This is a genomic window from Flavobacterium sp. GCM10023249 (assembly GCF_042653365.1).
Taxonomy (GTDB): Bacteria; Bacteroidota; Bacteroidia; order Flavobacteriales; family Flavobacteriaceae; genus Flavobacterium.
In genome coordinates, this window is the sequence record NZ_JBHSHZ010000012.1 from 230687 (window position 1) to 346029 (window position 115343).

99 protein-coding genes and 5 tRNA genes (1 of these 104 cut by a window edge) are annotated in these 115343 nt (G+C 35.9%); 54 read left to right on the top strand and 50 right to left on the bottom strand.

Features of this window, described 5'->3' with window-relative positions:
* Positions 1-24 precede the first annotated feature (24 nt).
* Positions 25-888, top strand: coding sequence for a sigma-70 family RNA polymerase sigma factor (locus ACFO7M_RS11810; RefSeq protein WP_014164868.1), 864 nt, complete (start codon positions 25-27; stop codon positions 886-888).
* Positions 889-1167: 279 nt separating this feature from the next.
* On the opposite strand, the gene ACFO7M_RS11815 is transcribed toward ACFO7M_RS11810, so the two are convergent.
* Positions 1168-2403 carry a hypothetical protein gene (locus ACFO7M_RS11815; RefSeq protein ID WP_379735829.1) on the bottom strand — a complete coding sequence of 412 codons (1236 nt, stop codon included), beginning with the start codon at positions 2401-2403 and terminating at the stop codon, positions 1168-1170.
* A gap of 45 nt (positions 2404-2448) precedes the next feature.
* Positions 2449-3669, bottom strand: a complete 1221-nt coding sequence (locus ACFO7M_RS11820; RefSeq protein ID WP_379735831.1) for a hypothetical protein — start codon at positions 3667-3669, stop codon at positions 2449-2451.
* Positions 3670-3977: 308 nt separating this feature from the next.
* Between ACFO7M_RS11820 and rpe the strand changes: the two genes are divergently transcribed.
* Complete coding sequence (gene rpe, locus ACFO7M_RS11825) at positions 3978-4640, top strand: ribulose-phosphate 3-epimerase (RefSeq protein ID WP_379716378.1); 663 nt, start codon at positions 3978-3980, stop codon at positions 4638-4640.
* A 38-nt stretch (positions 4641-4678) separates the two neighbouring features.
* Here the strand turns inward: rpe and ACFO7M_RS11830 are convergent, their stop codons facing one another.
* From ACFO7M_RS11830 to ACFO7M_RS11915, 18 genes are all read right to left on the bottom strand, one after another.
* The gene (locus tag ACFO7M_RS11830; protein ID WP_379716381.1) at positions 4679-5998 is read right to left on the bottom strand and encodes a TolC family protein; all 1320 of its coding nucleotides are present in this window, start codon (positions 5996-5998) and stop codon (positions 4679-4681) included.
* A complete protein-coding gene (locus tag ACFO7M_RS11835; protein ID WP_379716384.1) occupies positions 5985-9074 on the bottom strand; it encodes an efflux RND transporter permease subunit in 3090 nt (1029 codons plus the stop codon). The genes ACFO7M_RS11830 and ACFO7M_RS11835 overlap by 14 nt, the downstream gene beginning before the upstream one ends.
* A 7-nt stretch (positions 9075-9081) precedes the next feature.
* Positions 9082-10149 (bottom strand): efflux RND transporter periplasmic adaptor subunit, encoded by a 1068-nt coding sequence (locus ACFO7M_RS11840; RefSeq protein ID WP_379735833.1) that lies wholly within the window; start codon positions 10147-10149, stop codon positions 9082-9084.
* 722 nt (positions 10150-10871) lie between these two features.
* Positions 10872-10944: transfer RNA gene (locus ACFO7M_RS11845), tRNA-Arg, on the bottom strand.
* 57 nt (positions 10945-11001) lie between these two features.
* The gene (locus ACFO7M_RS11850; protein WP_379716393.1) at positions 11002-11451 is read right to left on the bottom strand and encodes a GatB/YqeY domain-containing protein; all 450 of its coding nucleotides are present in this window, start codon (positions 11449-11451) and stop codon (positions 11002-11004) included.
* Positions 11452-11620: 169 nt separating this feature from the next.
* Positions 11621-13606 (bottom strand): cell division protein FtsZ, encoded by a 1986-nt coding sequence (gene ftsZ, locus ACFO7M_RS11855; RefSeq protein WP_379716396.1) that lies wholly within the window; start codon positions 13604-13606, stop codon positions 11621-11623.
* Positions 13607-13650: 44 nt separating this feature from the next.
* Positions 13651-15027, bottom strand: a complete 1377-nt coding sequence (gene ftsA / locus ACFO7M_RS11860; RefSeq protein ID WP_379716399.1) for a cell division protein FtsA — start codon at positions 15025-15027, stop codon at positions 13651-13653.
* 3 nt (positions 15028-15030) lie between these two features.
* Positions 15031-15756: a cell division protein FtsQ/DivIB gene (locus tag ACFO7M_RS11865; protein ID WP_379735834.1), complete on the bottom strand. Its 726-nt coding sequence runs from the start codon at positions 15754-15756 to the stop codon at positions 15031-15033.
* A complete protein-coding gene (murC, locus tag ACFO7M_RS11870) occupies positions 15749-17092 on the bottom strand; it encodes a UDP-N-acetylmuramate--L-alanine ligase (RefSeq protein WP_379735836.1) in 1344 nt (447 codons plus the stop codon). The genes ACFO7M_RS11865 and murC overlap by 8 nt, the downstream gene beginning before the upstream one ends.
* Positions 17093-17096: 4 nt before the next feature.
* Positions 17097-18191 carry an undecaprenyldiphospho-muramoylpentapeptide beta-N-acetylglucosaminyltransferase gene (gene murG / locus ACFO7M_RS11875; RefSeq protein WP_379736049.1) on the bottom strand — a complete coding sequence of 365 codons (1095 nt, stop codon included), beginning with the start codon at positions 18189-18191 and terminating at the stop codon, positions 17097-17099.
* A 2-nt stretch (positions 18192-18193) separates the two neighbouring features.
* Positions 18194-19489, bottom strand: a complete 1296-nt coding sequence (locus ACFO7M_RS11880; RefSeq protein ID WP_379716408.1) for an FtsW/RodA/SpoVE family cell cycle protein — start codon at positions 19487-19489, stop codon at positions 18194-18196.
* A 43-nt stretch (positions 19490-19532) separates the two neighbouring features.
* Complete coding sequence (murD, locus tag ACFO7M_RS11885; RefSeq protein WP_379716411.1) at positions 19533-20864, bottom strand: UDP-N-acetylmuramoyl-L-alanine--D-glutamate ligase; 1332 nt, start codon at positions 20862-20864, stop codon at positions 19533-19535.
* Position 20865: 1 nt separating this feature from the next.
* Positions 20866-22095, bottom strand: a complete 1230-nt coding sequence (gene mraY, locus ACFO7M_RS11890; protein WP_379716414.1) for a phospho-N-acetylmuramoyl-pentapeptide-transferase — start codon at positions 22093-22095, stop codon at positions 20866-20868.
* Positions 22096-22104: 9 nt separating this feature from the next.
* The gene (locus ACFO7M_RS11895; RefSeq protein ID WP_379735838.1) at positions 22105-23568 is read right to left on the bottom strand and encodes a UDP-N-acetylmuramoyl-L-alanyl-D-glutamate--2,6-diaminopimelate ligase; all 1464 of its coding nucleotides are present in this window, start codon (positions 23566-23568) and stop codon (positions 22105-22107) included.
* On the bottom strand, positions 23568-25568 hold the full coding sequence (locus ACFO7M_RS11900) for a penicillin-binding protein (protein WP_379735840.1): 2001 nt from the start codon (positions 25566-25568) through the stop codon (positions 23568-23570). Before ACFO7M_RS11900 ends, ACFO7M_RS11895 begins: the two co-directional genes overlap by 1 nt.
* Positions 25559-25900 (bottom strand): FtsL-like putative cell division protein, encoded by a 342-nt coding sequence (locus tag ACFO7M_RS11905; protein WP_379735842.1) that lies wholly within the window; start codon positions 25898-25900, stop codon positions 25559-25561. Before ACFO7M_RS11905 ends, ACFO7M_RS11900 begins: the two co-directional genes overlap by 10 nt.
* Positions 25900-26796: a 16S rRNA (cytosine(1402)-N(4))-methyltransferase RsmH gene (rsmH, locus tag ACFO7M_RS11910; protein ID WP_379735844.1), complete on the bottom strand. Its 897-nt coding sequence runs from the start codon at positions 26794-26796 to the stop codon at positions 25900-25902. Before rsmH ends, ACFO7M_RS11905 begins: the two co-directional genes overlap by 1 nt.
* Positions 26783-27256, bottom strand: coding sequence for a division/cell wall cluster transcriptional repressor MraZ (locus ACFO7M_RS11915; protein WP_379716430.1), 474 nt, complete (start codon positions 27254-27256; stop codon positions 26783-26785). The genes rsmH and ACFO7M_RS11915 overlap by 14 nt, the downstream gene beginning before the upstream one ends.
* A gap of 346 nt (positions 27257-27602) precedes the next feature.
* Here ACFO7M_RS11915 and ACFO7M_RS11920 point away from each other — a divergent pair, with 346 nt between their 5' ends.
* Positions 27603-28373 (top strand): alpha/beta fold hydrolase, encoded by a 771-nt coding sequence (locus ACFO7M_RS11920; RefSeq protein WP_379716433.1) that lies wholly within the window; start codon positions 27603-27605, stop codon positions 28371-28373.
* Between the two features lie 37 nt (positions 28374-28410).
* Positions 28411-29031, top strand: a complete 621-nt coding sequence (yihA, locus tag ACFO7M_RS11925) for a ribosome biogenesis GTP-binding protein YihA/YsxC (protein ID WP_379716436.1) — start codon at positions 28411-28413, stop codon at positions 29029-29031.
* A gap of 36 nt (positions 29032-29067) precedes the next feature.
* On the opposite strand, the gene gldC is transcribed toward yihA, so the two are convergent.
* Positions 29068-29406 (bottom strand): gliding motility protein GldC, encoded by a 339-nt coding sequence (gldC, locus tag ACFO7M_RS11930; RefSeq protein ID WP_379716439.1) that lies wholly within the window; start codon positions 29404-29406, stop codon positions 29068-29070.
* The gene (gldB, locus tag ACFO7M_RS11935) at positions 29406-30368 is read right to left on the bottom strand and encodes a gliding motility lipoprotein GldB (RefSeq protein WP_379716442.1); all 963 of its coding nucleotides are present in this window, start codon (positions 30366-30368) and stop codon (positions 29406-29408) included. The genes gldC and gldB overlap by 1 nt, the downstream gene beginning before the upstream one ends.
* A gap of 87 nt (positions 30369-30455) precedes the next feature.
* Between gldB and nadE the strand changes: the two genes are divergently transcribed.
* Both nadE and ACFO7M_RS11945 read left to right on the top strand, forming a co-directional pair.
* Positions 30456-31262 (top strand): NAD(+) synthase, encoded by an 807-nt coding sequence (gene nadE, locus ACFO7M_RS11940; RefSeq protein WP_379716445.1) that lies wholly within the window; start codon positions 30456-30458, stop codon positions 31260-31262.
* An 83-nt stretch (positions 31263-31345) separates the two neighbouring features.
* Complete coding sequence (locus ACFO7M_RS11945; RefSeq protein WP_379716448.1) at positions 31346-31975, top strand: LuxR C-terminal-related transcriptional regulator; 630 nt, start codon at positions 31346-31348, stop codon at positions 31973-31975.
* Between the two features lie 183 nt (positions 31976-32158).
* Here the strand turns inward: ACFO7M_RS11945 and dnaG are convergent, their stop codons facing one another.
* From dnaG to ACFO7M_RS11975, 6 genes are all read right to left on the bottom strand, one after another.
* On the bottom strand, positions 32159-34141 hold the full coding sequence (gene dnaG, locus ACFO7M_RS11950; RefSeq protein ID WP_379735846.1) for a DNA primase: 1983 nt from the start codon (positions 34139-34141) through the stop codon (positions 32159-32161).
* 109 nt (positions 34142-34250) lie between these two features.
* Complete coding sequence (locus ACFO7M_RS11955; protein WP_379716455.1) at positions 34251-35489, bottom strand: hypothetical protein; 1239 nt, start codon at positions 35487-35489, stop codon at positions 34251-34253.
* 190 nt (positions 35490-35679) lie between these two features.
* A complete protein-coding gene (locus tag ACFO7M_RS11960) occupies positions 35680-36729 on the bottom strand; it encodes a hypothetical protein (protein WP_379735848.1) in 1050 nt (349 codons plus the stop codon).
* 21 nt (positions 36730-36750) lie between these two features.
* The gene (locus ACFO7M_RS11965; protein WP_379735850.1) at positions 36751-37473 is read right to left on the bottom strand and encodes a hypothetical protein; all 723 of its coding nucleotides are present in this window, start codon (positions 37471-37473) and stop codon (positions 36751-36753) included.
* Entirely contained in the window at positions 37460-38020 is a 561-nt protein-coding gene (locus ACFO7M_RS11970) for an RNA polymerase sigma factor (RefSeq protein ID WP_379735852.1), read from the bottom strand. Before ACFO7M_RS11970 ends, ACFO7M_RS11965 begins: the two co-directional genes overlap by 14 nt.
* A gap of 119 nt (positions 38021-38139) precedes the next feature.
* Positions 38140-39120, bottom strand: coding sequence for a polyprenyl synthetase family protein (locus ACFO7M_RS11975; protein ID WP_379718989.1), 981 nt, complete (start codon positions 39118-39120; stop codon positions 38140-38142).
* Positions 39121-39240: 120 nt separating this feature from the next.
* On the opposite strand from ACFO7M_RS11975, the gene ACFO7M_RS11980 reads away from it, so the two are divergent.
* Complete coding sequence (locus ACFO7M_RS11980) at positions 39241-40131, top strand: hypothetical protein (protein ID WP_379716467.1); 891 nt, start codon at positions 39241-39243, stop codon at positions 40129-40131.
* Between the two features lie 50 nt (positions 40132-40181).
* Here ACFO7M_RS11980 and rlmN read toward each other — a convergent pair whose 3' ends face one another.
* Positions 40182-41225 (bottom strand): 23S rRNA (adenine(2503)-C(2))-methyltransferase RlmN, encoded by a 1044-nt coding sequence (gene rlmN, locus ACFO7M_RS11985; RefSeq protein WP_379716470.1) that lies wholly within the window; start codon positions 41223-41225, stop codon positions 40182-40184.
* An 84-nt stretch (positions 41226-41309) separates the two neighbouring features.
* On the opposite strand from rlmN, the gene ACFO7M_RS11990 reads away from it, so the two are divergent.
* The gene (locus ACFO7M_RS11990; protein WP_379735854.1) at positions 41310-42257 is read left to right on the top strand and encodes an NAD(P)H-dependent flavin oxidoreductase; all 948 of its coding nucleotides are present in this window, start codon (positions 41310-41312) and stop codon (positions 42255-42257) included.
* Positions 42258-42344: 87 nt separating this feature from the next.
* Entirely contained in the window at positions 42345-42986 is a 642-nt protein-coding gene (locus ACFO7M_RS11995; RefSeq protein WP_379716476.1) for an O-methyltransferase, read from the top strand.
* On the opposite strand, the gene ACFO7M_RS12000 is transcribed toward ACFO7M_RS11995, so the two are convergent.
* The 6 genes from ACFO7M_RS12000 to ACFO7M_RS12025 form a co-directional block, all read right to left on the bottom strand.
* The gene (locus tag ACFO7M_RS12000; protein ID WP_379736051.1) at positions 42981-43547 is read right to left on the bottom strand and encodes a phosphatase PAP2 family protein; all 567 of its coding nucleotides are present in this window, start codon (positions 43545-43547) and stop codon (positions 42981-42983) included. The two genes, ACFO7M_RS11995 and ACFO7M_RS12000, sit on opposite strands and share 6 nt — an antisense overlap.
* Positions 43547-43906, bottom strand: coding sequence for a twin-arginine translocase TatA/TatE family subunit (locus ACFO7M_RS12005; RefSeq protein WP_379735856.1), 360 nt, complete (start codon positions 43904-43906; stop codon positions 43547-43549). The genes ACFO7M_RS12000 and ACFO7M_RS12005 overlap by 1 nt, the downstream gene beginning before the upstream one ends.
* A 133-nt stretch (positions 43907-44039) precedes the next feature.
* Positions 44040-46286, bottom strand: a complete 2247-nt coding sequence (locus tag ACFO7M_RS12010; protein ID WP_379716483.1) for a M1 family metallopeptidase — start codon at positions 46284-46286, stop codon at positions 44040-44042.
* Between the two features lie 60 nt (positions 46287-46346).
* On the bottom strand, positions 46347-46853 hold the full coding sequence (locus ACFO7M_RS12015) for a DUF6702 family protein (protein WP_379735858.1): 507 nt from the start codon (positions 46851-46853) through the stop codon (positions 46347-46349).
* A 6-nt stretch (positions 46854-46859) separates the two neighbouring features.
* Positions 46860-47594, bottom strand: a complete 735-nt coding sequence (locus ACFO7M_RS12020; protein ID WP_379735860.1) for a hypothetical protein — start codon at positions 47592-47594, stop codon at positions 46860-46862.
* On the bottom strand, positions 47587-48330 hold the full coding sequence (locus ACFO7M_RS12025) for a hypothetical protein (protein WP_379735862.1): 744 nt from the start codon (positions 48328-48330) through the stop codon (positions 47587-47589). Before ACFO7M_RS12025 ends, ACFO7M_RS12020 begins: the two co-directional genes overlap by 8 nt.
* Positions 48331-48446: 116 nt before the next feature.
* On the opposite strand from ACFO7M_RS12025, the gene pepE reads away from it, so the two are divergent.
* The gene (gene pepE / locus ACFO7M_RS12030; RefSeq protein WP_379735864.1) at positions 48447-49154 is read left to right on the top strand and encodes a dipeptidase PepE; all 708 of its coding nucleotides are present in this window, start codon (positions 48447-48449) and stop codon (positions 49152-49154) included.
* 98 nt (positions 49155-49252) lie between these two features.
* On the opposite strand, the gene ACFO7M_RS12035 is transcribed toward pepE, so the two are convergent.
* Together ACFO7M_RS12035 and ACFO7M_RS12040 are read right to left on the bottom strand one after the other, a co-directional pair.
* Positions 49253-49325: transfer RNA gene (locus tag ACFO7M_RS12035), tRNA-Gly, on the bottom strand.
* 31 nt (positions 49326-49356) lie between these two features.
* Positions 49357-49432 (bottom strand) — tRNA-Gly (locus ACFO7M_RS12040).
* Between the two features lie 146 nt (positions 49433-49578).
* Here ACFO7M_RS12040 and ACFO7M_RS12045 point away from each other — a divergent pair.
* Entirely contained in the window at positions 49579-50016 is a 438-nt protein-coding gene (locus ACFO7M_RS12045) for a GNAT family N-acetyltransferase (protein ID WP_379735866.1), read from the top strand.
* Positions 50017-50020: 4 nt separating this feature from the next.
* Complete coding sequence (locus tag ACFO7M_RS12050; protein ID WP_379735868.1) at positions 50021-51619, top strand: L,D-transpeptidase family protein; 1599 nt, start codon at positions 50021-50023, stop codon at positions 51617-51619.
* Here the strand turns inward: ACFO7M_RS12050 and ACFO7M_RS12055 are convergent.
* Positions 51563-52270, bottom strand: a complete 708-nt coding sequence (locus ACFO7M_RS12055; RefSeq protein ID WP_379735870.1) for a murein L,D-transpeptidase catalytic domain family protein — start codon at positions 52268-52270, stop codon at positions 51563-51565. The two genes, ACFO7M_RS12050 and ACFO7M_RS12055, sit on opposite strands and share 57 nt — an antisense overlap.
* A gap of 205 nt (positions 52271-52475) precedes the next feature.
* Here ACFO7M_RS12055 and ACFO7M_RS12060 point away from each other — a divergent pair, with 205 nt between their 5' ends.
* From ACFO7M_RS12060 to ACFO7M_RS12135, 16 genes are all read left to right on the top strand, one after another.
* Positions 52476-54932: a DUF5916 domain-containing protein gene (locus ACFO7M_RS12060; RefSeq protein ID WP_379735872.1), complete on the top strand. Its 2457-nt coding sequence runs from the start codon at positions 52476-52478 to the stop codon at positions 54930-54932.
* A gap of 37 nt (positions 54933-54969) precedes the next feature.
* Positions 54970-56487: a 2,3-bisphosphoglycerate-independent phosphoglycerate mutase gene (gene gpmI, locus ACFO7M_RS12065; RefSeq protein ID WP_379735874.1), complete on the top strand. Its 1518-nt coding sequence runs from the start codon at positions 54970-54972 to the stop codon at positions 56485-56487.
* Between the two features lie 7 nt (positions 56488-56494).
* A complete protein-coding gene (locus ACFO7M_RS12070; protein WP_379716514.1) occupies positions 56495-57070 on the top strand; it encodes a thioredoxin family protein in 576 nt (191 codons plus the stop codon).
* Positions 57071-57237: 167 nt separating this feature from the next.
* Positions 57238-57909 (top strand): TetR/AcrR family transcriptional regulator, encoded by a 672-nt coding sequence (locus ACFO7M_RS12075; RefSeq protein WP_379716517.1) that lies wholly within the window; start codon positions 57238-57240, stop codon positions 57907-57909.
* On the top strand, positions 57906-59555 hold the full coding sequence (locus ACFO7M_RS12080; RefSeq protein ID WP_379735876.1) for a peptidase domain-containing ABC transporter: 1650 nt from the start codon (positions 57906-57908) through the stop codon (positions 59553-59555). Before ACFO7M_RS12075 ends, ACFO7M_RS12080 begins: the two co-directional genes overlap by 4 nt.
* Before the next feature lie 10 nt (positions 59556-59565).
* Positions 59566-60918 carry an HlyD family secretion protein gene (locus ACFO7M_RS12085; protein WP_379716523.1) on the top strand — a complete coding sequence of 451 codons (1353 nt, stop codon included), beginning with the start codon at positions 59566-59568 and terminating at the stop codon, positions 60916-60918.
* On the top strand, positions 60902-62287 hold the full coding sequence (locus ACFO7M_RS12090; RefSeq protein ID WP_379735878.1) for a TolC family protein: 1386 nt from the start codon (positions 60902-60904) through the stop codon (positions 62285-62287). Before ACFO7M_RS12085 ends, ACFO7M_RS12090 begins: the two co-directional genes overlap by 17 nt.
* 213 nt (positions 62288-62500) lie before the next feature.
* Positions 62501-63325, top strand: coding sequence for a type I methionyl aminopeptidase (gene map / locus ACFO7M_RS12095; RefSeq protein WP_379716529.1), 825 nt, complete (start codon positions 62501-62503; stop codon positions 63323-63325).
* Positions 63325-64095 carry a class I SAM-dependent methyltransferase gene (locus ACFO7M_RS12100; protein ID WP_379735880.1) on the top strand — a complete coding sequence of 257 codons (771 nt, stop codon included), beginning with the start codon at positions 63325-63327 and terminating at the stop codon, positions 64093-64095. Before map ends, ACFO7M_RS12100 begins: the two co-directional genes overlap by 1 nt.
* A 57-nt stretch (positions 64096-64152) precedes the next feature.
* Positions 64153-65406: a DUF5103 domain-containing protein gene (locus ACFO7M_RS12105; RefSeq protein WP_379735881.1), complete on the top strand. Its 1254-nt coding sequence runs from the start codon at positions 64153-64155 to the stop codon at positions 65404-65406.
* 72 nt (positions 65407-65478) lie between these two features.
* Complete coding sequence (gene apaG / locus ACFO7M_RS12110) at positions 65479-65865, top strand: Co2+/Mg2+ efflux protein ApaG (protein ID WP_379716538.1); 387 nt, start codon at positions 65479-65481, stop codon at positions 65863-65865.
* Positions 65866-65956: 91 nt separating this feature from the next.
* The gene (gene pruA / locus ACFO7M_RS12115) at positions 65957-67585 is read left to right on the top strand and encodes an L-glutamate gamma-semialdehyde dehydrogenase (protein WP_379735883.1); all 1629 of its coding nucleotides are present in this window, start codon (positions 65957-65959) and stop codon (positions 67583-67585) included.
* 70 nt (positions 67586-67655) lie between these two features.
* Positions 67656-68210, top strand: a complete 555-nt coding sequence (locus ACFO7M_RS12120) for a hypothetical protein (RefSeq protein WP_379735885.1) — start codon at positions 67656-67658, stop codon at positions 68208-68210.
* The gene (locus ACFO7M_RS12125) at positions 68191-69303 is read left to right on the top strand and encodes a hypothetical protein (RefSeq protein WP_379735886.1); all 1113 of its coding nucleotides are present in this window, start codon (positions 68191-68193) and stop codon (positions 69301-69303) included. The genes ACFO7M_RS12120 and ACFO7M_RS12125 overlap by 20 nt, the downstream gene beginning before the upstream one ends.
* A gap of 274 nt (positions 69304-69577) precedes the next feature.
* Positions 69578-72613, top strand: coding sequence for a T9SS type A sorting domain-containing protein (locus tag ACFO7M_RS12130; protein WP_379735888.1), 3036 nt, complete (start codon positions 69578-69580; stop codon positions 72611-72613).
* A gap of 81 nt (positions 72614-72694) precedes the next feature.
* The gene (locus ACFO7M_RS12135) at positions 72695-73705 is read left to right on the top strand and encodes a T9SS type A sorting domain-containing protein (RefSeq protein ID WP_379716553.1); all 1011 of its coding nucleotides are present in this window, start codon (positions 72695-72697) and stop codon (positions 73703-73705) included.
* Between the two features lie 22 nt (positions 73706-73727).
* On the opposite strand, the gene rsmG is transcribed toward ACFO7M_RS12135, so the two are convergent.
* A complete protein-coding gene (rsmG, locus tag ACFO7M_RS12140; RefSeq protein WP_379716556.1) occupies positions 73728-74357 on the bottom strand; it encodes a 16S rRNA (guanine(527)-N(7))-methyltransferase RsmG in 630 nt (209 codons plus the stop codon).
* Positions 74358-74462: 105 nt separating this feature from the next.
* On the opposite strand from rsmG, the gene ACFO7M_RS12145 reads away from it, so the two are divergent.
* The 11 genes from ACFO7M_RS12145 to ACFO7M_RS12195 all read left to right on the top strand — a co-directional run bounded on the left by ACFO7M_RS12145 (position 74463) and on the right by ACFO7M_RS12195 (position 88114).
* Positions 74463-75557: a fatty acid desaturase family protein gene (locus tag ACFO7M_RS12145; RefSeq protein WP_379735890.1), complete on the top strand. Its 1095-nt coding sequence runs from the start codon at positions 74463-74465 to the stop codon at positions 75555-75557.
* Positions 75558-75591: 34 nt separating this feature from the next.
* The gene (locus ACFO7M_RS12150) at positions 75592-76776 is read left to right on the top strand and encodes a pyridoxal phosphate-dependent aminotransferase (protein ID WP_379735892.1); all 1185 of its coding nucleotides are present in this window, start codon (positions 75592-75594) and stop codon (positions 76774-76776) included.
* Positions 76777-76973: 197 nt separating this feature from the next.
* Positions 76974-78140: a formate-dependent phosphoribosylglycinamide formyltransferase gene (purT, locus tag ACFO7M_RS12155; protein WP_379735894.1), complete on the top strand. Its 1167-nt coding sequence runs from the start codon at positions 76974-76976 to the stop codon at positions 78138-78140.
* Positions 78141-78290: 150 nt separating this feature from the next.
* Positions 78291-80162: a peptidase U32 family protein gene (locus tag ACFO7M_RS12160; protein ID WP_379735896.1), complete on the top strand. Its 1872-nt coding sequence runs from the start codon at positions 78291-78293 to the stop codon at positions 80160-80162.
* Positions 80163-80375: 213 nt separating this feature from the next.
* The gene (locus ACFO7M_RS12165) at positions 80376-80696 is read left to right on the top strand and encodes a DUF6370 family protein (protein WP_379735898.1); all 321 of its coding nucleotides are present in this window, start codon (positions 80376-80378) and stop codon (positions 80694-80696) included.
* A 9-nt stretch (positions 80697-80705) separates the two neighbouring features.
* Positions 80706-81236, top strand: a complete 531-nt coding sequence (locus ACFO7M_RS12170; protein WP_379735900.1) for a hypothetical protein — start codon at positions 80706-80708, stop codon at positions 81234-81236.
* A 46-nt stretch (positions 81237-81282) separates the two neighbouring features.
* Positions 81283-81858, top strand: coding sequence for a Crp/Fnr family transcriptional regulator (locus tag ACFO7M_RS12175; protein ID WP_379735902.1), 576 nt, complete (start codon positions 81283-81285; stop codon positions 81856-81858).
* Positions 81859-82151: 293 nt separating this feature from the next.
* Positions 82152-82871 (top strand): pirin family protein, encoded by a 720-nt coding sequence (locus tag ACFO7M_RS12180; protein ID WP_379736053.1) that lies wholly within the window; start codon positions 82152-82154, stop codon positions 82869-82871.
* 93 nt (positions 82872-82964) lie between these two features.
* A complete protein-coding gene (locus ACFO7M_RS12185) occupies positions 82965-83498 on the top strand; it encodes a YceI family protein (protein ID WP_379735904.1) in 534 nt (177 codons plus the stop codon).
* A gap of 618 nt (positions 83499-84116) precedes the next feature.
* Positions 84117-86915, top strand: coding sequence for a TonB-dependent receptor (locus ACFO7M_RS12190; protein ID WP_379735906.1), 2799 nt, complete (start codon positions 84117-84119; stop codon positions 86913-86915).
* A 245-nt stretch (positions 86916-87160) separates the two neighbouring features.
* Entirely contained in the window at positions 87161-88114 is a 954-nt protein-coding gene (locus tag ACFO7M_RS12195; RefSeq protein ID WP_379735908.1) for a tetratricopeptide repeat protein, read from the top strand.
* 100 nt (positions 88115-88214) lie between these two features.
* Here ACFO7M_RS12195 and ACFO7M_RS12200 read toward each other — a convergent pair whose 3' ends face one another.
* Entirely contained in the window at positions 88215-88508 is a 294-nt protein-coding gene (locus tag ACFO7M_RS12200; RefSeq protein ID WP_379716592.1) for a hypothetical protein, read from the bottom strand.
* A 311-nt stretch (positions 88509-88819) separates the two neighbouring features.
* On the opposite strand from ACFO7M_RS12200, the gene ACFO7M_RS12205 reads away from it, so the two are divergent.
* Both ACFO7M_RS12205 and ACFO7M_RS12210 read left to right on the top strand, forming a co-directional pair.
* Positions 88820-89212, top strand: coding sequence for a DUF1801 domain-containing protein (locus tag ACFO7M_RS12205; protein WP_379716595.1), 393 nt, complete (start codon positions 88820-88822; stop codon positions 89210-89212).
* 45 nt (positions 89213-89257) lie between these two features.
* Complete coding sequence (locus tag ACFO7M_RS12210) at positions 89258-89608, top strand: DUF2200 domain-containing protein (protein ID WP_379735909.1); 351 nt, start codon at positions 89258-89260, stop codon at positions 89606-89608.
* 62 nt (positions 89609-89670) lie between these two features.
* Here ACFO7M_RS12210 and ACFO7M_RS12215 read toward each other — a convergent pair whose 3' ends face one another.
* Together ACFO7M_RS12215 and ACFO7M_RS12220 are read right to left on the bottom strand one after the other, a co-directional pair.
* Positions 89671-91434: a flavin monoamine oxidase family protein gene (locus ACFO7M_RS12215; RefSeq protein WP_379735911.1), complete on the bottom strand. Its 1764-nt coding sequence runs from the start codon at positions 91432-91434 to the stop codon at positions 89671-89673.
* Entirely contained in the window at positions 91424-92644 is a 1221-nt protein-coding gene (locus ACFO7M_RS12220; RefSeq protein ID WP_379735912.1) for an FAD-dependent oxidoreductase, read from the bottom strand. Before ACFO7M_RS12220 ends, ACFO7M_RS12215 begins: the two co-directional genes overlap by 11 nt.
* Before the next feature lie 181 nt (positions 92645-92825).
* Between ACFO7M_RS12220 and fabD the strand changes: the two genes are divergently transcribed.
* The 3 genes from fabD to ACFO7M_RS12235 all read left to right on the top strand — a co-directional run bounded on the left by fabD (position 92826) and on the right by ACFO7M_RS12235 (position 94388).
* On the top strand, positions 92826-93695 hold the full coding sequence (fabD, locus tag ACFO7M_RS12225) for an ACP S-malonyltransferase (protein ID WP_379716607.1): 870 nt from the start codon (positions 92826-92828) through the stop codon (positions 93693-93695).
* 86 nt (positions 93696-93781) lie between these two features.
* On the top strand, positions 93782-94033 hold the full coding sequence (locus tag ACFO7M_RS12230; RefSeq protein ID WP_379716610.1) for a hypothetical protein: 252 nt from the start codon (positions 93782-93784) through the stop codon (positions 94031-94033).
* A gap of 139 nt (positions 94034-94172) precedes the next feature.
* Positions 94173-94388: a hypothetical protein gene (locus ACFO7M_RS12235; protein ID WP_379716613.1), complete on the top strand. Its 216-nt coding sequence runs from the start codon at positions 94173-94175 to the stop codon at positions 94386-94388.
* Positions 94389-94451: 63 nt separating this feature from the next.
* On the opposite strand, the gene galE is transcribed toward ACFO7M_RS12235, so the two are convergent.
* Positions 94452-95465, bottom strand: a complete 1014-nt coding sequence (galE, locus tag ACFO7M_RS12240; protein ID WP_379735914.1) for a UDP-glucose 4-epimerase GalE — start codon at positions 95463-95465, stop codon at positions 94452-94454.
* An 86-nt stretch (positions 95466-95551) separates the two neighbouring features.
* Entirely contained in the window at positions 95552-96679 is a 1128-nt protein-coding gene (locus ACFO7M_RS12245) for a DegT/DnrJ/EryC1/StrS family aminotransferase (RefSeq protein ID WP_379716619.1), read from the bottom strand.
* Positions 96680-96774: 95 nt separating this feature from the next.
* Here ACFO7M_RS12245 and ACFO7M_RS12250 point away from each other — a divergent pair, with 95 nt between their 5' ends.
* The 3 genes from ACFO7M_RS12250 (at position 96775) to ACFO7M_RS12260 (ending at position 100640) form a co-directional block, all read left to right on the top strand.
* Positions 96775-98022, top strand: coding sequence for a 3-deoxy-D-manno-octulosonic acid transferase (locus ACFO7M_RS12250; RefSeq protein ID WP_379716622.1), 1248 nt, complete (start codon positions 96775-96777; stop codon positions 98020-98022).
* A gap of 66 nt (positions 98023-98088) precedes the next feature.
* A complete protein-coding gene (locus ACFO7M_RS12255; protein ID WP_379735916.1) occupies positions 98089-100236 on the top strand; it encodes a S46 family peptidase in 2148 nt (715 codons plus the stop codon).
* Positions 100237-100430: 194 nt separating this feature from the next.
* Positions 100431-100640, top strand: coding sequence for a hypothetical protein (locus ACFO7M_RS12260; RefSeq protein ID WP_379716627.1), 210 nt, complete (start codon positions 100431-100433; stop codon positions 100638-100640).
* A gap of 72 nt (positions 100641-100712) precedes the next feature.
* Here the strand turns inward: ACFO7M_RS12260 and ACFO7M_RS12265 are convergent, their stop codons facing one another.
* From ACFO7M_RS12265 to mutS, 4 genes are all read right to left on the bottom strand, one after another.
* Positions 100713-101084, bottom strand: coding sequence for a DUF1508 domain-containing protein (locus tag ACFO7M_RS12265; protein WP_379716630.1), 372 nt, complete (start codon positions 101082-101084; stop codon positions 100713-100715).
* 219 nt (positions 101085-101303) lie between these two features.
* Positions 101304-101388: transfer RNA gene (locus tag ACFO7M_RS12270), tRNA-Leu, on the bottom strand.
* 22 nt (positions 101389-101410) lie between these two features.
* Positions 101411-101483: transfer RNA gene (locus tag ACFO7M_RS12275), tRNA-Gly, on the bottom strand.
* A gap of 141 nt (positions 101484-101624) precedes the next feature.
* Positions 101625-104231 carry a DNA mismatch repair protein MutS gene (gene mutS / locus ACFO7M_RS12280; protein WP_379716633.1) on the bottom strand — a complete coding sequence of 869 codons (2607 nt, stop codon included), beginning with the start codon at positions 104229-104231 and terminating at the stop codon, positions 101625-101627.
* Positions 104232-104377: 146 nt separating this feature from the next.
* On the opposite strand from mutS, the gene ACFO7M_RS12285 reads away from it, so the two are divergent.
* The 3 genes from ACFO7M_RS12285 to ACFO7M_RS12295 all read left to right on the top strand — a co-directional run bounded on the left by ACFO7M_RS12285 (position 104378) and on the right by ACFO7M_RS12295 (position 106364).
* Positions 104378-104848 (top strand): DUF1573 domain-containing protein, encoded by a 471-nt coding sequence (locus ACFO7M_RS12285; RefSeq protein WP_379716636.1) that lies wholly within the window; start codon positions 104378-104380, stop codon positions 104846-104848.
* Between the two features lie 74 nt (positions 104849-104922).
* Positions 104923-105810 carry a hypothetical protein gene (locus ACFO7M_RS12290; protein WP_379735917.1) on the top strand — a complete coding sequence of 296 codons (888 nt, stop codon included), beginning with the start codon at positions 104923-104925 and terminating at the stop codon, positions 105808-105810.
* A 20-nt stretch (positions 105811-105830) separates the two neighbouring features.
* The gene (locus ACFO7M_RS12295) at positions 105831-106364 is read left to right on the top strand and encodes an RNA methyltransferase (RefSeq protein ID WP_379735919.1); all 534 of its coding nucleotides are present in this window, start codon (positions 105831-105833) and stop codon (positions 106362-106364) included.
* Between the two features lie 20 nt (positions 106365-106384).
* Here the strand turns inward: ACFO7M_RS12295 and folK are convergent, their stop codons facing one another.
* Positions 106385-107521, bottom strand: a complete 1137-nt coding sequence (gene folK, locus ACFO7M_RS12300; protein ID WP_379735921.1) for a 2-amino-4-hydroxy-6-hydroxymethyldihydropteridine diphosphokinase — start codon at positions 107519-107521, stop codon at positions 106385-106387.
* 122 nt (positions 107522-107643) lie between these two features.
* Between folK and sppA the strand changes: the two genes are divergently transcribed.
* Positions 107644-109410, top strand: a complete 1767-nt coding sequence (gene sppA, locus ACFO7M_RS12305; RefSeq protein ID WP_379735922.1) for a signal peptide peptidase SppA — start codon at positions 107644-107646, stop codon at positions 109408-109410.
* 133 nt (positions 109411-109543) lie between these two features.
* Positions 109544-112180, top strand: coding sequence for an AsmA-like C-terminal region-containing protein (locus tag ACFO7M_RS12310; protein WP_379735924.1), 2637 nt, complete (start codon positions 109544-109546; stop codon positions 112178-112180).
* A gap of 33 nt (positions 112181-112213) precedes the next feature.
* Here ACFO7M_RS12310 and ACFO7M_RS12315 read toward each other — a convergent pair whose 3' ends face one another.
* Positions 112214-113008, bottom strand: coding sequence for a DUF2797 domain-containing protein (locus ACFO7M_RS12315; RefSeq protein ID WP_379735925.1), 795 nt, complete (start codon positions 113006-113008; stop codon positions 112214-112216).
* Between the two features lie 100 nt (positions 113009-113108).
* Here ACFO7M_RS12315 and ACFO7M_RS12320 point away from each other — a divergent pair, with 100 nt between their 5' ends.
* Positions 113109-114623 (top strand): GH3 auxin-responsive promoter family protein, encoded by a 1515-nt coding sequence (locus ACFO7M_RS12320; protein WP_379735926.1) that lies wholly within the window; start codon positions 113109-113111, stop codon positions 114621-114623.
* Between the two features lie 193 nt (positions 114624-114816).
* Positions 114817-115343, top strand: the start of a protein-coding gene (locus ACFO7M_RS12325) for an OmpA family protein (RefSeq protein WP_379735928.1). The gene runs 1042 nt beyond the window's last position; 527 of the gene's 1569 nt are visible here — the first part of the coding sequence; the start codon lies at positions 114817-114819; its stop codon lies beyond the right edge, outside the window.

Genomic DNA, 115343 nt, shown 5'->3' on the forward strand with positions numbered 1-115343 from the left:
TATAAAAAGTAAGGAGAATTTTAGATGAGACAGCTCAAAATCACTAAGCAGGTAACTAACCGTGAAACTGCTTCCTTAGACAAATACCTACAAGAAATTGGTAAAGTTGACCTTATTACTGCTGATGAAGAGGTAGAGTTAGCACAACGCATCAAGGCTGGTGATCAGCGTGCGCTTGAAAAACTGACTAAAGCCAACTTGCGTTTCGTGGTATCGGTAGCTAAGCAATATCAAAACCAAGGATTGACACTTCCCGATTTGATTAATGAAGGTAATCTTGGACTAATTAAGGCGGCTCAACGTTTTGATGAAACCCGCGGATTTAAATTCATCTCTTATGCAGTTTGGTGGATTCGTCAATCTATCCTTCAAGCATTAGCAGAACAATCACGTATCGTACGTTTACCTTTGAATAAAATTGGTTCAATCAATAAAATCAATAAAATGTATGCTTTGTTAGAGCAATCTAACGAGCGTGCACCATCTGCCGAAGAAATTGCTGCAGAATTGGATATGACTGTGAACGATGTGAAGGAATCAATGAAAAATTCTGGACGTCACTTATCCATGGATGCTCCATTAGTTGAAGGTGAAGATTCTAACTTATATGACGTATTACGTTCAGGTGAATCTCCAAACCCAGACAGAGAGTTGATTCACGAATCGTTGCGTACCGAAATTGAGCGTTCATTGGAAACATTGACGCCTCGTGAAGCTGACGTAGTTCGTTTGTACTTTGGTTTAGGTGACCAACACCCAATGACTTTAGAAGAAATCGGTGAAACTTTTGATTTGACTCGCGAACGTGTTCGTCAGATTAAAGAAAAAGCAATCCGCAGATTAAAACATACATCAAGAAGTAAAATCTTGAAAACTTATTTAGGTTAATCCTATTACGACAACAACAGTCTATGACTGTTCGTTTTTTGATTGATGATTGAAACTCCGGCTGATTACCGGAGTTTTGCTTTTTCAAGCAATCCTCCAGTCAGTTCGGCTCTGCCTCGGGTTTCCGGAGTTTTGCTTTTTCAAGCAATCCTCCAGTCAGTTCGGCTCTGCCTCGGGTTTAGCTTTGCTCATTTCGTCTTTCAGACTTGGGTCCGGAGTTTTTTTTGCTTTTACTACAAATAAAAAAACCTTGATGAATCAAGGTTTCTAAGTACTCATTTAACGTATTTGCAACCAGTTTGTCCCATCGGATTGTAATTGAATCACTGTAGAATTGGCAATAGAAGTGACCGCAGTATTGGCTATATTCCTATAAGAAGAAGTAGTCACAGCACCTCCGGAGTTATTGCGTATACAGTAAATTCTTCCAAGACAAGTTGAAGCTGCCGGTAAACTTAAAGTTCCAGAAACTCCATTTCTAAGAACAACACTGTAATGAGTATCATTTAACGTTGGATTTGCAGTAGAGAACATTGTAATACTATTTGATTGAGAACCGACCACTTGCAATGTAGAATTCGCAACTGTACCAGAAGTATTAACCCCAACTCTTACTGTATTATCTAAGCCTGTACCTTGCATTCGCATCATTTCGATATAAACTCCTGAAGTATAATTATACTTTTTGAATACAATAGGCTCATTTCCATCATCGCCCACCTGGAATTCTAAAGCACCGTTTCCTGACGTTCCTGCAGCACCTAAACTAAAAAAATCAGTACCTGCAGCACTTCCTTTTAATCGAAAATTGCCATTAGCATCAACAAAAAACATGGGTTTATAAAATGATGCTCCTGGAGCTTCAAATTGTAATGCACTTCTTAGGTAGGTTACTTTTTGATTCGGACTGTCATAATCTGCTGTAGTATCCAATAAACCGAGTGTATTTCGTAAGCCAAACTCCAAAACATTTTGATTATTTGAACGCAATTGCATTTTTACATTATCAATCGTTCCTAAAAAATTGGTTGTAGGATTTGTTCCTGAATTCCCTACCAATAACCAGTTTTGAGCCGATACATCATCTGAAGGCTCCCATTGAGAACCATTATAACGTAAAACCTGATTAATTGTTGGCGGTATAGACGAAACCGGTAGATTTTGAAGTTTGGATACAACACTCGCATCAATACCTCCAATTACATCACCTCCTAGAGGGGTCGTAGAGTCAAGAATCAAATTCCAGCCTCCACTTTTCCACTGATAAATCCCTTCAGGTGTCAATCCGCCCAAACCTGTATTATAGATTAACAAACCAGCTATTGGAGAAGCAATTGTAGTTACATCTGCTCTTGAGGTAAGCGCAATTCTTGGCAACAAAAACCCTTTTGAGTCCGATTCCAAATGCAAAATCGACGAAGGATGTGGAGACGTTGTCCCAATACCAACCTGAGCAAAAAATGCATTGGAAAATAGGACGAAACCAACAAAAAAGAGAGTAATTTTTAATTTCATAAGCAGTAAAATTGAAGTTAAGTAGTTATTTATTTGGGGTAAATTTTACATTGAAAGCCAATTGGTTCCATCCGACTGTAACCAAACAACAGTATTATTATTCAACACTGAAACCAAAGTTCCAGATTCGTTGGTATAATTACTTATTGTCTTTGTGCTACCAGAGGTATTTCTGATAATATATACTCTACCAGTTGCTGAAGAAGCCAACGGAAGTGTTATTCCGACTGTCGTAGCACCGCCAGTAAGAACAACTGTATAATGCGCATCTGTTAGAGTCAAATTTGTTGAAGTACTGACTATACTTTTTGATATTGATCCATTCACTTGTAAAACAGAATTAGCAACTACCGCATTGGTATTAATACCAACTCTAACTGCTGCATTGGAACCTGTTCCCTGCATTCTAAGCATTTCAACGCTTGATGCATTATTATACTTTTCAAAAACGATGGGCTCATTCCCTTCATCTCCAACAAGAAATTCCACAGAACCATCATTTGAGGTTGAGCCAGCCGCACCTATTTCGAAATAATCATCACCAGCCATACTTCCTTTAAACCTGAAATTACCATCATTATTCACGAAAAAAATTGGCTTGTACGCAACCGAACCTATTGCTTCAAACTGGATTGCACTTCGTAAATGTGTTACTAACTGACTATCATCAGTATAATCAGTATATCCTTGAGTGAGACCCAAAGTCTGTCTTCTACCAAATTCAAAAAAGGGTTGATTATAAGACGACAAAGTCATTTTACTATCATCTGTAGTTCCTAAAAAACAACTCGACTGAGTAGTATTATTTCCCCTCATCAACCAGTTTTGACTGGATACATCATTTGAGTTTACCCATGCAGTCCCATTATAACGTAGCAATTGTGATATGGTTGGGTAAGAGAATAAGATTGGTTTTCTTTGAATTCCAACTACCTTATTCACAGCAACATTACCACTAACATCTCCATTGAATTCATTGACCGAATCATAAACAAAAGGTTTCCAACTAAGTTCATTCCATACAAAAATTCCTTCTTGGGTTAAACCGCCAGTTCCTTTATTATACACCAACAATCCTTTGGCTGGATTTGGAACGGTTACTACATCAGTAAGCGAAGTAAGTGCTACTCTTGGCAATAAAAAACCACGGTTGGAAGAACTTACATCCAAAATAGAAGAAGTGTTGGGTGTTGTTGTTCCGACTCCGATTTGGGCAAACATCGGAAGAGTCAGAACGACCAACACCCCTACATAAATTTTTTTCATAAGTAGGTTATTTTTTACAAAACAAAGTTAGGCAAAAAAACAATTTATAAAAAAATTTAACACAATCAACAGATAATCTGACAATTACACAACTACATTGAATTATCCTTTCAAACGTCCCAAAAATCAATTTAGGTAGAATTCTCAATTCAATTTATTTCATTCTGTACCGTAATACAGCATGGAAAACTTATCAATAGCCCAAAAGAAAAAGAGCAAAAGCAGAACCACAATTGTGCAAGTAAATTTTAAAACTCGTAAACTTCGAGTTATCTTTGCCCCACAACACAACAATACTTTTCTAAAAAATGAAGAACACACTTATTGCTCCGTCTGTACTTGCAGCGGATTTTGCCAATTTACAACGCGACATCGAAATGATTAATGCCAGTGAAGCCGATTGGTTCCACATTGATATTATGGATGGTGTTTTTGTACCCAATATTTCTTTCGGGATGCCGGTTTTGGATGCTATCAGCAAACATGCCAAAAAAACCATTGATGTGCATTTGATGATTGTTGATCCTGATCGTTACATTTCCACTTTTAAAAAATTAGGAGCAGATGTATTAACGGTACATTACGAAGCATCCACTCATTTACACAGAACATTACAAGCTATAAAAGCAGAAGGTATGAAAGCAGGAGTAGCTTTAAATCCTCACACTAATGTTTCTTTACTGGAAGATGTAATTAAGGATATTGATTTGGTTTGCATCATGAGTGTGAACCCCGGATTTGGTGGACAATCATTTATTGAAAACACATATAAAAAAGTAAAGCAACTCAAAGAAATCATCACTAGAAACAACGCATCCACTTTAATTGAAATTGATGGCGGTGTAACCAGTAAAAACGCACAACAATTAGTAGATGCTGGCGCTGATGTTTTGGTAGCCGGAAGTTTTGTTTTCAACGCAGAAAACCCTACACAAACCATCGCTGATTTAAAGAAAATCACTTCGATATAAAACAATAAAAAAGCGCTTAATTTCAGCGCTTTTTTCATTTAAAACTTTATATTTCCTGCTATTTGTTGCAGCACAATCTCGGATATCTTCGCTTGAAATTTCGCACTACTGTTTCTTGCAATTGCATTGATGTAGTTTTCTTGTGCATTTCTGAATTCTATCGTTGGAACAGTTCCAATTTTGAATTTATCCAAAGTAATCTCCATATTTTTCTTCGCAATCGCTTCATTACTTTCTTCCAGTTTTGCCAACTCCACATTGGTCAAATACGTTTGATACGCCGAAGACAGTTGCGCATTTATCGTTTGTTTTTGTTGTTCTGCCAATAAGCTCGAATTTTCCACTTGAAGCTTGGCAATTTTTTCATTTCTGTTTTGAGAAAAACCATTAAAAATGGGCATCGTGGCTGTAAGTCCGTAATTTAATCCTCGACTCGAAGTTGCTGTTGTAAACCCTAAACTACTTTCGGTTTCTACAAATGTATATCCCGTATTCAATCGTACAGTCGGGTATCGATTGGCTTTGGTTTGTTTTAATTCCAACTCTGCCACACGTTTATTGATCAAAGCCAGCTGCAGTTGTAAGTTTTGCTTTTCGGTTAATGCTTTTAATTCTGTCAATTGCAGTTTATCATCTACCACAACCTCTTCAACCACTTGAAAATTTGTAGCTAAATCTCTTGCCAGAATTTCATTCAATCGAATTTTAGTAATTTCATACAATTCTTTCTGCTTCAGTAAAGTAGAAGAATCCGTATTCAAATCGACCTGAGCATTCAACACTTCCAACTTAGCTGCTTTACCGATTAAAAAACGGTTTTCAGCAGTTTTCAAACGTTGTTTCGAAATTACAATCGTAGTATCCAAAGCTTTAATCAGTTGCTGTTGTTGTACCAAATCATAGTACGTTGTCATCACATCACTCACTTTGGTCAGTATCGTTAATTTCAATTGAACATCGCCTTGCTTTTCCAACTCTTTTAACTGATCGTAACGGGCAAACATTTTGAGACCATCAAAAACAGTCCATCCTAAATTTACACCATACTCCAATCGATTGTTTTTCGCATTATCCAATTCTCTCACATCTCCATTGGATTGTGTTTGTTTGGAATTTTGAATGCTATTATTTTTAGTCAAGCTTGCGTTGAGTTCAGGAAGCATTCCCGCATTCCCAATAGCATTATTTTCTTTATCAACATTGAGCTCGTTGGTAGCAATTTTAATATCATAATTGTTTTTTAGAGCAATTTGAACCGCTTGATCGACAGTCAAAATCTCCTGCGCCATTACTTTCGGCACAAAAACCAATACTGCTATTTGAAATAAAAATTTACGCATCACATTAAGCCTTTTCATATTGTTCAATAGTATCAAATTCAGGTCGGTGTTTTCTTTCTCTTGACCACATCAAATAAATAGCTGGAATTACAAACAATGTCAGTGCCAAAGAAAACAACGTTCCTCCAACAATAACTACACCCATACCTATTCTACTGGTAGAAGCCGCCCCTAGTGACAATGCAATAGGTAAAGCTCCTAAGGCAATCGCTAAACTGGTCATTAAAATTGGACGCAAACGCGATTCTGAAGCTTCCATAATGGCTTCGTATTTTGATTTACCTTGTTCTCTTAACTGATTCGCAAATTCAACAATTAAAATACCATTCTTGGTCACTAAACCAATCAACATAACGGTTCCGATCTGACTAAAGATATTCCAGGTTTGACCGAACAACCACAATGAAAATAATGCTCCAGCAACTGCCATTGGTACAGTTAGAATAATTATAAATGGATCGATAAAACTTTCAAATTGGGCAGCAAGTATCAAGAAAATTAACAATAAAGCCAAACCGAAAGCAAAGGATGTGTTCGAGCTACTTTCTACGAAGTCACGCGATTCACCACTTAAATCGGTAGTAAAAGTGTCATCCAATACTTTTTCTTTAATTCGTTCCATGGCTTCAATACCGTCACCGATACTTTTACCTGGAGCCAAACCTGCGGAAACCGTTGCCGACATGTATCGGTTGTTATGGTACAATTGAGGCGGACTACTTTGTTCATCAACATGAACCAAATTATCCAACTGTATCAATTGTCCTTTATCATTTTTCACAAAAATAGAAGTCAAATCCATAGGTGCATTTCGGTCTTTTTTATCAAACTGACCCATAACCTGATACTGTTTCCCATTCATCATGAAGTATCCGAAACGCTGACCACTTAAAGAAAGCTGTAAGGTTTGGGCCACATCAATCACCGACACCCCTAAACTCTGTGCTTTTTCCCTATCTATTGTTACATATACTTCCGGTTTATTGAATTTTAAATTCACATCCGAATTCGAGAAAGTTGGATCATTCGAAACTTCATCCATAAATTGTGGAATCTTTTCTTCTAACTTTTTGAAATTAGGCGCTTGAATTACAAATTGTACAGGCAAACCTCCTCTTCTATTCACCGCGATAGTTGGCGATTCCGAGACCGAAACTTTCGCTTCAGCATATTGTTTTGTCCATTTGGTAAGCTTTTCAGCGATATCTTTTTGGGTTTTTTCCCTTTCATCTGGTTGTACCAATGCAATTCTAGCCATACCACTATTCACAGAAGAAGATCCAAAACCTGGTGAGGTAACAATCAAACTCACTTTTTTCTCCGGAATCGAATCATTGATCAATTCTGTCAAATCGTTCATGAAACGATCCATATAATCATACGAAGCACCTTCTGGAGCCGTTACACGTGCGCTCAGGAAGCTTCGGTCGTCGTATGGCGCGGTTTCTTTTTGCAATACATTAAAGAACAGATAAATTAATCCGAAACAAAGAATCAAAATAGGAAAACTCAACCATTTCTTTTTCATAAAGCCAGTCAATGCTTCGGCATAACCGGAATTCATTTTCTCAAAAATAGGCTCAGTTAAAGTATAGAATTTTGATTTTTTCTGTTCGCCACCTTTCATTAAGTAAGCATTCAACATTGGCGTAAGCGTTAACGATACAAATGCTGAAATCAATACGGCCGCACCAATTACCACACCAAATTCGCGGAACAATCTACCCACGAATCCTTCTAAGAAAATCACCGGTAAGAAAACAGCTGCCAAGGTGATTGAAATTGAAATTACAGCGAAGAAAATCTCATTAGAACCTTTGATAGCGGCTTCTATAGGCGACATGCCTTCCTCTACTTTTTTGAATATATTTTCGGTAACTACAATTCCGTCATCTACTACTAATCCTGTCGCCAAAACGATTGCTAACAATGTCAATACGTTTACGGAGAATCCACATAAATACATAATGAAGAATGTAGCAATCAACGAAACAGGAATGTCAATTAACGGTCGGAATGCAATAGCCCAATCTCTAAAGAACAAATAGATGATCAATACTACAAGGATAACCGAAAGCAATAATGTTTCAGCCACCTCCAATACCGCTTTTTTAACGAATACTGTATTATCGATGGCAATATTCAGTTTGAAATCTTTTGGTAAATCTTTTTGCAACTGATCGTATTGCTCATAAAACTTCTCTGCAATATCCAAATAATTGGTTCCCGGTTGCGGAATAATAGCCATACCAATCATCGGTTGTCCCGAATCGGACAATTTTGTTTCTAAATTTTCAGCTTCTAAAGCCGCTTTACCAATATCACTAAAACGGACAATTTTATCTCCTTCCGCTTTAATGATGATATTATTGAAACCTTCTTCGGTTGAAATATTTCCAATAGTTTTAACCGTCAATTCGGTATTGGCACCTGTCAATTTTCCCGAAGGCAATTCTACATTTTGTTTGTTCAATGCCGAACGTACATCGGCTACTGTACATCCGTACGAAGCCAATTTATTCGGATCAATCCATAAACGCATGGCATATTTACGCATTCCCCAAATTTGCACACTACTCACTCCCGGAATAGTCTGCAAACGCTGAGAAAGTACGTTATCCGCATAATCGGTTAACTCCAATACATTTTTATTATCACTCTGAACGGTCATCGTAATAATAGGTTCCGAATCGGCATCTGCTTTGGACACTACAGGTGGTGCATCAATATCTTGAGGCAAACTGCGAACTGCCTGTGATACTTTATCACGAACATCGTTCGCGGCTTCTTCCAAATTCTTATCCAAATTGAATTCTATCGCAATATTACTTCTTCCCTGACTACTCGATGAAGATATATTTCGAATTCCATCAATCGAATTGACTGCTTTTTCTAAAGGTTCGGTAATCTGGGATTCAATGATATCGGCATTGGCTCCAGAATAGTTCGTCTGTACAGAAATTTGTGCTGGGTCGATAGAAGGAAACTCTCTTACACCCAAAAACGTATACCCAATAATCCCGAAAAGAATCAACATCAAGTTGAGTACAATCGTTAAAACGGGTCTTTTGATACTTAAAGTGGATAAACTCATAGCTATCTTACTTTATATTAACTTTAACTGGAGTGTCGTCTTTCAGTGTCATCACACCTGTAGTCAAAACCGTATCACCGGCTTTTAAACCTGTTAAGACTAAAACGTCTTTATCGGTTCTGGCTCCTGTTTCAACCATAATTTCTTTGGCTTTACCATTTACAGATACAAACACTTTTTTTCCGTTTTGTACTGGTATCAAAGCTTCTGTTGGCACCAATAAGGCATCATTGATATTATCCAATGGCAACGAAACATTGGCAAAAGTACCAGGAATTAGCTTCCCATTTGGGTTTTGTGCTATTGCACGCATTTTCAATGTTCTGGTGGTTTCTTCAATCTCTGGTTCGATAGCATAAATTTTAGCCGTGTATGTATCTTTTGAACCTGATGTAGTAAACGAAAGCGAAGTATTTACCTTCATCTGTGTCGCATATTTTTCAGGAATAGAAAAAGTGATTTTAACCTGACTGGTATTTACTAAATTAGCGACAACAGTTGTTGGAGTAACATAGGTTCCTTTGGATATATAACGCAATCCTATCTTTCCTGAAAAAGGTGCTTTGACCGAAGTCTTCGCAATTTGCGCTTGAATTAATTGAGTTTGTGCTTGGGCCGAACGGAAATCAGCACTAGCAATATCATACTCTTCTTGGCTGATTGCTTCTTTTTGTAATAACAACTTTGCTCTTCTTTCGTTTTCTGAGGCCAATGTCTGCTTAGTTCTGGCTTGCGAAAGTTGTGCCCGAAGTTCCAAATCATTAATTTTAAATAATTGTTGCCCTTTAGAAACATAACTTCCTTCTTGAAAATTGATACTTTCCACTACACCGGAAACTTCACTTCGCACTTCAATCTGTTCATTGGCTTCAATTGAACCGGAAAGTGATAAATTATCGGAGAAAATTTGAGGCTTTAGCACAATTCCGGAAACTTTTGAAGGTTTTTTATCGCCTTCTTTACCTTTCCCTTTACCATTTTCCTCATTCTTAGCGTTATTAGTTGATACTCTGTAAAATATCATTCCGCCTAAAACTACTGCTAACAGTAAATATACAATATGTTTAAATTTCATAATACGTGTGTAATTTTATGTCAATGTTGGGATTTATTAACAAAACTACTTGTTATTATTTACTTCTCTAAATGATTAAATTTTATTTAACATTAATTTAGAACAATCTATCCTTAACAGAAATTACCCATTAGTAAAAGAGAAATATACCCATTGGAAAGAGAGTTATTGCTTCTGCGAAGAGTGTTTTTCTCACTACAGAAGGAGTTATTGCTACTGTGGAAAGGTTTTTCGCTACTGCGAAGAGGTTTCGCCTTACTGCAGAAAGAGATATCCTCACTGCAAGAAGATATGTTGCTACTGCAGAAAGAGTTCTCTTTACTGCGATGAGAGTTCTTCTAAATGCGAGAAGAAATATCGCTACTGCAGAAAGAGTTCTCGTTACTGCAATGAGAGCTCTTCTAAATGCAAAAAGAATTGCGCAATCTTATTTTAGAATCGGGCATCAGCTCTTCCTATCCCACAAAGCTCCGCTTCGCCATAGGGATTCAGCTCCACTGATCCCACAAAGCTCCGCTTCACCATAGGGATTCAGCTCCACTGATCCCACAAAGCTCCGCTTCACCATAGGGATTCAGCTCCACTGATCCCACAAAGCTCCGCTTCACCATAGGGATTCAGCTCCACTGATCCCACAAAGCTCCGCTTTGAGAATACAAAGAAGGGTAAAAAAACATTTCAAGCGAGCTTGATGTTTTTTTACCCTTCTTTGTATTCATTCGTGACCCCATCGGGATTCGAACCCAAATCGTCAGAACCGGAATCTGATATTCTATCCAATTGAACTATGGGGCCATACTTGATTATTAATCTTTTGGAGTATCTAAAAATCCAACAGTTTAATAATCCGATTTATGCTAAAAGTTTTTTAACAATATTCGAAATGGTCTTACCATCCGTTTGACCTGCCAATGCTTTTGAAGCAGCACCCATAACTTGTCCCATTGCTGCCATTCCAGAAAAACCACCATCAGCAATAATCTTTGCAACTGCAGCCTCAACTTCCGCTTCTGACATTTGCGCAGGTAAAAATTTCTCAATTACCGCAACTTGTGCAATTTCAGGCTCAGCCAAATCGGGACGATTTTGTTCCGTATAAATAGCTGCGCTGTCTTTGCGCTGTTTTACCAAACGTTGCAATAATTTAATTTCATCATCAGTCGACAATTCTTCCTTTGCTCCACTTTCTGTTTGTGCTAACAAAATAGCAGATTTAATTGCTCTTAACGCCTCTAAAGCTACAGTATCTTTAGCTCTCATTGCGTTTTTCATTTCGTCCATGATTTGTGCTGATAAACTCATACTATTTCAATTTTAAAGTGACGTAATTGGATTTGAAAAAACCAAAAAATCACCGTTATACTTATTATTTTTACTAAAATTCCTATGTTTAGGAATGCGACGCGAAGTTAAAAAAATAACCCGAAAAATCGATAGAAATTTCGGGTTACCACTATTTGATGTATATCTGTTAATCTACATTGTCATGTAAAAAAGAATTATTAGAACGCAATTGTACATCATCGTTACTGTCTAATCCTAATGACAATCTAGAACGATTATTATCGGCAGGATTGTTATTGGTAACATCTATTCCCATACGCTTGTAAGCCGGTACTTTTTCAAATTCATCAACACGAGCAGCGTTATTATGGAATTTATAATTGAATTCCTTCATCTTACGACGACGTTCTTCTGCTCTTAATTTCAATGATTCTTCAATCGACATTTCAGTTGGTGCGAATGCATCATTCATGAATGATGGTTGTGCTACTGGATTTTGAGGTTCTACCTGCTTCACCGTAATATTCAATTCCGCTGGAGTCACTTCAACAACTGGCTCTTCTTTTTTAGCTTGAACGAACTGACTTTCCACTTCCATATACTCTTCCAAAGAATGACGAATTACACCATTTTGAGTTACTTCCGTCACAGGAACAAACTCAACAGCATCGTTCACTTTAATATCTTTGATTTCATTCGTTAGATCAAAAATCAATCGATCGGTATTTACTTTTGGCTCTTCCACTTTCGCGATTGGAAGGTCAAATGTGAACGCAATTTGTTCTGGTTCTGCAACCACGAACTGAGGTTCAACCACTTCAATTTCTTTTACTTCCGGAGATGTAAAATAGAACTCACTCTCGTTCACCTGATTCGGCGAAACGATTTCGAATGTTACATCTAGATTTTTAATGAATTCAGTAGTTGGCACCAAATCCATTGTAAAATAAGGCTCCACCAAATCTGGAGTAGTTATTTCTTCTTCTAATGAAAATACAATTTTCTCTTCAACAACCGGTGCAGGCGTTTCGTTTACAACCGGCGCTACAGGAACTGCTTGTGTAATTGGAGATGAAAAATCAAATCCTTTTGCCTCAAAAGTCTGCGTCAAATTGTGCACTAACCTTTGTTCATCTTCCAACGAATGAATGATTTTTTTAGGCTCTGTATTTACGATTTCAGCTTGTTGTTCTACACAAAATCCAGTTGCAATAATCGTCACTGCAATTTTATCACCTAAAGTTTCATCTTCACCGACACCCATGATGATGTTTGCATTGAATCCAGCTTCGGTTTGAATGTGATCATTGATTTCGCCAATTTCGTCAATAGTAATTTCGTTGGTTCCAGAAACGATAAGCAACAATACGTTTTTAGCACCAGTGATTTTATTATCATTCAAAAGCGGAGAATCCAACGCAGAAACAATGGCTTCTTTGGCACGGTTTTCACCATCAGCCATAGCAGAACCCATAATCGCAGTACCTGAATTAGCCAAAACAGTTTTAGCATCTTTCAAGTCGATATTCTGAGTATAGTGATGCGTAATTACTTCCGCAATTCCACGAGAAGCTGTAGCTAAAACTTCATCCGCTTTGGAGAATCCTGCTTTGAAGCCAAGATTTCCATACACTTCTCTTAATTTATTATTATTGATTACAATCAAGGAATCAACTTGTCTTCTTAATTTTTCAACACCAAGTAAAGCTTGTTCAGAACGAATTTTTCCTTCAAACTGGAAAGGAATAGTAACGATTCCTACAGTAAGAATATCTCTTTCTTTAGCCAATTGAGCGATTACAGGTGCAGCTCCAGTTCCGGTTCCGCCACCCATACCAGCAGTAATGAAAACCATTTTAGTATTCACATCAAGCATTTTCTCGATATCCTCAATACTTTCCAATGCAGATTGTTGTCCAACATCAGGATTAGCTCCAGCACCTAAACCTTCAGTTAAATTAACCCCCAACTGAATTTTATTAGGTACAGGACTGTTTTGCAATGCCTGTGAATCAGTATTACAAACAATAAAGTCTACTCCCTTGATACCTTGCTTGAACATGTGATTGATAGCATTACTACCTCCACCACCTACTCCAATTACTTTTATCACATTCGATTGATTTTTAGGCAAATCGAAAGCGATGCTTCCAAATTCTGAGTTGCTTTCCATACTATTTGGTTTTTTTTACTTTGTGTTACTTGCGACAATACCGATTACTCTGCGTTGTCTAAAAAATCTTTTATTTTGTCTATGTATTTGTCGAAAAACGACTTTCTGATTGTTTTTTCAGTTGTTTTGGTATCCGCCATTTTTGCCTCTTCCAAAACTTTTTCAGCCTCTTGTTGCAACAACTGCTTTTCTTCAATTGTCGGCTGTTGAACTAATACCGGCTCAGGTACATAATTTTCTTGTGGCACCGCACTCACCGTATTGTTACGAACACTGTTCATAACCAATCCGACTGCTGTTGCATACAAAGGACTTGAAATTTCTTCCCCAGAATTTCCTGCCAAATGCTCATTTGGATAACCAATACGAGTATCCATACCTGTAATATATTCTACCAATTGCTTGATGTGTTTCAACTGTGACCCACCACCTGTTAATACAATTCCAGCAATTAGTTTTTTTCTTGGATCTTCGTGACCATACGCTTTGATTTCCGTGTAAACCTGCTCTATTATTTCCACAACACGCGCATGGATAATTTTAGACAGATTTTTCAATGAAATCTCTTTAGGATCACGACCACGCAAACCAGGAATAGATACAATTTCATTGTCTTTATTTTCTCCTGGCCAAGCGGAACCAAATTTTGTTTTTAACAATTCGGCTTGTTTTTCGATAATCGAACAACCTTCCTTGATGTCTTCCGTGATTACATTCCCCCCAAAAGGAACTACCGCCGTGTGGCGAATAATTCCGTCTTTAAAAATGGCCAAATCCGTTGTTCCACCACCTATATCTATCAAAGCCACACCGGCTTCTTTTTCTTCCTGACTTAATACTGCGTCTGCCGAAGCCAATGGTTCCAATGTCAAACCTGACAAATCCAGACCTGCGCTTTTAATACATCTCCCCACATTGCGTATTGAAGAAGCCTGACCCACTACGACATGAAAACTAGCTTCTAATCTTCCACCATACATTCCGATTGGTTCTTTGATTTCAGATTGCCCATCGATTTTGAACTCCTGTGGTAATACATGAATAATTTCTTCACCAGGCAACATAGCCAGTTTTTGCACTTGATTAATCAAAAGATCAATATCCTTCTCACTGATTACTTCTTCCGCATTAGGTCTTGAAATATAATCGCTATGCTGTATACTACGAATGTGCTGGCCAGCAATGCCCACCACCACATCTTTGATTTTAAAACCAGAATCCTCCTCTGCCAAAGCAATTGCTTCTTGAATTGATTGAATAGTTTGTGTAATATTATTTACCACACCACGAGCAACACCCAAACTTTTAGACTTACCAACGCCTAAAATTTCAAGTTTACCGTACTCATTTTTTTTACCAATCATAGCTACGATTTTAGTCGTACCTATATCAAGTCCTACTGCTATTCTCTCTCTTTCCATACCTTATTCTTTTGTACAAACCACCTGTTTTGTAAACTTCAAATTGATACTCTTATACGAATCAATTAAAGTGTCCTGTACAGCTTTTTGAAAAAACGCTTTATAGTTATTAAATTTTCTCTCCATGTTAATGGTTCGTCCAAAAACAATATCATAACCATAATTTCTATTCTTCATGATCACACTTCCATCCTCCAAAACCTGCATACCGATGATATTTTTTTTCAAAAAATCATCGTTATAAATCATCTGTAACAGAGACACGAAATTCTTGTCTTTGGCAGTGTTAATTTTACCATAAACAAGCGGCACTCTGGCACTAAAATTTTTTGAAAGCGGCATCTTACCTCCCTCATAATCAATATAAAAAGAGGCATTGTTACTAAAAACACGTGCGATTGGGGACTTCTGCTTAACGACCGTTTTTAGCTTACCATCAACACTCACATATACCTCAGAATCTTCTATTAGGCTGTGTTTATTAAGGGTTTGCTCAATACTCTTCAAATCTATATCTTCTTTTTTAATCGTAGATATACCTCCAAATTTTTCTATCAACAAGTTATTAACCATTTCGTGGGTTACAAACGGACTCTCAGCATTTAAAAATTCAATCTGAGGTTTGGAAATTTTTCGTTGTTCATTCCTTTTTGAAGTAAATGAATACAAAAAAATAACCAATCCAAAAATGGCAATCAACTGAATATTTAACACCCAATTTTTACGCATCTAATGCTTTTTTAATTTCTGGAACCATTTCTCCCACATCACCTGCTCCTATTGTAACAATAACAGGCGCATCAGATGTTTGCAACAATCCAATCAATTCATTTTTTTGAACTAATTTTTTATTTGGATTTTCTATCTTATCTAACAACCATTGCGAAGTTACACCTTCCATCGGTAACTCACGCGCTGGGTAAATTTCCATCAACAAAACTTCGTCAAACTGTGACAAACTTGTAGCAAAATCATCTGCAAAATCACGAGTTCTGCTGAACAAATGCGGCTGAAACACAGCCAATACTTTTTTACCGGGATACAACTCACGAACTGCTTGATGTACCGCGTTAATCTCAGTGGGATGGTGCGCATAATCATCGATATACACAAAATCCGGTTTTCTGATTTGGAATGAAAAACGACGTTTTACTCCTTTAAATGTTGCTAACGCTTTAGCAATAGCGTCGGTTGGGGTTCCGAACGTACTAGCCATTGCCAAAGCCAGCAACGCATTGGTTAAGTTATGCTTTCCTGGTAATCCAAATTTTATATCTTTAATCTCTTCTGTTGGTGTTGTTACATCAAACACATACCAACCGTCGACTATTCTAACATTATGCGCTACAAACTTTGACCCGTCATTTACACCAACAGTAATCCCCTCCAAAGGCAAGCCATTGATTACAAACAGGTTAGTTTTATCCGTTACTTTATCTGCAAATTCCTGAAAGGAAGCTTTGATAGAAGCATCATCGCCATAAATATCCAAATGATCTGCATCCATCGAAGTGATGCAGGCTAAATTGGGGTGCAAATGTAAAAAAGATCTATCAAATTCATCCGCTTCCACAACAGTAATTGTTTTACCGGTACCTATTAAATTGGAATTATAGTTTTCGACTATCCCACCCAAAAAAGCTGTTACATCAGCGCCACTTTCATATAAAACATGACCTAAAATGCTGGAAGTCGTTGTTTTACCATGCGTACCCGCCACCGCAAAACAGTAGGTATCTTTAGTAATAATTCCCAAAACTTCAGCACGTTTTTTTACCACGTAGTCATTATCCAAAAAGTAATTCCACTCCGTATGGTTTTTTGGTACAGCCGGTGTAATAATTACCAAAGTATTTTCTTTTGTGAAATCAGCAGGAATTTGTTGAATATCATCTTCAAAATGAATCGTTATTCCACTAGCAACCAATTCCTCCGTAAGCATGGTTAGCGTTTTATCATATCCTGTCACTTTTTTTCCAATGAATTTAAAGTAACGGGCCAAGGCACTCATTCCGATACCTCCGATTCCGATAAAATAAACGTTATGTATTTGATTTAAATTCATTTTCTTATTTCACTAATTTTACTATTTCATCAACTATTTGCTTCGTTGCATCAGGCAAAGCCAATTTTTTAATATTCTCACTTAAACTTTGCTGTTTCCCTTTATCTTTCAACAATGCTTCAAAAACAGTTTCGAATTGCGTATCCAATTCATTCTCTTTCATCAGAATTGCTCCCTGTTTATTTACAATGGCCTGAGCATTTTTAGTTTGATGATCTTCTGCCACATTAGGTGACGGAATAAAAACAACCGGCTTACCTACAATCGCTAATTCAGAAACTGACGATGCGCCAGACCTTGATATCACAATATCCGCAGCAGCATAAACCAGATCCATTCGATCTATAAAAGCAAGTACCTGAACGCCTTCTTTTTGAGAAAATTGTTGGTATTCCTCCAAATACAATTTCCCGCATTGCCAGATAATTTGTACATTTTGAGACAACAACCAATCCAATTCTTTAGCAATCAACTGATTAATTCTTCTCGCTCCTAAACTCCCACCTAAAATCAATAGTGTTTTTTTTTCCGCATCTAACTTAAAATAAGTCAACGCTTCCTCTCTTTTATCTTCAACAGCAATCAAATCCTGACGGACTGGATTACCAGTAAGTCTCATATTTTTTATTGGAAAAAATCGTTCCAAATTTTCATACGCAACACAAATTTTGTTTGCCTTTTTACTTAATAATTTATTGGTTATTCCCGGATAAGAATTCTGTTCCTGAATTACCGTAGGTATTCCTAACATCGAAGCCACTTTTAATACTGCTCCACTGGCGAAACCTCCAGTCCCAATTACCACATCTGGTTTAAAATTTTTAATAATACCGAAAGACTTAGCCAAGCTAGATATCAACTTCAAAGGAAACATTGCATTTTGAAGTGTCAATTTTCGTTGAATACCGGCTATCCACAATCCTTTGATTGAATATCCCGCTTGAGGCACTTTTTGCATTTCCATTTTATCACTGGCGCCCACAAAAAGAATATCCGCTTTTGGGAAACGAGCTTTTAACTCGTTAGCAATAGCGATTGCAGGATAGATATGCCCACCTGTTCCTCCACCACTGATTATAAATTTTGGATTTTCTTTCATCATTATTTATTTAAAACCGCATTCATTGGATTAGCAACATCTTCAATTGAATAACCTTCTTCAAAAATTTCTTCTTGCTTTTCTTCATCTGCCAATTCTCTATCAATAATACGTTGTAAAGCTTCCTCTCTCTTTTGTTTATCTAACGTTTCTTGCGCAATTTCTTCTTCTTTTTTGGTTACATTCAAAATGATTCCCAAAGCAGCACACGTCATCCAAATGGAAGTACCACCACTACTGATCAAAGGCAATGTTTGTCCTGTTGTAGGCAATAATTCGACTGCCACTCCCATATTAATAAATGCTTGGAAAATAATTGGAAAGCCCAATCCTGCCACCACCAACTTTCCGAAGACTGTTGGCGCTTTGTACGAAGCGATTACAAATCGAATAAACAAAATCAAATAGATCAGAATAATAAAAAAAGCACCCGCAAGTCCTAACTCTTCCACAATAATGGCAAAAATGAAATCGGAAGAAGATTGCGGCAAAAAGTTTTTTTGAATGCTTTTACCCGGACCTAAACCATAAACTCCACCGGATGCAATGGCTGTTTTTGCTTTTTCGATTTGGTAATCATCTTCATCAGGCACGTCTGACGTAAAATTTTCTATACGGCTAATCCATGTATCCACACGGTTTGGAAAAGCATCTGGAAAAGCCTTAACTAAAAGCACAAAAAATGCAAAAGCTAAAATTCCCATCCCTACAATTACAGCACTATTTTTGATTGGATACCTTCCAACAAATGTCAACATTAACACCATTGAAAAAATCAAGGCAGTTGTTGAAAAATTCGCTGGTAAAATCAATGCTAAAGTGATGAATACCGGAATCCAAAGTTCTACAAATGACTTTTGAAAAGTCATTTCTTCTATTTCTGTTTTAGATAAATAGCGAGCAACAAACAAAAACAACACAATTCCTGCAAATGCTGAAGGTTGGAATGTAATACCTACAAAGGGAACCGAAATCCAACGACTGGCATTCGCACCTTCAATCATTGTTCCTTTGAGCATGGTATAAGCCAACAATATCCACGCAATTGGCAACAATATTCTTGATATACTCCTAAAGTAATGGTATGGAATTTTTTGTACTTGGAACATAATCCAAATACCCGCAGCCAAGTGAATTAAATGTTTAATCAAATAGACTAAGGTATTTCCTGTTCCATGTTTTTGATAAGCCAAATTACTACTTGCGCTATACACAGGTATAAAAGAGATGAGAGCCAACAGTGCTACCATTGCCCAAATCACTTTATCTCCTTTCAAATTATGTATTAACGTCTTCATAGTTCCTTTTTAAGCAGTAAAGTTGCTTACGACTTTATTGCAATTATAAATTTTGTACTGCTTGTTTGAACTGGCGACCACGATCTTCGTAGTTTTCAAACAAATCAAAACTAGCACATGCTGGCGACAACAATACAGAATCCCCTTTTTCAGCAATTTTATACGCCTGTCTCACCGCTTCAACCATACTTGATGCTTCTACCAAAGTATCTACTACGCCAGCGAAAGCTTCAATAATTTTTTTATTATCAATACCCAAACACACAATTGCTTTCACTTTTTCATTTACCAACGGCATCAATTCAGTATAATCATTGCCTTTATCCACACCACCAACAATCCAAACTGTTGGAGTAGTCATGCTATCCAAAGCGAAAAACGTTGCATTCACATTAGTAGCTTTAGAATCGTTTATGTATTGTACATTTTGAATCTTAAGCACTTTTTCCAAACGATGTTCCACACCTTGGAAATCAGATAAACTTTCACGAATCGTTTCTTTTCTGATTTTCAATAGTTGTGCAACTGTAGCGGCTGCCATGGCGTTTTTAACGTTGTGTTTTCCTTCTAATGATAATTGATTTGTTGGCATAACAAAAGTTTCTTTTGTGGTATTGATATTAATATTATTTTCTTCTAAAAAAGCTCCAAAATCCAAAGGTTTTGTCAATGAAAAAGGAACCAGTTTTGCTTTGGTGGTATTGTTTTCCAACCAATTTTTTATTGCTTCGTCGTCTGCATCATAAATCAGATAATCCTCTTCCGTTTGATTCATTGTAATTCTGAATTTAGCGGCGATATAATTTTCGAATTTGTATTCGTATCGATCTAAATGATCCGGACTTATATTTGTAATGATGGCGATATGCGGTTTATACGTTTCAATCCCATCCAACTGAAAACTACTCAACTCCAAAACATACGTATCGTATTTTCCTTCAGCGACCTGCCATGCATAACTCTTTCCAATATTTCCGGCCAAACCAACATTTAAACCTGCTTGTTTTAATAAATGATAGGTTAACATCGTGGTGGTCGTTTTCCCGTTGCTTCCAGTAATCCCAATTGTTACAGCATCTGAAAACTGATTGGTAAATTCTATCTCCGATAAAATTGGAATATTGGCCTCAATTAGTTTTTTAACTATTGGTGCTTTGTCCGGAATACCCGGACTTTTCATCACCACATCCGCATTAAGAATTAACTCTTCTGTATGCTTTTCGTCTTCAAATTTGATTTTATGAAGTGACAACACTTCTTTATAATTGTTTTTTATCTGTCCAAAATCAGATACAAAAACTTCATATCCCTTTTTCTTTCCTAAGATAGCAGTACCTACACCGCTCTCTCCTCCACCTAAAACTACTAATCGCATATTATCTTAATTTTAGGGTTACAATTGACACAATAGCCAATAAAATTCCAACAATCCAAAAACGGGTTACAATTTTACTTTCGTGATACCCTTTTTTCTGATAGTGATGATGTAGCGGTGACATCAAGAATATACGTCGACCTTCACCGTATTTCTTTTTAGTATATTTGAAATAAGCAACCTGTAGTACCACCGATAAATTTTCGGCCAAGAAGATTCCACAAATCACAGGAATCAACATTTCTTTACGAACAGCAATTGCCAACACAGCGATTACACCACCGATGGTTAAACTTCCGGTATCCCCCATAAATACAGCCGCCGGATAACTGTTGTACCATAAAAAGCCAACTAATGCACCAACAAAAGCAGCTATAAAAACAGTCATTTCACCAGAATTCGGGATAAACATGATATTCAGATAATTCGAAAAAATGATATTTCCTGAAACAAAAGTAAATACACCTAAAGCAACCACAGAAATTGCAGAAGTTCCCGCAGCCAATCCATCGATACCATCCGTTAAATTAGCACCATTGGAAACTGCAGTGATAATAAAAATCACAATTGGAATAAACACCAACCATGCCCAATTTTCGTAACCATCACCAGTCCATGCTAATAATTCAGCGTAGTCGAATTCATTATTTTTAAAAAAAGGAATCGTAGTTGCGGTCGATTTTTCTTCCAACGAAACTGGATTGATTGTATTTTGAACTGAATTCACTACAATCTTTGTAGGTTGAGCATCTTGTCTAACTGTTACTGCAGGATGGAAATACAAAGTAGCACCTACAATTATTCCAAGACCAATTTGACCTATTACTTTAAATATACCTTTTAAACCTGCTTTATCTTTTTTGAATACTTTAATATAATCGTCAAGAAATCCGATAAGTCCCATCCACAACATGGAAACTATTAAAAGAATGATATAGATATTGTTCAGTTTTGCCAAAAGAAATACCGGAATCAAGGTAGAGAAAATAATAATAATTCCTCCCATCGTAGGCGTTCCCGCTTTTTGAGTTTGTCCATCCAAACCTAATTCACGAACTGTCTCTCCAATTTGTTGACGGCGTAAAAAGCCAATAACACGTTTACCGTAAATAGTAGACAACAACAAAGACATAATAATAGCCAATGCCGATCTAAACGTGATATACTGGAAAACTCCCGTTCCCGGAACATCTAAAGATTTATCTAAATATTCAAATAAGTAGTATAACATACCTTGTGGTTATTTGTTAAGTTGTTCTAATATTTCTTGTACAATTTTCATATCGTCAAAATCATGACGTACTCCATTTATTTCCTGATAGGTTTCGTGTCCTTTGCCCGCAATTACAATAATATCTTTGCTTTCCGCCATTTGACAAGCCGTTTTAATCGCTTGCTTTCTATCTAAAATCGACACATATTTTTTAAAATTTTCGGCCGAAATACCAGCTTCCATTTCATTCAAAATCACTTGTGGATCTTCAGTTCGTGGGTTATCCGATGTTAGTATCACATTGTCGCTCAATTCGGTAGCAATTTTTGCCATTATTGGTCGCTTTGTTTTATCTCTGTCGCCTCCACAACCCACTACTGTGATTAATTTTTCATTTTTAGTACGGATATCATTTATTGTATTCAATACATTTTCCAACGCATCAGGCGTGTGTGCATAATCTACCACCGCTGTAATTTTTTGATTTGAAACGATGTATTGAAATCTTCCTGAAACACTTTCCAATTCCGATAACAATCGCAAAGCTTCAATTTTCTCAATCCCTAATTCCACAGCAACTGCATAAATCGCCAGTAAATTATAGGCATTAAAATTTCCGATTAAACGAGTCCAAACTTCTTGCTCATTCACTTTTAATTGCAAGCCAGATAATTGATTTTCCAAAATAACGGCCTTATAATCGGCATAAGTTTTCAGAGCATAGGTCAATTTTCTCGCCTGCGTATTTTGAAGCATTACACTTCCGTTTTTATCATCGATATTCGTAATCGCAAAAGCAGATTTCGGCAAGGAATCAAAAAATGATTTTTTCACATCACGGTATTCGGCGAATGTTGGATGATAATCCAAATGGTCGTGAGACAAATTGGTAAAAACTCCGCCCGTGAAGTGTAATCCTTCGGTACGTTTTTGATGAATCCCATGAGAACTCACTTCCATGAAACAATACTCACAACCTTCTTCAACCATTTCATTCATATAATGATTGATGGTTAATGAATCAGGAGTGGTATGAGTTGCTTTATATTCGGTATCGTCAACTAGAATTTTCACTGTTGAAAGCAAACCAACTTTATAACCTGCCTTTTTAAACATTTGGTACAATAGCGACGCAATAGTTGTCTTACCATTGGTTCCAGTTATACCTATTAATTGCAGTTTTTGTGATGGATTGTCATAAAAATTAGCCGCTAAACACGCCAGAGCCTCATTGGTATCTTTGACTTGAATATAAGTTATTTGAGACAATAAATTAGCTGGCAAATCTTCGCATACAATAGCTGCAGCTCCAAGAGAAATCGCCTTATCAATAAATTGATGACCATTGGAAATAGTCCCTTTGATTGCTACAAACACATCATTATTACTCACATTACGCGAGTCAAAATGAATGGCATTCACTTGAATATCTGTTGTACCATGAACAGATTCAATACCAACTTTGTATACTATGTCTTTTAAGTTTTGCATTATGACAACTCAAGAATTATTGTGTTATTTTTTAAAATAGGCTGACCTGGAAGAATTGATTGTTTCTTTACTTTTCCGATGCCAATTACCTTAACTTTCATGTTTAGGTTTTCCAGCAGCGCTACCGCATCCATACCTGGCATACCTTTCAAATTAGGCACAACGGATGGTTTTTTATTTACCTTTTCGTTGTAGGCTAGATAACTAGCCTCTTGATTTTTGAATTTTCTTTTTAAATCTTTTATTTTATTGGTAGATGGCACATCAGTAAACACTTTTTGAGCGATACGTTTAAAAACCGGGCCAGCTACATCTGCACCATAATAATTATTTTTCGAAGTATTCGGTTTATGTACAACAACAATGCAAGAATATTTTGGATTATCTGCTGGAAAATAACCAACAAACGAAGATGCATAATACATTTCTGTATCTCCCTTATGATAAGCCATCTGAACCGTCCCTGTTTTACCTGCCATTGAAAAATCTTTAGAATACAATTTCGAACCCGTTCCTTGTTTTACTACGTTTTTCAAAACAGCATTTACTTTTTTCAATGTTGGGTCAGAACATATTTTAGGATTAATCACCTGCTTGTCAAACTTTTTGATGGTTTTGTTCCATTCTTTCACCTCTTGAACAAACATCGGCTTTACCATTTCGCCATTGTTCGCAACGGCATTGTACAATGTCAATGTTTGTAGCGGAGTAACAGATACTCCGTAACCAAATGCCATCCAAGGAAGAGAGATTCCGCTCCAGCCATTCTCGCCGGGTTGTGGTATTCGAGGAATACCCTCTCCTTTAAATGGTAAACCAAGAGGTTTGTTAAGCCCTAAATTATTTATTCGGTCAACAAACTGTTTTGGGTTGGTTTTATAATTTTCATAAACTGCTTGAACCAAAACTGTATTCGAAGAAACTTCGAAACCACGGGCTAATGAAATTTTTCCGTAACCACCTTTATGAGAATCGCGTACATGTCGCCCTTTATAAATTATATCTCCTCCTTTCGAATCATACACTTTACCAGTATCAATTTTCTCGTCATCCAGAAGTGCGATTAAATCCACTAACTTAAACGTTGACCCGGGTTCGTGTGATTCGCCGATAGCATAATTCACAGTTTCATAGTAAGTACCATCTTTACCTCTACCCAAATTGGAAATTGCTTTTACAGCACCCGTTTTGGTTTCCATAACGACAACACAACCATGATCCGCCTCATACTCTTCCAATTGTTTTAATAAAGCGTGATGCGCAATATCCTGAACGTAAACATCTATAGTAGAAACAATATCGTAGCCGTCACGAGGTTCCACTTCGTTATTATCGTGAATGGGCTTCCATTGGCCTTTTGCAATTTTTTGCTTTAAAATCTTACCATCTTTACCGTTTAAGTATTTACTAAAAGCACCTTCAATACCCACAGGAAGCAACCTTCCTTTTTCATCATATCGCTCGTAACCGATAGTCCTTTTCGCAATTTTACCGATTGGATGCTCACGCACAGTTTCTTGCTCGGTTATCATCCCTCCTTTGTAAGCTCCCAAATTGAATAAAGGAAAACCTTTAATCGTCATATACTGCGTATAACTCAAGTCGCGAGCTACTAAAAAATAGCGATTTTTATTTGCTTTCGCTTTACGGAATTCATTCAAATACACCGAACTAGACTTTCCTAAGAACTTTCCTAATGAATCAGACAAAGGCTTTACATATTTATCAAAAGTCTCTTTTGATGGAGCCACTGCATCAAAACGAATCGTATATTCCGGAATAGATGTTGCAAGTAAACTTCCGTCAGAAGAATACACATTCCCTCTATTTGCAGGAATTACAAAGTTTTTAACCGTCCGTTCTTTTGCCAATTGACGGTAATAATCGCCTTCCACCCACTGAATGTTCGTTAGCTTAACGCCAACAGCAGTCACCATAATCAAAATGATTAAAGCCACTACATAAATACGATTCAATATGTTTCTGTTTTCTACTGCCATAGGTTATCCCAAGCTGTTTTTTCTTTTATAACTTTTATTTTTTTTGGAGGAACCGAAGAGGGAAAAATTTCTTTTTTTTCCATTTTTTCAGCTACAGACGATTCCATTTTAATCTTCATCAACTCCGAACGACGGTCTACAAATTCTGATCGTAATTCTTTTACTTCATTGGTCAACTCCGCTATTTCGAAAATTTTCTTTTCATAACTATGTGTGTTCGCAATCATGATTATGGCCAAGAAAATCAAATAGACAATGAACTGCCAATTTTTGATCGCATCCTCGTTCACCAAGAACCTGGCTTTCAACAAGCTATACAACTTCCCTTTCATTATATTTTTTCAGCTATTCTCAATTTAGCACTTCTCGCTCTGTTGTTGATTTTAATCTCAACATCAGTTGGCACTATTAATTTCCCAATTGCTTTAAAAGGAACTTCAAATCGACCAAACATATCCCTTTCAGGTTCTCCTTCAAACATTCCGTTTTTGATAAAGCGTTTAACCAATCGATCTTCCAATGAATGATAGGAAATCACACTCAAGCGTCCACCGGTATCCAAAACTTCTAATGTTTGTTCCAAGAATTCTTTCAAAACTTCCATTTCTTGATTCACTTCAATACGAATCGCTTGATAGATTTGCGCCAAAATTTTATTCGCTTTGTGCGCTGGTAAAAAACGAGCCAACACCTGTTTCAGATCTTCCGTATTTACGATTCGCTCCTTTTCCCTAGCCTCAACGATTGCTCTCGCTAACGCCGCTGCATTTTTAAGCTCACCATACTCTAAAAAAATACGACGTAAATTTTTATCGTCGTATTCGTTAACCACCCTGTATGCACTCAATTCATTTTTCTTACTCATGCGCATGTCCAGTTCAGCATCGAATCGCGTTGAAAAACCTCGTTCCGGAACATCAAACTGATGTGACGAAACCCCAAGGTCTCCTAAAATTCCGTCAACTTTTTTAATTCCGTAGAAACGAAGAAATCTTTTGATAAATCTGAAGTTTTCTTTAATCAGCGTAAAACGTTCGTCTTGAATTTCATTTACCCAAGCATCTTCATCTTGATCAAAGGCAAACAATTTTCCATTCGGTCCTAATTGAGACAATATCTCCCTAGAGTGACCACCACCTCCAAATGTCACATCAACATAAACCCCATCAGGCTTAATATTCAAGCCTTCCACCGTTTCCTTTAACAATACCGGATTATGATATTCCATCTAACTCATCGTTTATGTTACCCATTACTTCCTCTGCCAAATCTGCAAAATCTACATCTGCATCATCAATAGCTTTTTCATACAAATCCTTATCCCAAATCTCAACAATATTAACCGCCGAAGACAACACCACATTACTGGTAATCGAAGCAAACAATGCCAAATCTTTAGGTATCAACAACCTTCCTGTCGAATCAATTTCCAACATACGCACACCCACTGTAAATCGTCGAATGAAATCATTGTGTTTTTTATTGAATCGATTAAGTTTGTTGATTTTTTGCATCATTAAATTCCATTCTGCCATAGGATACAACTCCAAACATTGCTGAAAAACAGATCGCTTTAATACGAAACCATCCTGCAACGAAGAAGCCAACTGATTCTTCAAAGCCACAGGTAACATCAACCTGCCCTTTGCATCAGCCTTACATTCATATGTTCCAATAATGGTATTCAATGAGTTACACTTTTTGTATGATAATGTACAAATGTAAAAAATAATTTACCACATTTTACCACAAATTACCACTTTGTTAATAAGTTTTACCGTTTTTAATCCATCATTTTACGGAATAAATTGATTTTATTGACCTTTTCAAAGTGGGAGGATTTTTAATCCGTTTTCAGATTATTAACATTTACAAGTATTTTGTTAAAAATAAAAACGAAAAACAAACCCTTAAAATGCTAACAATGAAATAATTAATCGTTTAAGATCTCTATTCTATGTTTTCCCCACTCTTACTTCTTGTAAAATATTCTATATTTGTGAGTTAATAGACAAACCAAACAGAAGAGAGATTGTGGAGAATTTAATAAAAGAAGGTAAATACGAATACTTCGAAGCTGGAGAAGGAACTCCAATTATTATACTGCATGGATTAATGGGCGGATTGAGCAATTTTGATGGTGTCGCCAATTATTTCCCTCAAAAAGGATACAAAGTTATCATTCCTCACCTACCATTGTATACTCAGAATATTTTAAAAACGAATGTGAAGTCCTTTGCTGTATATGTGAAGAATTTCATGGATTATAAAAAATTAGACAGAGCCATTCTATTAGGCAATTCACTAGGAGGACACATCTCCCTTTACTTTACAAAAATGTATCCCGAAAGAGTTTGCGGATTAGTAATAACTGGTAGTTCAGGACTTTACGAAAGCGCCATGGGAGACAGCTATCCGAAGCGAGGTGACTATGAGTACATCAAGAAAAAAGCCGAGGATGTATTTTACAATCCAGAAATTGCTACGAAAGAAATCATCGATGATGTTTACAATACAGTTAATGACAGAGTTAAATTAATCAAAACTTTAACCATTGCCAAAAGTGCTATCCGTCATAACATGGCCAAAGATTTGCCCAAAATGCACGTACCAACAGGCATTATTTGGGGCAAACAAGACAAGGTTACACCACCAGATGTAGCGGAAGAATTCCACAAATTATTACCCAATTCAACTTTATATTGGATTGACAAATGCGGTCACGCAGCTATGATGGAACATCCGGACGAATTCAATAGAATTTTAGAAGAATGGCTTGAAAACAAAGCCGAACATATCCATTAATACTCCTTTTTAGGAAATTACAAGAAAAATACCAACAATGAAAATAAATACTGCCGAGTTTATTATCAGTAATTCGATTGTGAGCAAATGCCCACAAGACCGAATACCTGAGTATGCATTTATCGGAAGGTCAAACGTAGGAAAATCATCCTTAATCAACATGTTGACCAACCACAAAAACTTAGCAAAAACATCGGCTAGACCGGGAAAAACACAATTAATCAATCACTTTAAAATCAACAACAATTGGTTTTTAGTAGATTTACCGGGTTATGGTTATGCCCGAGTATCCAAAAAAACAAAAGAAGTTTTTCAGAAATTCATCACCGATTATTTTGAAAAAAGAGAACAATTGGTGTGTGCTTTTGTGTTGATTGACATTCGCCATGAAGCACAAAAAATAGATTTGGAATTTATCACCTACTTAGGCGAAATAGAGATTCCTTTCTGTATAATATTTACTAAGGCCGATAAAATTTCCAAAGGAAAAATAGAACAGCAAGTAGCGGCGTACCGTAAAGCTTTATTAGCCAATAATTGGGAAGAAATGCCTCAATACTTTGTTACTTCTTCTTTAGATGTTATAGGTAAAGAGAATGTTCTAGAGTACATTGACGCAGTCAATCAGGAAATTTTCAAAAACAATGACTTTGTATAAAACACAAAAAAGGGTTCGCTAAACGAACCCTTTTTTTTATTCTTGTTTTAATTCCAATTTTTCAGCAAAGTAGTCACAGAAATCACGCATAGTAGCACTCATTTTCTCATCGGCGGTTGCGCGTTCAAATGTATCAGCCATAGCGACTAATGTCTGATGAAAGAAAACCTTCATCTCATCTACAGGCATATCTTTCGTCCATAAATCGATACGCATAGTTTCTTTTGCATTGCTATCCCAAATATTCAACATCACAGCTTTAGCTTCTTCGTTTTCCACTCCACCATCTTTTGCGGTCCAGTGTAATTTTTCGGGAACATGATTTTCGTCAAGCGAAATTTTAAATTGTATATCTGAAGTTTTTGTAATTGCCATTATTTAGCGGGTTTATATTTAGATTTTTGAAATATTTCTTTAGCATCCATAATCATTAGTTTCTGAATTGGCACATCGTTATTATCCATATAGGAACGAACAATTTGCCACCCCAACCAAACACCTATACGAGAAGGCGTCTCACTGTCATTATCTCTTCCGAATTTAGAAAATGGTCCAGGAACAATAAAATTCTGAACCAACTTTGGATTTGTACTGTACAACAAGTTCTCTTCTACAAAGTATTTCCAAACCTCAACATCGTTATCTTCACACCATTTCAATTCTTCTGCCGTATAACAAATCTTATCCTCATCAGACACATCCGGAAGCAACACGTCTTTCAGATACATTTGTTTACCTGCATAAATAATTTGCGACAAGAAATCACGTTCTGTTGGCGGTTTTACTTTGCCCAATGAAAAACTCTGCACAATATCAGGCATCATCTGATTAGGTTCAAACGTTTTCTTTTCATACTCTGGGAATTCATAAAACTTATGCCCTTTTCCAAGATAAAGCTCCAAAGAAATAATAAGTACATTTTTCTTTTCTGCATAAATTACTTTATAATCCGGATCCATATCTTGAATTACAGTAATTACTTTTGGAACTTGAGTTTTAGGGTAATAAAATGTAATGTATTTGAAAAGCTTTTCAATTTCAACTTTTTGCGCATCGAAATTTTCGTAACGCTTTTCCACTTCTTTGTACAACTCTCGCCACATTGGGTGCGTCATTTTCTCCGTAAGGTATTTTTCATCTATCCCTTGTGGAAAAAAATCAGGATATTGCGCTTTTAGTTTTGGCAAATCTTGAGGTTTGGATTCGTAAAAAGCTTTATCATAACGATCTACTTCAACAGTCAAAGGGATTTCTTCAGCTTCTTCTTTAACCATTTCATTCTTTTTACAAGAAACAAAAAGAAGAGAAAGCGATAAAAAATACAGGAATTTCTTCATCAAATTAGTGTTTAGTATCTCAAACGAGATGAACATAAAATTATTATTTTTGCAAATATACATTGGTTTTTAATAGAAAGAGTCACTATGCAAAAAATTAGCACTATCAATTCTGAAAAAGTAAACAGTCATATTGTAAATTGGCTAAAATCGTATGCCGAAAGCGCCAAAGTAAATGGCTTTGTAGTCGGAATTTCAGGAGGGATTGACTCCGCATTAACCTCAACACTTTGTGCTCAAACAGGCTTACAAACATTATGCGTTGAAATGCCCATACATCAAGCCCAAAGCCATGTAAACCGTGCCCAAGAACATATTGCACAATTAAAAGAACGCTTTCCCAACGTAACAGATACCCGAGTTGATTTAACACCTGTATTTGAAAGTATGAAAGCCGAAATACCGGGCAGCAACAACGAAGCTAAATTAAACCTTTCATTAGCCAATACCAGAGCGCGTTTACGAATGACTACTTTATATTATTTAGCTGGCATTCACGGACTTTTAGTAGCCGGAACCGGTAATAAAGTAGAAGATTTTGGCGTTGGTTTTTTTACTAAATATGGTGATGGCGGTGTTGACTTAAGTCCGATTGCCGATTTATTAAAAAGCGACGTGAGAGCTTTGGCAAAATACTTGAATGTTCCGGATTCCATTTTGAATGCGGCACCAACCGACGGATTATTTGGAGACGATCGAAGCGATGAAGATCAATTAGGAGCGAGTTATCCGGAGTTAGAATGGGCTATGGAACAACTTGAAAAAGGCAAAACTGCCGAAAATTTTGAAGGCAGAGAACGCGAAGTCTTCACTATTTACAAGCGTTTGAACACTATCAACCAGCACAAAATGACCCCAATTCCTGTATGTATAATTCCTACAGAATTGAAGTAAAAATAATCCTGATTTCCAGCTTTTTATAAAAATTTTCGTATCTTTACAACCCGCTTTTGTTCAATTAAAAAAATTTTAGGAGTATGGTGAAGATAGGACTTGCCGACAACCATCCGGTTGTTCATTATGGCATTAAATCGTATTTCAAGGAGCATTCTGACATTACTTTAGTAGGAATTGTAGACAATTTCGAAATGGTTGAAGAAATGCTTAAAAGAAAGGAAATTGACGTTCTAGTTATGGATTTGGAATTAGACGGTCTTTCAAGTATCAATTTGATTAAGGCTTTACTAAAAGATCATCCAAAACTTAAAATCGTTCTTTTTTCCAATTTGAATGAACAGGTCTATGCACCCAACGCCATCAAGGCAGGTGTGTCGTCCTTTCTACAAAAATCCGAGAAACTTGACATTTTGGCATCGACCATTATTAAAGTGAATCGTGGCGCTATTATTTTTAGCGATGCCGTTAAACGCAACATGGCGCTTATTTCAAAGCAAGCCAAATCAGAGCGTTTGTACCGAAAATTATCTACCAGAGAAGTAGAAGTCTTACGCTACTTGTCGAATGGTAAGAAAAACAAAGAAGTTGCCGAGGCACTCCATTTAAATGAAAAAACCATCAGTACTTACAAACTGAGATTGCTAGCTAAACTTAACGTTACTAACTTGGTGGATTTAGTCAACAAAGCAAAAACACTAGAGATTGTTTAACTTTTTTTGACACAAAACTGCCCAACTTGTCGGAAAAGTTTCCGCTAAGCATAGAGTAGTCCATCACCATAGGAAGATTTTCAACATTATCAGCATCCGTTTCTTTGGAAATGGATGCTTTTTTTTTAGACACTCAGTAAACATAATACGCAATCATTCAAGATACACAGTGCAATTCAAAATCTAGAAACCATAAGGAATCACAACTCTTCCTAAAATTTCAGCAATATCCTTCGAAAGCTTATTATAATCCGTAATTAGGGAAAGAACTTCAGAATTGTCTGCATTACTTTCCTTTGGCAAATTATACATTATCTCCTTGATAACCTTATCAATTAGAAACCTTCTAAAAGTCAACACCGTTTCCGTAACATTTTGACTGATAGTCGTCTCTTTCATTTTAACATAGATTTCTTTCGCCTCCCAGTTATTCAATGGATTCTTCTCATCTTCCATAATGATACTTGTAATTTCCCTAGCCATATGTGGCGGCAAATCCATTAAATACTTTTCGAGATTAAATTCCTCGTTTTGATTAAAAAAATCCATGAGATTGTCATAAATCTCTTTAAAATCTTGGTTAACAAACTCTACCTCATCATCTTGTAAACTAAGAAAAATTCTTTGGTATACTTTACATTTGGTTTTTTCCTCAACCCTTTTCAACTCGCCTTCTTCATCTGCCTTCCAATACGAATCCTTAAATTCCTCTTCAACACCACCATATCGCAGCAACAACTCAATAATTTTTCTTTCCAAAATGTACTGCACATCAACTTTAGCATTAACAGCAATATTTTCGGTTTTATGTACTTCAAAAGCTTTTTGTTCCTGTTTGAATTTCTTATTGACTTCGGAAATATCTTTTTGCACCAATTGCGCCAACGTATTGAAAAGAACTTCTTCGGAAATATCCATAATTCGGGCACATTCCTGAATATACACTTCCCGTTTAATTCGGTCCGGAATTTTAGAAATACTCATGACCATATCACGAATCAACTCTGCTTTTTTAATGGGATCATTCTTCGCATCTTTCATTAACAAAGAAGCCTTGAACTGAATGAAATCCATTGCATTTTCATCCAAATAGCGCATCAACTCATCGTGTGGCGTTTTTTTGGCAAAACTATCCGGGTCATCGCCGTCAGGAAACGTACATACTTTGACATTCATTCCTTCTTCCAAAATCAAATCGATTCCTCGAATAGATGCTCTTAAACCCGCCGCATCACCATCAAAAAGCACCGTGATATTTTTGGTCAATCTGTTTATCAAACGAATCTGATCAGGTGTCAAAGCTGTACCGGAAGAAGAAACAACATTTTCAATACCTGCCTGATGCATTTGAATCACATCAGTATATCCTTCACACAAATAGCAATTATCTAGTTTTGCAATCGCTTGTTTGGCATGGTAAATACCATACAACACTTTGCTTTTATGATAAATCTCACTTTCGGGAGAATTCAAGTATTTTGCAGCTTTTTTATCGTTGGTCAAAATTCGACCTCCAAAACCTAAAACTCGTCCAGACATACTTTGAATAGGAAACATCACTCGTCCTTTGAAACGATCAAAATGCCTACCATCTTCTCTCAAAATAGTCAAACCTACTTTTTCTAAGTATTCCAACTTATACCCTTGTCCTAATGCCTCTTTGGTAAAAGCATCCCAATTTTCAGAAGAATAACCTAATCCAAATTTCTTAATAGTCTCTGAAGAAAAACCTCTTTCTTTAAAATAGGATAATCCAATAGCCTGACCTTCATCGGAGCTCAGCATTGAATTTTGAAAATATTTCTGAGCGAATTCAGAAACCAGATACATACTTTCCTTTTCATTGGCCTCCGCCACATCTTCGGCAGTTTGAACCGTTTCTTCAATTTCAATGTTGTATTTTTTGGCTAGGTACCGAATGGCTTCTGGAAAAGAAAAATGCTCGTGTTCCATTACAAAAGTAACCGCATTCCCTCCTTTACCCGAACTGAAATCTTTCCAAATTTGTTTTACAGGTGAAACCATAAACGATGGCGACTTTTCATCGGAAAAAGGACTCAAACCTTTAAAATTACTTCCCGCTCTTTTGAGTTGTACGAAATCACCAATAACCTCCTCAACACGGGCGGTTTCAAACACAGCATCTATGGTACTCTTGGAAATCATTGTATATGCAAAATAGGGTTCAAATATACGAACTAAAAAAGAGGATTTATCATAAAAAGAAAAAGTGCTTCATGAGGAAGCACTTTTATATTTTTTAAACCCGTATTTTTTATTTCAAACGAAAATCCGGCTTTTTATTTACGTTGTTACTATAAAATAAATTTAAAATTCCACTGTTTGAAATCAAGTTCATTTTATCTGTTTGCGAAAACCAATTAGAAGGCACTTCTGCTTTGAACAACGCTTCGTTAGAAACAATTGAATTACAACTATCAATTGATGAGTTTGTTATTTTAATTTTCACGAATTCTTTAGGATCTAAGTATTTATCATCTAAAGCCAAGAAACTTTCAAATCCAACTACCACACATTTGTCCATTTCTAAGAACGATTCCGATTTTAATGAAATTGCTTCTTTCACTAAGCCCATTGAATTTTCCTCATTATTGACCATAGTTACGTTTTGCAATTTTACAATCGTTTTCTTTTTTGAAGGATCAAAGTTCTCTACTTTATCGTAAGAATCAATTTCGAAACATCTTGAACGTGTATTATCAGAGATGAATGGGTTTCTGATAATAACTGAATTAGTCACTATACTTTGTGTTCCCATTGAGTAGTCGAAATCGTCATCCGCATTTCTAAAAGAAATAATATTATTCATATCGATACTACCTCCAATGATTTCTAATGCATCATCTTTAGCATAGCTAATTTGAACGTATTCAATTTTAGTCTTTTTACCAACTGCACCTAGAGTCAAACCGTTTAACATGGTTTTTTCATTCAGTTTTTTTCCAGCAAACTCGATACGCACGTATTTTAAACTACCTGCATCATTATTTTCATTATTACCTCCGAAAACATTGTACAATGGATTAGGATCATAAATCGATGAAATAACTCCTCCTAATCTATTCAATGGAGCATCACCGTATAGAATCACACCACCCCAGTCACCTGGTTTTCTGTCAGCTGTTCCTTTGCTTGAAGTAAAAACAATTGGATCTGTAACAGTTCCTTCTGCAACCATTCTTCCTCCTTTAGTTATTACTAGAGTACCATTTGTATCATGATCTCCTCTTAAAACGGCACCTGGCTCAATTGTTAAAGTCACATTATTTGCAACATAAACAGTTCCCATGATTAAATAGGTTGTTTTCTTAAGAGTTGTATTTTGAGAAATGACACCCGTTAAAATTTGAGACGGCTGATTGTATTCAGCTTGCTTGGGCTTGAAGTTAGTCCATCCGTTAAACCAGTTAGGTTCTCCATAGATACCTCGCGCATTTTGCGCATTCACCGCTGAAAAAGCAGTCAACAAAATAAGTAATAATTTAGTTCTCATTTAGGGCCTTTTTTAGGTTATTTATTTTTTTAGCGAACTACAAATGTAATATTCCAATTTGAATACACAAAATAGCACAAGTTAATTTTACACTTTGATAACCAACCAAATATTGTGCCAATAAATTATTTTAAAAAACAAATAAGTGCTCTCATATTGAGAACACTTACGAAATAACTGACAAATAAAATTAATTCATATCGAATCGAACCCCTAAAGAAATATTATTCTGATCTACTAAATTTTTATTGAACAATGGATTCATGTCGTATTTTACGTACAAACTTGTACCCTTGTGACCGATATAGGCTCCCAAACCATAAACAAAATCGTTCACATTAAAATCACCTTTGGTCTTTGAAGTTACAGAATTTCCAAACTCGTCATCATATTTTACAATTTGTTTGGTTTTCAAATTCGCTCCTACAAAACCACCTAAACCAAATCGGAAACTTTGATGAATTTTATAAACCGCCTTATCCTTATCCATAGTTTTCGGAGAGGCATCAAACTCCAAATACAATGGTAGTACTAAATTCACATTACGTAATCTGGAATCTTTTAAATTAATTGAAGCCGCTTGCAGATTGGTTTGATTTCCATTTTCAACAAAATACCTGTTGTCTGTTGGACGAAGATTGTTATATTGTAAAGACAAACCGTATTTGAAATGCAATAAATTATTGTTTTTAAAAATTCGGGTGTTGTACGTCCAACCCAACTCATAAAAATGAGAACCCCAATACCTGAAATCGGAATGCGCAACAGCTCCATCGGTTACCAAATTATTCACTCCCGTTGCGAAAACCAGTTGCGACGTAGTTCTTTTTTGCAAATATTGGATTGTATCTTTTCCGCCAACTACTAATTTAATTCCTTTTCCATAAGTCTTTCCGGATCTTTTTACCGTATCCAAAGAAGTGATTCTTCCTTCTACTTTTTGTTGTACTAAATCAGCCAACATTTGTTCTTCAACAGCCACTCTTTCCTCAATTCGTGCTGCCACAGCTTCTGCTAATTTGATTTTTTTCTCATCGGCCTGCTCCCATGTAATAGTTCCCTTTTCAAATTCACGATTAACCAATTCTACTTGATCTTTCAAAAAGGCTTTTTCATCTTTTGTAATTTTCTCGATACGATTAGCAATAGCTTTCGCCTTTTGTTCAAATGTTTCCTGCCCATACGTTTTGGCAATAATAGTTACAGCAAAGATTGCCAAATAGATAATACAATTTTTCATAATGACTGTTCGTTTTTATAATTAATGATTTGATGATTCTTCTAGATTTCTGTTAGCGATGGCTTCTTTTGTTTCTTCGTAATTCTTTTTTATGGTACGTAATACTTTCTGACGGAAAGTCAATTCAATTTCCCCGTCAACTTGTGAAAGCAGGCTTCTTGCACTCACTTTCACTTTTGATTTGGTGTCAATTTTTGGTTTTTCTACTTGTGCCAACAAAGATTCAGGATTCGCCTCTTGTTTTTGAATAATTTGTAGCTTTTCCTGCTCTACTGAATTCTTCGCTTCTTTCGGTGTTGGTTCAGAACTTGCTATTGACTGTTCTACTTTCTCGGAATTATTTTTATTTGAATGTCTATCTATATTTGATTTTTGGGAGATAGAATTCACTTCCTGAACTACTTCAACATAACTTTCCTCCGTTTTGTTAGTCAAACTGCTATTTGACTGAACATTCTCCTTTTTTGTTTCTGTATCCGATGCATTCTGAAATGTTTCAAACACTACAGGCTCGCCTTGCAAATCCATCTCATTTTTTTGTGTAGGATTAACGAAAAAATAACCCAAACCTGACAACACTAAAAAGCTAGCCGCTAAAGACAACCATGGCAACCCTTTTCTGCTTTTTTTCTCTTCATGAACTGAAAGCATCGCATCCAATCTGTCCCAAGATTGCGCTGAAGGCATGATTTCTCTTTCTTCCAGCTTTTCTCTAATTTGATTTTCTAATTTATTCGGTTCCATTGCTGTACTTATTTAATTTGTTGATTTGTTCCGTCAGCATTTTTCTAGCGTGAGACAATTGTGATTTTGAAGTCCCTTCATTAATTCCCAACATTTGAGCAATTTCATGATGCTTATAACCTTCAATGACATACAAATTGAAAACCATTTTATAGCCATCGGGCAAACTATCAATCAAATACTGTATTTCATCCAGAGAAAGTTGGTTTTCGATATCGTTGACCACTTCATCAAAATACGACTCATCGTCAATGAACTTCATTTGTTTTTGAACCCGTATGTACGAAATGCATTCGTTAATAATTATTCTTCGGATCCAACCTTCAAAGCTTCCTTTGTGTTCAAAATGCTTCAGATTAGTAAAGACTTTCATAAATGCGGTAATCATTACATCTTCCGCTTCATGCAAATCTTTCACATACTGCCTGCAAACACTGAGCATTTTCGGCGAATACTTGGAATAAATCTGATGTTGAGCCTGTCGATTATTTTCGACAGCCAAATCGATTATTCGTTTTTCTTCCTGATGTAAATCAATTACTTTCAAAATTGTTTTTTAGTTTGTTTACTTTTAGCAACCGAAAAAAATAACATGTATTAATTAGCGGTTCTATTAGCATAGACGAATCTCGATTCAAAATGGTTGCATGGGGTTGAAAAAAAAGTTTATTTTTTTCTTTCAATCACGTAATTCACCATTAAAATCAAGGCTTCTTTGTAAGAAGAATTTGGAAAAGATTCAATCAATTGTAGTGCTTCTTTCTGAAATTGAATCATTTTTTGTTCGGCATATGCCAAACCGTTGTTGTTTTTTACGAAAGCGATAACCTCTTTGACGCGCTTTTTATCCTTATTATGGTTTTTAATTGAATTGATCAACCATTTCTTATCCTTTTCAGAACAATTATTAAGAACATGGATTAAAGGCAACGTCATTTTCTGCTCTTTGATATCAATTCCTGTAGGCTTACCGATTGCTTCATCTGAATAATCGAATAAATCATCTTTGATTTGAAAAGCCATACCAATAAGTTCTCCGAATTTCCGCATGCGTTCGGTCAGTTCTGTATCGTCTGGTTTAACAGAGCAGGCAGCTAATGAACAACAAGCGGCGATCAATGTTGCTGTTTTCTGACGAATGATTTCATAATACACTTCTTCGGTAATATCCAGACGGCGTGCCTTTTCAATCTGAAGCAATTCTCCTTCACTCATTTCGCGAACCGCTACTGAAATAATACGCAGTAAATCAAAATCTCCGTTGTCAATAGAAAGCAGCAAACCTTTGGATAAAAGATAATCACCAACCAAAACTGCAATTTTATTTTTCCAAAGCGCATTGATGGAGAAAAATCCGCGACGACGGTTACTATCATCAACCACATCATCATGTACTAAGGTTGCCGTATGAATCAGTTCGATAACCAACGCGCCACGATAGGTTCTTTCCAATACTTCACCACCAGAAATCATCTTGGCTGTCAAGAAAACAAACATTGGACGCATTTGCTTTCCTTTTCGGTTCACTATATAGTAAGTGATTCTATTTAAAAGCGCTACTTTGGAAGACATCGAATTATGAAACTTTTTTTCAAAAAGCTCCATTTCTTCAAGTATTGGTTTTTTTATTTGCGAAGTAATATCCATCGAAAGCCAAAGATAGTATTTAAGTTCAAAACTTTCAAAATCCAACTATTTTTTTATATTTGATTAAACCTTTTGGCATTATAATTGTCTTATTCTCAAATCTTAAAAAATTCTTAAATTATGAAAGCTAAAATTTTAATCTTGACCACACTTTTGTCTCTCGCTTTTTTTAGCTGTACAAAAGAAGAAAGCACAGAAAATCAAAACACACCAATCACAGCTGATGAAGTAGCCGTTAATGCAAAAATTGATTTTGCCAATGATGATATTGCTGATATTGTTGCAGAACAAGAAGCAAAAACCTACGCCAACAGCACAGATGGACGTTCTATTGACTCTCCAGGTTCCGCCCTTTCAACTTGCGCTACCATTACCAGAGTTCCTGCTTTTGGAACCGCGATTACACCTGGCACAACGGTTACAAAAACAATCGATTTCGGTGATGGATGTACTTTAGCGAACGGAAACGTACTAAAAGGAAAAATCATCATCACTTTCATTTACCAACCGAATGCAACAACACACACAATCAATTACGAATTTGTAAACTTCTATCACAATCAAATCAAATTTAATGGAAACAAGTCATTCACAAGAACAATGACTGCCGCTACAACAAACACTCCTAGCCTTCCAGTAATCACCATGAACATGGACATGACTGCTACATTCCCTGACAATCGTACTTTCAGAAGAGTTGGTCAAAGAGTAAGAGAATTTGTTTCAGGATATGGAGATAATGATTGGACCAACAATGTGTATAAAATAACCGGAAGTTGGACTACAACTTTCCCTAACACAAGTGTTCAAACGGCAACGATCAGCAATCAGCATCCGTTAATTATCAAAATGAGTTGTGCAGCATTACACAAACCACTACTAGTTGAAGGAGTAATTACATTTACAAGAAATAACCACACAGCTACTTTAGATTATGGCGCTGGAGAATGTGACAATACCGCCGTTTTAACCATAGACGGTGTAGCCTACACAATTGTTATTGGCAATTAATAAAACCAAAACTATTTAAAAATAAAAAATCCCACATTGGTGGGATTTTTTTATGTTTCTTTATTCGCTAACTGACCGCAGGCTGCGTCAATATCCTTTCCACGGCTTCGACGCACTTTAGCGACAATTCCACTTGATTCTAGCGCTTTGATATACGCATCGATTACTTCTGGTGCAGCTTGTTGGAATTCACCATCATCAATTGGGTTGTATTCAATCAAATTCACTTTACAAGGTACATATTTGCAAAATTTCACTAAAGCATCAATTGACTTTTTATCATCATTGATTCCTTTCCATACCACATATTCGTAAGTAACTTTACTTTTGGTTTTTCTATACCAATACTCCAAAGCTTCTCTCAATTCTGGCAAAGGAAAACTTTTGGTGAAAGGCATAATCTGATTTCTGGTTTCTTCAATTGCCGAATGCAAAGAAACCGCCAGTTTGAATTTCACTTCGTCATCAGCCATTTTTTTTATCATCTTCGAAACTCCGGAAGTCGATACGGTAATACGCTTAGGCGACATTCCTAATCCTTCGGGTGAAGTAATCTTATCTATGGCTTTCATCACATTCGGATAATTCATCAACGGCTCACCCATTCCCATGAAAACAATATTGGAAAGGGGACGATTGTAATACAAACGACTTTCCGCATCAATAGCAGCCACCTGATCATAAATTTCATCCGGATTCAGATTACGCATTCGTTTCAATCGAGCTGTAGCACAAAAATTACAATCCAAGCTACATCCCACCTGACTAGAAACACAGGCTGTTGTTCTGGTTTCGGTTGGAATCAAAACAGACTCTACCACTAAATCGTCATGCAAACGAACTGCATTTTTCACAGTACCGTCACTACTGCGTTGCATCGTATCTACTTTGATGTGATTGATTACAAAATTAGCCTCAAGCATAGCTCGTGTTTCTTTCGAAATATTGGTCATATCTTCAAAAGTATGGGCGTGTTTTTGCCATAACCATTCGTACACCTGATTTCCACGAAACGCCTTGTCTCCGTTCGATGTAAAAAATTCACGTAATTGCTCTTTTGTAAGCGCTCTAATATCTTTCTTCTCCGTTTGCATGCTGCAAAGATAAAAGTATTTCCGCAATAATAAATTTATATGCGCGCATACTATTTTTTTAGTATATTTGAAAAAAGTTACCCTATGAAACCAACATTAACTGAATTATTACAAATAAAGCATCCTATCATAATGGCTCCCATGTTTTTGGTATCCAATACCGCCATGGTAATCGAAGGCATGAAAGCTGGCGTAGCAGGTTGTATTCCCGCTTTAAACTATAGAACACTCGACGAATTGAAAGCCGCAATAACCGAATTAAAAGACGCCAAACCAGCGGGTGGTAGTTTTGGTTTTAATCTGATTGTAAACAAATCGAACATCAAATACAAAGAACAGCTACGCGTATTGTGCGAAGAGAAAGTCGATTTCATAATTACTTCTCTTGGAAGTCCCGAAGAAACTATCAAAGAAGCACATAAAGCAGGTGTTAAAGTATTTTGTGATGTAACCGATTTAAGTTTTGCTAAAAAAGTAGAAAGTTTGAAAGCCGATGCACTTATCGCAGTCAATAATCTGGCGGGTGGTCACAGGGGTAATATAGCACCTGAGGATTTAATCCAATTATTGGACGAACAAACTACTTTACCGGTTATTTCAGCTGGAGGTGTTGGTTGCAAAGCCGACGTAGATAAAATGCTGAATGCGGGTGCTGTAGGAGTTTCTATTGGCAGTTTATTCATTCCATCCGAAGAAGCCAAAGTTTCACAGGAATACAAACAAGCATGTGTTGATTATGGCGCCAAAGACATTGTTATGACCGAAAAAATATCCGGCACACCATGTACAGTTATTAATACTCCTTATGTACAAAAAATCGGCACCAAATTAAACTGGTTGGAACGCTTTTTAAACACCAACAAACGATTAAAAAAATGGGCCAAATTGATCCGTTTTATGATAGGCAATAATGCTGTAACCAAAGCTGCAACAGAAGCAACTTACAAAACGGTGTGGGTTGCCGGACCTACAATTGAATATTCAAAAGCAATATTACCAGTTCACAAAATAATTGATACTTTGGTTAAATAAATAGAGAGAGCAGAATTACAAAGATTCTGCTCTTTTTTTATATAGTCCATTCGGAATTCGTAATTTCGCAGTAGTAATATATATCCTATGCATTTCATTTCTGAAGAATTAGAAAACTATGTAGCCAATCATAGTGAAAACGAACCGGAATTATTAGTCCGCTTGAACAAAGAAACCCATCAGAAAATTTTACAACCGCGTATGTTGAGTGGTCATTTTCAGGGAAGAGTTTTGAGCATGCTTTCCAAATTAATACGACCAACAACGATTCTGGAAATTGGAACTTACACCGGATACGCTGCTTTGTGTTTAGCTGAAGGATTACCTGAACACGGCACTTTAGATACTATAGACAACAACGAAGAACTATTCGATTTTCAAAAGAAGTATTTCGATCAATCCGCATGGTCAAATCAAATTCACCAACACTTAGGCAATGCCTTGGATATCATTCCCGATTTGAACAAAAAATTCGATTTGGTTTTCATTGATGCCGACAAAGAAAATTACATCAATTATTTTGAGATGATTGTTCCGATGATGAATAAAGGCGGCGTGATTTTGTCTGACAACGTTCTTTGGAGCGGAAAAATTCTTGGCGAGATTAAAGCCAATGATAAAAGCACCAAAATCTTACTGGAATACAACGAACTATTAAAAACCGACCCAAGAGTTGAAACGGTTTTATTACCTATTAGAGATGGGTTAACCGTTAGCCGTGTATTATAATTCAGGAAAATATTTTTGTAAAATAATCAGATACAAACGATAGAAAGTATAACCGGAAAATATTCCGAAAAGATAGCCCGAAAGAATATCGCCAGGAAAATGCAACCCCAAATAAATTCTACTGTAAGCAAAAATTAACGGAAATAAAAACAACAGAAACGCGTAACGGTAGTGTTTTCTCATCAATGCAAACATGAAAACGGTGCTTGCCATCGAATTGGCCGCGTGCCCAGAGAAATAACTATAGGTACTACTACTTTTTACAATTCTAATTATTGAATTGATCTCAAGATCATTACAAGGACGTAGCCTTTGTACTGAATTTTTAACCAAATTCGTTACCTGGTCGGTAAAGACAATTAATAGTGTTAGTACCAAAATCACAATACCGAAATTTTTCCAACCGATTTTTTTTTGCAGAAAATAGAATACCAACAAAAATATAGGAGACCAATGCAACTGTTTGGTAATTATCAGCCAGAATCCATCAAAGGGCTCTGAACCTAAACCGTTAAGAAAAACAAGAAGTTCTTTATCTAAATGAATGATTTTTTCCAAGATTACATTTGGCGTTTAATAGGTCCGGTCAAATCGTCAAAATTCTCTTTTACTTCATTGATTTCAGAAGTAATATCAAGGGGATTATTATCACCCGTTAACTTCTTCGTTTCTTCATCGACAATTTTATCAAATCCTCCTTTAACCTGTTCTACTTCGCGATTAAAATCACGTGTTAACGAAGCCAACTCATTGTTATCAGCACTGCGTTGAATTTCCGATTTAATTTCGTTAGTGGCATTTTTAAGTTGTGCCATACCTTTACCTAAGGCACGTGCAATATCAGGAATCTTTTCAGATCCAAACAACATCAATGCGATGATTATAATTAAGATTAATTCGCCTCCTCCTATTCCAAACATTTCTTTAGACTTACAAAGTTTTGTGTTACAAAGTTAAACAGAATTTAACTCCTAAATGTAAAAATATAATAAAAAAACTTGTCATTAAGAACTTTCTTTTTCCCTAATGACAAGTTATCCATTGTGATGAAATTTATTCAAATTTTGATTTCACTTCTTCTTTTGGCCAACTATTGTTGGTCACATCAATATCGGCTGTTTCTTCTTTTGGATCTACCATGATTTTTTTAATCACTTTATTGGTAGCAAAAATTCTAGATACTTCTTTATCGTTTTTCAACCAAATTTGAACTGGGAACTTATGATTTTCTTTGGTACCATCTTCATACGTAATTTCGACAATCAAAGGCATCACTAAACCTCCTGGCTTATCAAAAGTCACCTGATAAAAATACTTTGGAGATTGCAATTTTGCTCTTTCCGTTTCACTAAAGTTAGACACCAAGTAATCATCTAATGTTTTAACTTCTTTTACATCCAATTCCTTTTTATTTTCTGGCTTCATATCTGAGCTTGCACTGTCCACCATATACACTAACGGCCCCGAATTTCTAAATCGGTTACGTCTGTTAGTTTGTTGTGCCTGAAAATTAGCAGGAGCGTCATTCGACACATAGAACTGCTTCACTTCTTTAATCCCGATATCATTATAATCTGTAGTATAGAACCAACCTCTCCAGAACCAATCCAAATCTACACCTGATGCATCTTCCATTGTTCTAAAGAAATCTTCAGGAGTTGGATGTTTGAATTTCCAACGATTAGCGTACGTTTTGAATGCATGATCAAACAATTCACGTCCCATAATAGTTTCGCGTAAAATATTCAATCCTGTGGCAGGCTTACCATACGCATTGTTTCCAAATTGTTTGATTACTTCTGAGTTTGACATAATCGGCTCAATAAAATTCTGATCACCACTCATATAAGGCACAATCAATTTCGCCGGACCTCTGTCTATAGGGAAATTAGGATCGAATTCAATTTCAGCCAAATATTCCAAGAAGGTATTCAGACCTTCGTCCATCCAAGTCCATTGACGTTCATCAGAGTTTACAATCATTGGGAAGAAATTGTGGCCTACTTCATGGATAATAACACCCAACATCCCGTATTTCACACGGTCAGAAACCACACCATTTTCATCTGGACGACCGAAATTCCAACAAATCATTGGATATTCCATCCCTTGATCCTGCGCATTTACAGAAACTGCTTTAGGGTAAGGATAGTCAAATGTACGACTAGAATAACTTTTTAACGTATGCGCAACTGCTCGTGTTGAATATTGTTCCCACAGAGGATTACCTTCTTTCGGATAAACAGAAGTAGCCATTACCGTTTTTTCACCCAGTTTCACAGCCATAGCATCCCAAATGAATTTTCTTGAAGTAGAAATTCCAAAATCACGTACATTTTCCGCTTTGAATCTCCATGTTTTCTTTTTATCGGACCATGCCTTTTCTCTTTCAACGGCTTCCGCCTGAGTTGCAATAATTACTGGCTTATCGAATGTTTTTTCTGCCAATAAATAACGTTGGTATTGAGCTGGTGAAATTACCTCTGCTCTATTTTGCAAAGTTCCGGTAGCTTCCATAATATGGTCAGCTGGAACAGTAATATTTACTTCGTAGTTTCCAAAAGGCAAAGCGAATTCACCTTGTCCCCAGAATTGCATGTTTTGCCAACCTTCCACATCGTTGTAGACAGCCATTCTTGGAAAAAACTGGGCTAAGATATACAAACGGTTGCCGTCTTTGAACTGCTCATATCCTGAACGCCCTCCATCAACCATGTAATTCCCAATATTGTACCACCATTTGATTGAAAACACAAACTTCTGACCTTTCGCCAAAGGAGTTTTCAAATTGATGCGCATCATGGTTTCATTAACCGCATACGAAACCGGTTGTCCTAATGCATCTTTAACATAATCAATTTTAAATCCGCCATCGAACTTCTCTTCCATATAAGTTCTCGAGAAAGCAGCTGCGCTAAGTGCCGGCTCAATACGTTCACTGCGAACCAATGGCGTTTTTGATGTTTTAGCAAACAAGTTTTGATCTAATTGCACCCATAAATAATCCAAAGACTCTTTGGCATTATTGGTATACGTAATCGTCTCGACCCCAGACAAACGAGCATTTTTATCATCCAACTCGATATCTATCTTATAATCAGCTCTTTGCTGATAATATTCAGAACCAGGAGCTCCAGAAGCTGTGCGATACATGTTTGGCGTTGCCATCAAATCATACATTTGACGGAATTTACTTGTATCAGTATGCCCTTCTTGCTTAGGCTTTGACTGACCTTGTTCCTGAGCCGTTACCAAACCTGAAAAGGATAGGATTACTGCTAAAAATTTAAAATTCTTCATGACCGAAATACAATTTGGGAGCTAAAAATAATTATTTTTTCTAACCACACTACTTTTTGACTATGGTTTTAACAAACCTTTGGCATTTCCGGATGTAAAAAGAAAACTTTGTTTCTTACCATAGAGCGTTGTCTGAATGATATTTTGCTGATCTTCAACATAATCATGCAGCACAGCATTATAGATTTCCAACGATTTAATTTTTGAAATATCTTTTATGCTGTAATAGCAAATAAGCACATTCCCTTCCATTTCTTTATTGACCAAAGCAACTGCTTTTGGCTTTCCGTTAATTTTAATTATAAAATTTTGGGAAATATATTTTTTCATCAACTCGATATCATTCTCCGATTCATTTGGCTCGCCCAAATTCGTCTTTTGATTGTATTTTATTTTCAAAATTGAATTCAAATCGTCTACAAAAATTCTAGAAGTGATTTGAAGCATCTTTTTATCTTGAGCATAATTTATCTGATATATTGACACGTAAAATTTATGCATTGCAAATGAAGACAATACGACAAACAAAATACAGATTACTCCTATTTTAAACCCTTTCTTCTTCATACCCGACTATTTATTATCGTTTGATATCAATTTTTTATATTCGTTTGCAATATCTCCAATCAAAAATGTTACCAAAGTTTTATTTTTTGCCTTTACAGCCTCTACCATTTTTACATTATCCAATGCGTAAATTTGAAATCCTTTGATGTACTCCTGTGGAATTTGAAGCGTTTCACCATAGAAATGTTCGTCATACATTTCGTCCAATTTAAGCAAAAGCAACTCTTTTCTCTCAACAGCCAACTCCTTTTTTAACTGATTTGTCCTTCCACTTACTTGATTGATCAATCCATCAACACTCATTCCGCCTAAAGGGATTAACAATGGACTATACCACTTCAATTTCCCTGCCGCTTTTAGTTTTCGTTCTGCAGGAGTATATTCTTTAACATTTTTAGATACCACGCCTAAAGATTTTGCTGAAATCGATTTGATTTGAATTTCGTCCAACTCATTCGCTTTGGCCTTCACCAGAATATTCAAAATCTCCTTTTTGAAAGAATTCGCATCCAATCGAATTTGCATTCCCTCGATATTTTTTGATGTTACAATTAAAATATCACCCGAAGAGGCTTCGATAGAGAAAAAACCACCATTTGCTGTCACTACAGAGGACTTTGTCATAAAGTTAACTACTGTTATCCCATCCGGATTAACTTCAGAAATCACTTTCCCTTTCAAAACAGATTGTGAAAATAAACTTTGAACCAAAAACAAAAAAAGTATTGTATAGTTATTCACTGGCATTGATTATTTGTAAATATTGCATCACTTTTTCTTTGAGCAAATTTTCGACTAATTTACTCTTTTTTGCTTGTAACAATCTCATTAAATTTTGATCATCTAGAACATAAATCACAAATCCTTTAATATATTCCTCGGGAAGTTTCAATGTTTCTGTATAAAATTTTTCCGAAAACAGCTGCTCCAATTTCCGCTGTAGTTTTTCTTTTATTTCAACCTCCAATTCTTTTTCCAGCATAGCTGTTCGCCCAGAAAGCGCATTAAACAAAGGATCTAAACCAAACGACCCTCCGGTTGTACCATCCGTATTTCCAGTCAATGCCAATCCACTAGCCGCTTTAAGTTTTCGCTCAGCAGGTGTATACGTTTTTGTAGAACTGGAAATTATACCCAAATCTACAGCATTTATACGCGGATAGTTTTGAACAATAACTTCATCCAAAAAGTAAGGAAGTTGTTTCAATTTTACAAAAAATAAATCCTCGGAAAAATCATTGGACTTCAAAATAATTTGCCTGCCTTTAATATTGATTCCAGACACAATAAGTGTATCTTTTGGCTGAGCCAAGATCTTAAAATAACCTTGTTCATTGGCAACGGTTTCTTTTTTGTTGGAATAATTCACAATATAAACCTTATTCATAGTTGGAACATCCAAAACCACCTTTCCTTTCAACACTTGCTGCGAAAAAGCCATTGAACTAACCATCAAAAAAAGCAAAACTATTCTCATACTCGTCAGATTACGTTGTAAAAATAGTCGTGAGCCCTCCCAATTTATTATTAAGGACTTGGTAAAAATTTGTTAATTCTAAATATCTTTGAAACATCAAAATCAAACCAAACCACATGAATAAAAAAATCATCCTTGCCAGTACTTCAACACTCTATAATGGAGCCTATTTGGATTATTTATTACCAACATTGGAAAAACATTTTGAAAACGTTAACCAGCTGTTATTCATACCCTATGCAAGACCCGGAGGAATCAGTCACGAAGAATATTCACAAAAAGTAAGTGATACCTTTCAAAAGATTGGCATCAATGTAAAAGGACTGCACGAGTTTGAGCATCCGGCAGAAGCAATACAAAATTCAGAAGCTATTTTCACAGGAGGCGGGAACACCTTTTTACTTGTTTCACAATTGTACAATCACAACTTAATGACTGTACTAAAGAAAACGATTGAAAATGGAATCCCATATTTAGGAACTAGTGCCGGGAGTAATATTGGTGGACTTACGATGAATACAACAAATGACATGCCTATAGTCCTACCTCAAAGTTTTGACACCTTGGGATTGATTAACTTCAACCTCAACCCTCATTATCTAGATCCAATTGAAGGTTCAACCCATATGGGAGAAACAAGAGAAACACGCATAAACGAATTCCACAAAGTAAGTCAGATTCCTGTTTTAGGATTGCGCGAAGGCAGTTGGCTTGAAGCTTATGCCGGTAACGTAACACTTAAAGGAGAACTGACCGCACGCTTATTTAGAGCAGGAGAATTTGCAGTCGAGATGGCTCCCGGAGAAAATTTAAACTTTTTATAAAAGAAAAACCTTAGCAATTACCGCTAAGGTTTTTTTTTTCAATCGAAACCAATTGCCTAAAATAAAAAAACCTCAAGTTGAAACTTGAGGTTTAGTAGAGCGGAAGACGAGGCTCGAACTCGCGACAACCAGCTTGGAAGGCTGGAGCTCTACCAACTGAGCTACTTCCGCAGGGTGTAATTTTTAAAACTTTTCTTGTTTTTGGAGCGGAAGACGAGGCTCGAACTCGCGACAACCAGCTTGGAAGGCTGGAGCTCTACCAACTGAGCTACTTCCGCTTTTGAGGTTGCAAATATAAAGAATTAGTTTTCTTTTCTGCAAACTTTTTTTAAAAAAAATATTTCCGACAAACACATTAAAATACTCGAGCAATTACAAGCACTTCATAATTAAAGTCTTAGAATTAATTTTAAATTTGTAAACTATGATTGAAACAAAAACAATAACGTCAGAATTAACCTACATTGTGCGTCAGCCCGTGCTAAGACCCGGAAAACCTATCGAAAGTTGTCATTTTGAAGGTGACGATTTACACACAACAATCCATTTCGGACTCTACAAAGACAGTGCACTAGTAGGTGTCGTATCTGTTTTCGAAGCAAAAAACAATCATTTTGAAAGTGAAACACAATACCAAGTTCGCGGCATGGCCATTTTAGATAGCGAACAACAAAAAGGATATGGCAATTTTCTTATGGCCGAAGTAGAAAAACTTGCCAAGAACAATAAAGTCAAAATAATTTGGTTTAATGCAAGAGAAAGCGCTGTAAATTTCTACAAAAAATTAGATTATCAGATTTTCGGTACGGCTTTTGATGTTGTAGGAATAGGAACACATTACATAATGTGGAAACAAATTTAACTTTATGAAATACACCATTACTACTATAGTATTTAGTATTTTTTTATATATAGGTTGTGGCAACAACTCGACACCTCATATCATCACCACAGATGAACACATCTCAAACGCTATAGAAAATAAAAAAATTCAAGAAGGCTGGGACGTTAAAGAAAATCGCCTGCAATTAATTGAAGCTATAAAAAATGCAAATAAAGAAGGACTACTTCCAGAAGATTATCAATATGCTGAATTATTACAACACGAAGAAATGATTGACTCCAATCCTGACTCAAAAGAAAAGTACTTCGAATTATTAACAGCCGCTTATATCAAATACATCTCACATCTGACCAACGGAAAAGTAAATCCATTGGAAATTTATACTGACTGGGAAATCAAACCAAAAGAGATCCAACCAGACACCATCTTATCTATTGCTTTACGAAAAAACAAAATTGACAGCACAATCGAAAGCCATAAACCAAAACACACAATCTATTTGAATCTTAAAAAAGCATTGGCCAAAATTGATGCCATGCCTGAAGAAAACTTCGACTCGATTAAAACTAAAGAGAAATTCAAACTTGGTCTCAAAAGCAAAACCGTTGCCAAAATAAAAGAAAGACTTCGTTATTGGGGCGATTTAAACACAAAAGATTCTTTAACTGAAGATCTTTACAACAAAGAACTAAAACTAGCGGTTACAAAATTCCAAAGTCGTCACGGCCTAGCGGCTGATGGGATGATAGGTCCAGGAACATTGAAAGCATTAAATTTCAGCAAAAAAAACAGAAGAGAACAGCTTATTGCCAATCTTGAGAGATGGCGATGGTTTCCAGAGGATTTAGGAACAAATTTCCTTGGCGTTAACATTCCTAACTTTCTGCTTTATGTAGTAGAAAATAACGACACTATTTCGAATCACAAAGTGGTAGTTGGTCAACCCAAAAGAAAAACACCCATACTTTCATCAAGAGCAGACAACATTGTATTTAATCCAACTTGGACTGTTCCTCCAACAATCATTAAAGAAGATTTGATTCCGGATGCAACAAAAAGCAGGAGTTATTTCTCTAAAACCAGAATTAAGATTTTCAATCACAAAGGAACCGAAATTCCTGTTAGCGAATGGAAACCAGCCGATGCCAAAAAATACAAATATGTCCAAGAACCTGGCTATAACAATTCCTTAGGTGTGGTAAAAATCAATTTCCCGAACAACCATTTGGTTTATATGCACGACACAAACCATAGGGATTATTTTGTATACAATTACCGCGCACTAAGCTCTGGTTGTGTTCGAATTGAAAAACCACTCCCACTAGTCGAGTATTTATTAAAAAACAAAACCTACAAAGAAAGACAGAAAAATAAAAAATTAATCGAAAAACCGATTTATAGTTTAAGTGAAATTGATACAATCGTTAAGACCAAAAAAACAAAAACTGTAAAGTTAGATCAGAACTTTGGGGTTCATTTCTTATACTTTACAGCTTGGTATGATAAAACGGAATTACAATTTAGACAAGATATCTATAATTATGATCCAGATTTGTATTTAAGATTAAGCAACCAGTTTACTGGCGATGTCGTAACTTCTAGTAGGGTGATAGATAAATAAACAAGATTTCCCTTTGATTGTATTGATGATTTGCTCTTTTAAAGCTTCAGGAATAGCAGGACAACCTTGGCTTCTTCCTAAATAACCTTGATTTCTCAATACTGCAGGATTTGCATAATCTGCACCATGAACAACTACGGCTCTAGCACGTGCATTGTGATTGATACCTCTTTCTTGTCCATCTAATTTCAAAGACAATCCGTGTTTTCCGAAATACGTTTCACCGGTTGTATAAAATCCTAAACTGCTTTTGTTAGAATTGTTTTCATTAGAAAAACTAGTAGCAAATTCAACACCTGACTTCATACCGTGAGAAACCACTGTATTAAATAAGATTTTATTAGAAGCTAAATCAATAACCCACATTCTCTTCTTTGTAGATGACATGCTGAAATCGATTACCGTTAAGATATCTTTTTCAACAACACCTCTCTGTTTTAAAGAATAAAAACCAGTCATCGCACGTTTGAAACATTCCATTTGAGGCAAAGCAAAATTATTTGCATCTAACGAATTGTAAACCATCTCAATTTTCGCAGCTAAACTTACAGCACTTGTATTGGCCAATAGCTTCGGATCTGTGTTATTTGTAGACTTTGGGGCAAAAGACATGAAAAATAACAATAATAGGGGCAAAAATCTGTAAATCATTGATATTCTTTTATTTGTGTTGTTATTTGTACATGGCAAATATTAGCAAAAAAAAAATACCATCCAAATTTTTTTTGCATTTTATCGATATTTTTATGCACTTCGTCGATATTTTTATTATTTAACAAATAGTTAAACATATCATAAAACACTTTAAAATAAAGGGGTTTTCGCTAATTTTGAGACATCATCAATCAAAAAAATAATGAGCAAAAAAAAATTAATAGTTCTTGCGATTTTTCATTCTCTTTTTGCTTTTTCGCAAGCAACCGACTCAAAAACAGGCATCTCTGAAAAAAAACAATTAACTGCCAAAAGAGTTAATCAGCACGTCAACATCGATGGAAAACTCGATGAAGTGGAATGGCAATCTGCAGAAGTTGCTACAGACTTTATTATGCTTGAACCTGATAACGGCAAAGCTATCGACCCATCTAAAAAAACCGAAGTAAAAATACTTTTTGATGATGAAGCAATTTACATCGGGGCTGTTTTAAACGACAATGAACCGGAAAAAATTATGCGTGAAATTACCCAAAGAGATGATGATGGAGCGACTGATTTTTTTGGTTTAAGTGTAAATGGATATAATGACGGTCAGCAAGAATTTCGTTTTATAGTAACTGCAGCCGGCGTTCAGTGGGATGCCAATGCCAGTTCTACAACCGGGGAAGACGCTTCATGGGATGCTATTTGGGAAAGTGAAGTCATTGTACATGAAAAAGGCTGGACTGTCGAAATTAAACTACCTTACTCTGCACTTCGCTTCTCAAAAGAGCAAAAACAAACTTGGGGAATGCAGTTTTTCAGACAATTACGAAGATATCGCCAACTATACACTTGGAATTATGTAAACAACAACAAAGGCTCTCTAGAACAGCAATCTGGAGAACTTTTGGGAATTGAAAACATCAAAACCCCTACCCGATTATTTCTTTTCCCTTATGCATCTACCTACGTTAGTAGCAACAAAAGCGATGGCACACAAACTGAGTTCAAAGGAGGAATGGACATCAAATACGGCATCAACGACGCCTTCACATTGGATGCCATTTTAATACCTGATTTTGGCCAGACTGCATTCGACAACCAAATTCTAAACCTCGGTCCTTTTGAACAACAATTCAATGAAAACAGACCTTTTTTTACAGAAGGAACTGACTTATTCAATAAAGGTAATTTATTTTACTCTCGAAGAATAGGAGGACGCCCATCATTAAGAAAAGGAAAACTGAGCAATACTTTAGATGAAAATGAAATCATAGAAGACTATCCCGAAAAAATCAATTTACTAAATGCTTTGAAAATTTCTGGACGTACCAAAAAAGGTTTAGGAATTGGTTTTCTTAATGCTGTAACCGAAAAAACAGAAGCCACAATTAAAGACACCATAACTGGGGTGAGAAGACATCAGATTGTCGAACCATTAACAAACTATAACATACTCACACTTGATCAGCGCTTTAATAAAAATTCATCCGTATCTTTCATCAACACGAGTGTAATCAGAAACACTGAATTCAGAGACGCTAACGTATCGGCTTTGGTATTTGATCTAAACACTAAAAAGAATACATTCAACCTTTCAGGAGATTTCAAATACAGCACTGTTAACGAATATCAGAAAGAAGAAAATAAAAACGGATACAATACTTCGCTAAGTTTTGCAGAAACCAGCGGAAAAGTAAGATTCAGCGTAACAACTAATTATATCACCAAGGAATTTGACAACAATGACTTAGGCATCACTTTTAAAACCAATTACCTTGGCACTTACGGAAATTTACATTACCGTATCTTAAAACCAACTAAAACCTTCAACTCGCTCACGGCCAACATGAACATTAATAGTGAGTTTGAAAATCAGACTGGGAAACTACAGGCAGGAAATATTAATTTCAACCTGAATTCTACATTCAAAAACAATGATGGTTTCGGAGCCGGATTATTCATCAGACCTTTTGAAGTAAATGATTTTTACGCTCCGCAATCCGAAGGCAGATACGTTACTTTTCCTAAATACTATGAAACGTGGACATATTACTCATCCAATTACAATCGAAAATTTGCCTTTGATTTCAATCCGTGGATAGGTACAACTTCCGAGGTTGATCGAAACAGTTATGGATTCAGTTTCAGTCCAAGATATCGCGTCAGTAATAAACTTATGGTCATTTTGGGCTACGATTACAGCAAAGAAAACAACACGGTTGGGTATTATGATCAGTTAGACAATGGCGACATCATCTTTGAAAAAAGAAATATCAATACTTCAACAATCTACTTGAGAAGCAAGTTTGCCTTAAACAACAAAATGACTATTAATGTGAACACTCGTTACTATTGGAGTTATGTTAACGGAAAGGGATTCAAAGCACTTCAAAATGACGGCTCTCTTGACACTATTTATTTGCCCGAGGACTCTAGTCAAGATTTCAGTTCTTGGAACTTGGACTGCTCGTATTCATGGTGGATTGCTCCAGGAAGTCAACTCAACGTTTTGTACAGAAACACTTCTGACAATTACGAAGACGGACTGAGCCGAGTAGATAAAAATGTATCTCGAAATTTTCAAAATTTATTCGGAGACAAACTAAATCATACTTTTTCAATAAGTTTACGTTACTTTTTAGATTTCAACCGCGTTAAAAACTGGATTTAATTTTCTAATTTTGAAGCTATTTCTTTAGAATTTGAAAATGAACAAAAAAGTAATCTTGATGATATTGGATGGATGGGGAAAATCTCCAGATCCAAAAGTTTCCGCTATAGACAATGCTAATGTCCCATTTATAAACAGTCTTTACACTAAATATCCCAATGCACAACTTCGGACCGACGGCCTAAATGTAGGACTTCCCGAAGGTCAAATGGGTAATAGCGAAGTAGGCCACATGAATTTGGGAGCTGGTCGTATTGTGTATCAAGATTTAGCTAAAATCAATCTTGCTGTAGAACACAAAACATTGAATGAAGAACAAGTGCTAAGCGATGCATTTGCTTATGCTAAAGGAAACAACAAACCAGTTCATTTTTTAGGCTTGGTATCAGATGGTGGCGTACATTCCCACACTGATCACTTGAAAGGATTATTAGATGCCGCTCAGGATTTCGGTTTGCAAAAAGTGTTCATACACGCGTTTACCGATGGCCGTGATGTTGATCCGAAATCGGGTGCAAAACATATTGAAGACTTAAATGAGTATACTAAAAAATCTTCAGCCAAAATTGCCTCAATCGTAGGTCGTTATTTCGCTATGGACCGAGACAAAAGATGGGAACGTGTTAAAAAAGCCTATGATGTCGTAGTTAATGGTGTAGGAAACCATTCGAAAAATGCAGTTTTAAGCATACTAGAAAGCTACCATAATCACATTACTGATGAATTTATAGAACCTATAGTAATGGTGGATGACAACAACCAACCTTTGGCAACAATCAAAGAAGACGATGTAGTTATTTTCTTCAACTTTAGAACTGATCGTGGACGTGAATTAACCGAAGTACTTTCTCAATATGATTTGCACGAACAAAACATGCACAAATTGAATTTGTATTATGTCACCATGACCAATTATGATGACACTTACAAAAACGTACATGTCATTTACGATAAAGACAATATTACCGAAACAATAGGTGAAGTCTTAGAGAGAAACAACAAGAAACAAATTCGCATCGCCGAAACTGAAAAATACCCACATGTTACCTTTTTCTTTTCGGGTGGTCGTGAAGAACCTTTCAAAGGGGAAAGTCGTATTCTTTGTCCATCGCCAAAAGTAGCCACTTACGATTTAAAACCGGAAATGAGTGCCTTTGAATTAAAAGACGCGCTACTTCCTGAATTACAAAAAGGCGAAGTGGATTTCGTTTGTTTGAATTTTGCCAATGGCGACATGGTGGGACATACCGGCGTAATGGAAGCTGCAATTAAAGCCTGTGAAGCAGTAGATATCTGCGCAAAAGAAGTTATCGAAACTGCTTTGAAAAATGATTACACTACTATTTTTATAGCTGATCACGGCAACTGCGAAACCATGATCAATCCAGATGGAACGCCAAATACTGCCCACACCACGAACCCTGTTCCCATAATTTTGGTAGATCCTGCAATAAAATCTATCAAAAATGGAGTGTTGGGTGATATTGCACCGACAGTTTTAGACTTAATGGGCATTCAAAAACCAGAAGCCATGACAGGACATTCCCTACTATAATATGATTATGAAAAAAATAACAACAATCCTTTTGGCTTCTTTTGCTGTAATCAGTTGCAAAACAAATCAAACGGTTATTGAAAAAGCTGCCCCCATAGTTATGGAAGAAAAAACAGTATCAGAAAATCATGAAAAATCAGCAGAACCTGTATTAACAGGAGTAAAAACCAAAGCTGATTTACAAACAGAACCCTACAATTCTTGGTTCACAACCGGTGAAGAAGGTTACAAAGCCCATCCTGCAACAATCACTTTACTAAAAAATGCACCTCAGAATTACGAGATCACTATCTTCATGGGTACATGGTGTAGTGATAGTAAAACTCAAGTGCCTCATTTTTACAAAATACTAAATGAAATTGGTTTTGATTTATCCAAAGTAAAATTAATCACAATGGATCGTGAGAAGAGTACTCCGGAAAAACTAGAAGAAGGTTTTAGCATCAGCAATGTACCCACTTTCATTTTTTTCAAAAACGGAAAAGAAGTACACCGTATCGTTGAATCTCCAGTTGAAACATTAGAAGCCGATATGCTGAAAATCATTTCGGAACAGCCTTACAAACATACCTACGAAAATTAAAATAATTAAAAATGCTTTCTGTCAAAAAGGGAATCATTCAATCTTTTCAAAACGTACCATCAAGCCACTTTTAAAGTGGCTTTTTTATTAAACAAAAGTTAAACTTACTTTTTTAATAGTAATACTATTAATAATGTTTGTATGTTTGTTAAAAATAAACTCGAGATATGAAAAATCTAATTTCAAATATAAAAATTGCTGTAAACAACAAATTATACGTAAAAGATCCTGAAACGTCAGATTTAGGCAAGAAAATAATTCAGAACAGCATACTTCTTATAGACGAAATTGGCTTCGAACTTTTTACTTTTAAAAAATTAGGAGAAAAAATACAATCCAATGAAAGTTCAATTTATCGCTATTTTGAAAACAAGCACAAGCTAATGCTATATCTATCATCATGGTATTGGACTTGGATCGATTACAACTTGGTATTTTCAACTGCTAATATTACAAATCCAAGTGAGAAATTAGAAAAAGCCATTAAAATCGTAACACAAAACATCACTGACGATTTAGAAACTCCTCATATCAACGAAGAAGTTTTAAACCGTATCATAATTTCAGAGTTTACCAAAACTTTTCTAACAAAGGAAGTAGACGAAGAAAACAAAGAAGGATTCTTCTTGGTATACAAACAAGTAGTCAACCGAATCATTGAGTTTATTACCGAAGTAAATCCAAACTACAAATTTCCGAAAAGTTTAGCATCTTCGGTAGTTGAAGGTGCCTTACATCAACAATACATAAAAAAACATTTTAAGACGATTACCAATTTTAACGAAACTGATAATGTAACTCAATTTTACATCGAATTAGTTAAAAAAACTTTATCATGAGACCATTAACCCGATTCAAACGATTAATTGAAATTGACAAAAAAGATATTTATCAAATTTTTTGGTATGCCATTTTTGCCGGAATTATAAGCCTTTCACTACCTCTTGGCATTCAATCCATCATTAATTTTATTCAAGCAGGTAAGATTAGTACATCTTGGATTATGCTTGTAATCATCGTCGTATTAGGCGTATCATTGGTAGGTTTATTAAAAGTAATGCAGTTTCGAATTTCAGAAAATCTCCAACAAAAGATATTTGTGCGTTCCTCATTTGAATTAGCTTACAGATTTCCAAAAATCAAACAAAAAGAATACTATAATCAATATCCACCTGAATTAGCCAATCGCTTTTTTGACACTTTAAATATTCAAAAAGGAGTTTCAAAATTATTACTAGATAGTTCAACTGCATTGCTGCAGATATTCTTTGGTATTATTTTACTTTCACTTTACCACTCCTTTTTTATATTTTTTGGTCTTACACTTCTTTTTCTCTTGTATTTTATTTACAAAGTAAATTTTGACGTCGGATTAAATACTTCACTAAAGGAGTCCAAGTACAAATACAAAGTAGCACATTGGCTTCAGGAAATCGCAAGAAACCACATCAGTTTTAAAAATAAAAATGCATTTGAATATTCACTTTCAAAAAATGATGAACTTGTTAATGAATACCTTACTTATAGAGAAAAACACTTTAAGGTTTTAAAAAAGCAATTCATACAACTCATTGGTTTTAAAGTATTGCTAACCGCAGGCCTATTAATTGTCGGAGGTTTTTTGGTTCTTAATCAACAAATGAATATAGGTCAGTTTGTAGCCGCAGAGATCGTTATATTATCTATAATTGGAGCGGTAGAAAAACTGTTTTCCGGTTTGGAATTATTTTATGACGTATTGACATCTTTAGAAAAAATTGGACAAGTAGCCGATCTCGAATTAGAAGAAGACAACAAAAAATCAAAATACTTATTTACAGATCACAATCAAATCACAATAGAAGCGAAGGAGATTATCTACACCTATCCCGAAAGTAATCTTCCTACTCTATCCAATGTGAACATTAAAATAAAAGCCGGTGAAAAAATACTATTAAAAGGTGAAAACGGTTCCGGAAAAACCACATTACTCCGTTTATTATCAGGATTATTCGAACCTGATTCCGGGACAATTTTCATAAACGACACCAATATAAAACAACTTTCGATTGAGGATTATCGATCAAAAATAGGAATGATTACCTTAAACGAAACCCCTTTTGACGGTACCATTTTTGAGAATATTACCAATAACAATCCAAATATCAGCCTTGAAGATGTACATCAAGTTTTAGAACAAGTAAAGCTAACAGAAAACATTAAAAGTTTACCAAAAGGTTTGGACACTCATCTTTTTCCTCAAGGCAAACAAATTAATTCTTCGGTAATTCAAAAAATCATTCTAGCACGTTGCATTATCAACAAACCGAAAGTATTATTTCTAGAAGAACCAGTCGATAAATCCGACAACACAACTGCGAAAGAAATCATCGATTTTCTGACCAGTCCGAATAACCAATGGACTTTAATTGTCATTGCAAAAGATTCTTATTGGGAAGAAAAATGCAATAGAACAATATCATTAGACGAATCAACAACTGTGTAAAAAATAAAGTATGTTAAACATCACTAATAACAGAATCGAAAAGTTTGTCGATATGTCCAAATACCAATCGACAAAAGTGTTTGCTGACAACAGGCAATATACAATCATAAAAAAAATTCTAGGCGGAACAGCCTTAGTAACCCTTTTATTCATGTTTTTACCTTGGACACAAAACATTAAAGGCAATGGTTATGTTACTACTCTAAAACCAAATCAGAGACCACAAGAAGTTCAAACCGCTATAGCTGGAAGAATTGAAAAATGGTTTGTTCAAGAAGGAGATTTTGTAAAAAAAGGGGATACCATTTTATTCATTTCAGAAATAAAAGAAGATTATCTCGATCCAAACTTAGTAGAAAACACAGGCAATCAAGTTAGAGCAAAAGAAGGAGCTGTACAATCCTACGCAGAAAAAGCAAAAGCACTTGATAGTCAAATAAGTGCAATTCAAAACGAAAAGAATTTGAAATTAAAACAGGCGCAAAATAAATTACGCCAAGCACATCTTAAAGTAAAAAGCGACAGTATTGAATTTGAAGCAGCCAAAACACAGTTAAAAATTGCGCGAACACAATTTAACCGTTCAGTTACACTAAACAAAGAAGGATTAAAACCTGTTTCCGATGTGGAAGAAAAAAGAATGAAGTTACAAGATACAGAAGCTAAAATCATCACTTCCGAAAACAAATACATTGCTAGTAAAAACGAAGTATTAAACGCAACAATGGAATTAAGCCGAATCACCGCTGAATATTCTGAAAAAAGCGCCAAAGCGAGTAGCGATAAACAATCTGCCATTAGTTCTCAATATGATACAGAGGCGCAAGTCAATAAATTAAAAAATCAATACAAAAATTATCAAATCCGTAATGGCCTTTATTATATCACTGCTCCTCAAGATGGCTTTGTAAACCGTGCCATTCGATCAGGAATCGGAGAAACAATGAAAGAAGGTACAGCTGTCGTTACTATTATGCCAGCTAATTTTGAAATTGCAGTTGAAACCTACATTGATCCAATTGATTTTCCACTAGTCAATAAAGGTGAAAAAATCCGTGTTTGGTTTGATGGTTGGCCTACTATTGTGTTCAGTGGATGGCCAGGTGCTTCCTATGGAACTTTTGGAGGAGTGATTGTTGCAAAAGAGAATTTTATTAGCGACAATGGAAAATACCGTGTATTAATAGCACCCGATCCGAAAGAAAAAAAATGGCCAGAATTATTAAGCATTGGTGCTGGAGCACAAACTTTAGCCCTACTTAACGATGTACCCATGTGGTTTGAAATATGGCGAACTTTAAATGGATTCCCTCCTAATTTCTATAAAGGTGAAAATAGTAAGAAAGATGAAAAGAAAAAGTAATTACCTTATTGTTCTCTTGTTCGTTGTTGTCAATGGTTTTTCACAGACAAAAGAACTTACATACAATGAATTTTTAGGCTATGTAAAAAAATACCATCCATTAGTTAAACAAGCCAACTTAAATATATCGGAAGCACAAGCTCAGTTGATGCAAGCTAGAGGCGCGTTTGACCCTAAAATTGAAGTTGATTTTGACAAAAAAAAATTCAAGGATAAAGACTATTATTCATTATTTAATGGCGGTTTTAAAATTCCCACTTGGTATGGTATAGAATTAAAAGCTGCCTTCGACAACAATGAAGGAATATATGTCAACCCAGAAAACCTAACTCCTGCAAATGGATTAACTTCTGTCGGAATTGCGATTCCAGTAGGACAAGGTTTATTCATCAATCAACGAATGGCTGATATCCGCAAAGCAAAATTAGCACAAGTTCTAAATACAGCAGAAAGAGATTTACAGGCTTTAGAAATCATTCACGAAGCTTCACTTCGCTATTTTGAATGGAAACGAAATTATGAGGAAGTAAAATTGTACGAGAACTATTTAAAAAATGCCGAGCTTCGTTTTGTTGGTGTAAAAAAACTCATCGAGCTAGGTGACAAACCAGCTATAGATAGTATTGAGGCCGGAATCACTGTGAAAAACAGAAAACTCAACCTAGAAGATTCTAATTTGAAATTAATCAAAGCCCGATTGGTATTGTCTAATTTTTTATGGACAATCGATAATATTCCTTTGGAAATAGACGAAAGCCTAATCCCAGACAATACTCTTAAAAATACTATTGAGTCGACATTAACCCAAAATGGCTTACATTCTTTTCAAGTAGAAAACCACCCCAAGATCAAAGCCTGGAACACTAAAATTGACATGTTGGAAATCGAACGAAAACTAAAAGCCAATACTTTATTGCCTAAATTAGATGTTAGTTATAACTATTTATCAGAACCCAATTATTTTTCCAACTACAGGTTTGAAGATTACAAAATCGGGCTTAATTTTAGTATGCCTTTATTTTTAAGGAAGGAACGTGCAAGTGTGAAACTTGCTCAACTTAAAATTGACGATTCAAAATACAGTATTCAGTTTGAAAGTTTACAACTGCAGAATAAAGTGAAGGCTCAAGAAAAAGAAATTACATCTTTAAAAAAACAATTAGAGTTAGCCAATGGCCTCGTTAATGATTTTGACAAAATGCTAAAAGCCGAAGATCGTTTGTTTGAAATTGGTGAAAGCTCTTTGTTTGTAATCAACACACGTGAAAACGCATTGGTGAGTGCTCAAATAAACACTATTGCAGCAGAAAATAGATTATATAATGCACTTATTGGGCTGTTTCAATCGATTGGAAATGTAGGATTATAACTTATCTAAGACAAAAGTTCTAACGTTTACCATTGAAGAGAATTAATTATTCTGAATAAGCCAGAAAGTAAACTCTTCATTTCAAGAATAAAAAAATGATTTTGTATCGACTTAACTGATCTAAAACCAGTCAAAAAAGGATACTACTCATATCCTTCACATTTTAATTATTAATTCTCAGAATTTTGTACTTTTGCTGCCTTATTTAGATTTATGAGTTCTATAATTTTAAAAACAAGAGAAGAAATAGAATTAATGCGCGAAAGTGCTTTGATTGTTTCCAAAACATTAGGAATGTTAGCTTCAGAAATAAAACCTGGAGTAAGTACTCTCTATTTAGATAAACTTGCCGAAACGTTTATTCGTGACCACGGTGCCACTCCTGCTTTTTTAGGTATGTATGGCTTCCCGAATTCGTTGTGCATGAGTCCTAACTCTCAAGTTGTTCATGGTATACCAAACGAAAAACCATTAGAAGACGGCGATATCATATCTGTAGATTGTGGTGCGTTAAAAAATGGATTTTACGGAGATCATGCCTATACTTTTGAAGTAGGTGAAGTTGCAACAGCTACAAAAATGCTATTAAAAACTACTAAAGAATCATTATACGTTGGTATTCGTGAATTAAAAGCCGGCAATCGAACTGAGGATGTTGGATATGCCATTCAAAAATATTGCGAAAGTCATGGTTATGGTGTGGTTCGTGAATTAGTAGGACACGGATTAGGACGTACGATGCACGAAGCACCCGAAATGCCAAATTACGGTAAAAAAGGTCGTGGAAAACTAATGCAAGAAGGTTTAGTAGTTGCCATTGAACCCATGATCAATCAAGGAACAAAAAACATCAAGCAACACAAAGACGGCTGGACAATAACAACGGCTGACGGAAAGCCTTCAGCTCACTTTGAACATGACGTAGCAATTATTGATGGAAAACCTGAACTGTTGTCCACTTTTGCTTATATCTATAAAGCTTTGGGAATCACTTCCAACGAAGAAGATGAATTTAGAAAACAGCCCATCGTACTCTAATGAAGAAACTTTTTAAATTCATACTGAATACCATACCGCGTCCATTACTTATCCGTTTAAGTATTGTGGTTCGTCCAATTTTAGCTTTTCTTTTAAAAGGAAACCGCTTTACAGATCCTATTGACGGCAAAAGCTTTCGAATGTTTTTACCTTATGGATACGGAAACCAACGTAATAATGTATTATCACCGAGTACTCTTTCATTAGAAAGACATCGTTTGCTTTGGTTGTATTTACAGAATGAAACCGATTTTTTTACTTCAAAGGAAAAGAAAAAGGTATTGCATTTTGCCCCGGAACAGGAATTTTATAAAAGATTCAAAAAACAACAAAATATCGATTATACGACGACCGATTTGTTTTCACCCTTAGCCGATGTAAAAGCAGATATATGCAATTTGCCTTTTGAAGAGAATTCGTATGATATTATTTTCTGCAATCATGTTTTAGAGCACATCCCTGATGACACCAAAGCTATGCAGGAACTGTACCGTGTCTTAAAACCGGGCGGCATGGGTATTTTTCAGATTCCTCAGGATTTATCTAGAGCATCTACATTTGCAGACGATTCGATTACCGATCCTAAAGAACGGGCCAAAATTTTCGGCCAATACGACCATGTACGCGTATATGGTTTGGATTATTTTGACAAGCTAAGAAGTATTGGTTTCAAAGTATCTGAAATAGATTATACGGCTAAACTTTCTCCTGAATTGGTAGAAAAGTATTGTTTAGCACAAGGTGAGATCATTCCGGTTTGTTTCAAATAATATCTTGGCACAATATTCGTTGTAAAATCATATCTTTACTTCCACTGATTTTAAAATATGATTCGCAAAATTTCCATAGTATTATTTTTAATAGGCGCTTTTAGCATCAATTTGCGTGCGCAATCAGTTGAAGAAACCCAACCGCCTTTTCACATCAAAACTATTAGTTTCAATCAAGGAGTTGGTAATGTTTTTCCCTTTTTCCGATTGGGCGATTCTTTCCAGCTGACTTTTGATGATTTGTATGGCAATGAGGAAGATTATTACTTTACAATAACTCATCACAATTACAATTGGACACCTTCTGAATTAGCCAAAGCCGAATACCTTACCGGAACAGACAATCAACGCGTTCAGGATTATGAAAATTCGTTCAACACCTTGCAACTGTACTCACATTATCGTTTGAATTTTCCCAATAATTTCTTTCAATTAACCCGAAGCGGGAATTATCTCGTTTCCATATTTAACAATAATCGCGAATTGGTGTTTTCGAAAAAGTTCATCATTTACGAAGAATTAGTAGACGTTCCAATGCAAATCAAACGCTCGAGAAACATTGTTGACATCAAAGAAAAACACAATGTGGAATTCACAGTAAAATCACAAAATATCCTATTCCAATCGCCCAATCAAAATGTGAAAATCATTTTATTCCAAAACGGCAAATGGAACAATACGATTGTCAATATTAAACCTCAATATACAATAGGAAACGATCTGATATTCCGATACAATACCGAAACTCAGTTTTATGCTGGAAACGAATATTTGAATTTCGACAACAAAGAAGTAAGAGTTCCCACTAATACTATTCAAAAAGTAGATTCCAACAGCGGTTTGTACAGCGCTTATTTGTATACTGATTCCGCAAGAAAGAACAAAGGCTACACCTTCTTCCCTGACATCAATGGTGGTTTTTTAAACCGAAATCTTATTGCCGAAAACAGCGATGTACAGTCGGACTATGCCTGGATGTATTTTTCGCTTTTTGCTCCAGAATACCAAGCCAATTCCAACATTTATGTAAGCGGAATGTTCAATAATTATGCTTTGACAAACGAATACAAAATGGATTATAATGTAGAAAAAGGGATTTTCGAAAAAGCCATTTTAATCAAACAAGGTTTTAACAACTACAGCTACACACTATTGAAAAACAATTCAATTGACGAAAAAAACGCAATTGATGGTAATTTTTACGAAACAGAAAACATTTACAATGCCTTCATCTACTATAGAGCCAATGGCGAAAGATACGATAGAGTCATTGGAAAAGGTGAAGCTTCTTCTATTAACATTACCAACTAAAAAATTAACAGGAATTGCAAACAATTATTTTTATAAAATTTCTAAATTTGTATATCCCTCAGGAAATTAGGTATGGTAACGCAAATTACACAAGGTATTAAAATTTCGGTTATGACGACTTTTGAAGGCACTTACTTCAAAAATCATAAGATGCACTTTGCTTTCAGTTATCATATTTCCATTGAGAATCACAGTAAAGATTCAGTACAACTGATGGCCCGTCATTGGGAAATATTCGATGCACTTAATCATATGGAGACCGTTGACGGCGAAGGAGTGGTAGGCAAAAAACCGGTATTAAAACCCGGAGAAGTACACACTTACAGTTCTGGATGCTTACTTTGTGCACCATTTGGAACCATGCAAGGATATTTCAGTATGATAAATTTTACCTCTACAAAATCGTTTCAGGTTATTATTCCACCTTTTAAACTTAGCGCTCCTTTTGCATTGAATTAATTTGTGATTACTTTATAAATTAATCTGTTTTTCCTTTGTACTTTTGTGACGATTTAATTTCAATTAGTCTAACTATTTAACAATCATAAAAATGCTAAAAGGATTTTTTAACGTACCGAAAGCGGTTAACGAACCTGTAAAATCATATGCTCCGGATTCTCCTGAAAGAGATGCGGTGCACGAAGCTTACGCTGCATTATGGAACTCACCTATTGATGTTCCATTGTACATTGGCAGCGAAGAAATTCGCACCGGAAATACCAGAACCATGTCGGCACCACACGACCACCAACATATTGTGGGAACCTATCATTTAGCTGAAAAAACACACGTAGAAAAAGCAATTGCTAATGCGTTGGAAAGCCGTACTAAATGGGCTAACATGGCTTGGGAACAAAGAGCTGCTATTTTCTTAAAAGCAGCTGAATTGATTGCTGGTCCGTACCGTGCTAAAATCAACGCGGCAACCATGATTGCTCAATCCAAAACAATTCATCAGGCAGAAATTGATGCTGCATGTGAATTGATTGACTTCTTACGTTTCAACGTAGAATTCATGACACAAATTTATCAGGACCAACCTACATCAAATTCAGACATGTGGAATCGTGTAGAATACCGCCCATTAGAAGGATTTGTTTATGCCATCACTCCATTTAACTTTACCGCTATTGCTGCTAACTTGCCTGCAAGTGCCGCAATGATGGGTAACGTAGTTATCTGGAAGCCTTCAGATAGCCAGGTTTTCTCTGCTAAAGTAATCATCGATGTATTCAAAGAAGCAGGTGTCCCAGACGGCGTAATCAATGTAGTTTTCGGAGATCCTGTCATGATTACTGATACAGTTTTAGCATCACCTGATTTCTCAGGAATCCACTATACTGGATCAACTTTCGTGTTCAAAGAAATTTGGAAAAAAATTGGCGAAAATATTCATACCTACAAAACCTACCCAAGAATTGTAGGTGAGACCGGAGGAAAAGATTTCATTATGGTTCACCCATCAGCCAATGTAAAACAAGTCGTTGCCAACAGTATTCGTGGTGCTTTCGAATTCCAAGGACAAAAATGTTCAGCTGCCTCTAGAGCTTATTATCCAAAAAGCTTATGGCCAGCAATCAAAGAAGAAATGGCAGCAGAATTGGCGACAATCAAACAAGGTTCACCTCAAGATTTTTCAAACTTTGTAACCGCAGTGATTCACGAAGGTTCATTTGATAAATTAGCAAAATATATCGACCAAGCAAAAAATGATGCAGATGCTGAAGTAATTTTCGGAGGTGGTTATGACAAATCGAAAGGATATTTCATTCAACCAACAGTGATCTTAACGACAAATCCAAAGTACACAACTATGGAAACGGAACTTTTCGGACCAGTTTTAACTGTTTATGTTTACGAAGATGAAAAATTCAGTGAAACACTACAATTAGTAGATTCAACTTCCGAATACGCTTTAACTGGTGCAATTTTCAGTCAGGATCGTTATGCTATTGAAGAAGCTACTGTAGCTTTACAAAACAGTGCCGGAAACTTCTATATCAATGACAAACCAACGGGAGCTGTTGTCGGTCAACAACCTTTTGGTGGTGCAAGAGCATCAGGAACGAACGATAAAGCAGGTTCTGCACAAAATTTATTACGTTGGGTTTCTCCTAGAACTATTAAAGAAACTTTTGTGACTCCAGTAGATTATAGATATCCGTTTTTAAAACAATAAAAACTTTAACAAAAAATCCATCCTGTTTGGGATGGATTTTTTTTACATTTATACTTCTTAGTCAATTACAATGAACAAATTAATACTTCTTTTAAGTCTATTTTTAAATACAACAACTTTCTCACAAACCAAGTTGGTTGCATTCAAAAGTCATAGTGGCAACACTAAGAAATTTGTGAAAAGTTTACAATCGGAATTATTCAATTCACCCAACTCTAATTTTGGAATTCCCACCAAAAAAACATTGACGAATGATGAAAAAAAATCTATTTCAAAAGATGTAGCGGATAAAACAATCAATGTTTCTTATGAAACTGAAAAAAAAACTTCTGAACAAACCATAGAAATTATTTTAACCAATATACCAAAGAGCAATTTCAAAATTTATCTTAATCAAAAACTTATCACTACCCAAAAAAAATATTCAGCGTCAACACCTTTAAAAGTTACCCTTGAAAAAGGGAAACGCAACTATCTTGTATTTGACAATACTGAAAAGAAAAACAACAAAAGCGAAGGCAGTATCCCAATTTACATAACCGTTAAAGTTTTAGGCAGTGAATACCAACTTTGGTCAAACAATACTACCTCAAGAGCAATAATTATTGATCAAATTGACAAATAATTCCTTTTTAAAATCCGTTATTGGGCTTTTTTTAGGATTAGGAATTCTATTCATTCCTTTTCCATATGAGGCATTCTATTTTCATTATACTTTTATCCAAAATACCATAGGCAAACTACTTTACAAAGCTGTAAATGCCACTCATTATTTCGAATATGTAATTCCTGAAATTCAATCGGATTCCATACTAATGTACGCGCTATTTATTACATTATTGTTTTCAAGTCTTTGCATCGGTTTTACATTTAAAAAACAAATTCCCAAAATACTCCAATCCAAATATTTTGACTGGCTCCTTACTTTTTACCTTTCGCTTCATCTAGTAAAATATGGATTCAGTAAAATTTTTCTGAAACAGTTTTATACACCGGAACCTAATATTTTGGCCACACCGATGGGAAATTTAGATACTGACATTTTATATTGGTCTGTGATTGGAACAACCCCAAACTACCAATTATTTCTTGGCCTAATCGAAATACTTAGCGGACTACTTTTACTCTCAAAAAGAACTCAAAAAGTGGGTTTATACCTAACCTTGAGTGTATTAATCAATATTGTTGCAGTTAATCTCACATTTGACATCTCTGTTAAATTATTTTCAGCTTTTCTCACATTACTATGCCTGTATCTTTTGTATCCAATTTTCAAAAAAGATATATCCAATATATTTAAAGATAGAATAAACCTTACACCCAAATCATTGTTCTTTGGTTTCTTTTTAGTACTACTACTTTTTTTCGAATGCGTTTATCCTTCGTTCTCTGTAAAAGATCAAAAGAAGCCGTTCGAAGGTGTTTATGTCATTCAAAATTCGAATAGTATAAAAAAATTATTTTTCCATAAAGATGACTACCTCATTTTTCAATTGCAAAATGATTCTTTAATTGATTTTAAATATTCCGTCAACGAAAAAGAAAAGAAAATCACACTCACTGATTATTCATTTTCTACTGAAACTTTCCATTATAAAACGATACAAAACAATTTATACCTCAACAATGAAAACAAAACAATAAAGTGCATTAAAATCAAACCTAATTACAATGCATTAAAAAACAGTTTTCATTGGACAGTTGAAAGTGTGAAATAATCACACCTAAAGAAAACTTCAATTCGATTGAAAAATCAGGAATGCTATTGTTAAACATCCTCAAATTTCAACTGATCCAAAAAGTAGTTACTATACGCTTCTAAAGAGCAATAAAACCAAAAGCACACTCACCAATAAGCTTTACATTGTAAATTAGACTCTAATTTTGTTAAAAATTTGTGTATTTGGAAATTATTTGTAATTTGTAATGAGAATTTATTATGCATGCATATAAATTTCTTACAAAAACAAACTAACCAACAAAAAACACATCATGAAACAAAAGTACCTGTGGGTTTACTTTTTGTTTGTCGCGTCACACATTTATGCGCAAAACAAAAAGAAAGTCGACTTCAACAATTTTAACAGAAAAGGAATGGAAACTTCCTTACTGTTAACCGACGTTAAACCATTTACAGTTTTAGGTCAAAAGGGGAACACCTATAACATGTACAATCTATTCGAATCCTATGAAGAATTAGGCAAATCAGACACTCAAAAGAGGTTCCAAAATGCCAATGCCATGGCATCAGAAATGAAAATAGAGAATTCGGGAAAAATTCTAAAAATTGGACTCATCCATACCGAATTCGAAGTCCCAAGTAAAGAAGCTTACCAAAAAGGATGGTTTACCATTGAAAACAATAAAGCGAAAAGAAACTCTTCCGCATACATTTTTGACAAACACACCAATACGATTGTCAGTCCACTTACAGTACGAAAAAAAGGAGTCAACACAATTTTCCTTTTCGACAGCAACTACTTTGTCAATACAACCAAAAATAAAATCTCAAATATCAGCACCGATTTCGGAGATGGGAAAGGCTTTAGAACAGTCGCATTAGACAAAGGTATAGCCGTAACTTATCCTTCAGAAGGACAAAAAGAACTCCAATTCGAAATCACGTTTGACAACGGAACAAAATTACTACGCAAATCTTATTTAACCGTTTCTTATTCCAATGATGATGTAGCGCGATTATTCCGCAGAGCACCAACATTAATTACTGCTACTAGAACGCCTGATTTAGCTATTTACGGAGAAACCGACCTATCGGCTGGTAAGTGTGAATATGAAATTTTCACAAGTACTGATGGGATTTTTGACAAACCAATTTATGTGGTGGACGGATTTGACCCATCGGATGCCAGAAATACAACAGCCGTTTACAATTTATTGACGTACACCGACGCTGGTGGAGTTACTCGAAATTTAGGCGACCGTATCCGTAACGAAGAAGGATATGATATCGTAGTCGTCAATTTCCCAACCTATATCAATTCGGCAGCAAAAACTATTGATGGCGGAGCCGATTACATTGAACGAAATGCACTTTCATTGGTTACGGTTATGGAAACTTTGAATGCGCAAAAAGTAGGAACCGAACAAAACATTGTAATCGGTCCGAGCATGGGTGGACTAATTTCCAGATATGCTTTACGCTTCATGGAACAAAACAATCTTAATCCTCAAACTCGTTTATGGATCTCATTTGATTCACCCCATTATGGTGCTAATGTACCAATTGGTTTACAACATTTATTCAATTATTTCGCATACGGATATGGCGACTCTGACGGTGTAAAACCTTTAATTGACGGCATGTTACGCTCACCAGCTGCAAAACAAATGCTGGTAGACCATTTTCAGGCACATGTGTTAGCAGGACCACAATCTCCTTTAGGTGACGATCCCATTATTCCATCTGCTGGTTTACCTTTAACTCCAACCGGCTATCCGAATATTAGAGATAATTTCCAAAACAGAATGAACGCTTTAGGTTTTCCACAGTCTACACGAAATATTTCAATGATCAACGGAAGTGGTAACCGCGCAAAATTCCAAGACAAATTGGGCAACGACATCAACCCTGGCTTCGATTTTATCGGTACCGCTACTACTCCTGCCAATATTGATACTGGAGACGTTTTTGCATTCATCAATACCAGAGCACTTACATTTTGCGAATACATGCCTAATGCCAATGTACAGGAAACTATTGTCGATGTAGACATCCAAGCTCAAGTCTTTTTCTGGATAACTCAAGATTCATTTATAGCAACTGCAAAACAAAGTGCCAACAGTAATGGCGTCGATTCGTCACCTGGTGGTTTATTTGATATGGGCGGACTTGCTGCTTCTTTACCTCCCGGAAATGACGTACTGATGAACTTCCTTAATGCAATGAAAGCTGATAAATTTAGTTTTATTCCTGCAGTAAGCGCCATGGGACTGAATGTTGGAGGTGATATCAACAACCCTCAACCGAATTATTATTTCAATATAAATTTAGGAACAAAAGACATTCCATGGGATGGAGTAACCACTACAACATCAAATACAACTCCATTCAAAAATTGGTATATGCCTCCAACTAATGAAGGCCATGTTACCATTACGCAAGGCAATGTTGATTTTGCCTGGTGTGAGATTGTTAAGCCCGATTTCGATTTTGCAGTGAACACAACTGGAGCACTTAGAACCTGTCAGGGAACCAATGCAACCTATTCATTCAATTTCAACAATATTCATGGATGCCTTGCGACTCCCGTAACTTTTACTGCCACAGGAACACCTGCGGGTAGTACAGTATCGTTTAGTCCCAACAGTATTTCTGCTAACGGGACAATCACAATGACCGTTTCAAATGCAACTCCTGGAACTTACAACATCATGGTAACTCCGGTAAATTATCCCTCAAAAGCGATACCTGTGACACTAACTGTGAATCCAGCGAACCCTGATTTAAATGGAGCTACACAATACAGCATTAATGACAATGCTACATTCACAACAGCGTCAAATGTTACTGTACAACAAGGTTCGAAATTAGAATTACGAATTCCATCCAATTTATACAACGGTTCCATAGAATGGTTTGATCCAAGTGGCTATTCCAGAGGCAGTACCAATCCGGTAATCATGAACATTCAAGATGGAAGTATTGATGAAGGTACATGGAATGCCAAAGTAACATTTACCAATGATTGTGGCCGAATGGCACCAACCCTAGTTCCGATTACGGTTATTGTGGAACAATCATTAAGTAACGACGTGAATCAACTTCAAGAGTTCAAAGTTTATCCGAATCCTTCTGAAGGCATAATCAATATTACATCAAACATCCCATTTGGTATCCTCAAAACAAAAATTGTCGATCCAAGAGGAAGTAGTATCCTGAACAGCAAACCCAATTATATAGATGCCAACCATATTCAAATTGACATCTCACAGTTAGCTGCCGGCTCGTATTTTTTAGTTATTGAAAATGAAACCAATAGAAGTATAAAACCAATTATCAAGTTATAAATCAAGCCCCGAAAGGGGCTTTTTTATGGCAAAAATTTACTAAATTTAAGGTAGTATTTGAACCATTTAAAACAAACAGTTATGAAACAAATAATTACTCTACTGTTTATTGGTTTCACCATAACAGCACTGCCACAGAGCCCAATTAACAGTTACTACAGCGTTCCGGGTTCTATCTTCGACATTATTGATCCGGCCACAGTTCTCAATCAAACCGCTGGTCCGAATCAAACGTGGGACTTTACCGATCTGGTAAAAGTAGGCGAATCAATCGACAGCTACTCCATACCTACCTCTGCTGAATCAACATCTTATCCTGGCACTACAAACGTACTATTAGTGACAAGCACCGTTAATTCTGAAGTCAGCAACAATCGGTTTTACACCAAAAATAGTGGCAATCAAATTACATTCACTGCTTTTAACGGTCCAGATTTCGAATTGAATTACATATCGGACAACGCCCTTATTGGAACATTCCCCCTAAGCTACGGATACATCAACAACGATCCCGTTTCGGGAACTTTTGTCTATGGCACTAATAGCGGAACCTTTCAAGGCACATTCAATTCAAGCGTCGATGCGTATGGAACGTTACAAGTTACAAACGCAGGAGCCAGAGATTTCATAGGCAATGTAACGCGGTTAAAAACAGTACAAAATTTAAACTTAAGCTCTGGGATTCTAACCAATGTTGGGACGGCTACTTTAACCAATTACAACTATTACAGTTCGTCCAATGGCTATTTGATTTTTCGATATGCGCTACTCAACATCAATGTTCCTTTGCTTGCCATCAATCAGACATCGACTTCAATAGAAAAGTTCCAAACCGTTCTATTGAGTAGAGATGAGAATGAATTTAGCAAATCAATTGTAACCTACCCTAACCCAACCTCATCTGAATTCAAAATCAGCAATCCACTTCAATTATCCATTGAGTCGATTCGTCTTTTTGATATGTATGGAAAAGAGGTACTAAAAACAAAGGAAGATCAAAACATCACTATTAGTAACTTGAACAGTGGAATATACCTTGTTGTTTTAAGCACAGAAAAAGGCACAATTAGCAAAAGAATAGTAAAAAAATAAGCTCCACAATGGAGCTTATTTTTTAGGCTTTAAATTTTAAAGGAAGATGCACCACCTTTTTGGTTTCAAAAAAATCGGGGGCAAAGAAATCTGAAATATTATATTCAGTAGCTTTTGGAAAATCTTTCAATTCTTCTGTCAGATCACCACCTTTCAGGTAAAGAATACCGTTTTTTAATTCATGCTTTTGTTGCTTCTTGATTTTATCTTTAATCCAAGAAACAAAATCCGGCATATTGGTCACGGCACGACTCACGATAAAATCGAAATCACCTTTCACATTTCCGGCACGCATTTGTTCTGCTTTAACATTCTTAAGACCAACTCCTTCAGCCACCGCCTGAACCACTTTAATTTTTTTGGCAATCACATCCACTAGATAAAAACGGGTTTCGGGAAACAAAATAGCCAACGGAATCCCTGGAAATCCGCCTCCTGTACCTACATCAAGCACATAGGCTCCCGGTTCAAAAGGTTGTACTTTGGCAATCGCCAACGAATGCAAAACATGTTTTACATACAGTTCATCAATATCTTTTCTGGAAATCACATTAATTTTAGCGTTCCAGTCTTTGTATAATTCTTCCAGTTTTGTAAACTGTGCAATTTGCTCTTCTGACAAATTAGGAAAATACTTTAGTATTTCTTCCATAGTTGAAATTTTTCACAAAATTACACAATTTGGAGGTTAAAATTTGTGTTAATGAGTATCAATTCAATTTATTAAATACTACCTTTGGCGCTTATTGTAGAAATTATGAATACAACAATTCCAACTTTTTCAAGAACCGACTCGATGAAGTTCTTTAGAACATTGAACACTCGAGTAAATAACTATTTCAAAGAGAACAACTTACAAAGAACCGGAAACTGGAAATTACATTTAAAAACTGTAATCATGTTTGCGTTATTCTTAACTCCATATTTCTTAATTCTAACATTGAACTTACCCTTTTGGGCACATGCATTACTTTCGATTGTAATCGGAATTGGTATGGCAGGAGTAGGAATGAATGTGATGCATGATGGAAATCATGGTTCGTATTCTTCGAAACAATGGTTGAACAAATTAATGGGAGGAAGTATTTATATTCTTGCCGGAAATGTTTACAACTGGCAGGTACAACACAATGTTTTACACCACACTTATACCAATGTCCCAGGACATGATGAAGATTTAGAAGCAGGAAGAATCATGCGATTCAGTAAAACAGCGCAATGGCATCGTTTCCACAAATTCCAACACTATTATTCTGTGTTCCTATATGGTTTATTAACTTTCAACTGGGCTATTACAACCGATTTCATGCAGATGAAACGTTATTTAAAACGTAAGTTATCGTATGGTGAATTCAAAAGCCCCGCTATACAATGGACTACTTTAGTAATCACCAAAGTCATCTATTTTTCGATCTGGTTAGTGATTCCTATGGTATTAGGTATTGTTTGGTGGGAAGTTTTAATTGGATTCGTAATCATGCACTATACTGCTGGATTGATTTTAAGTATCATTTTCCAATTGGCGCACGTAATTGAAGATACCGTTACTCCTGAACCGAATGAAGAAAATGAATTGGAAAACACTTGGGCCATCCACCAATTGTTCACGACAGTAAACTTTGCTCCTAAAAACTGGTTGGTAAATTGGTACACTGGTGGATTGAACCATCAAATTGAACACCATATTTTCCCGAACATCAGTCATGTCCATTATGGTAAAATTGCTGAAATCGTGAAACAAACAGCCAAAGAATGTAACTTACCGTACCATGAGTACAAAACTATGACAGCGGCAGTGATTTCTCATTTCCGTCATTTAAAAGAACTTGGACAAAAACCGCAATTTGCATAATCAATAACACAACAAGATAACAACTAACAACATCATGAACTTTCTTTCAGACAGAATTAACAATCTATCTACCTCTCAAACTTTGGCAATGGCTGCTAAAGCAAGAGAATTAAAAGCCCAAGGAATCGACATTATCAGCTTAAGTTTAGGAGAACCGGATTTCAACACTCCTGACTTCATCAAAGAAGCGGCTAAAAAAGCCATCGATGAAAACTACAGCACGTATACTCCGGTTGACGGTTATTTGGAATTGAAAGAAGCGATTTGTAAAAAATTCAAACGCGATAATAATTTAACATACGCTCCGACAAATATTGTTGTTTCAACCGGCGCAAAACAATCGCTATACAACATTGCTCAAGTAATGTTAAATGACGGTGATGAAGTAATTCTTCCGGCACCTTACTGGGTTAGTTATTTCGAAATCATCAAATTATCAGGAGGAGTTCCTGTAGAAGTGCCAACTTCTGTTGAAAGCGACTTCAAAATTACTCCCGAACAATTGGAAGCTGCCATCACACCCAAGACCAAAATGATGTGGTTCAGTTCTCCTTGTAATCCATCTGGTTCGGTTTACAACAAAGAAGAATTAACAGCGATAGCTAAGGTATTGGAAAAATACCCGAACATATTCATCGTTTCTGATGAAATCTACGAACACATCAACTTCTCAGGAACATTCTGCAGTATAGCAAGTATACCGGGAATGTTCGACAGAACCATCACAGTAAACGGAGTAGCCAAAGCATTTGCTATGACTGGTTGGAGAATCGGTTATATCGGAGCGCCGGAAGCTATTGCAAAAGCCTGTACTAAAATCCAAGGACAAGTAACCAGCGGTGCTAACTCCATAGCACAACGCGCTACCATTGCTGCTGTTGAAGCTGACCCAAGCGTATTAAACGCTATGGTTTCTGCATTCAAAAACAGAAGAGACTTAGTGGTTGGCTTGATGAAAGAAATCCCAGGCATCAAATTGAATGTTCCTGAAGGCGCGTTCTATGTATTCCCTGATGTTTCTTCGTTCTTCGGAAAAACGTTAAGAGGCACCACTATTAACAATGCAGAAGATTTCTCAATGTATCTTTTAGCAGAAGCCAATGTTGCTACAGTAACCGGCGACGCTTTCGGAAACCCTAGCTGCCTTCGTTTGTCCTACGCTGCCAGCGAAGCGCAACTTACCGAAGCCATCAGAAGAATCAAAGAAGCTTTAGCTTAAATTAGATACGCCCCGAGGAAACTTGGGGCTTTTTTTGTTCTTAATTTTAGGGCGTGACCACAAGGGTCGGGTTTTTCGTTGCAATCTTTTTTATACTGCTGCTCCGCTCAGCCATAAAAAAGGATTTCCACTTCAACCCCTCACGCGGCCGCAACAACAAACCATAAACAAAAAAAACAACGAACCACTTATAAACAATGCAAAAGAAAATACTACTATTAGGATCAGGAGAATTAGGAAAAGAATTCGTTATAGCCGCACAACGCATCGGACAAAAAGTAATTGCTGTCGACAGTTATGAAAATGCACCAGCCATGCAGGTAGCCCACGGATTTGAAGTCATCAACATGCTTGATGGCACCGAACTCGACCGTATCGTAGCCAAACACCAACCTGATTTTATCGTTCCTGAAATCGAAGCCATCCGTACCGAGCGTTTTTACGATTACGAAAAACAGGGTATTACAGTAGTGCCATCAGCGAAAGCAGCTAACTTCACTATGAACCGCAAAGCCATTCGCGATTTAGCTGCCAACGATTTAGGATTACGTACCGCCAATTACCGCTACGCCACCTCAGCAGAAGAATTGCAGAAAGCCGTTGCTGAAGTAGGCATTCCTTGTGTGGTAAAGCCATTGATGTCTTCCTCGGGAAAAGGCCAATCGACCATCAAAGCGGAAGCCGATATTGAGAAAGCATGGCAATATGCCGTGGAAGGTTCACGAGGTGACGTAGTGGAAGTCATTGTCGAAGCATTTGTCAATTTCCATTCCGAGATTACCTTATTAACCGTTACACAAAACAATCATCCTACGTTATTCTGCGCTCCAATTGGCCATCGTCAGGAACGCGGCGATTACCAGGAGAGCTGGCAACCTGCACACGTTTCAACCAAAGACATTGAGGAAGCTCAGGACATGGCCAGAAAAGTAACCGAAGCCTTAGGTGGAGCCGGATTATTTGGTGTAGAATTCTTCTTAACCGATGAAGGCGTCTATTTCTCCGAACTATCACCTCGCCCACACGACACCGGAATGGTAACTTTAGCTAAAACACAAAATTTCAACGAGTTCGAATTGCATTTACGTGCCATTTTAAGCATTCCGATTCCCGAAATCATTCAGGAAAAAATTGGTGCAAGTGCTGTTATCTTGGCAACGGAAAATTCAGACAACCCAACTTTCGACGGTATCGAAAAAGTGGCTAGTCTTTCCAAAACCGATTTTCGCCTTTTTGGTAAACCAACCTCAAGACCCTACCGAAGAATGGGTGTCGTATTGGTTAATGATGCTTTGGACACACCCATTCTCGAAATTGTTGAAAAAGCAAAAAAGACAGCATCTTTACTAAAAGTAAATCCATAATAGCTTTGAAATTGTGTATTGAAAAGAGGTAATTTCCTTAAATCCAAAGTCTTTTTATCAAAAAATGGACTGAAAATTCAAAACCTTATTTTTTTTTCGGAAATTTGCACTCATTTTTTCGGTAACCTTCGAAAATAAGTTTTTAAAGAAATGAAGAAGAAGATTGAAATTTTAGCTCCGGCAAAAGATTTAATTACGGGTATTGCGGCAATTAACGCAGGTGCCGATGCAGTGTATATAGGTGCTCCGCAATTTGGTGCACGTTCCAACGCGAACAATCCTATTGAAGATGTAGCTGAGTTAGTAAAATACGCTCACTTATATAATGTGCAAGTTTTTGTTGTTATCAATACCATTATTTATGACAACGAACTAGAAACGTGTCGTCAGCTTATTTGGAAGTTGTACGAAATTGGTGTCGATGCACTTATCATTCAAGACATGGGACTTTTGGAATTGGATTTACCACCCATTGCACTTCACGCCAGCACACAGTCAAACAATCGCGACCCTAAAAAGATCAAATTCTTAGCCGATGCTGGAATCCAACGTGTCGTATTAGCTCGTGAATTGAATTTACATCAAATCAAAGAAATCAGCGAAGCAACCGATGTCGAATTAGAATTCTTCGTTACGGGTGCATTATGTGTATCCTTCAGCGGTAACTGTTATATGAGTGTTGCTAATGGAGAACGTTCAGCCAACAGAGGCTCTTGTGCCCAAAACTGCCGTTTGCCCTACAACTTGATTGACGGAAACGGAGATACTTTAATAAAAAACAGTCACTTGCTTTCTATCAAAGATTTTGATGTTTCTGACCAAATTCCAAATTTAGTGGAAGCGGGTATTTGCTCTTTCAAAATTGAAGGTCGCTTAAAAGATGTTGTTTATGTCAAAAACAATGTTTCTTTCTTGCGTAAAAAACTTGATGCTTTCTTGGCTGAAAACAGTGACAAATACATCAAATCTTCTTCAGGAAGTTGCACCTATACTTTTGACTCAGAATTGACACGCACATTCAACCGTGGTTATACCGACTATTTTGTCAACGAAAGACATCAATCGATTGGATCATGGGAAAGCCCAAAGTCCAAAGGACAATACATTGGTAAATTAGTAAAAACCGTAGGGAATTCATACCATATTGAAAATGGGGAATTATTAAACAATGGTGACGGTCTTTGCTTCATCAACAGTGAAAATGTAGCAGAGGGAATTTACGTTAATAAAGTTGAAAACGGCATTGTATATCCTAACGTTTTAAAGGAAATTGCCAACGGAACTGAAATTTACCGTAACAATGATGCTGCCTTCATCCGATTAGTTGAAAGAGAAGATAGTGCCGTTCGTAAAATAAGTACTTCGTTACTATTGAAAGAAAACGACAATGGTTTTGAATTGATTGCTACAGATGAGGATGGAAATGTAAGCACTGTACAATTAGTTCATCCTAAAGAACAAACCAAAAACAATCAATCTTTAGAAGATACTTTTAAAGTGAATTTGGCTAAAACTGGTTTTACTCCCTACACGGCAGACGAAATCACCATTGAATTCTCGCAAAACTGGTTTCTTCCTATTTCAAAAATCAATGAAATGCGTAGAAATGTGTACGAGCAACTTTCCGAAATTCGTTTACAAAACTATGTTCGTCATGAACACCAATTAGAAAAAACTTCGCATCCGTATCCTGAAACCAAGTTGGATTTCACCTACAATGTTGCGAACAAAACCGCTCGTAAATTTTACGAACGCCATGGCGTTACCGAAATCGAAAAGGCTTTCGAATTGCAATGGGATCCAGGAAAATCACGCGTAATGACAACTAAGTATTGCATCAAATACGAATTAGAACGTTGTCCAAAATACCACCGTGAAAATATGGATCAAAAACTCAAAGAACCTCTAGTATTAAAACAAGGCGAATTGGAATACAAATTAAAATTCAACTGCAAACCTTGTGAAATGGAAATTTGGGAAAAAGATGCCGAATTCGAAATTGAAGAAGATCACCTACATTAATATACAAACCGATGTTTCCCAAGAACATCGGTTTTTTTAATTAAATCGTATTTAATTCCGAAAATAACGTACTTTAGTAAGACCAAATCGATAACATGAATAAACTAGTTTTCATCTTATTTATTACCTTTACATTACTCTCCTGTGGTCCACGCCGCTTACGTTGCGGTCCGAACAGGCGATGTGAAATCGAATCCCCAAAAACCCCAATTAATGAAAAAGTTAATCCTCACAGCGTTACTGGCATTTGGAGTTAGTGCCAACGCGCAAGAAAAAACAGAATTAAAAGATCGTGTTGTAGAAGCTTCATGTGGAGAATGCCAATTTGAAATGGATGGCAAAAGCTGTGATCTTGCCGTAAAAATTGATGGCAGAACCTACTATGTTGAAGGCATGAAAATTGACGACTACGGAGATGCACACGCCCACAATGGTTTGTGCAACACCATTCGAAAAGCAAAAGTAAGTGGAGAAATTAAAAACGATAAATTTGTTGCCACCAGTTTTGTATTGATTGATGACAAGAAAAAATAAATTGCTTTTATGAGAAAAACAATCTTAGTTTTTGCCACTAGCATACTACTACTTTCTTGCGGCAAAGAAAAAGAAGACAAAACCATTCAGAAAACAACAGACAAAGAGTCAATCGAAACTGTAAAGCCAGAAATAAAATCGGATTCAACCGAAAAAATTGCAAAAAACGACAGCATTAACCCAACTAATACAGTTGAAAATACTACTGTCAATTTTAGTTCAGAAAGTCTTCAGGGGTATTGGAATACAACTCGTGAAGATGACGATGGCCGAACTGTAAACATAGAAGGCAACAATTTGTCTTCTTTCGGCGGACCTTGCCAAAGTAGTTATACAATAAAACTGATTAACGACACCCGTTTTGAAATGGTTTACAATGGAACCGATTGTCGGATTAATTTTGAAGACACTTTCGAAAACATAGACAAGACAATCGGCTATGGTTATTTGAAAAGCCCTGATGAACTCGTTTTCGAAATCAAAAAAGAATGCTTTCTCATGGACAAAGGTCAACACCTTCTAACTAGAGCAAACTATTAGAACAAAAGCTTCTTATTTTCCTAATAGAAAAACTAACCACTAATTTTTGCATTTACTCCTTGAAAATATCGCCAAACACGTTGCACTCACACCCGATGAGCAGGAACGTGTTTTGTCTTTTACCGAACAGCGCCATTACAAAGCCAAAACGCTTCTTCTTAAAGCAGGTGAAGTGTGTACGCACTCTTTTTTTGTAACCAAAGGAATACTGCGCAGTTACAACATGGACGAAAACGGCGTGGAGCATGTGGTGAGTTTTGCCTGCACCGGCTGGTGGATTGCCGACATGTACAGTTTTCTATCCCAACGTCCCGGTCATTTGTACATTGAAGTCAACGAAGAAGCAGAAGTTCTGGTCATCTCCAAAGAAGATCAGGACAAAATGTACAAGGAAATTCCTAAAATGGAACGCTTCTTCCGTATCCTGATTGAAAATTCATTGGTAGCCAACCAACAACGTCTTATCGACAACATGAGCTTCACCGCAGAAGCCCGTTACGACAAATTCTCCAAAAAATATTCGGAATTACTGCATTCCATACCCCAAAAACAAATTGCTTCGTATTTGGGTGTCACTCCAGAATTCTTCAGCAAAATGAAAGCACGAATGCTGAAGAAATAGACACTAAGGCTCTAATCCACTAAGGTTCTCAAAAAATTTTATACCCTTTGCTCTTCATAACCTTCGTACCTCCAAAAAAACATTTCTTAATCTAGATTAAGCGATTCACCCATACCCCTGTCTTAACTTTGTCCTATCAAAATGAACAAGTTATGAACCGAAAAGATTTTATCCGAAAAGTAGCCTTAGGCAGTGGAGCACTTCTTACAGGAGCGGCCTTAGCCAAAAAAGCTACCGAATCCGAAGTGACCCCTATCGGATTCAATCATATTCAAAACACAAACTCAAAAATCATGGACAACATCGTAGTACACAAAGCCAATACAAGAGGAAACGCCAATCACGGTTGGTTACAAAGTTTTCACACCTTTAGTTTTGCTAATTATTTCAATCCGGAGCGCATGAACTTCGGAGTTCTTCGCGTGCTGAATGACGATACCGTTTCAGGCGGTATGGGATTTGGAAAACATCCACATCAGGACATGGAAATCATCAGCATTCCTTTGGAAGGCGATTTAGAACACCAAGACAGTATGGGAAACAAAACCGTAATCCGAAATGGAGACATTCAGGTGATGAGTGCAGGAACCGGTGTACAGCATAGCGAATACAATAAGAATCAGGATGAAGCAGTGAAATTTTTGCAAATCTGGGTTATCCCAAATAAAAGAGGGGTACAACCTCGATACGATCAGATTACGCTTCAACAAGAAGACCGTCACAATACCTTGCAACAAATCCTATCACCCAATGCCGACGATGCCGGTGTATGGATCCATCAAGATGCGTGGTTTCACTTAGGAAAATTAGACTCCAATTTTGTAACCGACTATACATTCAAGAAAGAAGGAAACGGTTTATATGTATTCGTATTGAACGGTGACGTAACCGTAAACGGACATGCATTGAATACCCGAGACGGCTTCGGAATCTGGGATGTAGACAACGTTAGCATCAAAGCAAATTCGGCCGCAGAAGTTTTATTGATGGAGGTTCCAATGGAAATCAAGTAAGTGTCATTTCTTAATCTAGATTAAGTATCTGACAGCCAACACCAACTTAACTTTGTCTTATCAAATTAGAATAAAAAATTTAAAAATAAAAATATGTCAACAACAACAAAATGGGCAATAGACCCAACACATTCAGCAATAGGATTTAAAGTAAAACACATGATGTTTACCAACGTATCCGGAAAATTCGAAAACTATGATGCCAGCATCGTAACCGATGGTGATGATTTCACATCAGCTTCTATTGAATTCTCTGCCGATATCAACTCTATTGACACACGCAACGCCGATCGTGACAATCATTTAAAAAGCGCCGATTTCTTCGATGCAGAAAACCATCCGAAGTTAACCTTCAAAGCCTCTTCCCTATCTAAAGTAAGCGGTGGAGAGTATGAAGTTGCAGGTGATTTGACCATGCGTGGTGTGACAAAGTTTGTTACGCTTCCGGCAGAATTCAGCGGATTAATGACCGATCCTTGGGGAAATACCAAAGCAGGTTTGAACATTTCAGGCAAAGTAAACCGTAAAGACTGGGGATTGAACTGGAACTCTGCACTAGAAGCCGGTGGTGTATTAGTAGGTGAAGAAGTAAAACTGGATATCGAATTGCAGTTGATCAAACAATAATTTTCATAATAATAATTAGTTTTAGTTTGTTTTTTTCATGAGTAACCCTGTACGAACGAGTTGTACAGGGTTATTTTTTTTTGCGATAATTTTTTTGTGATAATTTATTTTATCACAGAATTTTTATCACAGCTTTGTGATATTTTTTTTGTGATAATATATTTTCTCACAGAATTTTTATCACAAGTTTTCTAAACCGCACTACTTTTAGCAACTAGCGAGATACTTTCACCAATCTTATGAAAGGAGATTAAATTGACTATTGAATTGCAATAAAATCTCAAAAAAGTCTTCAAAATGGTTTAGGTTTCTAACCCCATTTTAGAGATAAAAAAATAACATTTATCAGGCTTAATTGTTGTTTTTATAACAAAACAGGACTGTTTTTTAATCTAATTCTTACAATAATAAAATTCAAACGCGAATTCAGAACACAAAAAATCTTTAACACTTAAGGCAACGATTAGATAATAAAAAATCACTTTTTTTAGCATATCAAAAATTATTACCACTAAAAAAAACGATAAAGCAAATGGAATACGCCTTGAAAATGAATTGTAATTTTTCCTCTCATCAAACAATCCTTAGTTTTGCGCCCCAAAATTAAATTTTATACAAATGAAGAAAAAACTCTTTCTTTTCAGCCTAATTTTATCATTTTTCGCCTTTTTTACCTCAAATGCTCAAAATAATATAAAAATTACCGGCACAATACAAGACGCTAACACCCATCAAAACATTTATGGTGTTAAAATAGCTATAGTACCCATGACGGAAGAAAATGAAATCAACTCTACGTACAGTGATTTTACGGGAAATTTCATTTTAAAATCTAGAATTTCTGAAAACAGAATTAAGATCAGTTTTCTAAATTACAAAACGACTTACATTAAAATCAATGAAGTTTCTGTAGTAAACAACACGTTAGATTTACAAACTATATTTTTAGAAAGCGATATTGAAAAACAAATTGAAAACACTTCGTCAATTGTCGATGTTGTTGAAAACAGAAAATCACCTATTGCTTCTTCTACACTTTTAAACTCTGACATTCAAACACAAAGCTCAAACAAGGATTTCATCGAAGTAACCAATGATATGTCTGGAGCGTTTGTATCTAGAATGGGTGGTGGATTTGGTGATTCTCAATTACGTGTTAGAGGTTTTGAACAAAACAACCTAACTCCAATGGTTGATGGTATCTCATTGTATGATTTAGAAAATGGAAATGTAGATTGGAGTGGATTTATGGCTATCAATGATGCTATTAGCTCAATTCAGTTGCAAAAAGGACTTGGAGCTTCTAAATTAGTAAACTCTTCAGTTGCTGGAACAGTAAACTTAATTCTAAAAGATGCTTTTAGCGCTAGAGGAGGAAGTCTATTTACCGCAACAGGTAACAATGGATACAAAAAATTTGGTGCCTCTTATGGAACAGGAAAATTAAAAAATGGCTTCGGTCTTAATTTTATGCTTACCAATATTTCTGGAGATGGTTATATTAAAAACACCGATTTTAATGCTACTGGTTACTTCATCGCTTTTGGTTATGAAAAACAAAAACACAATTTACAATTCAAATTATTTGGAACACCACAATGGCATAACCAAAGAAATACATCAATTGCATTGAACCAATATTTTGATCAAAATGACGCCAATCTTAACACAAAATACAATAGAGATTGGGGATATTATCAAAACAATCCTTATACCGCTGAAAGCAACAACAGCCACAAACCAATTGCTACTTTACAGTGGGATTATAAATTCAATGAAAATGATCAGTTATCTGCAAAAGTGTATGGATCAAAAGGGAAATCATCGGATGTAAGAATGAATGGTAATACCATTTTTACCAACGACACTCCCTATTTAACTTCAGAATTTGGTCAGTTTAACAATACTGCACAAATTGATTTTGATTATATCTCAGGTTATAATCAAGGACAACTGCCTTACGATAGATACAGCAACACGCCTACTATCTATAGAGCTGCATTAAACGGACAATACTTAAACTCAATTGTGGAAGATCGAATTTACACAGGTATTTCTCAAATTGCCAACAATAAAGAAATCAATTCGTACGGTGCTATTATCAACTTAGATAAAAAAATTGGAAAAATACTTAAAGTAAACACAGGTCTTGACTATAGAAAAACAGACTATAACAACTACAGAACCTTAGAAAATTTATTTGGAGCTGATGGTTATGCTGTATCGAATAATTACAATGACCTAACCACTACAATAAATGCGTATAACCAAATTGTAAACACTACCATTTCATCGCAAGACAATAACTGGAAGATCTTTAACAAAACGGACAATGCATCAAAAGTAAATTATGACTTTACTTCAAAGATTGACTATTTGGGAGCCTATATGCAAGTTGAAGCCAACTTTAATAAAGTAAACATTTTAGCGCAAGGTGGTTTTAACAGACAGTTTTTAAGCCGCACAATGAACAATCTTTTAACGAATACTACGAATAATTCAGCATCTGTTAATATTGACGGTTATAATGCGAAATTAGGTATCAATTACAACATCAATGAAAACCACAACCTTTGGGCAAATGGTGGTATCGTTTCTAGAGCTCCAATTTACACGAACATTTTCTCAAGTTTCTCTGATATTCCTAATAAATCATACAAAAACGAAGATTTTAAATCCGCTGAAGCAGGTTATGGATTTTCAACATCTAAGATCAACTTTAAATTAAATGGTTATTTAGCTTTCCACGAAGATTCAACAGTTCCTTACGCTAATAATACTTCTGGATTTTTTGGAGCAACAACTGGAATCAACAAAAAGAACTATGGTGTTGAAGCAGAATTCACTGTTAAGCCTACTAAAAACATTAGTATTTTCGGTGCAGTATCCTATGGTGAATGGAAATATACATCCGATGCTAAATTCACGTATTACGGTTCCAACAGAGAAGATATTTTATATGTGAAAGATAATTACATTGGAGGTATGCCACAAACAATGATTAATTTAGGAGCCTCAACTTTCTTATTTAAAGGATTCCAATTGGGTACAAAAGCAAGATTCAACGATCGTTTGTATTCAAATGCTCCAATTGAGAAATTTGACCCTGTAACGTATACGTACTTTTTCAACTCGGTTATTGAATTACCTAACTACCTTGTAGTTGACTCATTCTTAAAATACGATTTGGCTTTACAAAACGGACACCAACTTAATCTTTGTTTCAACATGGATAATGTGTTAGACAGAACGTATTTAATGGAATCAAACACAAGTTTTGGTTATGACCAACAAATTCCAAACACAACTTCAACTTATGGTCAAGTGTTTGGTGGTTACAAAGGTGTAGCCAAAGCCAACAATGCTTATTTCGGATTTGGAAGAACTTGGAATTTTGCTGTGAGATATAACTTCTAATACAATTCTTTTTATAAAAAAGGGGCAATGCTTAATGTATTGCCCCTTTTTTAGTGTTTGTAGATGTAGTGTAATCCTTTGGGATTTTAAAATTCTCTTACTTTATTTGAAAGCTGCTTTTTTGAAATTATTTTTTAAACTTTAAACGAAACAACACGACTCCCAACCTTTGTTACATTATTAGCATCATTATCTATATGGCAGTATCGCCATTGCATCCCTTAAATACAACAAAACTATTTACTATGAAAAAACTTATAAAAACTCTTTGCATTTTACTTTCATTATCTGCCTTTAGCCAGAAAACAAAAAACAATGAAGACTTAATTCTTTTTGAAAGAACACTTGCCCTTCAGGAATTAGTTGATTACGAATTGATTGATTTACAAAATGTTGATGATACCATCTTGACAAAAGAAGAAAAAATAAAAAAGGAATTTGCTAAAGAAATCAAAGAAGACATTTTGCACAAAATAATTTCTGGTTATAATGAATTGATTGAAAAATTCCCTAAATCGAAACTTATCTTTAGAGCTCTGAACAACAAGGGATATGCCGAACTTCAAGCTAACATGACAGATAAAGCCAAAGAAACCTACTTAAAAATAATGAACAGTCAAGCAAATGATCAGGAAAAAGGAGGAATTGGCTCAGGCATTATGGCAGAACCCTATGCCAATTACAAAAACAGAGCATGTAAAGTGCTCGCTAAAATTGAAATAGATACTAAAAATTACAGCGAAGCATTACGCTATCTTGACCAAACTAATAAATACCCATACAGGCATTTTTGCGGCAATGAATATGCTGCTGATGCCATCTATATGGCAACCATGTATTCAAACTGTTACCTAGCACTGAATGACTATGAAAAAGCTTATGATGTATTATTACCCAATATTCTTGAAAATGGTTTGGCAGATAATTCCTATCTAATAAAAACCGCTTATGAAGCCTTGTTAAAAAAACACAGAAAAGAGGATCTGAAAATTGAATTCGAAAATGCTTTTAAAAACATCATCACCGAAAAAGAAATCAGTGACAAATACGAGTACACTAATTATTATATCAAATTCCAGAATCGAAAAATACAATTAGAGCCTTGGAGTCTTGATTTCATTTCATCAGAAGATGATTTAAAAAAGGTTGCTACTAGCATACTAACCAATTCCGAATTTTACAAATTACTGACGCAATAGATTTCTTTCATTCCTTTGGCATAGATTAAATTATGAAAACAATCTGTGCCTACTTTTTTGCTTTTTCAAAAACGAAATACAATTGCCAGTTGCGATAAAATCACACCTCAACTTCACCTACGGTAATCTTAAGTCGGAACGATGGTTCTTTCTCCAACTCTTCGAGCGAGATATACGTCAGAATATCTTCTTTGATTTCTGCTTTTTTGTTTTTACCGGCAAATTCGGAGATGATTTCAATCGCTTCTTGTAACGAATTGAACAGCATGGAGTCTTCGGATTCCTGGTTTTTATCCATCAATTCTATACTAAATGATTTCACAGCATTAGCATCCATATTTTGGATCTCTTTGTATAAAATTTCGGCGAACAGTTCCTTTTTCTCCTGGATCATTTTGAATCACTTTTGATTCGACCAAAGTATTACAAAAAGTGCTCCTGTACAATCACCAATTTTAGTGATTTTTTCTTCACCTGAACTAATGAAATCTTACTCCAAAAAGTGAATTGCCTACATTACCTTTTTAGTTTTTTCCTATTAAGAGAGTTACTTTTTTTGAAAAATAACTCATTCACTACTTATCTTTACATGTCGAATTGAACAGTTGCTCATTGCTAAAAAATAGCAAATTGAAAAAAAATTAAACCCTACAACCATTGCACATTACAAGTTTTTTGTAAATTTATACTTACAAAATTACTATCATGAATTTAGACACAAAACTCTACAACAACCAACTAGATCCTGAAGAACAATTCATTTGTGAAACACTAGCAAAGGAAATCAACAAAGGACTACCTGAGGCCGAAAACAGAATTTGGCATGCGCATCCCGTATGGTTTTTAGACGACAATCCCGTTGTAGGGTATAGCAAACTTAAAGCAGGTATTCGACTGATGTTTTGGAGCGGTGATAGTTTTGATGAAGCACGATTAAAACCAGGGACAGGAAAATTTAAAGATGCCTCTATATTGTATACCGATGTCGAACAGATTAACACTGAAGACATACAACGTTGGCTGGAAAAAAGCCGAAATATCCAATGGGATTACAAAAACATCGTCAAGAGAAAAGGAGTTTTGGAACGTTTAAAATAATGGATTTCTTCCGTATATTGCCTCCAATTAAACTTAGCACAGAACATGGACCACACCAGAGTATACCGAATGTTGTTTTCAAGCGTGTATCCTTTATACATCCAAAAAGCAGAAAAAAAAGGACGCACCAAGGAAGAGGTAGATACGGTAATTTTTTGGCTTACCGGCTACAATGCACAAACCCTTCAGGAGCAAATTGATCAGAAAAGTGATTTTGAAACTTTTTTCTTGCAAGCACCCAAAATGCATCCGAATGTTACCAAAATTACCGGTGTGATTTGTGGCTATCGTGTAGAAGAAATCGAAGACCCGATTCTAAAGAAAGTCCGCTACCTCGACAAATTGGTGGATGAATTGGCCAAAGGAAGAAAAATGGAGAAAATTTTACGAGAGTAATACAATCGAAACAAAAACATCAAATTATAAAAAACGGGGCAATCGCCCCGTTTCTGTTTGTATTACCATCCTAAATAATAATCCTTGTCTAACCAATACGGCCTTGACAATCCAAAATATTCCTGCAGCATTTTCTCGGCTACACAAAAAGCTCCTTCCACCCAACCTTGTTGATCAGAATACGCTTCTCCAACAATGTGAATCGTTTCGGAAGCTAAAGGTTTGCGCATATACGGCATTACCTCTTTCACTTCAAAACCAGCTTTCCAAGCATGATAACCCGCACCAAAAGGAGCATCGGTCCAATCTTTAAACCAAGTCACATACGGATCTGGAATTTTTACCGTTTCGCCATGCAATTCGCGCAATTGATTCATCAGTTCGTTGACCATCATCTGAGTGGCCTGTACGTCATTCAATTCCTGAAGTTCTAATAAGGAAGCCGATTTGTTTGCTTTTACTTCAAACAATAATTTATCATCTGATAATGCTTTCCAGAATGTCTCGGTCGACATATCTCCGTAACTTCCCAGTAGCATTGAGTTATTATTGGTCTCATCTGTACCAAAATAATAACATTGACGCATAGGCAAATCCGTAATTGAATGTCCGGATTCGATACCCAAATCTTTCCACCATGGATAGTCAAACCCCATCAGTATTTTAAATGCCGGCTCTTTAATCACAGAACGAATATTTTCATTGAGCACTGTTCTTTCATTGCTATCAAAAAAGAAATTATTTTGATCCAACAACTCCAAAGATTGTCTCGGCATACCCAAAATAATGGTATTAGCATATACTTTCCATTGCGTATTGGTAGGCAGATTCAGAAAAACCAATTCGTATTTATGCGTAGCACTATTTACATGATCTTTGTTGAAAGTTAATAATTTGTTTTCGGTCCAGATTGTCGCACCCTCTTCGGCCAAGTATTGATTTGCCAGAGCATAGGCAATACTATCGTACCCTTCCTTAATCGTCTTATAAGTTGGATTTGCCGAAAAATCACCCACCATATACGGGAACGCTTCCGCCGAATTCCAGTTGATAGTATTCGAGTAATAGCCTCCTGCGTTGGCTAAGAAATCATATCCTTCCTGAGATACCCGGTCTTTAATTAAATTCCAGAAACCGATATCATTGACTTTTCTACCTTCATACGGAGAACCTTCAAAACAATAGCGCAACACTGGTTTCACCTGATCCCAATCCCAGCTCGTCAACATAAAAGTGTAATCATATTGAGAGGTTTGCTTCACTTTTGTTCCATAATTCTGTACAAACCAAGGATCGGCCATTAATACATCGTAAATGATTTTATTAAACAACTGATCCGAACTAAAGCCCAAATCGTCATCGTTCAAATAATAACGAGTAATGAATTTTTCACCATTACTTTGTGCAACATTCCAAGCATCTTGTTTGGTTCTTTCTTTTCTGAGATACACCAACAAATCAGAAGGATTTCCCATAGGAAACAGAATCGGATCCATTGGATAATCCAAGACTTTTGTTCTTTTATCTAAATCTGGTTCAGTCAACGGATAGCCTTCAATTAAGGTTGTAACAATTTCTTGAGACGTTAAGTAGCGCATTCCGCCCAATTCTCCCCAAAAATTCATTCCCGGCATAATCACCGACTCCAAACGACCGGCAATTTTTTTATTCAAATCAAAAATTTGCAGTTCACTTCCGGAATACTTTTTATCGGTAGTCAATCGGTAAGCACTATACAAACCCGATGTTCCAGCCCCAATAACAGCTACTTCAATTTTCAAATCGGGAGCCATCCCGTTGTTCAATGGTATGTTTTTATTGTTCATATACTTTAGTTTCTGATTTAAATTGGCTGAAATAATTTTGTCCCATTTGGAACGGAGTAATATCGAAATCGGTTGTACCGTACATAGCTAAATCTGCTAATATTTTGCCTAAATACGGAGTAAATTTAGCGGCCCAACCCGTTGCATAAATCACGATATTTTCATGATTCGGCACATAATCCGGTGCAAAATCGATAATCAATTCTTTATTCGGAAGTGTACTTAAAGCAACAAGACAAGTTGAGGTATAATAGGGTTTCGGATCCATTCCGGTCATATGATTTTCAACCCATTGAGAAGTATAAGCCAATTCCTGTTCGTTAGGGATCAGTGTTCTCTCGTTTGGTTCATCCAAAGGATTGATTACAAAATCAGGTGCCGTGCGAATAAATCCCGGATGATCCCAATCGACTTCAGGAAAACCATAAAACTGATTCCCGTTTTGACCGTCAGCATTTTGGAAGACAAACCAAGTGGGATACTGAATATTCGGATCGGTTTTTTTAAAATACGCTGAAGACATATTCCAATAAGTGGCAGCCACATCAAAACCCAATAGATTTGTTACACTGTTCATATAGGGACCAGGAACAAGCACCATTTTTTTACCCACACTTACTCCGTTGGGTGTTGTTACTTTGAATAGCTCACCTATCGTTTCGACATGGGTTACCGGTGCTTCTTCTTCCAGCGTCACATATTCACTTTTCACACACAAATCATACAAGGTTTGAATCGTTGCTTTAAAGTCAATACTCGCTCCATCTTTCTGAAACAATCCGGTATAATTTTCCGGTAAATTTTTAAAATGGAAGCGCTCTTCAATTTCGGTAGCTGTTAGAGATTCATAAGGAACTCCCAATTCCTGCAACGCTTTTTCGGCTTCCGCAATGTTTCCTTCGGTCGATTGCACTGTTGGATCACCAAACCACAAAGTTCCCACTTTATCTCTCAATTTTTTTTGAGTATGCGATTGCAGTTCGTCCCAATAGGGTTCTGAATCCAAGGCCATTTGCACCATATAGGTTTCAGGGTACGGAATTCTAAATTGTCTGGATACTCCTGCAGAACTTCCCAATTGGTTTTTAAAAGTGAACTGCTCTAAGACCAGCGTTTTCACTTTTCTTTTACTTAAATGATATGCGGTAGCCAGCCCCATAGCGCCGCCCCCTACTACCACAATTTCAAATTCGTTTTCGTTTTTTTGCATAATAGTTTCGTTTGTTATTGCTCTCAAATTTCAAACTATTCCCCTTAATGCAAGCCCGTAAAACTACCTGTTTTAAAGTCGCAACAAAAAAACAGGTAAAGCGAATCGGCGGAAATTAAAACAGAAAAACCATTCTGTAAAAATTGTGTATTTTTGTCGGACTAAACTAAATTGATTCGAAATGAAAGCATATGTATTCCCTGGTCAAGGTGCTCAATTCACTGGAATGGGTAAAGATTTATACGAAAATTCAGCTATTGCTAAAGAATTATTCGAAAAAGCGAACGAAATATTAGGCTTCCGTATTACCGACATTATGTTTGAAGGTACTGCTGAAGAATTAAAAGAAACCAAAGTAACTCAACCGGCTGTTTTTTTGCATTCGGTAATTTTAGCAAAAACCTTGGATATTAAACCTGATATGGTAGCTGGTCACTCTTTGGGAGAATTCTCCGCATTGGTTGCCAATGGAACGTTATCTTTCGAAGACGGCTTGAAATTGGTTGCACAACGTGCATTGGCTATGCAAAAAGCATGTGAAATCACACCTTCAACCATGGCTGCCGTTTTGAATTTAGACGATAAAATTGTTGAAGATATCTGTGCTTCTATAGACGGAGTTGTAGTTGCTGCCAATTATAACTGCCCGGGGCAGTTGGTGATTTCGGGAGAATTAAAAGCCGTGGAAGAAGCTTGCGAAAAAATGAAAGAAGCGGGTGCAAAACGTGCATTAATTTTACCTGTAGGCGGCGCTTTCCATTCACCAATGATGGAACCAGCAAGAGAAGAATTGGCATCTGCAATTGAAGGTACTACTTTTAATACACCAAGCTGTCCGGTCTACCAAAATGTAACAGCGAGTGCTGTAAGCGACGCAACTGAAATAAAGAAAAACTTAATCATTCAATTGACAGCCCCTGTAAAATGGACCCAATCTGTCCAACAAATGATTGCTGACGGCGCAACATCCTTCACCGAAGTGGGGCCTGGAAAAGTTTTGGTTGGCTTAGTAAACAAGATCAACAAAGAAATTGAAACTATTTCTGCATAATTCTCATTATTTTTTTGGAATTAATACTATTTTTTTTATATTTTGCATAAAATAACCGCATTATTAATTCTTAAAATCTTAAAGAAATGAAAAAAACAATTTTAAGCTTAGCTTTTGTAGCTGCTTTAATGACATCTTGCAAAGAAAAAACTCAAGAAGAAGCTGCTCAAGCTGCTGACGCAGTTGCAACAGAAGTATCTGACGCTGTGGATTCTACAGCAGCTAATGCTGGAGAAGTAGTAGATTCTGCAGTTTCTAAAGCTGCTGGTGCAACAGAAGCTGCTGCTGGTAAAGTAGAAGAAGTTGCAAAAGAAGCAAAAGAAGAAGTTAAGAAGTAGTTTAAAGCACTACGAACAATAGAAAAACCTGGCATTCCCCGGTTTTTTTATTTTTAGCTCCAAAAAATTTTTTTTTGAAATATATTTTCATATTTTTGCGCCCGAAATTCAATATTATTAATTCTAAAAACACAAGAAAATGAAAAACACAATTTTAAGCTTAGCTTTCGTAGCTGCTTTAATGACATCTTGCAAAAACAATGACGCTGCTACAACTGAACCAGCTGTTGAAACTGCTGACTCTACTGCCGTAGTTGCTGATTCTGCTGCTGTTGTTGCTGATTCTGCTGCTGTTGTTGCTGATTCTGCTGCTACTCCAGCTACTGAAGAAGTTAAAGAAGAAGTTAAAAAATAATTTTAACTGATCTTACAATAAAAAAACCGAGCTTGCTCGGTTTTTTTAGTTTATATCGTTTTCTTACTTCCTAATTTTCTGCTCCCAGTTCCAAGCACTTTCCAAGGCGTCTTTCAGAGAAAGTTCTGCTTTCCAACCCAAAACCTCTCTTGCTTTATCTGTATTCGCATAAGCTTCAGCAATATCTCCTTCTCTTCGACCAACAATCGTATAAGGTAGTTTTTGATTCGTAACCTCTTCAAAAGTCTGTATCACTTCCAAAACAGAAGAGCCCTTACCTGTTCCGATATTAAAAACCTCGACTTTTTCGAGATTTTTCTTTGCTATTAATCGCTTCAAAGCTACAACATGCGATTTTGCCAAATCCACTACATGAATATAATCACGAATTGCTGTACCATCCGGCGTTGGATAATCATCTCCAAATACCGACAATTTGGATCGCAAACCTATTGCTGTTTGGGTGATAAAAGGCACTAAATTCTGCGGTACACCTAAAGGCAATTCTCCAATTTCAGAAGAAGAATGCGCACCTATAGGATTAAAATAACGCAATAAAACAGCTGTAATTGAAGACACTTTAGCAACATCCTGAATAATTTCTTCTCCAATTTGCTTTGTATTCCCATATGGCGACATTGCTGATAGCACAGGCGCCCCTTCAGTTATTGGCATTTTTTCCGCTTGTCCGTATACAGTACAAGAAGAACTAAAAATAAATTTCGCATGTTCTTTTTTCTGCAATTCCTGCAACAAATACACTAATGAATTGATATTATTTTCATAATACAATAACGGATTCTCCACACTCTCACCAACCGCTTTACTAGCTGCAAAATGAATTACTCCTTCGACATCTGAATATTTCTTAAAAAAATCCTGAACCGAAGCTTTGTCGCGTAAATCTATATTTTCAAACCATGGTCTACTTCCCGTTATTTTTTCAATACCACCAATCACCTCTTCCGATGAATTGGATAGATTATCAATAATCACAACTTCAAAACCTTCCTGCTGTAATTCAACAACAGTATGCGAACCAATAAAACCTAAACCTCCTGTTACTAATATTTTCATTTGAAGAAAAGAGAAAAGAAAAAGAGAAAAGAATTTTGAAAAATTACCTGTCGGACGTTCTCTTTTTTCTTTTCTCTTCTTGTATATTAAACAAATTCTAAAATTGAATCTGTGATAAACTTGATTTGTTCGTCATCTAATTCAGTATGCATTGGCAAAGCTGCTACTTCATTCACCAATTGATTGGTTACTGGAAAATCTGCTTCATTGTAACGAGAGTCGGCATACGCTTTCTGACTATGCAACGGAATTGGATAATAAATTGCACAAGGAATTCCCTTAGCTTGTAAATGCGCTAAGAGACCATCTCTTTTTCCATTCGTAACACGAATTACATATTGATGAAACACATGGTCGTCTCCATTCAAATCAAATTGCGGCACTACAATATTCGGATTTACAGCAAGCGCTGTATTGTATTTATTAGCTGCTTCCCTGCGCGCTGTATTATACGCATCCAAATGAGGCAATTTCGCTTTTAAAACCCCAGCTTGAATACTATCCAAACGAGAATTCACTCCAACCACATCATGATGATAACGGACATACATCCCGTGGTTAACAATTCCTCTTAGCTTATGAGCCAGATCATCATCATTGGTAAAAATAGCACCACCATCACCATAGCATCCTAAATTTTTAGAAGGAAAAAACGAAGTTGCTGCTACATGGCCGATAGCTCCCACTTTTACTTTAGTTCCATTTTTCGAAGTATAGTCTGCACCAATCGCTTGGGCATTATCTTCAATAACATATAAATTATGTTCACGGGCAATTTCCATAATAGCATCCATATTTGCTGCACGTCCAAATAAATGAACTGGAACAATTGCTTTGGTTTTTGGTGTAATTGCCTTTTTAAGCGCTTCGACAGAAATATTCATAGAATCCATTTCCACATCTACTAAAACGGGAGTCAATTGCAACAAAGCAATTACTTCTACCGTTGCAGCAAAGGTAAAATCGGCAGTTATCACCTCATCGCCTGGTTTCAAATCCAATCCCATCATGGCAATTTGTAAAGCATCAGTACCATTAGCACAAGGAATAACATGTTTTACTCCCAAATACTTTTCTAAATCGGCCTGAAACTGATGCACTAATGGACCATTAATATAAGTAGTCGTATCTAAAACCTCCTGAATCGAAGCATTTACTTCTTCTTTTATTTTATCATATTGACTTTTCAAGTCAACCATTTGTAATTTTTTCATAATGCAAAATTGTGAACACAAAAATAACAATTTAATGGCGGTTGCCAACGAAAATAAATCTATAAACTGTATTTTAGCCTCACAAAAATAAAAGTATGTTTCTTATATACAATCTTATTGTTCACATCGCTGAACTTTTAGTGAAAATTATCGCCAAATTTAGTCCAAAACTCAAGCTATTCGTTGATGGACGAAAGAATGTTTTTACCACATTATCCTCAAAAATCGACAAAAAAGACCAAACAATTTGGTTTCACGCTGCTTCTTTAGGAGAATACGAACAGGGTTTACCGGTAATGGAAGCCATCAAAGAAAAATACCCCAACCACAAAATCATTCTCACATTCTTTTCTCCTTCTGGCTATGAAGTACGAAAGAATAATCCGATTGCAGATCTCACGGTATACTTACCATTAGACACCCAATCCAATGCAAAAAAATTCCTTTCATTGGTTCATCCTGAAAAAGTATTTTTCATCAAATACGAATATTGGCCGAATTACCTCAACGTATTGCGAAACGATAAAATTCCGACCTATTTAATTTCTGGGATTTTCAGAAAAAAACAAACTTTTTTCAAATGGTACGGTGGTTTTTACCGAAAAGCATTATTTAGCTTTACTCATTTTTTTGTACAAAACAATTCTTCTAAAAATCTACTTCAAAGTATCGGATTCAACAATGTAACCATTAGTGGCGATTCTCGTTTTGATCGTGTAGCCGCAATTCTAAACAAAAACAACCAATTGGATTTTGTAGAAGAATTTTGCAAAAATCCATCCCATGATTTTAAAATGACTACCATTGTTATTGGAAGCTCTTGGCCGAAAGACGAAGAACTATTAGTCAATTATATCAATAGAACTTCTCACCGACTTAAGTTCATTATCGCTCCTCACAACATCAAACCCGAGCAAATTGCCAATCTAAAATCGGAGATTGCCAAAAAAACAATCCTATTTTCAGAAATGAAAGACCAAAAACTCTCTGACTACGATGTTTTGATTGTTGACACCATAGGACTATTGACCAAAATTTACAGTTATGCTGACATTGCATACGTAGGAGGCGGTTTCGGTAATCCAGGAGTACACAATATTCTAGAACCGGCAACTTTTGGCATCCCCATAGTAATCGGCCCCAATTACAGCCATTTCGCAGAGGCTACAGCTTTGGTAAAACAAGAAGGCTGCACTTCTATCACCAATCAGAAAGAAATGAATTACGCTTTGGATGTATTAGTACAAAATCCTGACGAACGTCACGAAAAAGGACACATTTGTAGCACTTTTGTCCAAATGAACAAAGGAGCTACCGATAAAATTCTGAATTCCATATCTTAACAAAAACTTAAAATAAAACACAAACAACTGTAAAATTGTAAATTGCACCACTATTAAATTGACATTATGAAATTTTTACGACTACTCTTTATTTTATTCGTTGCGCCAGTTTTTGCCCAACAAGGTGGAATGTGGATTCCTTCATTATTAAAAGGAATGAACGAAGCCGAAATGAAAAACCTGGGAATGAAAATCACTGCCGAAGACATTTATTCGGTAAATAAATCAAGCTTAAAAGACGCTGTTCCTCATTTTGATGGAGGCTGTACTGCCGAGGTAATTTCCCCAAAAGGTTTGATACTTACCAATCACCACTGTGGATACGACAACATCCAAAGCCACTCAACCGTTGAACACGATTATTTGACTAACGGTTTTTGGGCATACAAAATGGAAGAAGAATTACCCAACAAAGATTTATTCGTAACCTTTATTGTTCGCATTGAAGATGTAACTACTAAAGTATTGGAAGGCGTTAGCAATCTTCCGACAGAAGCCGAAAAGCAAAAGAAAATTCAGGAAAACATCGCTTCATTAAACAAAACATTACCAAAAGAATCATGGCAAGACAACATGATTAAAACTTTTTTTGACGGTAATCAATACCTATTATTTGTTACAGAAACCTTTAGAGATGTGCGTTTAGTAGGTGCTCCGCCAAGTTCTATTGGAAAATTCGGTTCCGATACAGACAACTGGGTTTGGCCTAGACACACTGGCGACTTTTCATTGTTCCGTATTTATGCTGACAAAAACAATCGCCCTGCAGAATATTCGAAAGACAACGTACCATATACTCCGAAACACTTCTTCCCTATCTCTTTAAAAGGTATTCAAGAAAATGATTTCACCATGGTTATGGGGTATCCTGGAAGAACTCAGGAATACTTACCTTCATTCGCTGTTGAACAAATCATGAATGAATTGAATCCAGCGAAAATTGAAGTTCGTGATGCGGCTTTAAAAGTTCAGGACGGGTTTATGCGTAAAGACAACGCTATCAAAATTCAATATGCTTCAAAATATGCTTCAGTAGCGAATTATTGGAAAAAATGGATCGGAGAAACTAAAGGTTTGAAAAAAACCAACGTAGTAAACGTGAAGCAAAAATTTGAAGCCGACTTACAAACTAAAATCGAAAAAGCAGGCAAACAATCGGAATACGGCAATGTATTGAACGAATTCAAAACCAATTATGCCAATATCAGAGAATATGCTTTGGCGAGAGATTACTATACCGAAGTCGTTTTACGCAACACCGAGATTCTTTCTTTCGGTTCACGTTTGTTTCAATTAGAACAAGTATATAATGCTAAAGGAGAACAAGCATTTAATGACAGAAAAAACAATGCAATAGCTGCATTCGAAGGATTATACAAAGATTTCAATGCCAATGTAGATGAAAAAGTTTTCGAACAATTGATCAACATTTATGCTACAAAATCACCAAAACAATTTTTACCTTCAACTTTACAAAACATCAACGCATCAGAATTAGCAACCGATATTTTCAAAAACTCAAAATTAACGTCTTACAACGGATTGAAAGATTTATTGAGTGGAGATGCAAAATCGGTAATTGAAAAATTGAATCAAGACAAAGGATATGCTTTAGTAAAATCCATTGCAGAAGCTTACAATAAAAATGTAGCTCCAAAATTTGATGAAATGAACTTAAAAAATATCGCTTTGCAACGTACCTACATGAAGGCGATTTTAGAATTGAGTCCAAAATCAGCTCGTATTTTCCCAGACGCCAATAGCACATTGCGTGTTACTTATGGAAAAGTAAAAGGCTACAAGCCGGCAGACGCGGTAACTTATACACCAGTAAGTTATTTGGATGGTGTTGTAGAGAAATACATCCCTGGCGATTACGAATTTGATGTTCCAAAGAAACTAATCGACTTATACAACGCAAAAGATTACGGAAGATATGCTGACAAAAACGGTAAAATGCCCGTAGCTTTTATCGCTACAAATCACACCACAGGAGGAAACTCCGGAAGTCCTGCTTTGGATGCGAACGGAAATCTTATCGGATTGAATTTTGACCGTGTTTGGGAAGGCACTATGAGTGATATTTATTATAGTCCTGAAATTTGCAGAAACATCATGGTAGATGCTCGCTATATTTTATTTATCGTCGATAAATTTGCTGGCGCAAAAAATTTGGTCGAAGAAATGAAACTGATTCTTCCTAAAAAGAAATAATCAACTCAATATCAATATTTTAATGCGGATTTCATAATTTGGAGTCCGCATTATTTTTTGGCACGCAATTTGTAAATTAATCAGCACGGGTAAAGGGCGGAATTTTTAAAAAAAAAATCAAAAAAAGTTTTTCCTATCAAAAATTTTATATCTTTGCCCCGAATTAATAATTAACCTTTTATAATTTAAGTAAGATGAAAAAAGTTGTTTTAAGCTTAGCATTCGTTGCTGCTGTATTCGTTTCTTGTAAAGATCAAGCTGCTGAAGCTCCAGCTGAAGCTCCAGTAATGGAAGAGGCTGTTGTTGCTGATTCTGCTGCTGTTGTTGCTGATTCTGCTGCTGTTGTTGCTGATTCTGCTGCTACTGAAGCTGCTGCTACTGCTACTGAAGAAGTAAAAAAATAATTAGATACAATCTAGTGTTTTTAAAAAGCTCCGTATTGCGGAGCTTTTTTTTATCTATTAACAATAGACCACTTATACATTTTCTTCGAAAGCCTCAATTTCTGGAAAAACAAAATCATTGGTAGAAAAATCCAACATCTCAGCCATAGATCCAGAACGAACAATTTCATCAATACCTCTTTGCATCAAAAGTTGCGTAGTATATTTACGACTTGTAGCCATTTCTTTTTTATTGATAATTAGCCTAAAGTAGAATTTTCCACTAGAAGTCTTAAATCGCATAAAAATAGCCTCAGGAAGAGAAGTTTTGATCAACTCCACATCTTCCTCACATTCGAAACGCAATTCATAACTATCACTCGTCAGAATCGTCTTCCCTTTACGAGAAACGAATTCAAACTTGTAATCGTTATTACTTCGTTTAGTAATAACAAAAACCCCCATTTTACTTTTTTAGTTTGCGTAGATTAATAAGTATAATTGAAAATGAATCAGATAAAACCACTTCCCTATCATTTTACAAGCGAGGCAATTTAAGCATATTCCTCAAGTCTTTTTTAATTTCTAAAAGAATGTTTTCACAAAATGAAAACCCAAACTGTTTATAATTTATGGAAGAGTATAAAAACAAAAAAGCTCCAAACTTAATGTAAGGAGCTTTTGTACTCAAGGCGGGACTTGAACCCGCACGAACGAAATGTTCACTGGATTTTAAGTCCAGCGTGTCTACCAATTCCACCACTCGAGCAAATATATTTTCTAGGTAGTAGAGCGAAAAACGGGGTTCGAACCCGCGACCTCAACCTTGGCAAGGTTGCGCTCTACCAGCTGAGCTATTTTCGCATTGCGTCTTTTTAAGAACTTCGCCACACTTGTTCCGTATTGCGAGTGCAAATATACAACAAGAATTTACTTCTGCAAGAACTTTTTGAAAAAAAATTACATCAATTTTTTAAGCTATTGAATAGTAATATTTTACAAAAATTATTTTTTTGAAATCATTCGCTTAATTTCATTCAATTTCATCAAAGCTTCAACAGGAGTCAGGGTATTGATGTCTAAATTTAAGATTTCCTCTTTGATTTCCTCCAAAAGCGGATCGTCTAAATTAAAAATACTCAACTGCATTTCGTCTTTATCCGATTGAATTCCACTCAATGCTTCCGCAGAATGGTTCTTTTCCAGTTTCTTTAAAATCTTTCCTGCCTTTTGAATTACAATTTGTGGCATTCCAGCCATTTTAGCCACGTGAATACCAAAACTGTGCGCACTTCCTCCTTTTTCCAATTTACGAATAAAAAGAACGGTATCCTTCAATTCTTTAACAGATACGTTATAATTCTGAATTCGAGGCAAACTTTCAGTCATTTCGTTCAGCTCATGGTAATGCGTTGCAAATAATGTTTTCGGTTGAGCCGGATTTTCATGTAAAAACTCAGCAATAGACCAAGCAATTGACACTCCATCATACGTACTAGTTCCTCGTCCGATTTCATCCAACAACACCAAGCTTCTATCCGAAATATTATTCAAAATTGAAGCCGTTTCATTCATTTCCACCATAAAGGTAGATTCACCCATTGAAATATTATCACTGGCTCCTACTCTGGTAAATATTTTATCCACCATACCCATAGTAACCGATTCGGCAGGCACAAAACTTCCCATCTGAGCCAACAACACAATCAAAGCCGTTTGACGTAAAATAGCCGATTTACCCGACATATTCGGTCCGGTAATCATAATGATTTGTTGTGAATCTCTATCCAAATACACATCATTGGCAATATAAGGAACACCAATTGGCAGTTGCTTTTCGATTACAGGATGACGACCGTTTTTAATATCCAGCTCAAAAGATTCGTTAATCTCAGGTCGCACATAATTATTATCGATTGCTTGCTGTGCAAACGACGCCAAACAATCCAATTGTGCAATCAAATTCGCATTCAGCTGTACGGGCTTTATGTAAGTCGCAATCCAACTCACCAATTGTTCGAACAGCTGGTTTTCCAATTGCTGTATTTTTTCTTCGGCACCTAAAATCTTGGTTTCGTATTCCTTTAATTCTTCAGTGATATAACGTTCAGCATTAACTAAAGTTTGTTTACGGATCCATTCTGACGGTACTTTGTCTTTGTGCGTGTTACGAACTTCAATATAATAGCCGAATACATTATTGAACGAAATTTTCAGCGAAGGTATTCCAGTCGCTTCCGATTCTCTTTTTTCAATAGCGTCCAAAAATCCTTTACCCGTATTGGAAATATTGCGCAACTCGTCTAATTCAGCATTCACACCAAAAGCTATGGCATTTCCTTTATTAATAGCCACAGGCGCTTCCTGATTCAAGGTGTTTTGGATTTTTTCGCGCAACAAATCACAAGAATGTAAACTGTCACCAATAACTTTAACCGCTTCTTGTGGACTTTTCAACGCCAATTCTTTCACTGGAATAATTGCATCCAGAGATTCTTTCAGGTAAATCACTTCACGAGGTGAAATTCTTCCGGCAGCCACTTTAGAAATAAGTCGTTCTAAATCGGAAATTTGTTTAATCTGATATTGTATTTGCTGTAAAATATCCTGATGCTCTTTCAAATAACCAACCACTTCGTGACGGCCTTTAATTTTATTACTATCCTTTAAAGGAAGTGCCAACCAACGCTTCAACAACCTTCCGCCCATTGGCGACAACGTTTTATCAATTACATCCAAAAGCGTTACTGCATTTGGATTATAACTATGGTACAATTCCAAATTACGAATAGTAAAACGATCCATCCACACATAAGCATCTTCCGCAATGCGGTGGATTGAGGTAATATGTTGTATTTTTTTATGTTGTGTTTCCGACAAATAATATAAAATTGCACCCGACGCTATGATTCCGTGAGCCAATTCCTCAATTCCAAAACCTTTCAATGAATTCGTTTGAAAATGATTGGTTAGTGTTTCAACAGCATAATCTTCTTTGTACACCCAATCTTCTAAGTAAAAAGCATGAAAATTCTCTCCAAACGCTGTTTTGAAATCGTTTTTATTTTGTTTAGGAACCAAAATCTCACTTGGCCCGAAGTTTTGTAGCAACTTATCTACATATTCTTCATTTCCTTCCGAAGTTAGGAATTCACCTGTTGAAACATCCAAAAAAGCGACACCCAGCTGTTTTTTTCCAAAATAAACCGAAGCCAGGAAATTATTGGATTTAGACACTAAAACCTCATCGTTCATAGAAACTCCAGGAGTAACCAACTCCGTTACACCTCTTTTTACAATGGTTTTCGTCATTTTAGGATCTTCCAATTGATCACAAATCGCTACTCGTAAACCTGCCTTCACTAATTTCGGCAAATACGTATTTAATGAATGATGTGGAAATCCAGCCAAAGCCGTTTCAGAATCGCTTCCGGCTCCGCGTTTTGTCAAAGTGATACCTAAAATTTTAGAAGCTCGGATAGCATCATCTCCAAAGGTTTCGTAAAAATCCCCAACACGAAACAATAAACAAGCATCCGGATACTTTGCTTTTATCTCATTATATTGTTTCATTAACGGCGTCTCTTTCGGGGCTTTTTCTTTTGCTGACAAAATATTATAATTTAAAAATACAGGCGACGAATTTAATTATTTTTGGCCTAATATTTGCTTAAAATATTTAACAACAATTTTCAGGAGATTTCCGAATTGTAAATTAAAATTATTTATACATTTGTTACATCAACAAAAAAAGTGTTATGAAAAAAATTATACTAATGTTTGCTGCAGTTGCATTTTTAGGAACCTATACAGCTACCGCTCAGGAAGCACCTGCAAAAGCAAAAGCAAAAACTGAAAAGAAAGCAAAAAAAACAAAACTACCTAAGGTAGATGGTGTAGGATTGGTTTTCGAAAACGAAACGATAGACTACGGAACAATTGAACAAGGAGCTGACGGAAAACGCGAATTTGTTTTAACAAATAACGGGAATCAACCATTAATCATTAGTAACGCTCAAGGATCTTGCGGTTGTACCGTTCCAACTTTTCCAAAAGAGCCTATTTTACCTGGAAAATCAGCTGTAATCGGGGTGAAATATGACACGAACAGAGTTGGTCCTTTCACAAAAACAGTAACAATTACTTCTAATGCTACTGCTGGAGCTTCTAAAGTTCTTACAATCAAAGGAACCATTAATGCTAAACCAGGAGAAACTCCTAAAAGCTAATTACGAAAAACATTACAATACGAAAGCTCTCTATTTGGGAGCTTTTTTATTTTTGACCTTTGAAAAAAATCGCTTTGAAAATCTGTGTATCTTTTTTTTTGCTTTTCACTTCTTGCTTTATCACAGCACAGAAAACCGAACGGATTTCTCTTCGCAATTACCGCGTCAATTATTTAAGCGATACTTTAAGAGAAACATCCGGCATAAGCTTCTTTGGTGAAAAGTTTATTACTCACAACGATGGTGGCAATCCTGCAACTGTCTATCACATTGATTCAAAATCCGGAAAAATAGTCAATTCCCTTAAAACTAATCTCATCAATACCGATTGGGAAGCCATAACCACCGACAGTAGTTATATTTACCTAGGAGACTTTGGCAATAATTCAAATACTAGAAAAGATTTAACTATTTATAAAACCAAAATTGAAAACGATTCCAATCTTTCCTTAGTTTCAAAAATTGATTTTGAATATAAAGAACAAACCGATTTCACCCCAAAAAACATTCGGCATAATTTTGATGCAGAGGCAATGTTTTACAGGAATAACAAAATTCATTTATTCACTAAAGAGTGGAAAAACAAAGCTACCTCACACTATATCATTGATCCAAATTCTTCGGAAAAGCAGATAATCAGTAAAACAGAAAGTTTCCCAACACAATTCCTTGTTACAGATGCCGCTTACTACAATCAAAAGTTATATTTGATTGGTTACACCAAAAAAGGTCGATGCTTCTTATTGATTTTCAATAGCCCAAACAATGACATTTTATTCAGCAACGATTATAAAAAATACAAACTGGGCTCAACTTTGTCCATTGGACAAATAGAAGGAATTGCGGTAAACCAAGATGGCATTTACATTTCAGGAGAACGCTTTTTCAAACTTCTTTCCAAAGCCCAGCCCTCTCTCTATTTTATCCCTTTTAAAGCGATAAAGAATACTGGAACTTTTTAGTTTTTATGTAATTTTGCACCATGAGAAAAATTGAAAACAGCGAATTAGAACGAAAATCGGTTGAAGAATTCAAGCAAGCAGACAAAACACCCATCATAGTAGTTTTGGACGACATCAGAAGCTTACACAATATAGGATCCGTTTTTAGAACAGGCGATGCTTTTTTGATTGAAAAAGTCTATTTATGCGGAATCACAGCTACCCCACCCAACAAAGAAATCAACAAAACGGCATTGGGGGCAACCGAAACAGTTGCCTGGGAATACAAAAAAAATGTTCTGGAAGTAATAGAAGAACTTAAATCGCAAGACGTTTCAGTGTATGCCATTGAACAAGTTGAAGACGCAATCTTTCTTGATAATTTTACGGTGAAGAGTAACAAAAAATACGCATTGGTTTTTGGAAATGAAGTATTCGGAGTAAATCAGGATGCCGTTAAATTATGTGATGGCGCAATTGAAATCCCGCAATTAGGAACCAAACATTCTTTAAATGTTTCAGTATCCACTGGGATTGTAATTTGGGATTTGTTTTGTAAATTAAAGCAGTCTTAATCGATACAAATCGAATAAAACTAGCAATTTAATTTATTATGTATTGCCTGTAAAATAGTAACATAATCCTCTTGACGTTTGACAAAATCGAAATCAGAAACATCAATTACCAAGACATTCAAATCGGTTTGCGTTTTGATATAGTCTAAATATCCTTGATTGATTTTATCCAAATATTCAGCCGGAATTTCTTGTTCGTAACTACGACCTCGCTTTTTGATATTTTTCAAAAGCCTTTCTGTATTTTGATACAAATAGACATACAAGTCCGGCTTAGGCATTTCTTTGTAAATAATATCGAATAATGTTTTATACAAACGGAATTCATCTTCCTGTAGAGTTACTTTGGCAAAAATCAGCGATTTGAAGATATGATAATCGGCCACTACAAAATCGGCAAATAAATCAAATTGCGACAAATCATCTGCCAATTGCTGGTATCGATCGGCCAAAAAAGACATTTCCAAAGGAAAAGCATAGCGATTTTGGTCTTTATAAAATTTCGGCAGAAAAGGATTGTCTGCAAAACGCTCCAAAACCAATTTAGCATTGAAGTCTTCGGAAATTCTGGTAGCCAATGTCGTTTTGCCAGCACCAATATTTCCTTCAATAGCAATATAATTAACGGTATTAATGTTATAATCTATCGCAGGCGCTTTTAATTCACCCACCACTTCACATTGACTATCGTCGTTACATTGCAATAACAACTCCTCAATTGACTTCCCCAAAACAGGATGTTGCCAATCCAATTTCAAATCGGCTACAGGTAACAATACAAACTTTCGGTATTGCATTTGAGCATGTGGCACATGAAGGTGATCAGTTATCACTACCAAATTTCCAACAGCAACAATATCTATATCAATGATTCGAGCTTCGTATCCGCTATTTTGCTTGCGAAAACGACCCATTTCTTTCTCGATACTGGTTATTTTTCGCAGAATTTTTTCAGGAGAAAAAGAAGAATGTAAAACCAATGCACAATTATAAAAAGCATCACTTTCAAAACCCCATGATGGTGTTTCATATAATTTTGAAACACGCAAAACAGTTCCAATTCCCTGGTGGATCAATTGGATACATTGTGCTAGATTTTCTCTTCTGTTCCCTATATTACTGCCTAAGGAAAGGACTACTTTTTGCTGCAAACTCATAACTGCCACAAAATAACTAAAAAGAATTGTAGTATAACAGCATATTCCTGTAACTGTTAATAACTATTTTCTTGTAACAAAAATTAAGTTTCGACTACTTATTAGGTATAAATATTTGAAACATGAAATTTTTAGGTAATGTATTAGCCACTGTAATAGGGCTTTTTGTTTTTTGTTTTCTATTTTTCTTCGGAATCATCATTTTGGGTGCTTTATTTGGCGGAGAAGAAAGAACTGTAGTCAAAGATAATTCGGTAATCGAGCTCGATTTAGCCAAAGTCACTAATGATTATGGAGGAAAATTCAATTATAAGGATATGCCTTTTCTTAATGACAAGGGAACAAAAGATGGTTTAACCGATGTTTTACGCGCTATTGAAGCAGCCTCTGAAGACGAAAAAATCAAAGGGATTTCAATTTTGAATAACGAAATTCATTTGGGTATAGCTCAAACAAAAACATTACGTGATGAGTTGGAAAAATTTAAAAAATCAGGAAAATTCGTTGTGGCTTACGGTAACGTACTATCACAAAAAGAATACTACCTGAACTCGGTTGCAGATAAGGTATACTTAAATCCTGTAGGAGAAATGGACTTCAAAGGTTTATCAACAGAAATTATGTATTTCAAAGATTTTCAAGATAAAACCGGTTTAAAAATGGAAGTGATTCGTCACGGTAAGTACAAAAGTGCCGTTGAACCGTTTTTAGCTAGCGAAATGAGTCCTGAAAACCGCGAACAAATTACGGCTTTCCTTACCTCAATTTGGAACTCAATAATTACTGACATTTCTAAATCCAGAAATATTCCAGCAGAAAAATTAAATACAATTGCTAACGACTTATTGGCAAGAACTCCAGAAATGGCTAAAAGCAATAATCTAGTTGACTTTGTTGCGTATGAAGATGTGTACCACAATGACATCAAAAAGCGTTTAAAAGTAGAAGCTGATGAAGACTATAATACAATTGCCATTTTAGATTACGCCAAAGATGTTGCTTTAGACAATGAATTTTCGACGAAAGATAAAATTGCCATTATTTATGCGCAAGGAGAAATTGGTTCAGGAGAAGGTGATTTGAATGTTGTAGGAGAAGGTTCCATGCGTCGTTCATTGAAAGAAGCACGTGAAGATGAAGATGTGAAAGCAATTGTATTACGCATTGACAGCCCGGGAGGAAGTGCTTTAACATCCGATTTAATCTGGAGAGAAATCGAAATTACCAAAAAAGTAAAACCAGTAGTGGTGTCCATGGGTAATTTAGCAGCATCGGGAGGATATTACATTGCTTGTAATGCGAATAGAATTTTTGCAGAAAATAGCACAATTACAGGCTCAATTGGTGTATTCGGAATGCTTCCAAACTTTTCACAAATCAGCAACAAATATGGTATTAATACCGAATTAGTTGAAACACATAAAAACGCATCTGGTTATACTCCGTTTGAACCATTGGACAATGATTTCAGAAACTTCACACAAGAAGGTGTTGAGCAAGTGTACAAAACATTCGTAAGTCGTGTTGCTGCTGGGCGTAAAATGACGTACGCTCAAGTAGATGCCATTGCTCAAGGACGCGTTTGGAGTGGTTCAGATGCATTGAAACTTGGTTTAGTAGATAAAATCGGCGGAATGGATGATGCTATTGCGTATGCTGCAAGTTTGGCCAAAATGGAAGATTACGCCACTGTAGAATACCCGGAATTTGAGAAAGACTTTGAAGAGTTATTTGGCGGAAGCGGATTTTTCAGTTTCTTAAAAACTCGTGATGCTTTACTGAAAGAAGAATTAGGTGAAGAAAATTACCAAATGATCCAGCGCATCAAAACATTGAACTCTAAAAAGGGGATTCAAGCTTCACTCCCATTTGAAATAGAAATCCAATAAAAATATACTAATAACACCAAAAAATCCGTTCTCTTTAGAGCGGATTTTTTTTATGAAAACTTTACATCAGGATTTCAATATATCGCGTATTTTTGTAAGAAATGTTATTTACTCAATCCAAATCAATTGAACAATGAAAAAGAAAATATTTATTGGTGTTGGTGTTTTTTTACTGGTAACTGTTGCCGCTTTGGCCGCTATTCCCGTATTTTTTAAAGACCAGATTAAGGCAAAGATTCAGCAATCCATTAATGAAAACTTGAATGCCAAGGTTTCTTTTGAAGATGCAGGTTTGAGCTTGTTCAAAAATTTCCCAAATGCCAATGTTTCAATCGAAAAATTGGTAGTAATCAATAAAGCGCCTTTTGAAGGGGATACTCTAGTTGCTTTTGACGAATTAAATTTACAAATGTCGGTTACCGAATTATTCAAAGGCGAAAAGGAACCGATGACATTGAAAGCCATATCTGTTGAAAACGGATTGGCTAATATCCTTTTCAATAAAGATGGAGTTGGAAATTTTGACATTGCCATAAAAGACGACAAAAAAGAAGAAACGAAAGAGGAAAGCAAACCTTTTTCTATGAATATTCAGAATTATGAAGTAGAAAACTTTCGCTTTAAATATTATGATGAACGATCTAGAATCAAATTGGTTATTGATAGTTTGAATCACAGTGGAAAAGGAAACTTCGGAACTCAGAAATTAGACCTCGATACTAAATCCACTGCAAAAATATCCATCGACATGGACAAGATGAATTACATGAACAATGTCAATTTATCGTTAGACGCCATTTTGGGTATCGATTTGGAAAAAAGTAAATACACTTTCAAAGACAATAAAGCTAAGATTAATGAATTACCATTGGAATTCACCGGTTTCATTCAATTATTAGAAAACGGACAAGAATACGATTTGAGTTTCAAAACGCCAACTTCTGATTTCAAGAACTTTTTAGGGTTAATTCCTGCTGCTTACGCCGGAAATATCAGCTCTGTTAAAACTACCGGAAATTTTGCCGTTGATGGAAAAGTAAAAGGAACCTTGACCGATACAACGGTTCCGAAATTCAATATTGGTATCGCATCCAACAATGCTTCCTTCCAATATCCTGATCTTCCAAAATCAGTACAAAACATTGTAATTGACACTAAAATAATTAATGAAACAGGAGCTGTTACAGACACCTATGTTAATTTGAATCAACTTTCATTCAAAATCGACCAAGACGTTTTTAGCATTAAAGCAAGTATCAAAAATGCGATGACTAATGCATTAGTGGATGCTGCAATGAAAGGAACAATTAATCTTGGCAACGTAACCAAAGCGTATCCAGTAAAATTAGACAAACCATTATCAGGGATTTTAAAAGCCGATGTCAAAACAAAATTTGACATGCAATCGGTAGAAAAAAGTCAATACCAAAATATCCAAAACTCTGGTAACATTTCACTAACAGGTTTCAATTACACTGGCCCTGAAATGGCCAAACCTGTAGTTATAAAACAAGCGGTTGTTGCTTTTAACACCAATCAAATCCGATTGAATAGTTTGGATCTTAGAACTGGCGGATCTGACATTCGAATGAATGGAACTTTAGATAATTTCTACGGATTTTTATTTAGAAAACAAATATTGAAAGGAAATTTCAATTTGAATTCCAATCAGTTTTTGGTAGCTGATTTTATGGAGCCAGCCTCTGCAACAAGTTCCGGAAAATCTGCTCCAGCTGCAGAAGACAAGGGATCAGCTAGTTCAAAATCGAAAGAGGCGGTTAAAATTCCTGCTTTCTTAGATTGTACAATTGCAGCCAATGCCAATACAGTAATATACGACAACCTAACTTTAAAAGCAGTTTCGGGTAAAATGATTATTCGCGATGAAGCCGTTACGCTTCAGAACTTGAAAACCAATATTTTTGACGGACAAATCGGTTTAAACGGTGTAGTTTCTACTAAAGGAAATACACCAAAATTCAATATGAATCTAAATTTGGACAAAGTCGACATTTCAAAATCATTCACACAATTAGACATGTTGCGAAGCATCGCTCCCATTGCCGGAGCAGTTAGCGGTCGATTGAACTCCAATATCAAATTAAACGGAAACCTTGACGCCATTGAAATGACACCTGTACTAACTTCGTTAACCGGAGATTTACTTGGACAATTACTTTCCTCAACTCTCAACACCAATAATTCTCAAATGTTAACTTCTTTAGGTTCACAATTGAAATTTATTGACATGAAAAAAGTCAATCTGAATGATATTAAAGCTGCCGTTTCTTTTGACAATGGCAAAGTAGTGGTAAAACCATTTAAAGTAAAATATCAAGATATTACTGCTGAAATTGGTGGCGCACATGGTTTTGATCAAAGCATGAGTTACAATCTAAAATTTGATGTACCAGCCAAATATCTTGGAAATGATGCAAATAAAATATTAGCGAAATTAACTCCTTCTGAAGCAGAAAAAATTCAAAACGTTCCTATCACAGCAAAAATGACAGGAAATTTCAACAACCCGAAAGTTACAACCGACATGAAAGAAGCGACTGCAAATCTTGCCATGCAGGTAGCTAATTTGCAAAAAGAAAAATACCTAAACAAAGGAAAAGATGCATTGGGTGATTTATTAGGCGGTAAGAAAAAAACAGATACCGCTAAAACAACTGATCCTAAAAAAGATGCGGTTAAAAATACGGCCGGTCAGTTAATCGATGGAATTTTCGGTAAAAAGAAAAAACCACAACAAACTAACCCATAAAAATAAAAAGAGCTCCAAATTGGAGCTCTTTTTTTATAATGAAATCTTTACCACATATCCTTCAAATGTTCTGACGTTGAAAACGGTACCATCTTCAAATAAAAGATATTGTCCTTTGACACCAGTAAGCTTTCCTACAAAAGAAGAACTCTTCTCTAAATTCAAACTGCTTACTTTTTTCGGAAACTGAAGTACAGGGTAATGCAGCTCGTATAAATCATTTTTATCCACATCATAATACTCTTTCACTTCATTAGGAATCACATACTGCAATCCTTTGCGCTCTTTAACAATATCAACCGCTGGAATATCTCCTTTTAGCATTTTTTGCCAATTCGTTTTATCGGCATACAAACTTTTCAAGGCTACCTCCGTAATGCCTGCCAAATAACGATTGGGAACTTCAACAATCGGAATCGCTTGCACTGCACCTTGATCAATCCAACGCGTAGGCACTTGTGTTTTTCTGGTAACCCCTACTTTCACTTCACTGGATAAAGCCAAGTAAACAATATGAGGTTGCAATTGAACTCTCTTTTCATATTCTAAATCTCTGTCTTCGATTTCCAAATGTGCAGTACTCAATTCAGGTCGCATAATCCAATCTCCGGCAGCAGCACTACCCATAAAACAATCGTAACAAAAACCTTGTCGAAAGATCTTTTTCTTTTTTCCACATTCTAAACATTGATAACCTTGGTGAACAATTTCCATCTCTTTTCCTAGTAACTGATTCAGGCTCAGAAAGCTGTTCTCGAACACCAAATAATATTGAATCGGATTCGAAAATTCGGTTTGCATTTTGGTTAGTACACCTTCGTAAATCATAATTGGAAATAGGGTTAAGGATTAGGAATCTTGAAAAAATATGTTATTTTTGGTAAAGTTAAAAATACTGAATTAAAATTCGTAAATACTAAATTAAAAAATGCCTCTACCGATTATCAATTCAATTGCTTCCTGGGTTTTAAAACAACGCATTCATCAGATTGAGTTATTTTTAAAGTACCCGAACGAAGTTCAGGAAGAGTTGCTGATGAATTTAATAAAATCATCAGAAAATACGGTTTTAGGAAAACAATACGATTTTAATTCGATTAAAACCTACCATGCGTTTCAGGAACGCATTCCTATTTCGACCTATGAAGATTTAGAACCTTATATAGAACGAACACGTCTAGGCGAGCAAAATGTTTTCTGGAATGAACCCATCAAATGGTTTGCAAAATCAAGCGGAACAACCAATGCAAAAAGCAAATTCATCCCGGTAAGCAGCCAAGCATTGGAAGATTGTCATTATAAGGCCGGAAAAGATTTATTGTGTCTTTACCTCAACAATAATGAAGACTCTCAATTATTTACGGGAAAAAGCCTTCGATTGGGCGGTAGTAAGCAGTTGTACGAAGACAACAATACTTTTTTTGGTGATTTGTCTGCCATCCTGATTGACAACATGCCATTTTGGGCAGAATTCAGTAGTACGCCAAGTAACAAAACCTCATTAATGAGTGAATGGGAAACCAAACTATTGGCTATCGTAAATGAAACCAAAGGAGAAAATGTAACTAGTTTTGCTGGTGTTCCTTCATGGATGATGGTATTAATGAATAAAGTTTTGGAAGAAACTGGAAAAACCAACTTATTTGAAGTTTGGCCTAATTTGGAAGTGTATTTCCATGGAGGTGTAAGTTTTGATCCCTATCGAGAGCAATACAAAAACATTCTACCAAAGCCAGAATTCAAATACTACGAAATTTACAATGCTTCCGAGGGATTTTTCGCGATTCAGGATTTAAACAACTCCAATGATTTATTACTGATGTTGGATTATGGCATCTTCTACGAATTCATTCCTATGGATACTTTTGGCTCACCAAACCAAAAAGTTATTCGGTTGGCTGAAGTTGAACTCAATAAAAATTATGCTATTGTGATAACAACCAATTCCGGTTTATGGCGTTATATGATTGGTGACACAGTTCGCTTTACTTCATTAAAACCATATCGCATCCGTGTTACTGGTCGAACCAAACATCATATTAATGTTTTCGGAGAAGAACTTATGGTTGAAAACACCGATCAAGCGATTGCAAAAACCTGCCAGGAAACCAATTCTGAAGTAATTGATTATACGGTAGCCCCTATTTTCATGAATGGAAAAGAAAAAGGAGCGCATGAATGGATTATCGAATTCAGAAAAAAACCAGAAGATATTTCTAAGTTTACACAGTTATTGGATCAGAATATTCAATCGGTAAATTCCGATTACGAAGCAAAACGTTACAATAACATGACATTAAATCCTTTAGTTGTGAATATAGCCAGAACCAATTTGTTTTACGATTGGTTAAAAAATCAAGACAAATTAGGTGGTCAACATAAAATACCCCGATTATCCAATCAGAGAGATTATTTGGAACAATTGCTTTCCATTCAAGATTAATAAAACACAGCTTTTTCTTTGATTTCATGCGAAAAAAGCAACATTTACCGACAAACAACACCTCGTTTTAAATAGTCTACAGTCCTAAAAGTGCATTTCATCGATTATTTTGCCTTATAATCTATAAATTAGAGTCATACCGACTGTAAATCATACATTTGCACAAAATTTTCCAAAAAATCCTATTTTTCTCATGAAAAAAATTATTTTTTCATTTTTACTAGTCGGTATATCCACTACCATGACTTCGCAAGATTCGTTTGTGTCATACGAAACTAACGAAGCAGGTGTTTCAAATGAAATCATCGAATTAAACGATAAATATACCATTGCCCCAACAGGCATCAACTCTAAACTATCTGAAATTGGCTCTACTTTTTTCATGAACAAATACATCATGTATTCTTCTAGAAAAACGGGAGCAATCGGAGCTGGACGAGATGAAAACACCAACAATCCATACAACACTTTGTATTGTATGAACATTGACAAAAACGGAAATTTATCTCATCCTTATTTTTTCGCATCTGTACTAGATTCTAAAGGAAATGAAGGCGGACTGGCTTTTTCTCCAAATGAAAAAACTTTATATTATACCAAGAGTAACGAAGAGAATTCGAAGAATTACAAATTATTCAAAAGAGTTTTTGATGAAGAATGTCGTTGTACCTGGATCCAGGAAAGTCCAGTTGCTTTTAACAGTGACAATTATTCTATAGA

Coding starts and splice junctions, on each gene's coding strand:
- ACFO7M_RS11810 (WP_014164868.1), top strand. CDS start 25: ATGAGACAGCTCAAAATCACTAAGCAGGTAACTAACCGTGAAACTGCT.
- ACFO7M_RS11815 (WP_379735829.1), bottom strand. CDS start 2,403: ATGAAATTAAAAATTACTCTCTTTTTTGTTGGTTTCGTCCTATTTTCC.
- ACFO7M_RS11820 (WP_379735831.1), bottom strand. CDS start 3,669: ATGAAAAAAATTTATGTAGGGGTGTTGGTCGTTCTGACTCTTCCGATG.
- rpe (WP_379716378.1), top strand. CDS start 3,978: ATGAAGAACACACTTATTGCTCCGTCTGTACTTGCAGCGGATTTTGCC.
- ACFO7M_RS11830 (WP_379716381.1), bottom strand. CDS start 5,998: ATGAAAAGGCTTAATGTGATGCGTAAATTTTTATTTCAAATAGCAGTA.
- ACFO7M_RS11835 (WP_379716384.1), bottom strand. CDS start 9,074: ATGAGTTTATCCACTTTAAGTATCAAAAGACCCGTTTTAACGATTGTA.
- ACFO7M_RS11840 (WP_379735833.1), bottom strand. CDS start 10,149: ATGAAATTTAAACATATTGTATATTTACTGTTAGCAGTAGTTTTAGGC.
- ACFO7M_RS11850 (WP_379716393.1), bottom strand. CDS start 11,451: ATGAGTTTATCAGCACAAATCATGGACGAAATGAAAAACGCAATGAGA.
- ftsZ (WP_379716396.1), bottom strand. CDS start 13,606: ATGGAAAGCAACTCAGAATTTGGAAGCATCGCTTTCGATTTGCCTAAA.
- ftsA (WP_379716399.1), bottom strand. CDS start 15,027: ATGGAAAGAGAGAGAATAGCAGTAGGACTTGATATAGGTACGACTAAA.
- ACFO7M_RS11865 (WP_379735834.1), bottom strand. CDS start 15,756: ATGCGTAAAAATTGGGTGTTAAATATTCAGTTGATTGCCATTTTTGGA.
- murC (WP_379735836.1), bottom strand. CDS start 17,092: ATGAATTTAAATCAAATACATAACGTTTATTTTATCGGAATCGGAGGT.
- murG (WP_379736049.1), bottom strand. CDS start 18,191: ATGAAAGAAAATCCAAAATTTATAATCAGTGGTGGAGGAACAGGTGGG.
- ACFO7M_RS11880 (WP_379716408.1), bottom strand. CDS start 19,489: ATGAAGACGTTAATACATAATTTGAAAGGAGATAAAGTGATTTGGGCA.
- murD (WP_379716411.1), bottom strand. CDS start 20,864: ATGCGATTAGTAGTTTTAGGTGGAGGAGAGAGCGGTGTAGGTACTGCT.
- mraY (WP_379716414.1), bottom strand. CDS start 22,095: ATGTTATACTACTTATTTGAATATTTAGATAAATCTTTAGATGTTCCG.
- ACFO7M_RS11895 (WP_379735838.1), bottom strand. CDS start 23,568: ATGCAAAACTTAAAAGACATAGTATACAAAGTTGGTATTGAATCTGTT.
- ACFO7M_RS11900 (WP_379735840.1), bottom strand. CDS start 25,568: ATGGCAGTAGAAAACAGAAACATATTGAATCGTATTTATGTAGTGGCT.
- ACFO7M_RS11905 (WP_379735842.1), bottom strand. CDS start 25,900: ATGAAAGGGAAGTTGTATAGCTTGTTGAAAGCCAGGTTCTTGGTGAAC.
- rsmH (WP_379735844.1), bottom strand. CDS start 26,796: ATGGAATATCATAATCCGGTATTGTTAAAGGAAACGGTGGAAGGCTTG.
- yihA (WP_379716436.1), top strand. CDS start 28,411: ATGAAAATAAATACTGCCGAGTTTATTATCAGTAATTCGATTGTGAGC.
- gldC (WP_379716439.1), bottom strand. CDS start 29,406: ATGGCAATTACAAAAACTTCAGATATACAATTTAAAATTTCGCTTGAC.
- gldB (WP_379716442.1), bottom strand. CDS start 30,368: ATGAAGAAATTCCTGTATTTTTTATCGCTTTCTCTTCTTTTTGTTTCT.
- nadE (WP_379716445.1), top strand. CDS start 30,456: ATGCAAAAAATTAGCACTATCAATTCTGAAAAAGTAAACAGTCATATT.
- ACFO7M_RS11945 (WP_379716448.1), top strand. CDS start 31,346: ATGGTGAAGATAGGACTTGCCGACAACCATCCGGTTGTTCATTATGGC.
- dnaG (WP_379735846.1), bottom strand. CDS start 34,141: ATGATTTCCAAGAGTACCATAGATGCTGTGTTTGAAACCGCCCGTGTT.
- ACFO7M_RS11955 (WP_379716455.1), bottom strand. CDS start 35,489: ATGAGAACTAAATTATTACTTATTTTGTTGACTGCTTTTTCAGCGGTG.
- ACFO7M_RS11960 (WP_379735848.1), bottom strand. CDS start 36,729: ATGAAAAATTGTATTATCTATTTGGCAATCTTTGCTGTAACTATTATT.
- ACFO7M_RS11965 (WP_379735850.1), bottom strand. CDS start 37,473: ATGGAACCGAATAAATTAGAAAATCAAATTAGAGAAAAGCTGGAAGAA.
- ACFO7M_RS11975 (WP_379718989.1), bottom strand. CDS start 39,120: ATGGATATTACTTCGCAAATAAAAAAACCAATACTTGAAGAAATGGAG.
- ACFO7M_RS11980 (WP_379716467.1), top strand. CDS start 39,241: ATGAAAGCTAAAATTTTAATCTTGACCACACTTTTGTCTCTCGCTTTT.
- rlmN (WP_379716470.1), bottom strand. CDS start 41,225: ATGCAAACGGAGAAGAAAGATATTAGAGCGCTTACAAAAGAGCAATTA.
- ACFO7M_RS11990 (WP_379735854.1), top strand. CDS start 41,310: ATGAAACCAACATTAACTGAATTATTACAAATAAAGCATCCTATCATA.
- ACFO7M_RS11995 (WP_379716476.1), top strand. CDS start 42,345: ATGCATTTCATTTCTGAAGAATTAGAAAACTATGTAGCCAATCATAGT.
- ACFO7M_RS12005 (WP_379735856.1), bottom strand. CDS start 43,906: ATGTTTGGAATAGGAGGAGGCGAATTAATCTTAATTATAATCATCGCA.
- ACFO7M_RS12010 (WP_379716483.1), bottom strand. CDS start 46,286: ATGAAGAATTTTAAATTTTTAGCAGTAATCCTATCCTTTTCAGGTTTG.
- ACFO7M_RS12015 (WP_379735858.1), bottom strand. CDS start 46,853: ATGAAGAAGAAAGGGTTTAAAATAGGAGTAATCTGTATTTTGTTTGTC.
- ACFO7M_RS12025 (WP_379735862.1), bottom strand. CDS start 48,330: ATGAGAATAGTTTTGCTTTTTTTGATGGTTAGTTCAATGGCTTTTTCG.
- pepE (WP_379735864.1), top strand. CDS start 48,447: ATGAATAAAAAAATCATCCTTGCCAGTACTTCAACACTCTATAATGGA.
- ACFO7M_RS12045 (WP_379735866.1), top strand. CDS start 49,579: ATGATTGAAACAAAAACAATAACGTCAGAATTAACCTACATTGTGCGT.
- ACFO7M_RS12050 (WP_379735868.1), top strand. CDS start 50,021: ATGAAATACACCATTACTACTATAGTATTTAGTATTTTTTTATATATA.
- ACFO7M_RS12055 (WP_379735870.1), bottom strand. CDS start 52,270: ATGATTTACAGATTTTTGCCCCTATTATTGTTATTTTTCATGTCTTTT.
- ACFO7M_RS12060 (WP_379735872.1), top strand. CDS start 52,476: ATGAGCAAAAAAAAATTAATAGTTCTTGCGATTTTTCATTCTCTTTTT.
- gpmI (WP_379735874.1), top strand. CDS start 54,970: ATGAACAAAAAAGTAATCTTGATGATATTGGATGGATGGGGAAAATCT.
- ACFO7M_RS12070 (WP_379716514.1), top strand. CDS start 56,495: ATGAAAAAAATAACAACAATCCTTTTGGCTTCTTTTGCTGTAATCAGT.
- ACFO7M_RS12075 (WP_379716517.1), top strand. CDS start 57,238: ATGAAAAATCTAATTTCAAATATAAAAATTGCTGTAAACAACAAATTA.
- ACFO7M_RS12080 (WP_379735876.1), top strand. CDS start 57,906: ATGAGACCATTAACCCGATTCAAACGATTAATTGAAATTGACAAAAAA.
- ACFO7M_RS12085 (WP_379716523.1), top strand. CDS start 59,566: ATGTTAAACATCACTAATAACAGAATCGAAAAGTTTGTCGATATGTCC.
- ACFO7M_RS12090 (WP_379735878.1), top strand. CDS start 60,902: ATGAAAAGAAAAAGTAATTACCTTATTGTTCTCTTGTTCGTTGTTGTC.
- map (WP_379716529.1), top strand. CDS start 62,501: ATGAGTTCTATAATTTTAAAAACAAGAGAAGAAATAGAATTAATGCGC.
- ACFO7M_RS12100 (WP_379735880.1), top strand. CDS start 63,325: ATGAAGAAACTTTTTAAATTCATACTGAATACCATACCGCGTCCATTA.
- ACFO7M_RS12105 (WP_379735881.1), top strand. CDS start 64,153: ATGATTCGCAAAATTTCCATAGTATTATTTTTAATAGGCGCTTTTAGC.
- apaG (WP_379716538.1), top strand. CDS start 65,479: ATGGTAACGCAAATTACACAAGGTATTAAAATTTCGGTTATGACGACT.
- pruA (WP_379735883.1), top strand. CDS start 65,957: ATGCTAAAAGGATTTTTTAACGTACCGAAAGCGGTTAACGAACCTGTA.
- ACFO7M_RS12120 (WP_379735885.1), top strand. CDS start 67,656: ATGAACAAATTAATACTTCTTTTAAGTCTATTTTTAAATACAACAACT.
- ACFO7M_RS12130 (WP_379735888.1), top strand. CDS start 69,578: ATGAAACAAAAGTACCTGTGGGTTTACTTTTTGTTTGTCGCGTCACAC.
- ACFO7M_RS12135 (WP_379716553.1), top strand. CDS start 72,695: ATGAAACAAATAATTACTCTACTGTTTATTGGTTTCACCATAACAGCA.
- rsmG (WP_379716556.1), bottom strand. CDS start 74,357: ATGGAAGAAATACTAAAGTATTTTCCTAATTTGTCAGAAGAGCAAATT.
- ACFO7M_RS12145 (WP_379735890.1), top strand. CDS start 74,463: ATGAATACAACAATTCCAACTTTTTCAAGAACCGACTCGATGAAGTTC.
- ACFO7M_RS12150 (WP_379735892.1), top strand. CDS start 75,592: ATGAACTTTCTTTCAGACAGAATTAACAATCTATCTACCTCTCAAACT.
- purT (WP_379735894.1), top strand. CDS start 76,974: ATGCAAAAGAAAATACTACTATTAGGATCAGGAGAATTAGGAAAAGAA.
- ACFO7M_RS12160 (WP_379735896.1), top strand. CDS start 78,291: ATGAAGAAGAAGATTGAAATTTTAGCTCCGGCAAAAGATTTAATTACG.
- ACFO7M_RS12165 (WP_379735898.1), top strand. CDS start 80,376: ATGAAAAAGTTAATCCTCACAGCGTTACTGGCATTTGGAGTTAGTGCC.
- ACFO7M_RS12170 (WP_379735900.1), top strand. CDS start 80,706: ATGAGAAAAACAATCTTAGTTTTTGCCACTAGCATACTACTACTTTCT.
- ACFO7M_RS12180 (WP_379736053.1), top strand. CDS start 82,152: ATGGACAACATCGTAGTACACAAAGCCAATACAAGAGGAAACGCCAAT.
- ACFO7M_RS12185 (WP_379735904.1), top strand. CDS start 82,965: ATGTCAACAACAACAAAATGGGCAATAGACCCAACACATTCAGCAATA.
- ACFO7M_RS12190 (WP_379735906.1), top strand. CDS start 84,117: ATGAAGAAAAAACTCTTTCTTTTCAGCCTAATTTTATCATTTTTCGCC.
- ACFO7M_RS12195 (WP_379735908.1), top strand. CDS start 87,161: ATGAAAAAACTTATAAAAACTCTTTGCATTTTACTTTCATTATCTGCC.
- ACFO7M_RS12200 (WP_379716592.1), bottom strand. CDS start 88,508: ATGATCCAGGAGAAAAAGGAACTGTTCGCCGAAATTTTATACAAAGAG.
- ACFO7M_RS12205 (WP_379716595.1), top strand. CDS start 88,820: ATGAATTTAGACACAAAACTCTACAACAACCAACTAGATCCTGAAGAA.
- ACFO7M_RS12210 (WP_379735909.1), top strand. CDS start 89,258: ATGGACCACACCAGAGTATACCGAATGTTGTTTTCAAGCGTGTATCCT.
- ACFO7M_RS12215 (WP_379735911.1), bottom strand. CDS start 91,434: ATGAACAATAAAAACATACCATTGAACAACGGGATGGCTCCCGATTTG.
- ACFO7M_RS12220 (WP_379735912.1), bottom strand. CDS start 92,644: ATGCAAAAAAACGAAAACGAATTTGAAATTGTGGTAGTAGGGGGCGGC.
- fabD (WP_379716607.1), top strand. CDS start 92,826: ATGAAAGCATATGTATTCCCTGGTCAAGGTGCTCAATTCACTGGAATG.
- ACFO7M_RS12230 (WP_379716610.1), top strand. CDS start 93,782: ATGAAAAAAACAATTTTAAGCTTAGCTTTTGTAGCTGCTTTAATGACA.
- ACFO7M_RS12235 (WP_379716613.1), top strand. CDS start 94,173: ATGAAAAACACAATTTTAAGCTTAGCTTTCGTAGCTGCTTTAATGACA.
- galE (WP_379735914.1), bottom strand. CDS start 95,465: ATGAAAATATTAGTAACAGGAGGTTTAGGTTTTATTGGTTCGCATACT.
- ACFO7M_RS12245 (WP_379716619.1), bottom strand. CDS start 96,679: ATGAAAAAATTACAAATGGTTGACTTGAAAAGTCAATATGATAAAATA.
- ACFO7M_RS12250 (WP_379716622.1), top strand. CDS start 96,775: ATGTTTCTTATATACAATCTTATTGTTCACATCGCTGAACTTTTAGTG.
- ACFO7M_RS12255 (WP_379735916.1), top strand. CDS start 98,089: ATGAAATTTTTACGACTACTCTTTATTTTATTCGTTGCGCCAGTTTTT.
- ACFO7M_RS12260 (WP_379716627.1), top strand. CDS start 100,431: ATGAAAAAAGTTGTTTTAAGCTTAGCATTCGTTGCTGCTGTATTCGTT.
- ACFO7M_RS12265 (WP_379716630.1), bottom strand. CDS start 101,084: ATGGGGGTTTTTGTTATTACTAAACGAAGTAATAACGATTACAAGTTT.
- ACFO7M_RS12285 (WP_379716636.1), top strand. CDS start 104,378: ATGAAAAAAATTATACTAATGTTTGCTGCAGTTGCATTTTTAGGAACC.
- ACFO7M_RS12295 (WP_379735919.1), top strand. CDS start 105,831: ATGAGAAAAATTGAAAACAGCGAATTAGAACGAAAATCGGTTGAAGAA.
- folK (WP_379735921.1), bottom strand. CDS start 107,521: ATGAGTTTGCAGCAAAAAGTAGTCCTTTCCTTAGGCAGTAATATAGGG.
- sppA (WP_379735922.1), top strand. CDS start 107,644: ATGAAATTTTTAGGTAATGTATTAGCCACTGTAATAGGGCTTTTTGTT.
- ACFO7M_RS12310 (WP_379735924.1), top strand. CDS start 109,544: ATGAAAAAGAAAATATTTATTGGTGTTGGTGTTTTTTTACTGGTAACT.
- ACFO7M_RS12315 (WP_379735925.1), bottom strand. CDS start 113,008: ATGATTTACGAAGGTGTACTAACCAAAATGCAAACCGAATTTTCGAAT.
- ACFO7M_RS12320 (WP_379735926.1), top strand. CDS start 113,109: ATGCCTCTACCGATTATCAATTCAATTGCTTCCTGGGTTTTAAAACAA.